Source organism: Novosphingobium clariflavum (assembly GCF_026420865.1).
Taxonomy (GTDB): domain Bacteria; phylum Pseudomonadota; class Alphaproteobacteria; order Sphingomonadales; family Sphingomonadaceae; genus Novosphingobium; species Novosphingobium clariflavum.
Genome location: NZ_JAPCWC010000001.1, coordinates 57,672 through 173,014, shown reverse-complemented (window position 1 = coordinate 173,014; position 115,343 = coordinate 57,672). Strand labels below are relative to the sequence as shown.

General features: G+C 65.7%; 94 protein-coding genes, 1 pseudogene and 1 riboswitch (2 of these 96 cut by a window edge). Of the genes and pseudogenes, 40 read left to right on the top strand and 55 right to left on the bottom strand.

All coding sequences use genetic code 11. The features are described from left to right. The 4 genes in view from OKA11_RS00680 to OKA11_RS00665 are tightly spaced (at most 58 nt apart) and all read left to right on the top strand, a layout consistent with a single transcriptional unit that may run on beyond the window. Positions 1-65: the 3' portion of an SDR family NAD(P)-dependent oxidoreductase gene (locus OKA11_RS00680; protein ID WP_267218291.1), read on the top strand. Its footprint begins 721 nt before the window's first position; the window shows 65 of its 786 coding nt (coding positions 722-786); its start codon lies off the left edge, out of view; the stop codon is at positions 63-65. A gap of 5 nt (positions 66-70) precedes the next feature. Further along, on the top strand, positions 71-943 hold the full coding sequence (locus tag OKA11_RS00675) for an SMP-30/gluconolactonase/LRE family protein (protein ID WP_267218290.1): 873 nt from the start codon (positions 71-73) through the stop codon (positions 941-943). A gap of 58 nt (positions 944-1,001) precedes the next feature. Next, positions 1,002-2,405: a sugar porter family MFS transporter gene (locus tag OKA11_RS00670; RefSeq protein ID WP_267218289.1), complete on the top strand. Its 1,404-nt coding sequence runs from the start codon at positions 1,002-1,004 to the stop codon at positions 2,403-2,405. Beyond that, positions 2,402-3,250: an aldose 1-epimerase gene (locus OKA11_RS00665; RefSeq protein ID WP_267218288.1), complete on the top strand. Its 849-nt coding sequence runs from the start codon at positions 2,402-2,404 to the stop codon at positions 3,248-3,250. The genes OKA11_RS00670 and OKA11_RS00665 overlap by 4 nt, the downstream gene beginning before the upstream one ends. Positions 3,251-3,286: 36 nt before the next feature. Here the strand turns inward: OKA11_RS00665 and OKA11_RS00660 are convergent, their stop codons facing one another. Continuing rightward, on the bottom strand, positions 3,287-4,381 hold the full coding sequence (locus OKA11_RS00660; protein ID WP_267218287.1) for a LacI family DNA-binding transcriptional regulator: 1,095 nt from the start codon (positions 4,379-4,381) through the stop codon (positions 3,287-3,289). Between the two features lie 137 nt (positions 4,382-4,518). Here OKA11_RS00660 and OKA11_RS00655 point away from each other — a divergent pair, with 137 nt between their 5' ends. From OKA11_RS00655 to OKA11_RS00615, 9 genes are all read left to right on the top strand, one after another. Next, a complete protein-coding gene (locus OKA11_RS00655) occupies positions 4,519-6,948 on the top strand; it encodes a glycoside hydrolase family 3 protein (protein WP_267218285.1) in 2,430 nt (809 codons plus the stop codon). A gap of 76 nt (positions 6,949-7,024) precedes the next feature. After that, complete coding sequence (locus OKA11_RS00650; protein ID WP_379489307.1) at positions 7,025-7,963, top strand: alpha/beta hydrolase; 939 nt, start codon at positions 7,025-7,027, stop codon at positions 7,961-7,963. Next, positions 7,960-8,760 carry a GDSL-type esterase/lipase family protein gene (locus OKA11_RS00645; protein ID WP_267218284.1) on the top strand — a complete coding sequence of 267 codons (801 nt, stop codon included), beginning with the start codon at positions 7,960-7,962 and terminating at the stop codon, positions 8,758-8,760. The genes OKA11_RS00650 and OKA11_RS00645 overlap by 4 nt, the downstream gene beginning before the upstream one ends. 248 nt (positions 8,761-9,008) lie before the next feature. Continuing rightward, the gene (locus OKA11_RS00640) at positions 9,009-12,014 is read left to right on the top strand and encodes a TonB-dependent receptor (protein WP_267218283.1); all 3,006 of its coding nucleotides are present in this window, start codon (positions 9,009-9,011) and stop codon (positions 12,012-12,014) included. A gap of 92 nt (positions 12,015-12,106) precedes the next feature. Next, complete coding sequence (locus OKA11_RS00635) at positions 12,107-13,642, top strand: tryptophan halogenase family protein (RefSeq protein ID WP_267218282.1); 1,536 nt, start codon at positions 12,107-12,109, stop codon at positions 13,640-13,642. Positions 13,643-13,714: 72 nt separating this feature from the next. Beyond that, positions 13,715-15,283: a GH39 family glycosyl hydrolase gene (locus tag OKA11_RS00630; RefSeq protein ID WP_267218281.1), complete on the top strand. Its 1,569-nt coding sequence runs from the start codon at positions 13,715-13,717 to the stop codon at positions 15,281-15,283. A gap of 17 nt (positions 15,284-15,300) precedes the next feature. Further along, a complete protein-coding gene (locus tag OKA11_RS00625; RefSeq protein WP_267218280.1) occupies positions 15,301-16,941 on the top strand; it encodes a family 43 glycosylhydrolase in 1,641 nt (546 codons plus the stop codon). A gap of 91 nt (positions 16,942-17,032) precedes the next feature. Continuing rightward, positions 17,033-18,709, top strand: a complete 1,677-nt coding sequence (locus OKA11_RS00620; RefSeq protein WP_267218279.1) for a sensor histidine kinase — start codon at positions 17,033-17,035, stop codon at positions 18,707-18,709. Then, a complete protein-coding gene (locus OKA11_RS00615) occupies positions 18,706-19,335 on the top strand; it encodes a response regulator transcription factor (protein ID WP_267218278.1) in 630 nt (209 codons plus the stop codon). Before OKA11_RS00620 ends, OKA11_RS00615 begins: the two co-directional genes overlap by 4 nt. Before the next feature lie 254 nt (positions 19,336-19,589). Here OKA11_RS00615 and cobF read toward each other — a convergent pair whose 3' ends face one another. The 4 genes from cobF to cbiE are packed head-to-tail and all read right to left on the bottom strand — an operon-like array spanning position 19,590 to position 22,730. Next, entirely contained in the window at positions 19,590-20,363 is a 774-nt protein-coding gene (cobF, locus tag OKA11_RS00610; protein ID WP_267218277.1) for a precorrin-6A synthase (deacetylating), read from the bottom strand. 8 nt (positions 20,364-20,371) lie between these two features. Next, positions 20,372-21,157, bottom strand: a complete 786-nt coding sequence (cobM, locus tag OKA11_RS00605) for a precorrin-4 C(11)-methyltransferase (protein ID WP_267218276.1) — start codon at positions 21,155-21,157, stop codon at positions 20,372-20,374. Next, positions 21,154-21,525: a cobalamin biosynthesis protein gene (locus OKA11_RS00600; protein ID WP_267218275.1), complete on the bottom strand. Its 372-nt coding sequence runs from the start codon at positions 21,523-21,525 to the stop codon at positions 21,154-21,156. The genes cobM and OKA11_RS00600 overlap by 4 nt, the downstream gene beginning before the upstream one ends. Continuing rightward, positions 21,522-22,730, bottom strand: coding sequence for a precorrin-6y C5,15-methyltransferase (decarboxylating) subunit CbiE (cbiE, locus tag OKA11_RS00595; RefSeq protein WP_267218274.1), 1,209 nt, complete (start codon positions 22,728-22,730; stop codon positions 21,522-21,524). Before cbiE ends, OKA11_RS00600 begins: the two co-directional genes overlap by 4 nt. Here cbiE and OKA11_RS00590 point away from each other — a divergent pair. After that, positions 22,729-23,478: a cobalt-precorrin-6A reductase gene (locus tag OKA11_RS00590; protein WP_267218273.1), complete on the top strand. Its 750-nt coding sequence runs from the start codon at positions 22,729-22,731 to the stop codon at positions 23,476-23,478. The two genes, cbiE and OKA11_RS00590, sit on opposite strands and share 2 nt — an antisense overlap. Here the strand turns inward: OKA11_RS00590 and cobJ are convergent. The 9 genes from cobJ to OKA11_RS00545 form a co-directional block, all read right to left on the bottom strand. After that, on the bottom strand, positions 23,454-24,203 hold the full coding sequence (gene cobJ / locus OKA11_RS00585; RefSeq protein WP_267218272.1) for a precorrin-3B C(17)-methyltransferase: 750 nt from the start codon (positions 24,201-24,203) through the stop codon (positions 23,454-23,456). The two genes, OKA11_RS00590 and cobJ, sit on opposite strands and share 25 nt — an antisense overlap. After that, positions 24,200-24,961, bottom strand: a complete 762-nt coding sequence (gene cobI / locus OKA11_RS00580; RefSeq protein ID WP_267218271.1) for a precorrin-2 C(20)-methyltransferase — start codon at positions 24,959-24,961, stop codon at positions 24,200-24,202. Before cobI ends, cobJ begins: the two co-directional genes overlap by 4 nt. After that, positions 24,958-25,587: a precorrin-8X methylmutase gene (locus tag OKA11_RS00575; protein WP_267218270.1), complete on the bottom strand. Its 630-nt coding sequence runs from the start codon at positions 25,585-25,587 to the stop codon at positions 24,958-24,960. Before OKA11_RS00575 ends, cobI begins: the two co-directional genes overlap by 4 nt. Beyond that, positions 25,587-26,744, bottom strand: coding sequence for a cobalamin biosynthesis protein CobG (locus OKA11_RS00570; protein WP_267218269.1), 1,158 nt, complete (start codon positions 26,742-26,744; stop codon positions 25,587-25,589). Before OKA11_RS00570 ends, OKA11_RS00575 begins: the two co-directional genes overlap by 1 nt. Before the next feature lie 174 nt (positions 26,745-26,918). Next, positions 26,919-27,144, bottom strand: a riboswitch (cobalamin riboswitch). 69 nt (positions 27,145-27,213) lie between these two features. Continuing rightward, positions 27,214-29,031, bottom strand: coding sequence for a glycogen debranching protein GlgX (gene glgX / locus OKA11_RS00565; protein WP_267218268.1), 1,818 nt, complete (start codon positions 29,029-29,031; stop codon positions 27,214-27,216). Further along, positions 29,028-30,485, bottom strand: coding sequence for a glycogen synthase GlgA (gene glgA, locus OKA11_RS00560; RefSeq protein ID WP_267218267.1), 1,458 nt, complete (start codon positions 30,483-30,485; stop codon positions 29,028-29,030). Before glgA ends, glgX begins: the two co-directional genes overlap by 4 nt. Before the next feature lie 169 nt (positions 30,486-30,654). Beyond that, positions 30,655-31,914 (bottom strand): glucose-1-phosphate adenylyltransferase, encoded by a 1,260-nt coding sequence (glgC, locus tag OKA11_RS00555; protein WP_267218266.1) that lies wholly within the window; start codon positions 31,912-31,914, stop codon positions 30,655-30,657. Positions 31,915-31,978: 64 nt separating this feature from the next. After that, the gene (glgB, locus tag OKA11_RS00550; protein WP_267218608.1) at positions 31,979-34,168 is read right to left on the bottom strand and encodes a 1,4-alpha-glucan branching protein GlgB; all 2,190 of its coding nucleotides are present in this window, start codon (positions 34,166-34,168) and stop codon (positions 31,979-31,981) included. A 14-nt stretch (positions 34,169-34,182) separates the two neighbouring features. Then, a complete protein-coding gene (locus OKA11_RS00545) occupies positions 34,183-36,564 on the bottom strand; it encodes a glycogen/starch/alpha-glucan phosphorylase (RefSeq protein ID WP_267218607.1) in 2,382 nt (793 codons plus the stop codon). Between the two features lie 298 nt (positions 36,565-36,862). On the opposite strand from OKA11_RS00545, the gene OKA11_RS00540 reads away from it, so the two are divergent. Continuing rightward, positions 36,863-38,515 carry an alpha-amylase family glycosyl hydrolase gene (locus tag OKA11_RS00540; protein ID WP_267218265.1) on the top strand — a complete coding sequence of 551 codons (1,653 nt, stop codon included), beginning with the start codon at positions 36,863-36,865 and terminating at the stop codon, positions 38,513-38,515. A 147-nt stretch (positions 38,516-38,662) separates the two neighbouring features. Further along, positions 38,663-39,958: an HD-GYP domain-containing protein gene (locus tag OKA11_RS00535; protein WP_267218264.1), complete on the top strand. Its 1,296-nt coding sequence runs from the start codon at positions 38,663-38,665 to the stop codon at positions 39,956-39,958. A 13-nt stretch (positions 39,959-39,971) separates the two neighbouring features. Here the strand turns inward: OKA11_RS00535 and OKA11_RS00530 are convergent, their stop codons facing one another. Next, a complete protein-coding gene (locus OKA11_RS00530; RefSeq protein WP_267218263.1) occupies positions 39,972-41,537 on the bottom strand; it encodes a bifunctional GNAT family N-acetyltransferase/carbon-nitrogen hydrolase family protein in 1,566 nt (521 codons plus the stop codon). Positions 41,538-41,655: 118 nt separating this feature from the next. Between OKA11_RS00530 and OKA11_RS00525 the strand changes: the two genes are divergently transcribed. Continuing rightward, positions 41,656-41,910 (top strand): hypothetical protein, encoded by a 255-nt coding sequence (locus OKA11_RS00525; RefSeq protein ID WP_267218262.1) that lies wholly within the window; start codon positions 41,656-41,658, stop codon positions 41,908-41,910. Between the two features lie 248 nt (positions 41,911-42,158). On the opposite strand, the gene queF is transcribed toward OKA11_RS00525, so the two are convergent. Next, positions 42,159-42,620: a preQ(1) synthase gene (queF, locus tag OKA11_RS00520; RefSeq protein ID WP_267218261.1), complete on the bottom strand. Its 462-nt coding sequence runs from the start codon at positions 42,618-42,620 to the stop codon at positions 42,159-42,161. A gap of 206 nt (positions 42,621-42,826) precedes the next feature. Here queF and OKA11_RS00515 point away from each other — a divergent pair, with 206 nt between their 5' ends. Both OKA11_RS00515 and metC read left to right on the top strand, forming a co-directional pair. Then, positions 42,827-44,218, top strand: a complete 1,392-nt coding sequence (locus OKA11_RS00515) for a hypothetical protein (protein WP_267218260.1) — start codon at positions 42,827-42,829, stop codon at positions 44,216-44,218. Positions 44,219-44,307: 89 nt separating this feature from the next. Further along, a complete protein-coding gene (gene metC / locus OKA11_RS00510) occupies positions 44,308-45,528 on the top strand; it encodes a cystathionine beta-lyase (RefSeq protein WP_267218606.1) in 1,221 nt (406 codons plus the stop codon). Here the strand turns inward: metC and OKA11_RS00505 are convergent. Together OKA11_RS00505 and OKA11_RS00500 are read right to left on the bottom strand one after the other, a co-directional pair. Continuing rightward, positions 45,496-46,443 (bottom strand): GGDEF domain-containing protein, encoded by a 948-nt coding sequence (locus tag OKA11_RS00505; RefSeq protein ID WP_267218259.1) that lies wholly within the window; start codon positions 46,441-46,443, stop codon positions 45,496-45,498. The genes metC and OKA11_RS00505 overlap by 33 nt on opposite strands. Before the next feature lie 292 nt (positions 46,444-46,735). Then, positions 46,736-47,443, bottom strand: coding sequence for a helix-turn-helix domain-containing protein (locus OKA11_RS00500; protein ID WP_267218258.1), 708 nt, complete (start codon positions 47,441-47,443; stop codon positions 46,736-46,738). 572 nt (positions 47,444-48,015) lie between these two features. On the opposite strand from OKA11_RS00500, the gene cobA reads away from it, so the two are divergent. From cobA to OKA11_RS00475, 5 genes are read left to right on the top strand one after another with little or no spacing between them, the layout of a single operon-like run. Then, positions 48,016-48,789: a uroporphyrinogen-III C-methyltransferase gene (cobA, locus tag OKA11_RS00495; RefSeq protein WP_267218257.1), complete on the top strand. Its 774-nt coding sequence runs from the start codon at positions 48,016-48,018 to the stop codon at positions 48,787-48,789. Continuing rightward, positions 48,786-49,082, top strand: a complete 297-nt coding sequence (locus tag OKA11_RS00490) for a DUF2849 domain-containing protein (RefSeq protein ID WP_267218256.1) — start codon at positions 48,786-48,788, stop codon at positions 49,080-49,082. The genes cobA and OKA11_RS00490 overlap by 4 nt, the downstream gene beginning before the upstream one ends. Continuing rightward, positions 49,082-50,716, top strand: coding sequence for a nitrite/sulfite reductase (locus OKA11_RS00485; protein ID WP_267218255.1), 1,635 nt, complete (start codon positions 49,082-49,084; stop codon positions 50,714-50,716). Before OKA11_RS00490 ends, OKA11_RS00485 begins: the two co-directional genes overlap by 1 nt. Next, a complete protein-coding gene (locus OKA11_RS00480) occupies positions 50,709-51,140 on the top strand; it encodes a DUF934 domain-containing protein (protein ID WP_267218254.1) in 432 nt (143 codons plus the stop codon). Before OKA11_RS00485 ends, OKA11_RS00480 begins: the two co-directional genes overlap by 8 nt. Before the next feature lie 49 nt (positions 51,141-51,189). Beyond that, entirely contained in the window at positions 51,190-51,990 is an 801-nt protein-coding gene (locus OKA11_RS00475) for a phosphoadenylyl-sulfate reductase (RefSeq protein WP_267218253.1), read from the top strand. A 7-nt stretch (positions 51,991-51,997) separates the two neighbouring features. On the opposite strand, the gene OKA11_RS00470 is transcribed toward OKA11_RS00475, so the two are convergent. The 3 genes from OKA11_RS00470 to OKA11_RS00460 form a co-directional block, all read right to left on the bottom strand. Next, positions 51,998-52,825, bottom strand: coding sequence for a proline dehydrogenase (locus OKA11_RS00470; RefSeq protein ID WP_267218252.1), 828 nt, complete (start codon positions 52,823-52,825; stop codon positions 51,998-52,000). Further along, positions 52,822-53,961 carry a GNAT family N-acetyltransferase gene (locus OKA11_RS00465; RefSeq protein WP_267218251.1) on the bottom strand — a complete coding sequence of 380 codons (1,140 nt, stop codon included), beginning with the start codon at positions 53,959-53,961 and terminating at the stop codon, positions 52,822-52,824. The genes OKA11_RS00470 and OKA11_RS00465 overlap by 4 nt, the downstream gene beginning before the upstream one ends. Positions 53,962-54,063: 102 nt before the next feature. Continuing rightward, entirely contained in the window at positions 54,064-54,825 is a 762-nt protein-coding gene (locus OKA11_RS00460; protein ID WP_267218605.1) for a COG4705 family protein, read from the bottom strand. 143 nt (positions 54,826-54,968) lie between these two features. On the opposite strand from OKA11_RS00460, the gene OKA11_RS00455 reads away from it, so the two are divergent. Next, positions 54,969-56,183 (top strand): MFS transporter, encoded by a 1,215-nt coding sequence (locus OKA11_RS00455; RefSeq protein ID WP_267218250.1) that lies wholly within the window; start codon positions 54,969-54,971, stop codon positions 56,181-56,183. Positions 56,184-56,217: 34 nt separating this feature from the next. On the opposite strand, the gene OKA11_RS00450 is transcribed toward OKA11_RS00455, so the two are convergent. Further along, entirely contained in the window at positions 56,218-56,766 is a 549-nt protein-coding gene (locus OKA11_RS00450; RefSeq protein ID WP_267218249.1) for a dihydrofolate reductase family protein, read from the bottom strand. Positions 56,767-57,150: 384 nt separating this feature from the next. Continuing rightward, the gene (gene putA / locus OKA11_RS00445; RefSeq protein ID WP_379489303.1) at positions 57,151-60,744 is read right to left on the bottom strand and encodes a trifunctional transcriptional regulator/proline dehydrogenase/L-glutamate gamma-semialdehyde dehydrogenase; all 3,594 of its coding nucleotides are present in this window, start codon (positions 60,742-60,744) and stop codon (positions 57,151-57,153) included. A 98-nt stretch (positions 60,745-60,842) separates the two neighbouring features. Between putA and OKA11_RS00440 the strand changes: the two genes are divergently transcribed. Continuing rightward, positions 60,843-61,313: an Lrp/AsnC family transcriptional regulator gene (locus OKA11_RS00440; protein WP_267218248.1), complete on the top strand. Its 471-nt coding sequence runs from the start codon at positions 60,843-60,845 to the stop codon at positions 61,311-61,313. 150 nt (positions 61,314-61,463) lie between these two features. Here OKA11_RS00440 and OKA11_RS00435 read toward each other — a convergent pair whose 3' ends face one another. The 6 genes from OKA11_RS00435 to OKA11_RS00410 form a co-directional block, all read right to left on the bottom strand. After that, a complete protein-coding gene (locus OKA11_RS00435; RefSeq protein WP_267218247.1) occupies positions 61,464-62,270 on the bottom strand; it encodes a sugar phosphate isomerase/epimerase family protein in 807 nt (268 codons plus the stop codon). Between the two features lie 188 nt (positions 62,271-62,458). Then, positions 62,459-62,671: a hypothetical protein gene (locus tag OKA11_RS00430; RefSeq protein WP_267218246.1), complete on the bottom strand. Its 213-nt coding sequence runs from the start codon at positions 62,669-62,671 to the stop codon at positions 62,459-62,461. A 69-nt stretch (positions 62,672-62,740) separates the two neighbouring features. Beyond that, on the bottom strand, positions 62,741-63,622 hold the full coding sequence (locus OKA11_RS00425; RefSeq protein WP_267218245.1) for an SDR family NAD(P)-dependent oxidoreductase: 882 nt from the start codon (positions 63,620-63,622) through the stop codon (positions 62,741-62,743). Positions 63,623-63,627: 5 nt separating this feature from the next. Continuing rightward, positions 63,628-64,182: a nuclear transport factor 2 family protein gene (locus tag OKA11_RS00420; protein WP_267218244.1), complete on the bottom strand. Its 555-nt coding sequence runs from the start codon at positions 64,180-64,182 to the stop codon at positions 63,628-63,630. Next, the gene (locus OKA11_RS00415; RefSeq protein WP_267218243.1) at positions 64,179-65,069 is read right to left on the bottom strand and encodes an SDR family NAD(P)-dependent oxidoreductase; all 891 of its coding nucleotides are present in this window, start codon (positions 65,067-65,069) and stop codon (positions 64,179-64,181) included. Before OKA11_RS00415 ends, OKA11_RS00420 begins: the two co-directional genes overlap by 4 nt. Next, a complete protein-coding gene (locus OKA11_RS00410) occupies positions 65,066-65,596 on the bottom strand; it encodes a nuclear transport factor 2 family protein (protein ID WP_267218242.1) in 531 nt (176 codons plus the stop codon). The genes OKA11_RS00415 and OKA11_RS00410 overlap by 4 nt, the downstream gene beginning before the upstream one ends. 299 nt (positions 65,597-65,895) lie before the next feature. On the opposite strand from OKA11_RS00410, the gene OKA11_RS00405 reads away from it, so the two are divergent. Beyond that, entirely contained in the window at positions 65,896-67,038 is a 1,143-nt protein-coding gene (locus OKA11_RS00405; RefSeq protein WP_267218241.1) for an AraC family transcriptional regulator, read from the top strand. On the opposite strand, the gene OKA11_RS00400 is transcribed toward OKA11_RS00405, so the two are convergent. After that, positions 66,990-68,375, bottom strand: a complete 1,386-nt coding sequence (locus tag OKA11_RS00400) for an aminotransferase-like domain-containing protein (protein ID WP_267218240.1) — start codon at positions 68,373-68,375, stop codon at positions 66,990-66,992. The two genes, OKA11_RS00405 and OKA11_RS00400, sit on opposite strands and share 49 nt — an antisense overlap. 146 nt (positions 68,376-68,521) lie before the next feature. On the opposite strand from OKA11_RS00400, the gene OKA11_RS00395 reads away from it, so the two are divergent. Together OKA11_RS00395 and OKA11_RS00390 are read left to right on the top strand one after the other, a co-directional pair. Then, complete coding sequence (locus tag OKA11_RS00395) at positions 68,522-69,349, top strand: DMT family transporter (protein ID WP_446686309.1); 828 nt, start codon at positions 68,522-68,524, stop codon at positions 69,347-69,349. A gap of 604 nt (positions 69,350-69,953) precedes the next feature. After that, a pseudogene (locus OKA11_RS00390) lies at positions 69,954-72,417 on the top strand (TonB-dependent receptor). A gap of 165 nt (positions 72,418-72,582) precedes the next feature. On the opposite strand, the gene OKA11_RS00385 reads toward OKA11_RS00390, so the two are convergent. From OKA11_RS00385 to OKA11_RS00375, 3 genes are read right to left on the bottom strand one after another with little or no spacing between them, the layout of a single operon-like run. Next, positions 72,583-73,998: an MFS transporter gene (locus tag OKA11_RS00385; RefSeq protein WP_267218238.1), complete on the bottom strand. Its 1,416-nt coding sequence runs from the start codon at positions 73,996-73,998 to the stop codon at positions 72,583-72,585. Beyond that, a complete protein-coding gene (locus tag OKA11_RS00380; protein WP_267218237.1) occupies positions 73,995-75,689 on the bottom strand; it encodes an FAD-dependent oxidoreductase in 1,695 nt (564 codons plus the stop codon). The genes OKA11_RS00385 and OKA11_RS00380 overlap by 4 nt, the downstream gene beginning before the upstream one ends. Positions 75,690-75,691: 2 nt before the next feature. After that, positions 75,692-76,324 carry a gluconate 2-dehydrogenase subunit 3 family protein gene (locus OKA11_RS00375; protein ID WP_267218236.1) on the bottom strand — a complete coding sequence of 211 codons (633 nt, stop codon included), beginning with the start codon at positions 76,322-76,324 and terminating at the stop codon, positions 75,692-75,694. 365 nt (positions 76,325-76,689) lie between these two features. On the opposite strand from OKA11_RS00375, the gene OKA11_RS00370 reads away from it, so the two are divergent. After that, positions 76,690-77,913: an MFS transporter gene (locus OKA11_RS00370; protein WP_267218235.1), complete on the top strand. Its 1,224-nt coding sequence runs from the start codon at positions 76,690-76,692 to the stop codon at positions 77,911-77,913. Between the two features lie 9 nt (positions 77,914-77,922). Here OKA11_RS00370 and OKA11_RS00365 read toward each other — a convergent pair whose 3' ends face one another. Both OKA11_RS00365 and OKA11_RS00360 read right to left on the bottom strand, forming a co-directional pair. Beyond that, positions 77,923-78,108, bottom strand: a complete 186-nt coding sequence (locus OKA11_RS00365) for a YbdD/YjiX family protein (protein WP_267218234.1) — start codon at positions 78,106-78,108, stop codon at positions 77,923-77,925. Then, positions 78,105-80,156 carry a carbon starvation CstA family protein gene (locus tag OKA11_RS00360; protein ID WP_267218233.1) on the bottom strand — a complete coding sequence of 684 codons (2,052 nt, stop codon included), beginning with the start codon at positions 80,154-80,156 and terminating at the stop codon, positions 78,105-78,107. The genes OKA11_RS00365 and OKA11_RS00360 overlap by 4 nt, the downstream gene beginning before the upstream one ends. A gap of 109 nt (positions 80,157-80,265) precedes the next feature. On the opposite strand from OKA11_RS00360, the gene OKA11_RS00355 reads away from it, so the two are divergent. Further along, positions 80,266-81,432, top strand: a complete 1,167-nt coding sequence (locus OKA11_RS00355; RefSeq protein WP_267218232.1) for a winged helix-turn-helix domain-containing protein — start codon at positions 80,266-80,268, stop codon at positions 81,430-81,432. A 76-nt stretch (positions 81,433-81,508) separates the two neighbouring features. On the opposite strand, the gene OKA11_RS00350 is transcribed toward OKA11_RS00355, so the two are convergent. Next, complete coding sequence (locus OKA11_RS00350; RefSeq protein WP_267218231.1) at positions 81,509-82,477, bottom strand: LysR family transcriptional regulator; 969 nt, start codon at positions 82,475-82,477, stop codon at positions 81,509-81,511. Positions 82,478-82,796: 319 nt separating this feature from the next. On the opposite strand from OKA11_RS00350, the gene OKA11_RS00345 reads away from it, so the two are divergent. Then, on the top strand, positions 82,797-84,959 hold the full coding sequence (locus OKA11_RS00345) for an FUSC family protein (protein WP_267218230.1): 2,163 nt from the start codon (positions 82,797-82,799) through the stop codon (positions 84,957-84,959). Here the strand turns inward: OKA11_RS00345 and OKA11_RS00340 are convergent. The 3 genes from OKA11_RS00340 to OKA11_RS00330 are packed head-to-tail and all read right to left on the bottom strand — an operon-like array spanning position 84,939 to position 89,084. Continuing rightward, complete coding sequence (locus OKA11_RS00340) at positions 84,939-87,332, bottom strand: beta-glucosidase (RefSeq protein WP_267218229.1); 2,394 nt, start codon at positions 87,330-87,332, stop codon at positions 84,939-84,941. The genes OKA11_RS00345 and OKA11_RS00340 overlap by 21 nt on opposite strands. Next, complete coding sequence (locus tag OKA11_RS00335; protein ID WP_267218228.1) at positions 87,329-87,916, bottom strand: NADPH-dependent FMN reductase; 588 nt, start codon at positions 87,914-87,916, stop codon at positions 87,329-87,331. Before OKA11_RS00335 ends, OKA11_RS00340 begins: the two co-directional genes overlap by 4 nt. A 55-nt stretch (positions 87,917-87,971) precedes the next feature. After that, a complete protein-coding gene (locus OKA11_RS00330; RefSeq protein WP_267218227.1) occupies positions 87,972-89,084 on the bottom strand; it encodes an LLM class flavin-dependent oxidoreductase in 1,113 nt (370 codons plus the stop codon). Between the two features lie 111 nt (positions 89,085-89,195). Between OKA11_RS00330 and OKA11_RS00325 the strand changes: the two genes are divergently transcribed. Both OKA11_RS00325 and OKA11_RS00320 read left to right on the top strand, forming a co-directional pair. Next, positions 89,196-89,873, top strand: coding sequence for a TetR/AcrR family transcriptional regulator (locus OKA11_RS00325; RefSeq protein WP_267218226.1), 678 nt, complete (start codon positions 89,196-89,198; stop codon positions 89,871-89,873). 201 nt (positions 89,874-90,074) lie between these two features. Next, positions 90,075-90,491: a hypothetical protein gene (locus OKA11_RS00320; RefSeq protein ID WP_267218225.1), complete on the top strand. Its 417-nt coding sequence runs from the start codon at positions 90,075-90,077 to the stop codon at positions 90,489-90,491. A gap of 168 nt (positions 90,492-90,659) precedes the next feature. On the opposite strand, the gene OKA11_RS00315 is transcribed toward OKA11_RS00320, so the two are convergent. The 11 genes from OKA11_RS00315 to OKA11_RS00265 form a co-directional block, all read right to left on the bottom strand. After that, positions 90,660-92,390: a hypothetical protein gene (locus OKA11_RS00315; protein WP_267218224.1), complete on the bottom strand. Its 1,731-nt coding sequence runs from the start codon at positions 92,388-92,390 to the stop codon at positions 90,660-90,662. A 99-nt stretch (positions 92,391-92,489) separates the two neighbouring features. Continuing rightward, on the bottom strand, positions 92,490-93,578 hold the full coding sequence (locus OKA11_RS00310; protein ID WP_267218223.1) for a protein-glutamate methylesterase/protein-glutamine glutaminase: 1,089 nt from the start codon (positions 93,576-93,578) through the stop codon (positions 92,490-92,492). Positions 93,579-93,582: 4 nt separating this feature from the next. After that, positions 93,583-94,395: a CheR family methyltransferase gene (locus OKA11_RS00305; protein ID WP_267218603.1), complete on the bottom strand. Its 813-nt coding sequence runs from the start codon at positions 94,393-94,395 to the stop codon at positions 93,583-93,585. Positions 94,396-94,479: 84 nt separating this feature from the next. Further along, positions 94,480-94,965 carry a chemotaxis protein CheW gene (locus OKA11_RS00300; protein WP_267218222.1) on the bottom strand — a complete coding sequence of 162 codons (486 nt, stop codon included), beginning with the start codon at positions 94,963-94,965 and terminating at the stop codon, positions 94,480-94,482. Beyond that, on the bottom strand, positions 94,962-96,770 hold the full coding sequence (locus OKA11_RS00295; RefSeq protein ID WP_267218221.1) for a methyl-accepting chemotaxis protein: 1,809 nt from the start codon (positions 96,768-96,770) through the stop codon (positions 94,962-94,964). The genes OKA11_RS00300 and OKA11_RS00295 overlap by 4 nt, the downstream gene beginning before the upstream one ends. 76 nt (positions 96,771-96,846) lie before the next feature. Continuing rightward, a complete protein-coding gene (locus OKA11_RS00290; protein ID WP_267218220.1) occupies positions 96,847-98,553 on the bottom strand; it encodes a methyl-accepting chemotaxis protein in 1,707 nt (568 codons plus the stop codon). A 13-nt stretch (positions 98,554-98,566) separates the two neighbouring features. Beyond that, a complete protein-coding gene (locus tag OKA11_RS00285; protein WP_379489304.1) occupies positions 98,567-99,097 on the bottom strand; it encodes a chemotaxis protein CheW in 531 nt (176 codons plus the stop codon). Beyond that, positions 99,097-101,151, bottom strand: a complete 2,055-nt coding sequence (locus tag OKA11_RS00280; protein ID WP_267218219.1) for a chemotaxis protein CheA — start codon at positions 101,149-101,151, stop codon at positions 99,097-99,099. Before OKA11_RS00280 ends, OKA11_RS00285 begins: the two co-directional genes overlap by 1 nt. Next, positions 101,148-101,516: a response regulator gene (locus OKA11_RS00275; protein ID WP_267218218.1), complete on the bottom strand. Its 369-nt coding sequence runs from the start codon at positions 101,514-101,516 to the stop codon at positions 101,148-101,150. The genes OKA11_RS00280 and OKA11_RS00275 overlap by 4 nt, the downstream gene beginning before the upstream one ends. After that, a complete protein-coding gene (locus OKA11_RS00270) occupies positions 101,513-101,824 on the bottom strand; it encodes an STAS domain-containing protein (protein WP_267218217.1) in 312 nt (103 codons plus the stop codon). Before OKA11_RS00270 ends, OKA11_RS00275 begins: the two co-directional genes overlap by 4 nt. 249 nt (positions 101,825-102,073) lie before the next feature. Beyond that, the gene (locus OKA11_RS00265; protein ID WP_267218216.1) at positions 102,074-102,967 is read right to left on the bottom strand and encodes a LysR family transcriptional regulator; all 894 of its coding nucleotides are present in this window, start codon (positions 102,965-102,967) and stop codon (positions 102,074-102,076) included. 145 nt (positions 102,968-103,112) lie between these two features. Here OKA11_RS00265 and OKA11_RS00260 point away from each other — a divergent pair, with 145 nt between their 5' ends. Together OKA11_RS00260 and OKA11_RS00255 are read left to right on the top strand one after the other, a co-directional pair. Beyond that, a complete protein-coding gene (locus tag OKA11_RS00260; protein ID WP_267218215.1) occupies positions 103,113-104,096 on the top strand; it encodes an aldo/keto reductase in 984 nt (327 codons plus the stop codon). 26 nt (positions 104,097-104,122) lie between these two features. Then, positions 104,123-104,533 (top strand): (R)-mandelonitrile lyase, encoded by a 411-nt coding sequence (locus OKA11_RS00255; RefSeq protein WP_267218214.1) that lies wholly within the window; start codon positions 104,123-104,125, stop codon positions 104,531-104,533. Between the two features lie 42 nt (positions 104,534-104,575). Here the strand turns inward: OKA11_RS00255 and OKA11_RS00250 are convergent, their stop codons facing one another. Next, a complete protein-coding gene (locus tag OKA11_RS00250; RefSeq protein WP_323748294.1) occupies positions 104,576-105,031 on the bottom strand; it encodes an Lrp/AsnC family transcriptional regulator in 456 nt (151 codons plus the stop codon). 168 nt (positions 105,032-105,199) lie between these two features. Here OKA11_RS00250 and OKA11_RS00245 point away from each other — a divergent pair, with 168 nt between their 5' ends. Further along, the gene (locus OKA11_RS00245) at positions 105,200-106,318 is read left to right on the top strand and encodes a PLP-dependent cysteine synthase family protein (protein ID WP_267218212.1); all 1,119 of its coding nucleotides are present in this window, start codon (positions 105,200-105,202) and stop codon (positions 106,316-106,318) included. Positions 106,319-106,380: 62 nt separating this feature from the next. Here the strand turns inward: OKA11_RS00245 and OKA11_RS00240 are convergent, their stop codons facing one another. Genes OKA11_RS00240 through OKA11_RS00230 form a run of 3 tightly spaced genes read right to left on the bottom strand, consistent with a single transcriptional unit; the run spans position 106,381 to position 110,615 of the window. Next, the gene (locus tag OKA11_RS00240) at positions 106,381-107,706 is read right to left on the bottom strand and encodes a c-type cytochrome (RefSeq protein ID WP_267218211.1); all 1,326 of its coding nucleotides are present in this window, start codon (positions 107,704-107,706) and stop codon (positions 106,381-106,383) included. A gap of 12 nt (positions 107,707-107,718) precedes the next feature. Beyond that, positions 107,719-109,986: a xanthine dehydrogenase family protein molybdopterin-binding subunit gene (locus tag OKA11_RS00235; protein ID WP_267218601.1), complete on the bottom strand. Its 2,268-nt coding sequence runs from the start codon at positions 109,984-109,986 to the stop codon at positions 107,719-107,721. Continuing rightward, positions 109,986-110,615, bottom strand: coding sequence for a (2Fe-2S)-binding protein (locus OKA11_RS00230; protein ID WP_323748293.1), 630 nt, complete (start codon positions 110,613-110,615; stop codon positions 109,986-109,988). The genes OKA11_RS00235 and OKA11_RS00230 overlap by 1 nt, the downstream gene beginning before the upstream one ends. A gap of 441 nt (positions 110,616-111,056) precedes the next feature. Between OKA11_RS00230 and OKA11_RS00225 the strand changes: the two genes are divergently transcribed. The 3 genes from OKA11_RS00225 to OKA11_RS00215 all read left to right on the top strand — a co-directional run bounded on the left by OKA11_RS00225 (position 111,057) and on the right by OKA11_RS00215 (position 113,839). Further along, entirely contained in the window at positions 111,057-111,554 is a 498-nt protein-coding gene (locus OKA11_RS00225; protein WP_267218210.1) for a DUF2271 domain-containing protein, read from the top strand. A 13-nt stretch (positions 111,555-111,567) separates the two neighbouring features. After that, on the top strand, positions 111,568-112,512 hold the full coding sequence (locus OKA11_RS00220; RefSeq protein ID WP_267218209.1) for a DUF4198 domain-containing protein: 945 nt from the start codon (positions 111,568-111,570) through the stop codon (positions 112,510-112,512). Positions 112,513-112,918: 406 nt separating this feature from the next. Continuing rightward, positions 112,919-113,839, top strand: coding sequence for a LysR family transcriptional regulator (locus OKA11_RS00215; protein ID WP_267218208.1), 921 nt, complete (start codon positions 112,919-112,921; stop codon positions 113,837-113,839). A 33-nt stretch (positions 113,840-113,872) separates the two neighbouring features. Here the strand turns inward: OKA11_RS00215 and OKA11_RS00210 are convergent, their stop codons facing one another. Beyond that, positions 113,873-115,343 carry the 3' end of an SbcC/MukB-like Walker B domain-containing protein gene (locus OKA11_RS00210; protein WP_267218207.1) on the bottom strand. It continues 1,976 nt past the right edge of the window, so only the last 1,471 of its 3,447 coding nucleotides appear in the window; its start codon lies off the right edge, out of view — the gene reads right to left on this strand; the stop codon is at positions 113,873-113,875.

Here is a 115,343-nt window from a genome sequence, read left to right as displayed (position 1 = left end):
TGAGCTCCGACGGCGCGCGCATGTGCACCGGCCACGACTACTTCGTCGACGCCGGCTGGCGCTGATCGCCATGCAGGCTGAGCATCTCCTTTCGGTCGGCGCCGAACTGGGCGAAGGCCCGGTGTGGATCGACGGCGCCCTGTGGTTCGTCGACATCAAGCGCAACACCGTGTTCCGCTTCGATCCCGCAGCGCGGGCCCTCTCCAGCTGGCCCGCTCCCGAGCATGTTGGCTGGGTGCTCCCCTCTGCGCAAGGCGGCCTGATCGCGGGGCTCCGCAGCGGCCCGCACCGCTTCCTGCCGGAAACCGGCGCGTTCGAGCGGATCGCCGACATCCAGGCCGACTTGCCCGACAACCGCCTGAACGACGCCGCCATCGACGCGCAAGGCCGCATCTGGTTCGGCACGATGGACAACCTCGAGGAAAGCGAGACCGGCAAGGTCTTCGTGCTCGACAACGGCGCCGTTCACGAGGCCGGGCTCGCTGCGGTCACGATCACCAATGGCCCGGCGATCTCGCCCTGCGGATCGCATGTCTACCATGTCGACACGCTCGGCCGCAAAGTGATCCGCCATGCGGTCTCCGCCGCAGGCACGGTGGATGCAGGCAGCCTCTTCCTCGACTTCAACCGCGAAGACCGCGCCGACTGGGGCTATCCCGACGGCGCGATCTGCGATGCCGAAGGCGGCGTCTGGCTGGGCTTCTATGCCGGCAGCGCCGCGCGGCGGTTCGCCCCGGACGGCACCCTGACCGACGAGGTACGCTTCCCGGTTTCCAACGTGACCAAGATCGCGCTTGGCGGCGAAGACGGGCGCACCGCTTTCGCCACCAGCGCGCGGCAGGGCCTTTCGGAAGAACAGCTTGCCAGCCAGCCACTTGCAGGCGATCTTTTCACTTTCCGTACGGCCGTCCCGGCCGCGCCCCCTCGCAAGGCCAACACCTGAATTCAACCGGGCCCAGCCATAGACAACAGCAGGCGGGCCCCCGGGAAAGGACATCCTGATGGACAGGATCGATATCAACAAGCGCCTGGTCGCGCTCGTCGTCGCGGTCGCGACGATCGGCGGCTTCATGTTCGGCTACGATTCCGGCGTCATCAACGGCACCCAGAACGGCCTCGAAGCCGCCTTCGCGCTGGGCCGCCTGGGCATCGGCGTCAACGTGGGCGCGATTCTTGTCGGCTCCTCCATCGGCGCCTTCATCGCCGGACGCCTGTCCGACCTCATCGGCCGCCGCGGCACGATGATGCTGGCCGCCGTGCTGTTCCTGGTTTCCGCGCTGCTGGCAGGCGCCGCCGGCTCTTCGGCGATCTTCATCATCGCACGGATCATCGGCGGCCTTGGCGTTGGCGCTGCCAGCGTCACCTCGCCGGTCTACATCTCGGAAATGACCCCGGCGAACCTGCGCGGGCGTCTTTCGAGCGTGCAGCAGGTGATGATCATCTCCGGCCTCACCGGCGCCTTTGTCGCCAACTTCGTACTGGCGCGCTGGGCTGGCGGGTCGACCGCAAGCCTCTGGCTGGACTTCCCGGCCTGGCGCTGGATGTTCTGGCTCCAGGCCATTCCCGCCGCGATCTATCTCGTGGCCCTGCTCTCGATCCCGGAAAGCCCCCGCTACCTCGTCGCGCGCGGCCGCAAGGATGAGGCGCACGCGGTGCTGACGCGCCTGTTCGGCGAGGCACAGGCCACCCGCAAGGTGGCCGAGATCAGCGCGTCGCTCGCCGCCGACCACCACCGCCCCCGCCTGTCCGACCTCGTCGACAAGACCACCGGCAAGATCCGCCCGATCCTGTGGGTGGGCATCGGCATCGCCGTGTTCCAGCAACTCGTCGGCATCAACGTGGTGTTCTACTACGGCGCGACGCTGTGGCAGGCAGTCGGCTTTACCGAAGACAATGCGCTGCAGATCAACATCCTGTCCGGTGCGCTGTCGATCGGCGCCTGTCTTGCCGCGATCGCGCTGATCGACAGGATCGGCCGCAAGCCACTTCTGCTGATCGGTTCGGCGGGCATGGCGGTGACGCTCGGCCTTGTCGCCTGGGCTTTCTCCACCGCCGTTCCCGGCGCCGACGGCGCACTTGCCCTGCCCGGCCATTCGGGCCTGATCGCGCTGATTTCGGCCAATGCCTACGTCGTGTTCTTCAACATGAGCTGGGGCCCGGTCATGTGGGTCATGCTGGGTGAGATGTTCCCCAACCAGATCCGCGGCTCTGCGCTTGCCGTTGCCGGTTTTGCGCAGTGGATCGCGAACGCCGCGATCTCGGTCAGCTTCCCCACGCTCGCCGAACGCCCGGGCCTGGCGGTGACTTACGTGTTCTACGCCCTGGCTGCCGCCGTCTCGTTCTTCTTCGTGCGGGCCACCGTCACCGAGACGCGCGGACGCGAGCTTGAGGACATGGAAGGATGAACAGCACCGGGGTCGTCCTGAGCGCAGGCGACTGGCGCCTCGTCCTCGATCCCCATCGTGGCGGCATGGTCCGCGCCCTCACCCGGCGCGGACAGGACATCCTGCGGCCGATGCCGGAAGGCGCCGACGCGCCTTTCGACAGCGCCTGCTTCCCGCTCGCCCCTTACGCCAACCGCATCGCGGGCGGACGCTTCACGTGGGAAGGCCAGGCCCATGTGCTGGCGCCCAACGCGCCGGGGCAGAAGCACCCGCTGCACGGCACCGCATGGCTTGGCAACTGGTCGGTGGAAACCGGTGAGGCAGACCGCGCCACCCTGCTCCACCACCATGCCGCCGGGCCTGACTGGAACTGGGCCTTCACCCTGCGCCAGCATTTCCGGCTTACCGCCGATGGCCTCGAAGCGCGCCTGGAACTGACCAATACCGACGACAGCGCGATGCCGGCAGGCCTCGGCTTCCACCCCTGGTTCACCCGCCGGGGCGTGAGCGCAATCGCCTTCACCGCCAAGGCCGTTTGGCTGGCCGATGCCGAGATGCTTCCCACCGTGCGGGCCACGGCGGATACGCTGGGCGACTGGAAACAGGGCGCCGCCCTTGAGCGCCCCGACCTGGTCGATCACTGCTATGCCGGTTGGACCGGACAGCTGCGCATCGAGCGCGGCGACGGCGACATCGTGCTCGAAGGCGAGGACACCCCCTACTTGCACCTCTACGTGCCGCCGGGGCAGGACTTTTTCTGCGCCGAACCGCAGAGCACGATGCCCGACGCCGTCAACCGCGAGGCCCCGGCACCGCTGCTGCCAGGCGAGACCCGCACCGTCACGATGCGAATCCGCAGCGCCTGAAGCCGCCGCCCAGCCCCCTCGCGCGAGGGGGCGGGATCAGTTGCCCAGGGACGGGCGCAGGACGGGACGGCGGCGCGGGGCGGCGTCGGACTGACGGCGCACCAGCTTGTACTCGATCTCGATCCGCTGGTCGCCGATCTCGCCCTTGCGCTTGTTGCGCAGCATCGTGACCAGAAGTTCCACCGCGCGGCGGCTCATCTCGACGATGGGCTGCTGGATCGTGGTGAGTTCGGGCCAGATCGTGGTCGCCAGCGCCACGTCGTCGAAACCGCAGACGGTAAGGTCGCCCGGCACGTCCAGCCCGCGGCGATGGGCGATCGCCACGGTGGCGGCGGCCATGTCGTCATTGCTGGCAAAGATCGCCGAAGGCTGTTCCTCCAGCGACAGCAGCTCCTCGGCCGCATCCAGCCCCGAACGATAAGTGAAATAGCCCTGAGCGACGAGCGCCGGATCAAAGGCGATGCCCGCCTCGACCAGAGCCTCGCGGTAACCTTCGAGGCGCGCACCGCTCGCGGAAAGATCCGGGTGGCCGAGAATGAAGCCGACCCGGCGATGGCCGAGATCGATCAGATGCCTGGTCATCTCCCGCGCGGCGCTGCGGTCATCGATCATGATCGTGGCGATGCCCTCGTGCGGTTCGGCGGTGGTCACCGCCACGGTCGGCATGTTGGCCTTGCGCAGCACCGAGAGCACTTCCATCGCCTCGTTGAGCGGCGGCGGCAGGATCACGCCGTGGATGCCGCCCGCGACCATGCGCTCGGCCACTTGCGCCAGATCCTCCCCGTCCTCGACTTTCTGCACGATGATCTGAACATCGGACCGCCCGGCTTCCTCGAGGCTGCCGACGATAAAGGCACTGAGGAACGCCTCAGACGGGTTCGAATAGAGCAGCCCGAGCCGCAGTTGCGAGGCCCCGGCAAGACTGCGCGCCGCGCGATTCGGCGCGTAGTTGAGCTGCGCGATCGCCGCGTTGACGGCATCGCGGGTGGCCTGGCGCACTTTGGGTTCGGAATTGATGACGCGCGAAACCGTCATCATCGACACGCCCGCAAGCGCGGCCACGTCGGCAATCGTCGGGGCCCCGGTCTGGCGGGATTTCGAGCTGCGGCGTTTGCGCTCACTGTCGGACATGACCGTCCTGTAGCACGACTTTCGATCCTGCAAAGCGCCTGCGTAACGCAAACCGGAAAAACCGTGGGAACGGTTTATGGTAGCGCAATCATCACGGATCGCCTAGACAGGGACCATTGGGAAATATCGAGGATGTCATGAAGCGTATTCACCGCGTGTTGCAGACTGTTGCCCTGGCTTCGTGCGCCTCCGTGGCGCTGGCCCAGGCCGAAACCCCCAAGGCCCCCGCGCCGACCGCGGTCCATCCCGAGTTGTGGCCTGCGGCCAAGAGCCCCGGCCTTGTCGACGCAAAGACCGAAGCCCGCATCACCGCGATCATCGCGCGCATGAGCCTGCGCGAAAAGGTCGGCCAGATGATCCAGGCCGACACCGCATCGATCAAGCCGGAAGATCTCAAGCAATACCCGCTCGGCTCGATCCTCGCGGGCGGCAATTCGCCGCCGATCGGCGCGCCGGATCGCTCGCCCGCCTCGGCCTGGGTTGCCACGTCGCGCGCCTTCAATGCGGTTGCGCTGGAAAAGCGCGCCGGGCACGAGCCGATCCCGATCATGTTCGGCATCGATGCCGTGCACGGCAACAGCAATGTCGTGGGCGCCACGCTGTTCCCCCACAACAGCGCGCTGGGCGCCATGCATGACCCCGCGCTGATGCGCGAGATCGGCAAGGCCACCGCCGCCGAAACCGCCGCCTCCGGCATCGACTGGGCGTTCGGGCCGACCCTTGCCGTCCCGCAGGATGACCGGTGGGGCCGCGCCTACGAAGGCTACTCGGAAGACCCCGCCCTTGTCGCCGCCTATGCAGGGCCCATGGTCGAGGGCCTCCAAGGCGCGCCCGGCACCCGGACCACCATCCAGGCAGGCCGCGTGGCCGCCAGCGTCAAGCATTTCCTCGGTGACGGCGGTACTCACGACGGCATCGACCAGGGCGACACCCGCGTCGACGAGGCGACGCTCATCCGCATCCACGACGCCGGTTATCCCGCCGCCGTCAACGCCGGCACGATGACCGTCATGGCCTCGTTCTCCAGCTGGAACGGCACCAAGATGCACGGCAACAAGGCGCTGCTCACCGATGTGCTGAAGGGCCGCATGGGCTTCGATGGCTTTGTGGTGGGCGACTGGAACGGCCACGGCCAGATCCCCGGCTGCACCAACACCGATTGCCCGGCGACCTTCAATGCCGGGCTCGACATGGCCATGGCGCCGGACAGCTGGAAGGGCCTGTTCGATTCGACCCTCGCCGCGGCCAAGGCGGGAACGATCCCGATGAGCCGCATCGACGATGCCGTGCGCCGCATCCTGCGCGTGAAAATGAAGCTCGGCCTGTTCGACGCCGCCCGTCCGTTCGAGGGCAAGCCCGAGGAAATGGGCTCCGCCGCGCACCGCGCCGTTGCCCGGCAAGCCGTGCGTGAGAGCCTTGTCCTGCTCAAGAACGAGGGCGTGCTGCCGATCAAGAGCAGCGCCACCGTGCTGATCGCGGGCGACGGGGCAGACGACATCGGCCGGCAGTCCGGCGGCTGGACGCTCTCGTGGCAGGGTGACGGTAACACCAATGCCGATTTCCCCGGCGCCACCTCGATCTATACCGGCATTGCCGATGCCCTGAAGGCCGGCGGCGGCAAGGCCGTGCTTTCGCCCGACGGCAACTTCACCTCGAAGCCCGACGTCGCCGTGGTCGTCTTCGGCGAGGAACCTTATGCCGAACTGCGGGGCGACATCCGCTCGCTGGAATTCCAGCCCGGCAACAAGAAGTCGCTGGCTCTGCTGAAGAAGCTGAAGGCCGCCGGCATCCCGACGGTGGCGGTATTCCTCTCCGGTCGCCCACTCTGGGTCAATCCGGAACTCAATGCCTCCGACGCCTTCGTGGCCGCCTGGTTCCCGGGCTCCGAAGGCAACGGCGTGGCCGACGTGCTGGTCGGCGGCAAGACCGACTTCCACGGCACCCTGTCCTTCTCCTGGCCCAAGACGGCGGCCCAGTTCAATCTCAACAAGGGCCAGGCGGGTTACGATCCGCTGTTCCCGCTGGGCTACGGCCTGACCTACGCCAAGGGCGGTCATGTCGGCGTCCTTGGAGAGGAGCCGGGCATCGACGCTTCGGCCTCCAATTCCAGCCTGTTCGTGGTTGACGGCATCGTTGCCAAGCCGTTCCGCCTCGAGACCGGTGCCGGCGTCACCCAGAAGCTGGTCGACAGTGCCAACCGGCAGGAAGGCGCGATCCAGCTGGCCTTTGCGCCCACCGGGAAGGCCTCGGTGCTCGGCCCCAACCTCACGCTGGAGCGCGAAGCCAACGCCGACATGAACGTCGAGGTGGTCTACCGCGTCGACAAGGCAGCAACGGGGCCGGTCACCCTGGCGCTGGGCTCCGGCCCGGTCCGGATCGACACCGCGCTGGCACAGCCGGGCAAGTGGGCCTCGCTGCGCATCCCCTTGAAGTGTTTCGGCAATCACGGCACCTATCTGGGCGGCATCAGCCAGCCCTTCACCCTGAGCGCAAGCACACCGTTCACCATCACGATTTCCGACTTGCGCATCGCCACCGATCCGGCCGGTGCCGTCTGCCCCCAGTAATCAAGGAAGCCTCGTCGTGAACAACAAGCCCTCAACTTCGCGCCGCGCCCTTCTCGGCGGAATGGCCGCTGCCGGCATGGCGGCGGCGATGACCTCCGGCAAGGCCATGGCCGGGCCGACCGCCATCGGCTATTCCGGCCCCTCGCTTCCGCTCTGGCCCGGCAAGGCCCCCGGCGCACCGGCCAAGCTGCCTGTCCGCAAGGTTCAGCAGCAGAGCAAGGACGCCGCCTGGGACGACCGCTGGCTCACCGGCATCGCCGCCCCCAGCCTCGAGGTGCGCCAGCCCGCCTATCGCGACGGTTCGGCGGCGATCCTCTTGCCGGGGGGAGGATACGGCTTCCTCGCCTGGGACAACGAGGGCGAGGAACAGGCCCGCTGGCTTACCGCCCGCGGCGTCACCTGCTTCATCCTCTCCTACCGCCTGCCCGGCGAGGGCTGGGCGAACCGCGAGACCGTGCCGCTGCAGGACGCCCAGCGCGCGGTGCGGCTCGTGCGCTCGCGTGCCGCCGAATTCGGCATCGACCCCAAGCGCGTGGCCGTGCTCGGGTTTTCCGCCGGCGGCCATCTTGCCGGGTCGATCGCCACCCGGTTCGACGAGCAAGTCTACGCGCCTGTCGACAAGGCAGACACGCTTTCGGCCCGCCCTGACCTTGCCGGCCTGATCTATCCGGTGGTCAGCCTCTCGCAGCCCTTCACGCACGGCGGCTCACGCGACAATCTACTGGGCCAGAACGCAAGCGAAGCCCTCCGCCAGGCCGGTTCGGTCGAAAACCGGGTGACCGCGGACACCCCGCCGGTCTTCCTCACCGCATCCAGCGACGACGGCCTCGTGCCGATCGGCAACAGCCTGGCGATGTACACCGCCATGCTTGCCAAGCAGCGCCCGGTCGAGTTCCACGGCTTCGACAAGGGCGGGCATGGCTTTGGCGCCCGTCTCGGCAACGATACCCCCGCCCACGCCTGGCCGGACCTGTTCCACGCCTACGGCAAGCGCCACGGGATCTTCACCACGTGAAGGCCCCGAAGGCACCTCTCGCTCTGCTGCTGCCCGCTGCCGCCCTGTTGATCGCTGCGGGCGAACCGCAACATTACCAGTCCAGCCCCGAACGCCGCACCGTTACCGACACGCGCGACTGGGGGCCGTGGGCAGGTCCGTTCCGCGAAAAGCTGGTGCCCTCGATGATGCAGGACTTCGGCGAACGCTATCTCTACGCACCCGCCAATGCCGCATTGAAGCCCGCGACCAAGGGGGACGATCGTGTCGTTTTCCTGGGCGATTCGATCACCGACATGTGGGACCTCAGCCGGTACTTCCCCGGCAAGGCTTACGTGAACCGCGGCATCGGCGCCCAGGTCACCGCGCAGATGCTGGTGCGCTTCCAACAGGACGTCGTGGCCCTGCAGCCCCGCGCAGTGGTGATCCTGGGCGGCGTCAACGACGTTTCGGGCTTCCTCCAGATGGAGAGCGAAGACGGCATCGTCGCCAATATCGAAGCCATGGCCGACATCGCCGATCGCCATGGCATCCGCGTGGTGCTGTGCTCGATCCTGCCGGTCACCAACACGCCCACGGCGGACTACGTCATCCGCGAACGCAAACCGGATGAACTGCGCCGCATCAACACGCGGCTTCAGGCGCTGGCAAAGGCGCGCGGCTACGCCTTTGCCGACTACTATTCGGCGCTGGCGGACAAGCAGGGCCTGATGGATCAGCGCTTCACGAAGGACGGCGTCCACCCCTTGGCCGAAGGTTACGCCCGGATGGCGCCCATCGCAAAAGCCGCGATCGAACGGACACTTAGCCGCAAGTGACGGCAACGCCCGCCGCAACATGGCGGGCGTTCAACCGACGCAGTGAAGCAAAATCGACACAGTTTGCCGCAAGATGTTAGCGGTCAACAAATCGCATGTTGCGCCATTATTACGCCGATGGTAGTGGCCATGCTCATAGCGACGGCCAATCTGTCAAAGAATCGCCGTAAAGCTAGATGTAATACGAAGTGATAGCGCTATCACAATGCTGCAGCGCAATATCACGTGGGACCGGAGGGGACACAGTTATGGCGTTTTTCACACAGATTCGTCGCGGCTTCGCGACTCTTGATCGCCGCAGCGCGCTGGGCCTGGGCGTTTCCGCAACTGCGCTGATCGCATGTGCAGTGCCGACCGCCAGCTGGGCACAGGACGCCACACCCGCCGACCAGCAGTCAGCCGTCACCGATCAGGTTGAAACCGAGCAGGCGATCGTCGTTTCCGGCATCCGCGCTTCGCTACAAGGCGCCCGTGCCCGCAAGCGTGACGCGCAGGTCGTCGTCGATTCGATCACCGCTCAGGACATCGGCGCCCTGCCCGACCGTTCGGTTTCCGAAGCCCTTCAGCGCGTGCCCGGCGTGACGCTGCAGCGCACCAGCGACAATCGCGACCCGGCCCGCCTTTCCGGCGAAGGCGGCGGCGTGTTCATTCGCGGCCTTTCTTTCGTGCGCTCGGAACTCAACGGCCGCGACGCCTTCTCGGCCGCAAACGGCCGCGCCCTGTCCTTCGAAGATATCTCGGCCGACCTTCTTTCCGGCGTTGACGTCTACAAGAACCCCTCGGCCGACATGATCGAAGGCGGCATCGGCGGCACCATCAACCTGCGCACGCGCAAGCCGTTCGATGCTCCCGGCTTCGTCGGCGCGTTCTCGGGCGACATCAACTACGCCGACCTCCGCAAGAAGAGCTTCATGTCGGGCAGCGGCCTGCTCAGCAACCGCTGGGATACGCCGCTGGGCGAGATCGGCGTGCTGGTTTCGTATTCGATCAGCAACATCGGCAACCGCACCGATTCAATCTCGACCGGCCGTTATGTACCGACCACGGTATCGGCGGCCGATGCTGCCGCCTCCAATGGCACGCTAGCCGCTGGCGACACGGTCTACATCCCCAATTCGATGGGCTATCGCCGCATCGACTGGTCGCAGAAGCGTACGGCTTTCGACGGGTCGCTGCAGTGGCGCCCGGCCAGCAACCTGACGTTGACCGGCGAAGCGCTGATCTCCAAGGCAACTCCGCACGATATTGAATACGCCATGGGCGACTGGTCGCAGCCGGAAACCTACAACCCGACCTATACCTACGGTTCGGCTGGTGAGCTGACGTCGGGGGTTGCGACCAACCGCAACCTGAACATGGATACCCGTGCGGGCAGCCAGACCAAAAAGACCCAGGACTATTCGTTCAAGGCTGAATGGCAGCCCGACGATCACTGGAACTTCTCGACCGACGTCCAGTACGTGAAGTCGACTGCCAAGGTCTATTCGATGACCGCCTTCACCGGCGTCAGCGTCCCTGCCACCTTCGACTTCGACTTTACGGGCAACACACCGCAGCTGAGCATCACGCCCACCGATTCCTCGCAGAGCTTCACCAACAAGAGCGTCAACTGGTGGGCTGCGGCAATGGACCACCTCGAAGACAACGAAGCGGACGAATGGGCATGGCGCGGCGACGTTGAATACAAGTTCAACGACGGCGGCTTCCTGAAGTCGATCAAGGCCGGCGCCCGCTGGACCGATCAGCATGCGATCACCCGCCAGACCGGCTACAACTGGAGCGCCCTCTCGGCCCAGTACGGCTGGATGGAAGGCAAGGAAGTCTACCTTGACCAGACCGGTTATCCGGGCGGTACCCAGATCGCCGACCTGCCGAACCAGTCTTCGCTGGTGAAGTTCAACAACTTCTTCCGCGGGGCGACGGCCAACCCGACTTCGGGCCTGTGGTTCCCCTCGGCTTCGCTGGTCACCCAGGGCACGGCGCATGCCTACGATTACCTGAAGGCAACCGAATCGAACGGTTGGGGCTGGTCGCCGCTGAGCGACGACTTCTCGACCACGACCGGCGGCGGCGGCATCAACGACCAGACCCAGAAGACGCTGGCCGGCTACGTCACGGCCAACTTCGGCCTGGAGGAAAGCGGCATCGGTCGTTTCGACGGCAACATCGGCGTGCGCGTCGTGCGCACCAAGATGTCCGCTCGCGGTTCGGCCGCAAGTGTCGGCACGATCAGCACCAGCTGCGACAGCAGCGTCGTTGACTGCACGAACTTCAACACGGCCTTGGCGTTCGCCACCAGCGGCGTGAGCGCAGAGGACACCAGCGGCAGCAGCAGCTACACTGACATTCTTCCCAGCTTCAACTTCCGCTACATGGCAAGCAACGACTTCCAGATCCGTTTTGCCGCCTCGAAGTCGGTCGCTCGCCCCAGCTTCTCGCAGCTGAATCCGTATACTGCACTGTCGTTCTCGTTTGACTCCACCGGCGTTGCCAACGGCACCGGCGTGGACGGGCGCACCACTGGCTTCACCGGAACGGCGGGCAACCCGAACCTGAAGCCGACCAAGGCGCTGAACCTCGACCTCTCGTTCGAATACTACTACGGCCGTTCGAACAGCCTGACGCTGGGTCTGTTCTACAAGGACATCAAGGACTACATCTTCTCGGGCCTGGTTCAGCAGACTTACACCAGCAACAGCGGCGTGCAGCAGGTGTTCGACGTGACCCAGCAGACCAACGGGTCGCATGGCACAATCAAGGGTGGTGAACTGGCCTATACCCAGTTCTTCGACATGCTTCCCGGCGCCCTTTCTGGCCTGGGCTTCAGCGGCAACATCACTTACGTCGAATCGAGCGGCGGCAAGAACACGGCCGTCAACGTCTTCGACAACAACCAGACCACCAACGCGGGCCTGGAACTGCCGCTCGAGGGTCTTTCGAAGTGGTCGTACAACGTGGCCGGCATCTACGAAAAGTACGGCATCTCGGCCCGCATCGCCTACAACTGGCGTTCGAGCTACCTGCTGACCACTTCGGCCGCGAACATCAACTATCCGGTGTGGTCGGACAGCTACGGCCAGCTTGACGGTTCGTTCCTGGTGTCGGTCGACGATCACTTCAAGGTCGGCGTGCAGGCCACCAACCTGCTGGCAACCCGTACCCGTCTGCGCGTCGGCGATCCCAGCCTGAAGCCGATCTACAGCTGGACTGCGACCGACCGCCGCGTTGCAATGGTTGTCCGCACCGTCTTCTGATCGCAGTCTCTTCCAAGGCACCCGGTCCGTCCATCGGATCGGGTGCCATTCCATTGCGACCGGCCTGTTCGCAAGCCATACCGGGGACTGCCATGGACGACGCACACAGACCCGCCATTCGTTACGTCGTCGCCGGAGGCGGCACCGCAGGGTGGATCGCCGCTGCCGTACTCGCCCGTTTTCTGGCGCCTTCGTCGGCAACGGTGACGCTCGTCGAATCCGAAGAGATCGGCATCATCGGCGTCGGCGAGGCCACCGTTCCCCTGATCGCACAGCTCAATGCGCTGCTGGGCATCCACGAACCCGATTTTGTTGCCGCCACCAACGGGACGTTCAAACTCGGTATCGAGTTTGTCGACTGGGGTAGCATCGGCAACCGCCATTTTCACGGCTTTGGCGACTTTGGCGAGGACATCGCCGGACTCCCGGTCCATCAGTACTGGCTGCGCCTTAATGGCAGCACCGCCGCCCCACCGCTCGCCCCGCTGGATGAGTGGGCAATGCCATGGGCGGCTGCCAGTCGCGATCGCTTCGCCCCCAACGCTGCCATGAAGGGCGAGGCGGCCCAGTTCCGCTACGCCTATCATTTCGACGCAGCCCTTTACGCCGCATACTTGCGCCGCGTGGCAGAGAGTGCCGGAGTAACGCGGATCGAAGGCCGCATCCACGCGGTCGGACGCGACGGAGAAAGCGGGCTTCTCACCCACCTCGCGCTGGAAACCGGGCAGAAGGTCGAAGGTGACATCTTCATCGACTGTACCGGCTTTGCCTCACTGTTGCTGGGCAAGACCCTAGGCGTGCCGTTCAAGGACTGGAGCTACTGGCTGCCCTGCGACAGTGCGGCGGCAGTGCCTTCCACGCGCGCAGGGCGGCTCACCCCGTTCACCCGGTCCACCGCCAAGAGTGCGGGGTGGCAGTGGCGTATCCCGCTGCAGAGCCGCACCGGCAACGGCCATGTCTTTGCCAGCCGCTTTATCTCCGATGACGAGGCCGTCGCGCAATTGCTGGACGGAATCGACGGTGAACCACTGGCTGCGCCGCGCATTTTGCGCTTCACGCCGGGACACCGCGAGAGATTCTGGGAAGGCAACGTAATCGGTATCGGCCTTGCCAGCGGTTTCCTCGAGCCGCTGGAATCAACGGCCATCCAGTTGATCCAGACAGGCGTCGCCCGCATCGTCGAACTGCTCCCGGACGCACGCCCCGAGCCCGCTTTGATTGCGGAATACAACCGGCAGACGACGCTGGAATACGAACGCATTCGCGATTTCATCCTTGCCCACTATTGCCGCACGCGCCGCGACGAGCCGCTCTGGCGCGAAGCGGCCAGTCTAGAACTTCCCGAAACGCTCAAGCACAAGCTAGCGTGTTGGGATGCAAGCGGGCGGATACCGCTCTATGAACTGGAATCGCATCAGGAGCCAAGCTGGGCGTCGATCCTGATAGGCCAGGAAGCCTGGCCCAAGCGCTACAATCCGCGGGCCGGGGTCCCTCCCGAAGAGCAATTGCGGACAATGCTCGAACAACGCCGTGCCCGGCTTGCCGAAGCAGCGGAAAGAATGCCGGCGCACGACCATTTCATCAGCCGCACCTGTGCAAGCGACACCGCAAGCGCAGCAACCGCCTGATCTTCTAACGGATTTGCGCCAAATCCGCGTTCGCGTTGATGCCGCCGTCAATGCGGCAGGAGAGAAGACACCATGAAGCCCTCCAGGACACTGTCCGCCTTTGCCCTCGCCTGCGCGATGACAGGATCGGCCTTTGCGGCCGACAATAGCCCGGCCCGCACCATTCGCATCGATGCGGCCCGCGCCGGGGGGCCGGTCGACCGCTTCTACGATCTCTCGGTCGGATCGGACTTCCCCGGCACGCTGCGGCGCGCGGACAGCCAGGCTCAATTGCAGGTCGCCTCCGACGAACTCGGCTTCCGCTACATCCGTTTCCACGACATCTTCCACGATGTGCTGGGTACCGTCCGCAAGGAAAACGGGCAGATCGTCTACGACTGGAGCGGCATCGACGCGCTGTATGACGCGCTGCTCGCCAAAAAGATCCGACCTTTCGTGGAACTGGGCTGGAGCCCGGCGGCAATCCGCACTTCGGACCAGCAGCTGTTCTACTGGAAGGGCAATACCTCGCACCCCGATCCGGCAGAATGGCGCAAGCTGATCCATGCCTTTGTCACCCATCTGCGCGCGCGCTACGGCGCCGAGGAAGTGCGCAGCTGGTACTTCGAACTGTGGAACGAACCCAATCTCGACGGGTTCTGGGAAGGTGCCGACCAGCACGCCTATCTTGACCTCTACGCCGATACGGCAAGGACCATCAAGGCCATCGACCCGCGCCTGCGCGTCGGCGGCCCGGCAACCGCCGGGGCGGCCTGGGTGCCCGAATTCCTCGCCTTTGCGGCCGAGCACAAGTTGCCGGTCGACTTCGTGGCCACCCATACCTACGGCGTCGAGGGCGGCTTCCTGGACGAGCAGGGCAAGCAGGACACCAAGCTCTCCTCCTCGCCCGACGCGATCATCGGCGATGTGCGGCGCGTGCGCGAGCAGATCGAGGCATCCGCCTATCCCGGCATCCCGCTCTACTTCACCGAGTGGAGCACCAGCTACACGCCGCGCGACTTCGTGCACGACAGCTATGTCAGTGCGCCCTACATCCTCACCAAACTGAAAAAGACCGCCGGCATGGTGCAGGGCATGAGCTACTGGACCTACACCGACCTGTTCGAGGAACCCGGTCCGCCGCCCACGCCGTTCCATGGCGGTTTCGGCCTGATGAACCGCGAGGGCATCCGCAAGCCGGCCTGGTTCGCCTACAAGTACCTCCACGCCCTGCGCGGCCGGACGATCCCGGTGGCCGATGAATTCACCCTCGCCGCGCGCGAGGGCAAGGCCGTCAGCGCAGTGATCTGGGATTGGCACCAGCCCGAGCAGACCCTGAGCAACAAGCCGTTCTACACCCGCCTGCAGCCATCGCGGGCGAGCGATCCGGTAACGATCCGCTTCGAGCACCTCGCCCCGGGCCGCTACCGGCTCGAGACGCACCGCACCGGTTATCGGCACAACGATCCGCTCTCGCTCTATATCGACATGGGCATGCCGCAATCCGTCGATGCCGCACAGCTCGATCGCCTGCGCCAGGAAACGGCCGATGCTGCCGAAACCGGCAAGACCATCACCGTTGGCCGGGACGGCATCGCCTCGGTGGAACTGCCGATGCAGACCAATGACGTCGTGCTCGTAACGCTTGAACCCACCTCATGACCGACCAGGAACCATCCATGAGCCTGACCCGCCGCACCATGTTCAAGGGTGCGCTTGCCGGCGCCGCCCTGCCTGCCCTCGCCCCTGCGCTGACCGGCGAGGCCACCGCGCGTGCGACTACCGCGCGCGCGACCACCGCCACCGTGCCGACCTGGGGGACAGGCCCCGAAGGCCAGCGCAAGGCCGATCTCGGCAACGGCACCTATCGCAACCCGATCCTGTCCGGCGATCATCCCGACCCGTCGATCCTGAAGGACGGCGACGTCTACTACATGACGTTCTCGTCCTTCGACTATTATCCCGGGCTGGTGATCTGGCAGTCGCGCGATCTGGTGAACTGGGCGCCGATCGGGCCGGCCCTCAGGCACAATCTCGGCAGCGTCTGGGCGGTCGACCTGGTGAAGCACAAGGACCGTTACTTCATTTATCTCCCCGCCGCTCCCGATGGCAAACCCTGGTCGATCTACGTGATCTGGGCAGATGACATCCGCGGTCCCTGGAGCGATCCGGTCGACCTCGACATTCCCGGCTGCATCGATCCGGGCCATGTCGTGGGCGAGGGCGGGCGGCGCTATCTCTTCACCAACGGCATCCGCAAGATCCGGCTGACCGACGACGGCCTTGCCACCGATGGTCCTCTGGAAAAGGCCTACGATCCCTGGCGCTATCCCGACGACTGGATCGTCGAGAACTTCGCGCCGGAAGGGCCCAAGCTGCTGCGCCGCGATGACTGGTTCTACCTTGTCACCGCCATCGGCGGCACTGCCGGTCCGGTCACGGGGCACATGGTCATCACCGCCCGTTCGCGGTCGGTCCACGGGCCCTGGGAGCATTGCCCGCACAATCCCATCGTCCGCACGCAGGACACGGCGGAACCCTGGTGGTCGCGCGGGCATGCCACGCTGGTCGAAGGACCGGCGGGCGATTGGTGGATGGTCTACCATGGCTACGAGAACGGCCTGCGCACGCTCGGCCGCCAGACATTGCTGGAACCAATCGAGTGGACCAGCGACGGCTGGTTCAAGGCACGCGGCGGCGACCTCTCGCAGCCGCTTGCCAAACCGGCTGGAGGCAAGCCGGGTCCATCGCTTCCGGCTCTGTCCGATGATTTTTCCGCGGATCGCATGGGCCTGCAATGGACGTTTTTCGCGCCGGACGGCGATGCCAAGCGCTCGGCATACCGGCCCGGCGGCCTGGTGCTCTCCGCGAGCGGCACCTCCCCTGCGGATTCCCCGCCGCTCACCTGCATCGCCGGGGATCGCAGTTACCAGGCCGAGATCACGCTCGACCTGCTGAGCGAGGATGCCGAGGCGGGCCTGCTGCTGTTCTACAACCACAAGGCCTTTGTCGGGCTGGGCTTCACGGCCGGGACGATCAAGCTCTTCGAATACTCGCAGGAGTTGCCGTGGGCCGGGATCCCCCATTCTGCGCGCACCTTGCGCCTGCGCCTCACCAACCGGGAGAACGTCGTGACCTGGCACTTCTCGCATGACGAGGGACGCAGCTGGCAGCGCCACGATACGCGCATGGAAGTCTCGGGAATGCATCACAACACCTTCGGCGGGTTCCTCAGCCTGCGCCTGGGCATCTATGCCGCCGGAAAGGGCGAAGTGCGCCTGCGCGACTTCCGCTACCGTGCCAATGCCATGATCGCCTAGCACGTTGCGCGAGGCCGGCTTGCCGGAAGCGGAGCCCCGTGAATATTCCGGGTTCCCCGTTTCCGGCAAACCGGCCAAAGCCCGTGCCGTGATGGACTGGACCAAGACGATTTCCGCGAAGGCGGGCGGCGCGCACATCGGCGCGGCAGACCTGACGGCGGATCTTGCCCGCAGGTACGCCCCGGATCTTCTGCTGCTGGCACTTTACGGGCTGGCCTTCGCCGCCTTGCATTGGGCGGCCCACCCATGGGGCGGAGGCGGATTCTTTTCGCTATGGTATCCCGCCGCCGGACTGCGTTTTGCGGCACTCTGGCGGCGCGGCCTGGCGATCACCCCTTGGTTGATGGCCACGGAACTGTGTGTCGATGCGATGACCGGGGCGCTGCCGCTCACCGGATCCGGTGTCATTCACGACAGCATCAGCATCATGCGCCCGGCCCTTGCCTACGCTGCCGCGATCGCGATTGCCCGCTCCATGGCCGGCCGCCTGTCAGGCCATCGTGGCGAAAGCGGCAGCGAACCGGTTACCGCTGCCCCCATGCGCCTGGGTATCGCCGCGCTGCTGGCCCCAGTGCTCAATGCGCTGATGTTCGTACCGCTGGAACTGGCGCTGCCTCCCACGGCGGGACCATCGGCGATCCGGGTGCAGCTGGTGGTGTCGCTGACCGGCCTGGCCCTCGGCGACCTGCTCGGCATCATCGTGCTGGCGCCGCCATTGCTCTCGCTCGCACGCTTCTATCGCTCGGCCGAACGCCGCGCCCTTACCATGCCCGGCTGGCGACTGCTCGTGCCCGGCGCCGTCATCCTCGGCGCCTCCATGTGGCTGACCGTCGCGCTATGGCGCGCCGGTCTCGGCGCGCAACCGACACCGCTGCTCCTCGCGGGGGCCTGGATCGGCCTGCGCCATGGCCGCACCGCCGCCTGGTTCACGATCCTGGCCGTCGTTGCCCTGTTCCTCCCCTATTCCGCCGGGCCGCTCGGCGATGGAGAGCGGCTGAACCTGCACCTCAGCCTCGCCGCCGTCGCCATCGTCACCTGGCTGTCGGGCTGTTACGCCGACACCCAGAAGATTGCCGAGGACATGCTCGCACGGCGCAACCGCCTGCTGTTCCAGGCGGAGCGGCTGAAGACGCTGCGGGCCATGTCGGTGGCCGTGATCCACGAGATCAGCCAACCGCTCTCCACGCTGGCGATCGAGGCAGGCCACCTCAAGAGCCGCACTGCCGACCTCGATGCCGACATCGCGCAAAGTGCCGCACTGGTCGACCGCAAGGCCCATACCCTTTCCGAACTGGTCCGGCGGCTGCGCCGTTTCGGTGGCCGCTCCGTGGACGAGCCGTCTCCCCTGCCGCTGTGCATGCTGCTGCAATCATCGGTGCAGATGGTCGCGCCGGAACTGCGCAGCGCGCAATGCCAGCTGGTGCTGGCACCGGTTCCGCCCGACCTCACCGTACATGCCCAGGAAATCGAGCTCTCGCAGGCGCTCGTCAACCTGCTGCGCAATGCCATCACCGCCGCTGCGGACCGCACCGTGCGGATGAGCACGCAGATGCGGGGCGACGACGCTGTCATCCGGATCACCAACGCCGTTTCGGCCCGCTCCGCGCCGCCCTCGGCATCAGGGGCCGGGATGGGCATAGGCGTCATCATTGCTCGCACCATCGTCGAGGCCCACGGCGGCATGCTGGTCCGCGACGACGAGCCGGGCTTCGTGCACATGGTGGTTTCGCTGCCGCTCCACTCGCCTCGTTCCGGAACCGAGACATGACGATCCAATCCCCTCACGCGGCGCCCCCGCCCGCCATGGTCGCCGTGCTGGACGATGATGAAGATCTCGCCTGCACCATCGCCCGGCTGCTCATCCGGCACGGCTTCGCGGCGCAGGCGTTCTTCGACACCGCAACCGTGTCCGCCGCACTGGACAGACAGGTATTCGGCTGCCTCGTCAGCGACATCCAGCTCGGCACCACCGATGGCTTCGCTTTCGCGGAAAGCCTGCGCAGCCGCGTCCCGTCCCTCGCCCTGGTGTTCATGACAGCCTGGCCGACCACCACCCACGCCGTCGATGCCGTGCGCCGACATGGCGGGCTCGACTATCTGGAGAAGCCGATCGACACCGACCGCCTTGTCAGCGCGGTCTCCGAAGGGCTGAACTGGTCGGAGCGCGAACGGCGCATCCTCACCCTGACCGCCCTTTTCACCCGGCGCGAACGGGAGGTTTTCGACCTGCTCGTGCGCGGACACAGCAACAAGGAAATCGCCGAACGCCTGGCGATCTCGGCGCGCACCGTGGAGGACCACCGCGCCGCGATCGTGGCCAAGACGCAGACCAACGGGCTGGCGCAGCTCATCGCACTCAGCCGTGGTGAGGGAACGCCCCCCCTGCCACGATAACGCCTCCGGGAATTTCCCGGATGGTTCTCCCTTCAGCCATGCAGCAGTCCCTGTTTCCAGAGGCTGCAGCGCGATCCGCGCTTTGCGCCAGGTGCGACGATTTTACGAGGCGACCCGAAGGGCGACCCGTTTTACGGGTTTACCCTGGACTGGCTGGCGGGATGGGCGACCCCATCCTGTCAGCCATTTTTCGGAAAACGCGTAATACGAGAATCCTAGAACAATTGATCCGATGCAATCCGATCGGAAACTGCTCAAAGCCGGGAACCCGCTGACCGTCGCAGCAGGTAGATGTCCATTATCCAGCCATGCTTCTTGCGCAGCATAGCCCTGAGCGCGACTATGTGCGGCCCGGCCTCGGCCAGCGGTCCGCTGACGAGCGCTTCCTGCGGCAAGCCAAGGAAACCGCCCCACCAGATCTCGATACCTTCCGCCGGCAGCGTTTCGAACGCACAGCCCCCATCAAGCATCACCACCACTGTATCGGCGCCTTCCGGCCAACCCTGTTCGCGCAGCCGCCGCCCGGTGGTGATGGTGACCGACGAGGCCAGCGTGTTCAGCGGGATCGCATGGGCCGCCGTCAGCAGTTGCACGCTGCTGATCCCGGGGACGACATGGGACCGCAGATCAAGTCCTTCGCGCTGCAATCGCGCGGCAATACGCAAGGTGCTGTCATAGAGCGAAGGATCGCCCCAGACGAGCAGCGCCAGCTTGCCCCCGCGCGGGAGATGGGCATCGATCTCTGCACGCCAGGCCGCAGCGATGGCGGCATGCCAGTCACGCACCGCCTCGATATAGGGACCCTCGGCGGCGCGAGCGGGAAGATCGAACTCCACCACCCGCACCGGCCGGGTCAGCACCTTGTCGCAAAGGACGCGGCGCAGATCGACGAGATCGCTTCTGCCATCGCCTTCCCCGCCCTTGCGCGGGAGCAGGATCAGGTCGGCCCCGTTCATGGCCCGGATCGCCGCCATCGTCAGATGATCGGGATTGCCGGTACCAATGCCGATCAGGTGCAGATCGATCATCGCCGCGCTCAGTCCTCGCGGCCAGCGAAGACCGACTGCGCCGATTGCGGGCGGAAGCGGCGGTCGTAGCCTGCAGCATAGAGGCTGCTTTCACCTTCCACATGCGCGCCCAGCGAGGGCCCCACAAGGATCAGCGCGGTACGCTCCATGCTGCCCGCCACCGCCGCCTCCACCGTTGCCAGCGTGGCGCGCACGATCCGCTCGTCCGGCCAGCTCGCCCGCCAGACCACCGCCACCGGGCAGTCGCTGCCGTAGGAAGGCAGGAGATCGCGCACCACCGCCTCGAGATTGTGGATCGAGAGGTGGATCGCCAGCGTCGCTCCGGTCGCGGCGAAGCGTTCCAGGCTCTCGCGCTCGGGCATCGTGCTGGCGCGGCCAGGGGTGCGCGTCAGCACCACCGACTGCGCCAGCGCCGGCACCGTCAGTTCCGTTTCCAGCGCGGCGGCAGCGGCAGCAAAAGCGGGAACCCCCGGCGTCACGGTGAAGGGAATGGCGAGCGCGCGCAGGCGTCGCACCTGCTCGCCCATGGCTGACCAGACCGAAAGATCGCCCGAATGGAGCCGCGCCACGTCCTGCCCGGCCTCATGCGCCTCGCGGATCGTCTCGATGATCGCGTCGAGGTCCATCGGCGCAGTGTTGACGATGCGCGCACCCGGCGGGCAATGGCCAAGCACGGCGGCGGGCACCAGCGATCCGGCATAGAGGCAGACCGGGCTGGCGGCGATCAGGTCGCGTCCGCGCAAGGTCAGCAGATCGGGCGCGCCGGGACCGGCGCCGATGAAATGGACAGTCAAGACAAGGCTCCTTCGGCAATGGCGCAAGTGGCCATCCGGTCTGACGAAACGATACGGGAGACGATCAGGCGTGACGGCGCGCCTGTCGCGGCGAGCGCGGAGGCTTCGGCAACGCTGCCGGTGCCGCGGGCGGCGAGGCTGGCGGCGGACCGGGTGACTGTCGCTGCTGCCTCCAGCGCCTGCGGGGCAATGCCGAGAACCGGAAGTCCAAGCCGCGCGGCCAGTTCGGCCACAAGCCCGCACTTGTCCTCAGGCGCGGCGAGCAGGGCGATGCAGAGGGAAGGCACCTGCCTGCGGCCAAGCTCCAGCGCGCTCTCGAGCGAGGCCAAAGTCGCACCCTGCCGGAAGCCGAAGCCGGCGACGATCATCGCACCGCGCTCCACTGCACCACCGGATACTGCGCCTTCCACCCGCGCCGCGTGCCGAGCGGGGCTGCCTGCGCGAGTTCGATCCGCAGCAGGTCACCGCCCTTGTCCGCCTGCCACTTTGCCAGCAGGGCTTCCGATTCCAGCGTCACCGCATTGGCGACGATGCGTGTGCCCTTGCCCAGCAGCTTCCAAAGCCTGTCGAGCAAGGCCTCGCTCAGCCCGCCGCCGATGAACACCGCGTCGGGCAGCGGGTGATCCGCCAGACCATCGGGCACGCGCCCTTCGACCACCTGCAACCGGTCCACGCCCAGCGTCCGGGCATTGCCCCGCGCCCGCTCCGCCCGCTCGGGATCGGCCTCGAACCCGGTCGCCTGCATGGCGGGATCTGCGAGCAGCCACTCGATGGCAATGGAGCCCGACCCGCAGCCGATGTCCCACAGGCGTTCGCCGGCACGCGGCGCCAGCGCCGAGAGCGTGAGCGCGCGCACGGGGCGCTTGGTGATCTGCCCGTCATGCTGGAACCAGTCGTCAGCCACCCCGCTCGCTCGGGGCAGAACCGCCCCGTTCCCTGCGAACCGTATGCCAAGCGCCACCGGATGCGCCGCATCGGCAAAAGCCTCTGCATCGGCGCGCATGGAACGAATGCGTTCGCGCGGGCCGCCCAGTGCCTCCAGCACCGTGACCTCGGAAGCGCCGAAACCTTGCGCTGTCAGATAGGCCATGAGCTCCGCCACCGCCGCGCCGTCCCGCACCAGAACCAGCACCTGCACGCCCGGCGCCAGATGTGGGCGTAATCGCGCCAGCGGGGCCGCATGAAGGCCAAGGCAGACGGTCGTTTCCAGCGCCCAGCCCAACCGCGCCGCCGCCAGCGAAAAGGTCGAGCGTCCGGGCATCGCCGTCCACTCGTGCGGTGCCAGATGGCGCGCGATCACCGAACCCGCACCGAACCAGAACGGGTCACCCGACACCAACATCACCGTGCGCCGCCCGCGCTCGGCGAGGAGGCCGTCAATGCCGCTGGCAAAGGGCACTGGCCATGTCCGGCATTCGGCCCTAAGTCCGCCCACCAACGCCATGTGCCGTTCGGCGCCGGTCACCAGATCGGCTTCGGCCAGCACCGCGCGGGCATCTGCGCAGAGGCCGGAAAGGCCATCCTCGCCGATGCCGACCAGCGTCAGCCAGGCCCGCCCGGGAGAATCAGTCATGTCCCATATCCTCATCCTGGGCGGCACCACCGAAGCAAGCGCGCTCGCCCGCGCCATGGCGGAACGGGGAGTGAAGGCCATGCTCAGCTACGCCGGACGCACCGAGGCGCCGCGCAGCCAACCGATCCCGGTGCGGATCGGCGGCTTCGGCGGAGCGGACGGCCTTGCGCAGTACTTGCAGGACCACCACGTCTCCCACCTGATCGATGCGACCCATCCGTTCGCGGCCACCATGAGCCGCAATGCCCTGGCCGCCGCCGAGGCGACCGGCACGCCGCTGCTCACGCTCACCCGCCCCGGCTGGACGCCGCAGCCGGGCGACCGCTGGCAATCCGTGCCCGATATGGCCGCCGCCGTCGCCGCGCTTGCCGGACCGCCGCGCCGGGTGATGCTGGCGCTCGGCCGCATGCATGTCGAGGCCTTCGCCGCGCAAGGCCAACACCATTACCTGCTGCGCTTCGTCGACCGGCCCCGGCAGCCGCCGGCCCTTCCCGACCATCATCTTGTCGTTGATCGCGGCCCCTTCACGGAACAAGACGACATGCGCTTGCTGGCGCAGCACCGGATCGACCTCGTCGTCTGCAAGAACGCGGGCGGCCACGGCGCGCAGGCCAAGCTCATCGCCGCGCGCCGCCTTGGCATTCCGGTCATGATGATCGAGCGCCCGATCGCCGCGCCGACCGAGACCGCGCACAGCGTGGATGCCGTGTTCGACTGGCTCTCTCATTCCGCCGATCTCGGCGTGTAGAGGATCGGCGCACCCTCACGCGGGATCAGCCGCGTTCGGCTCGACCCGACAATGACCACAGTGCGCATATCGGCCATGTCCGGGCTTGCCTCGCCCAGCGTCGTGACCCGCAGGTGCTCCTCGGGCGTCGACACCGCGCGGGCGAACAGGATCGGCCGATCCGCGCCGCAAGCCTCGCGCAGCACCTCCAGCGTCCGGGTGAACCCTTCCGGGCGGGCCTTGGAGCGCGGGTTGTAGAATGCCATCGCGAAGTCCGCCTCCGCCGCAAGACGCAGGCGCCGCTCGATCAGCGCCCATGGCTTGAGGTTGTCCGAGAGGTTGATCGCACAGAAATCATGCCCCAGCGGCGCCCCCGCGCGGGCGCTGGCCGCCAGCATCGCGGTGATCCCCGGCAGCACGCGGATGTCGAGCGAAAGCCACTCCGGCGGCCCCTGCTCCAGCGCCTCGAACACGGCAGCGGCCATCGCGAAAACCCCGGGATCGCCTGAAGAGACGACCACCACCCGCCTCCCCGCAGCCGCCATCTCCAGCGCATGGGTAGCGCGCTGGAGCTCCACCCGGTTGTCGCTGGCATGGAGCACCAGCCCCTCGCGCGGGGCGACCCGCGCGACATAGGGGATGTAGCCGAGCACGTCGCTGGCCTCGGCCAGCGCCTGCGACACTTCCGGCGTGACCAGCGTCTCGCGGCCCGGCCCGAGTCCGGCGATCGCGATCCACCCGCTCACGGTCGGCGGCCCTTGCCGTGGATCAGCAGGATCGAGAAATAGGGCGTCACGGCTTCCGCTTCGACCAGTGGGGTGATGCGCTGTTCGGCCATGGCCGCATGCTCGACCAGCCATGCCTCATGCTCGCGCCCCGCCGCCGCCACCGCGCGGCGCAGCTTGGCGAGATTTCGGCCGATCTTCATCACCACCAGCGCGTCGGTATCGGCGATCCGCCGCGCGAGGTCGGCTTCGGGCAACGTGGCCATGAGCACCGTCAACACATCGTCACCCCAGGTGATCGGTGCACCGCTGGCGGTCCATGCGCCCGACATGCCGGTGATGCCCGGCACGATTTCCACCGCCGCCATGCCCGAAAGCCGAGCATGGAGGTGCATGAAGGAGCCGTAGAAGAACGGATCGCCCTCGCACAGAACGACAACATCCTCCCCGCGGCGCGCCAGTGTGCCGAGATGCTGGGTGCAGGCGGCATAGAATTCGGAAAGGCAGGCGTTGTAGCGCGGATCGGCCAGCGAGATCTCGGTGGTGACCGGGTATTCCATGGCGAACTCGGTCACATCGCCGCGCAACATGCCCTCGACGATCCGGCGCGCCTGTCCGGGGCGGCCGGCCTTGCGGAAATAGGCAAGGTGACGCGCGCCGCGCACCAGCCGGTCGGCGCGGACGCTCATCAGGTCCTGCGCGCCGGGACCAAGCCCAACCCCGTAGATCGTTCCGGTCTTCACCGCGACGTTCGGCTCGATTTTCGTTTCCGCGTTCATTCCGCCTTGCTCCCGATCGCATTGACCGCCGCAACCGTGATGGCGCTTCCCCCCAGGCGCCCCTCGACCACGCAGCACGGCACCGGCTGCTCCGCCCACAAGGCCGCCTTCGATTCCGCCGCACCGACGAAGCCGACCGGACAGCCGATGATTGCTGCGGGACGCGGGCATTGCGGATCTTCCAGCATGTTCAGCAGATGGAACAGCGCGGTCGGTGCATTGCCGATCGCCACCAGCGCCCCTTCCAGATACGGCCGCCAGAGTTCGAGCGCGGCGGCCGAACGGGTATTGCCGATCGACGCCGCCAGCGCCGGAATCTCGGGCGCATTGAGGGTGCAGACCAGCGGATTTCCCGCCGGCAGGCGGGCGCGGGTAATGCCTTCGCTGACCATGCGCGCATCGCAGAGAATGGGCGCCCCGCGCGCGACCGCCGCCATCGCCGCGCCCGCGAAGCCCGGCGAGAAGCGGATGTGCGCGGCGAGTTCGACCAGCCCGGCGGCGTGGATCATGCGTACCGCGATGCGCTCCTCGTCGGCATCGAAGCGGGCGAGATCGGCCTCGGCGCGGATCGTGGCGAAGGACTGGCGATAGATCGCGGCGCCGTCGGTCTCGTAATGGTGCGGCATCAATCGGCTCCGAAATGCGTGAGAATCTGGTGGGGTTGCAGCCCGGCGATGACCGGCGGCGCGCCGGCGCGGGTTTCGAACGAGAGATCGAAAGTCCCGCCGCGACCGGTCAGGGTAACCGCGGCAGGAAGCGACCGGGCGCAGCCTTTTGCACAGCCCGAGACATGCAGGCGCCCGGCCACATGGGGCGCGAGGCGCTCGGCCACGGGACGCGTTTCGACGCTGGCCTGCGGACAGGCCGGCATTCCGGGGCAGGCATCGGCACGCAGCGATGGATCGGACGCCTCCGTGGCGAAACCCACAGCCGGAACAAGCGCGGCGTTCTCCAGCAGCAGCACGCGCCATGGCGTGAGCCGGACGGCGCGGGCCTCGGTCTTGTCCAGCAGTTCTGCCAAGGCCTCGGCGTGCAAACTGCCGAAAGCCACACCAAACGCCGCGCCAAGCGGGTGAAGGCCCGGGGCTAGTGGGCCGCGCGGGGCGGCCGGGCGCACAGCCCCCTGCGCCCAAGCGGGGAGTTCGGCGTGATGGCGCACCATCCGCCCCGACCCCGCACCGCCGCTATCCACGAACCAGTGAGCAAGATCGATCAGCGCTTCGGCGGCACCGTCCATGTCGACAGGCACACCGGTCTCGCGGCCCTCCGCGCGCAGGATCAGCGCGCCGGTCTCACCGCGTTCGATGCGGAAATCGGCCGGGACCAGTCCCAAAACCGGCTGAGAACCGGCATCGATGGCGAATCCGACTTTGCCCGGCAGCGGGGGCAACCGGTCCAGCCGGTCCATGAAAGCGCGGGCGATACCCTCGGTCTCGTCCCCCTCCGACCAGTCCGGTGCCAGTGTCAGATTGCGCCGGGCCTCGCGCTCGGCATCGCCATCGACCAGCCCCAGTGCCACCAGCCCTTCGAGGAGCGGGCGCAATGTCGTTTCCCTCACCCCGCGTAGCTGAAGATTGCCCCGGCTCGTCAGGTCGAGCGTGCCGCTGCCGTGGCCCAGTGCAAGCTCGCACAGGCCCAGCGCCTGCGCACGGGTCAGCCGGGCCAGCGGCGGGCGCAGGCGCACGATCAGCCCGTCGCCGGATTCGAGCGGCCGCCAGGCCGATGGGCACCATCCCCGCACCACGAAGGGGCTCGCACATCTGGTCGTCCCGGAAACGGGCATGCCAAGGCTCCACGCGCGCAGCGACGATGGCCGGGGCCTGCCGGCTCGCGCCGGTCCGCACACAGCGAGGGGCGCGCGCAATACGCCCTTCCCTGCGCGCCGATGCAGCCCCAGCCGCACGGTTTCGTCGCTCACGCGGAGTACCGAGCCGTGGCCTTTCCCTGGACCAAGGCAAGAGCGACCGACGCGCCGGCAGGTCTCCTGGCTCGCGGGTCAAAGCTCGATGCACAGCCTTCCCGGACCTGGCTGGTCCAGTGGCCGGCCTTCCCCTCAGGAAGACCTCGTCATCTCGCTCACCGCTTACAGTTGCAGGGACAGCCTCGGCTTCGGATGGCGTGATCCACCCGCACCGCGTTCCCTTTTAAGCCCCTTTCGGGACACCGGCGCGATCGTTGCCCAGCAAGCCGAAGCCTGCGAGCGCGCATCGCTTATTACAAAAACCCGCGCTTGCCAACGCGCCTTCCCGAAATCAGGCCGTGGCCGCCCGTGCGATCGCAGAAACCCGCCGCTCCTGCCGGTCGATGGTGAAGCTCAAGGTACCTTCCGCCCCGGTATAGGCCCAGTCGAGACGGTTCTCGCCGGGGCGCTCCCAATCAGCCACCGTCATTTCCCGGCCGTCCGGGGCATGCCATGTGCCGTGATCCTCGAAGCGCTGGAAGGCCGCCAGATAGGTCATCCGCGCAGCGCCGAGCCCGGCGACGTAATCCTCCAGTTCATGGTCGCGGCCCTCCCAATCCACCCAGCCGATCGCATTGTCCTGACAATAGGCGTTGTTGTTGCCGTGCTGGGTGCGGCCGAATTCATCGCCCGCGGTCAGCATGATGGTGCCGGTGGAGGCAAACAGGGTGCCGAGCATCGCCTTGAGATCGGACTTGCGCGCCGCCAGCACCGCCGCATCGTCGGTGCTCCCCTCGACGCCGTGGTTCCAGCTGAAGTTCTCGCCGTGGCCATCACGGTTGTTCTCGCCATTGGCCCAGTTGTGACGGCGCTCGTAAGCGACGGTATCGGCCAGCGTGAAACCATCATGCGCGGCAAGGAAATTGACCGAACGGCAGGCGGAATGCGGGGCAAGCGGGCCGAACACATCGGAAGAGCCCGCCAGCCGCGTCGCCAGCTTGCCGATGCCCTCGTCCCCGCGCCAGAAACGGCGCACGTCGTCGCGGAAGCGGTCGTTCCATTCGAGCCAGTTGGCGGGAAAATTGCCAAGCTGATAGCCGCCCGGGCCAATGTCCCACGGCTCGGCGATCATCACCCGCGTCGAGAGCACCGGATCGGCGGCGATCTCCGCAAAGATCGGCGCGGCAGGATCGAACCCGGGACCGCGCGCCATGACTGGCGCAAGGTCGAAGCGGAAGCCGTCCACGGCGCAGGCGCTCGCAAAATGCCGCATCGCGTCAAGCGCCAGCCGCCGCACCGCCGGATTGGCGAAATCCAGCGTATTGCCGCAGCCGGTATCATTGATGAGCGCCCCATCGGGTGCATGGGCGTAGGCGCCGTTGTCCAGTCCGCGCAGCGAAAGGATGCCGCCCAAGCCGTCGCTCTCGCCGGTATGGTTGAACACCATATCGAGCAGCACGCCGATCCCCTCGGCATGGAGTGCGGCGACCGTATTGCGCAGCTCAGTCACCCCGCCGGGACACAGGCCCGGATCGAGCGCCATCATCGCCACCGGATTATAGCCCCATGCGTTGACGAGGCCGAGCGGCGGCAAGTGCCTCTCGTCCACCCAGGCAACGATCGGCATCAGTTCCACCGCCGTCACATGCATCTTCTTGAGATGGGCGAGCACAGCCGGGTGGGCAAGTGCCGCGACCGTGCCGCGCATGTGCTCGGGCACATCGGGATGGAGACGGGTGAAGCCGCGGACGTTGAGTTCGTAGACCAGCCCGCCCGTGCGGAAGCGGGGCGGATCCAGTGCCGGCGGCGGCGCGGCAGCGGGTACCACCGCGCGCGGAACGATGTCTGCGGTATCCTCGCCGTGGACGGCAAGGCGCTGGTCCTGCACGAAGCGGCGGTCCAGTTCCACCGCCCGGGGATCGACCAGCAGCTTGGCCGGATCGAACCACAGCCCGCGCTCGGGCGCCCACTCCCCGGCTGCGCGATAGCCGTAATGCGCGCCGGTCAGGTTGCCCGGCAGCGCCAGCGTCCATTCCGGGCCTTGCCGGACCATCGCATGGCGCGTTTCCTCAGCGCCGGAAAACAGGCACAACCAGACCATGTCGGCCAGCGGCGCCCGCACCGTGAAGCGCGTGGCGTCGCCCCCGATCTCGACGCCGAGCGGGCTCATGCAGCCAGCTTGCGGTAGAGCCTGGCGTAAGCCGCGCCGCTCGCCGTCCACGAGAAATCGGCCTTCATCGCGTTCTTCTGAAGCGCCGCCCAGACCTCCGGTTCATTCCACAATTCCACCGTGCGGGTCAGCGCCGCCGAGAGTGCGTCGTAATGCACGCCGTCGAACTGGATGCCGGTGGCGACACCCGCTGCGAGCGCAGCCGGATTGGCATCGATCACCGTATCGGCAAGACCGCCGGTGCGGGAAACAACCGGGAGACAGCCATAGGCCAGGCCATAAAGCTGGGTCAGCCCGCAAGGCTCGAAGCGCGAGGGGATGAGGATCGCATCGCCGCCGCCCTGCATGCGGTGCGACAAGTCCTCGTCGTATCCAAACCGCAGGCCCACCCGGCCCGGATGGCGCGCGGCCCCTTCGCGCAGCTGGCGCTCGATCGCACGGTCTCCCGAGCCCAGCAGCGCCAGCCGTCCACCGATGCCGACGAGATGATCCAGCACTTCGGGCAGCACGTCCATGCCCTTCTGCCAGGTGAGGCGCGTGACCGCTATGAACAGCGGGCCGTCATCCTCGTCGAGGCCGAACTCGGCCTCCAGTGCGCGCTTGTTGGCCTTGCGCTTGTCGAGCGTGCGCGGAGAGTAGCGCGCGGCGAGCGCGGCGTCCTCGGCCGGGTTCCACAGCGCCGTGTCGATACCGTTGAGAATGCCGCTGACGGCATTGCCCCGCGCGATCACCAGCCCTTCCAGCCCCATGCCGAAGTTCGCCGAGCGGATTTCGCGCGCATACGTGGGGCTGACGGTGGTGACCGCATCGGCACAGGCGAGCCCGGCCTTCAACATGCCGAGACCGCCGTGGTACTCCACGCCCTCCATCGTCCATGCGGCGGCGGGCAGGCCGACACCGGGGAACACTTCCGAACCGAACCAGCCCTGAAACGCCATGTTGTGGACCGTGACCACCGACGGCACCCGCCCCTCGTCTCCGCCGAACGGAGCGAAGCGCAGATAGGCGCAGGCCATCGCCGCCTGCCAGTCATGCGCGTGGACGACGTCATAACGCGTCGCCTTGCCCCGGCTGACCATGGCGCCGCCCGCGATGTCGGCTGCGGCGCGGCCAAAGGCGGAAAAGCGGTGCCAGTTGTCTCCCCAGTCGCGCCCGGCACCATCTGTGTAAGGTGCGCCCTCGCGGGTGAACAGGGCCGGCGCATCGAGCACCAGCAGCGGATGGCCGTCGATCTTCGCGGACAGCAGCCGCGCCGACACGCCCAGCAGCGAATCCCAAGCATGGACCGCGCGGGCCCGGCCGATCGCCTTGAGCACCGAGGGGTAGCCCGGCAGCAGCGTGGTCACTTCCACCCCGCTTGGCGCCAGCGCCGAAGGAAGCGCGCCGGCAACATCGGCCAGCCCACCGGTCTTGATCAGGGGAACCGCTTCGGATGCGACCGACAGAACCTTCAATTCATTATCCTTTTCGGTATTTGAAAATCCGCCTACGGCGGATTTTGGCGGTACCGGCCCGCTCCCTCACCCGACCTCCCAACGATTGTACCCTAATGGGTGGTCGGGTGAGGGAGCGGGCCGGTGCCGCTACGGGAAATGCCCTCTCGGGCATTCCCCAAACAAACCCTTACATTTCCAGCCGTTCGATCATGCGCTTGGTGATGAGGCATACGCCATTGTCGGTGCGGCGGAAACGCTGGCCGTCGAGAACCGGGTCTTCTCCCACCACCAGCCCTTCGGGAATGCGCACGCCGGAATCGATGATGACCCGGCTCAGCCGCGCATGACGGCCGATGTTGCAGTAAGGCAGGATCACCGCTTCGTTGACGGAGGAATAGCTGCCCATCTTGACCCCGGTGAACAGCAGCGAACGCCGCGCCAGCGCGCCTGAGACGATGCAGTCCTGGCTGATCAGCGAGGAAATCGCCTCGCCGCGCCGGCCTTCCTCGTCGTGCACGAACTTGGCGGGCGCGGCGACGACGGTGTCGGTCCAGATCGGCCAGTCGCGGTCGTACATGTTGAGCTTGGGCACGGTGTCGGTCAGGTCGAGATTGGCGTCGAAGTAGGCATCCACGGTGCCGACGTCGCGCCAGTACTCCTCGATCTCCTCGGCCGCGCGGATGCAGGAATTGGTGAAACGGTGCGCCTGCGCCTTCCCGTGCCTGACGATGTAGGGAATGATGTCGCCGCCGAAATCGCGCTTGGAATCGGGATCTTCGGCATCACGCCGCAGTTGCTCGAACAGGAACTCGGTATCGAAGACATAGATGCCCATGGAAGCGAGGCAATTGTCCGGATCGCCCGGGATCGTCGGCGGATCCTTGGGTTTTTCCACGAACGAGGTGATCACGTCGTGCTCGTCGACATGCATGACGCCGAAACCGCTGGCTTCCTTCTTCGGCACGACAAGGCAGCCCACCGTCACGTCCGCGCCCGAACTGACATGCTCCTGCAGCATCAATTCGTAGTCCATCTTGTAGATGTGGTCGCCCGCCAGGATCACCATGTACTTCGGGCTGTAGGATGCGATGATATCGATGTTCTGGAACACCGCATCGGCCGTGCCTTCGTACCACAGCATTTCGGAAATGCGCTGGCTGGCAGGCAGGATGTCGAAACTTTCGTTGCGCTCCGGCCGCATGAAGTTCCACGCGCGGTTCATGTGGCGGATCAGGCTATGCGCCTTGTACTGGGTGGCCACGCCGATGCGGCGGATGCCCGAATTGATCGCGTTGGACAGCGCAAAGTCGATGATGCGGCTCATGCCGCCAAAATAGACCGCGGGCTTGGCCCGGTTGTCCGTCAGTTCGGCAAGCCGGCTACCCCTCCCCCCCGCGAGCACATAGGCCATGGCGTCGCGTGCGAGCGGCGATCCCGAGGTACGCATCTGAAACACTCTCCTTGCACATCGTCGGCCCCATGCCGAACAAGGGCCCCTGTCGTGAACTCAGTCAGTTGTCGTCGAATTCCAGCATGATCGTGGCAAGTGGCGGGAGCGTGACGGTCGCATATCCGCCCGCGGCCTTGACCAGCCCCATGTTGCCCTTGCCGCTGCCGCCGTAGTTCAGCGCATCGGTATTGAGGATCTCCCGCCACGTGCCGGCATGAGGCAGCGGCAGCCGGTAACCGGTGAGCATCGCCGGGGTCATGTTGGAGACGACCGCGATCGGCTTCGATCCCGCAGCTTTGCGCAGCCATGCGAAGACCGAATTGGCGGCATCGTCGACCACCAGCCACTCGAACCCGCCGCCATCGCAGTCCCCCGCGTGGAGGGCACGCTTGGTGCGGTAGAGGCGGTTGAGGTCCTTCACCAGATTGCGCACGCCTTCGTGCGCGGGGGCTTCGCGCAGTTTCCAGTCGAGCGCGCGCTCCTCGCTCCACTCGCGGCGCTGGGCGAATTCCTGGCCCATGAACAGCAGCTTCTTGCCGGGATAGCCCCACATCAGCCCGTAATAGGCCCGCAGATTGGCGAACTGCTGCCAGTCATCCCCGCTCATCTTGCCGAGCAGCGATCCCTTGCCATGAACCACTTCGTCATGGCTGAGCGGCAGCACGTAGTTTTCGGAAAACGCGTAAGTCAGCCCAAACGTGATGTCGTTGTGGTGATAGCGCCGATGCACCGGATCGCGCGCCATGTAGCGCAGCGTGTCGTGCATGAAGCCCATGTTCCACTTGAAACCGAAGCCCAGCGAACTGGCGCGTCCCGCACCAGCCTGGCCATCGTCCGCCTCGTAGGCGGGCTGGGTGACGCCGGGCCAGGCGGTCGACTCCTCGGCGATCGTGATGACGCCGGGGTGTTGGCCGTAGATCGCGCGATTGACCGCGCGCAGGAAATCCACCGCTTCCCAGTTTTCGCGCCCGCCCTGCGCATTGGGGATCCATTCCCCTTCCTTGCGCGAATAGTCCCGGTAGAGCATCGAGGCGACCGCATCCACGCGCAGGCCATCGACGTGATAGCGCTCGGCCCAGAACAGCGCGTTGTTGACGAGGAAACTCACCACCTCGCGCCGGCCGAAGTTGTAGATCAGCGTGTTCCAGTCCGGCTGGAAACCCATGCGCGGATCGGCATGTTCGTAAAGCGCAGTGCCGTCGAACCGGACGAGACCGTGCTGGTCGGTCGGGAAATGCGCGGGCACCCAGTCGAGGATTACACCGATCCCGGCCCGGTGCGCACCGTCCACGAAGCGCGCGAACCCCGCCGGTTCGCCGAACCGCGAGGACGGCGCGTAGAGCCCGGTCGCCTGATAGCCCCATGACGGGTCGTAGGGATGCTCGCTGATCGGCAGGAACTCGATATGGGTAAAACCCATCTCGACGACATAAGGAATCAGCTGCTCCGCCAGATCGTCCCAGTTCAGGAACCAGTTGAAGCGGTCGCGCTGCCAGGAACCGGCGTGGACTTCGTAGATCGACACCGGAACCTTGCGCGGATCGACCGAGGCCCAGTGATCGCGGTGCGCCTCGTCGCCCCAGTCCAGCTTGGCCGGATGCGCGGTCATCGAGGCGTTGGCCGGGCGGATTTCCGACATGAACGCGAATGGATCGGCCTTGAGTGGCTGCACCACTCCGTCGGCGCCGACGATGTGGTACTTGTAGGCGCGATAGTCCCCGATGTCGGGGATGAAGATTTCCCAGACGCCAATGTCCTTGCGATCGCGCATCACATGGCGCTTGGGATCCCAGTCGTTGAAGTCCCCCACCACGCTGACGAGGCGGGCATTGGGTGCCCAGACCGCGAAGTGAACGCCCCTGGCGCCCTCATGCGCGATGATGTGGGCGCCCAGCTTGTCGAACAGGCGGAAATGCGTGCCCTGCGCGATCAAGAGATCGTCGATGGGCCCCAGCACCGGACCGAAGGTATAGGGATCGGTGACCAGCCAGTCGTTCTCTCCCGCCGAGCAGCGATAGCGGATCGGCTGCGGCTTTACACTCAGCCGCCCTTCGAACAGCCCCCGGTCGTCGATCTTGCCGAGCCGCCCCATCCGGCGGCCGTCGAGGCTGAACGCCTCGACCTCCTCGGCGCCCGGCAGGATCGCGCGCAGGAACGTCCCGTCCGGCCCGGGCAGCACGCCCAGAAGCGAGAACGGGTCTGCATGAACGCCTTGAAGGAGAGCCTCAATTGCACTTTCGGGTGGTTTCAGACTTTCCGGTGACGTCACAGAACCTTCCAGATCTCTCTCGCGTACTCGGCAATCGTCCGATCGGACGAGAACCAGCCTACATTCGCAATATTGCGTATCGCTGCGCTGCGCCAGCGGGAAGTATCCTCCCACCAGGCATCAACTGAACGTTGCGCCGCCGCATAAGCATCGAAATCGGCCGCGCACATGAACCAGTCATGGTCGTAAATGCCGCCGACCAGATCCTTGTAGCGATTGGGATCGTCCGGAGAAAATACCCCGGACGAGATCGCGGTGAGCGCCTGGCTCAACTCGCGCGATCCCTCGATCACTTCGCGGGGATTGTATCCGTCGGCACGCTTTCGAGCGACTTCTTCGGCAGTGAGGCCGAAGATGACGATATTGTCGTCGCCGACATGATCCTTGATCTCGACATTGGCGCCATCAAGCGTACCGATCGTCAGCGCGCCGTTCAGCGCGAACTTCATGTTGCCGGTGCCCGAAGCCTCCATGCCTGCGGTCGAGATCTGTTCGGACAGGTCCGCTGCCGGGAAGATCCGCTCGCCCAGGCTGACGTTGTAGTTGGGCACGAACACCACCTTCAGCAGCCCGCCCACCGAAGGATCGGCATTGACGCGCCGGGCGATGTCGTTGGCCAGCTTGATGATCAGCTTGGCGTTATGATAGCTCGGCGCCGCCTTGCCCGCGAAGATCTTCACACGCGGCACCCAGTCCCGCTCCGGATGGCTGCGGATCTGGTCGTAGAGCGCCACCGTCTCGATCAGGTTGAGGAGCTGGCGCTTGTATTCGTGGATACGCTTGATCTGCACATCGAACAGCGCATCGGGGGCGAGCCGCACGCCCATCGTCTTCTTGATGTAGTCTGCCAGGGCCAGCTTGTTCGCGCGCTTCACTTCGGCCACGCGTTCACCCAGCTGCACATCGCCCGCGTGGGCGTTGAGGTCGGCGAGCTTTTCCGCGTCGTCCAGGAAGCCATCGCCGATGGCATCGCGGATCACCCGGGTCAGGCCCGGGTTGCACTGCTGCAGCCAGCGGCGGGGGGTGACGCCGTTGGTCTTGTTGTTGATCCGCGTGGGATAGAGGCGGTGGAGATCGGCAAAGACCGTCTCCTTCATCAGTTCGGTATGGAGCGCGGCCACGCCGTTCACCGAATGCGATCCCACGAAAGCCAGGTTCGCCATGCGCACGCGCCGCTCACCACCCTCGTCGATCAGCGAGATTGCCGCGATCTGCGCGTCGTCGCAGCCCGCCTTGCGGGCCTCGCGCAGCACCCGGCTGTTGATCGCGTAGATGATCTGCATATGGCGCGGCAGCATCCGCTCGAACAACGGCAGAGGCCAGGATTCCAGCGCTTCGGGAAGCAGGGTGTGGTTGGTATAGGACACCGTCTGGCGGCACAGGTCCCAGGCCTCGTTGAATTCCAGCCCCAGGGTATCGACCAGCAGCCGCATCAGTTCGGCCACCGCGACCGAGGGATGCGTGTCGTTGAGCTGGATCGCCACCTTCTCGGGCAGCGTGCGGATGTCGCCTTCGTACTGGACGTGGCGGCGCACGATGTCCTGGATCGAGGCGGCGGTGAAGAAATACTCCTGCCGCAGCCGCAGTTCCTGCCCGGCAGGGCTGGAATCGGCGGGATACAGCACGCGCACGAGGCTGTCCGCCCGCACCTGCTCCGCCAGAGCGCCAAAGTGGTCGCCGGCGTTGAAGGCATCGAGCTTGATCGGATCGAGCGGACTCGAGGTCCAGAGCCGCAGCGTGTTCACCCGCTTGCCGCGCCAGCCCACGATCGGCGTATCGATCGCGGTCGCCTCGACCTGCTCGGCCGGGTGCCAGAACACGCCCTCGCCCTCTGCCACCACTTCACCGCCGAAGCCGATGCGGTAGGTGCTTTCCACCCGCTCGAACTCCCACGGGTTACCGTGGGCCAGCCAGGTCTCGGGCAGTTCGACCTGCCAGCCATCGTCAACACGCTGGCGGAACATGCCGTTCTTGTAGCGGATGCCATAGCCGTAGGCCGGGATGTCCAGCGTTGCGAGGCTCTCCATGAAGCATGCCGCCAGACGCCCAAGGCCGCCATTGCCCAGCGCCGCGTCGGGCTCCAGCTCTTCCAGCGCGGCAAGGTCGAGGCCGTGCGCGGCCAGCGCCTTCTCGAACTCGCGCGTCATGCCCATGTTCGAGAGCGCGTCGCGCAGCAGCCGGCCGATCAGGAATTCCATCGAGAGGTAATAGACCCGCTTGCCGCCGGTATCGTAGGTGCGGCGGGTCGATTCGAACCAGCTGTCGATGATCTTGTCGCGCAGCGCGTAGATCGAGGCGGTGTACCAGTCGTACTGCTTGGCCGCGCGTTCGTCCTTGCCTACCCGGTTTCGCAGGACGCGAACGATATGCTTGTCCATTTCGGACGGGGTTTGCACGGAAGCCAGCGGAGAAGTGTCTGACACAGGATCGGTAGCCACGGGCACACTCCTGAACAAGCCGTCCGCCGAACCGAAAAAAGTCCACAGCGGCGGCGGTTTACACCATCTTCGGACGCCCCGAACCCGGTGCGCGCCCATCTCTTCCCGACTTCCTCCACCATGGCTAGCACAGCATCGCGACGCGGCAAGAGCGATTGTGCGGTGCCGCAAAAAATTCGCCAGCCAAGATCGTGGCTGTTATACGGGACGCTTCCGCCAGCCTTCGCGAAAGGTGCGCATGACTCTCGATCATACCGACGCGGCTTCCCCCGAGACCGTTCCTGCGGCAACAGCCCAAGAAACACCGCCGCGGCCGTGGTGGCAGGGCGCTGCAATCTACCAGATCTATCCGCGCAGCTTTCAGGACAGCGATGGCGACGGCGTGGGCGATCTGGCGGGCATCACCCGCCGGCTGGACTATGTGGCGGCGCTGGGCGTCGATGCGATCTGGATATCGCCGTTCTTCACCTCGCCGATGCGCGATTTCGGCTATGACGTGGCCGATTATCGCGGCATCGACCCGGTCTTCGGCACCATGGACGATTTCGATGCGCTGGTCGCCCGTGCGCACGAACTGGGCCTGAAAGTGCTGATCGATCAGGTCTACGCGCATACTTCGGACCAGCACGCATGGTTCGCGGAAAGCCGCCAGAACCGCGACAATGCCAAGGCGGACTGGTATGTCTGGCACGATCCGAACGCGGATGGCACCCCGCCCAACAACTGGCAGTCGGTGTTCGGCGGCCCGGCCTGGACCTGGGACGCGCGGCGGCGGCAGTACTACATGCATACGTTCCTCAAGGAGCAGCCGCAGCTCAACATGCACAACCTCGATGTGCAGGACGCGATCATGGACGTCGCCCGGTTCTGGCTGGAGCGTGGGGTGGACGGGTTCCGTCTCGACGCGCTCAACCACGCGATGCACGACCCCGAACTGCGCGACAATCCGCCCGCGCTCGAGGATGGCCGCGTGCGATCCCGCCCTTTCGACTACCAGATCAAGAAATACAGCCAGTCGCATCCGGGCATGGTCGCCGTGGTCGAGAAGCTGCGCGGGGTCTGCGACGAATTCTCCGCCATCCATACCGTCGCCGAAATCGGCGGCGACCATCCTCAGGCGGACCGGCGCGCCTATACCTCGGGCAATCACCGGCTCAACAGCGCCTATGGTTTCGACTTCCTCTATGCCCCGGCATTAACGGCAGGCATCGTGGTCGACGTGCTGGACCGCTGGGAGCTCGCGCCCGGAGAAGTGGGCGGCTGGCCAAGCTGGGCCTTCGAAAACCACGACGCCCCTCGCGCGGTCTCGCGCTGGTGCGCGCCGGAGAACCGCACAGCCTTTGCCCGCGTGAAGATGGCGCTGCTGACGGCGCTGCGCGGCAACGTGATCGTCTATCAGGGCGAGGAACTCGGCCTGGTGCAGGACGAGATCCCCTACGAACAGCTTCAGGACCCCGAGGCGATCGCCAACTGGCCGCTCACGCTGTCACGCGATGGTGTCCGCACGCCGATTCCATGGGAAGACGCGGCACAGGGCGCCTTCACCACCGGCTCGCCGTGGCTGCCGATGTCTTGTGAAAACCTGTCCCGCGCGGTCGCGGTTCAGGAAGCGGATCCGGCATCGCTGCTGCACTTCACCCGCCACTTGCTGGCCTTGCGCAAGGCGATCCCGGCACTCCGCCATGGCTCCCTGGTCGACTGGTCCGCAGACGACGACCTGCTCATGTTCGAACGCGATGCCGGGACCGCGCGTGTGCGCTGCCTGTTCAACCTCTCCGCCAGCCCTATCGACCTGCCAGAGCCCGCCACAGGAATGATCGTGCTATCGGTGAACGGGGCCGATCATGACCATCTCCCCGCCTATGGCGCCCTATGGCTGGGAACCAACTGAACAAAAACGATAATCTGCCACATCCCTGCGCTCCGGTTAACCAGAAATCCGTCTATAATACGTGAACTTACCGAGCCTTGCGCGAACGCGGAGAAAGCCTTGTGCGCGCTATCCGCGAACCAGGCTCCTCCACGTCGCGGGTTTGGAATGGTTCTCAAGCGCATATTGCCGTCGCAAGTCGAAATGGGAATGTACATCCAGTCGTTCCAGGGCAACTGGCTGCGCCATCCGTTCTGGCGCGCCAGTTTCGTGGTGGATGATCGCGAGCGGCTGGACATCGTGAGGGCCAGCGAGATCGACGCCGTGATCATCGATACCGAACGCGGTGCCGATATTTGCGCTCCTGCGGAAAAGGAAATGGCAGCTGCTGCAGCGCCCTCGGTGCCGCACCCCATGCGCCCTGCGCCGCGCCGGGTCATGCCGCCACCTCCGCTGCGCGGATCGCCGATCGCCAACGGTGCTTCGCTGCGCTCCGGCCCGATCCCGATCACCCGCGAGTTCGGCAATGCCCGGCTGGTGGCCGGCAAGTCGCGCAAGGTCATCTCCCGGGTCTTTCTCGAAGCCCGCCTGGGAAAAGTCCCGCGCGTGGCCGAAGTTGCCCCGGTGGTGGAGGACATCCACGCCTCGATCGAACGGAATCCCTACGCCTTCTCCGGCCTGATGCGCTGCAAGTCGGAAAGTGAACCGATCTACCGCCACATGCTGTCCACCAGCGCGCTGATGGTCTCGCTCGCCCGCCAGATGCGCCTGCCTCCGGGCGAATCCCGGCTGGCCGGGCTGGCCGGGCTGCTGCTGGACGTGGGCGTCAGCCAACTCGACATCGAGTTTTCCGAAGGCATGGGCATCGCCAGCGAAATCCCGGCCGAGCTATGGGAGCGGCACACAGTTGTCGGCCGGCAGCTATTGGAGGCGGCGGGCGACATGCCGGGCGAAGTGCTTCGGGCCGTCTCGCGTCACCACGAATCCGTTGCCGGTACCGGCAGTGAATTCATGGTGCCGGGCGGCGACCTCGACCTGTTCTCGCGCATGGCGGCGATCTGCGACCATTTTGACCTCGCCGTCGGCGGTGCGCTCACCGGCGTTCCGCTCGACCCGGCGCAAGTGCTGCGCGACATGGAGAGCCAGCCGCAGCGCTTCGACGCGAAGATCGTTGCCCGCTTCGTGGAATCGCTGGGCGTCTACCCGATCGGCACCTTTGTCGCGCTGCGCAGCGGCCGGATCGCGATGGTCGTCGATCAGGACCCCGAAGCGCCGGAACTCCCTGTCGTCCATGCCTTCTTTTCAACCGCGATGGGCCGCCATGTCGCTGGACACACCATTCCGCTCGGTCATTGCTTCGGCGAGGATGCCATCACGGGCATCGCCGACCTCGAAAGCCACGGCCTGCCGCCGGCCACCGCCTTACGGGAAAAGGTATTGGCGACCGTGCAGCGCACCCTCTGACGCCAGCGCCGCGTCAGCCCGGCTGCTGCGTCCATTCGACACGGTAGAGATCGAACCGGCGGTCCTTGAGGTTCTGCACCGCGCCGGACTGGCGCGCGGTCAACAGCGCATCGAGGCTGAGATCGGCGATCGCGATCGTCTCGGTATTGGGCGCCGTATCCGCTGCCACGCCGTCGCGCGCGAAGGGAAAGTCCGAAGGCGTCAGGATCGCGCTTTCGGCGTAGTGGACATCCATGTTCTCGACGTTGGGCAAGTTGCCGACAACACCGGAGGTGACGACGTAGCACTGGTTTTCCACCGCACGGGCCTGGCAGCAGTAGCGCACGCGCAGGAAGCCCCGCCGCTCGTCGGTGCAGAACGGCACGAACAGCATCAGCGCGCCCTGGTTGACGAGGTGGCGGGAGAGTTCGGGGAACTCGCTGTCGTAGCAGATCATCACGCCGATCGGCCCGCAATCGGTGGGGATCACGTTGGCGCCGTAGCCGCCCTTGATGTTCCACCACTTGCGCTCGGAGGGAGTGGGGTGCAGCTTCTGCGTCTCATGCACCGCACCGTCGCGCAGGAAGGTGTAGGCGATGTTGCGGATCTCGCTCTTGCCGCCGCCCAGCTTGACGCGGGTGGGGTGCGAGCCGCCGATCACGTTGATATTGTAGCTAACCGCCATGCGCTGCATGAATTCCACGAAGCGCGTCGTGTAGTCCGCGATCTTCTCGATGGCGGCCGCGGGTTCCAGCTTGGTTTCCTCGATCGAGAGCAGCTCCAGCGTGAAGAGCTCCGGGAAGACCACGAAGTCACTCTCGTAATCCGAAGCCACGTCGATCCAGTATTCGACCTGCTCCTCAAACTGGTCGATCGTCTCGATCTTGCGCATCATGAACTGCACGGTGGCGACCCGCACGCTCGACGGCACGCGTTCCTTGAAGCCCGGGATCGCCTTGCCGGTGTCGCGCGGGGCAAGCGGGTTGGTCCAATACATGATCACGGCGTTGCCGCCGCTTTCCTTGTCGTTCGGGATATAGTCCGGCAGGATTCCGCGCGGCTCGTACCCCTCGTTCATCTGGAACTGGATGACGGCGTCACGGACCTTCTTGTTCTTCACCGCCTCCAGGTAGTCCGCAGGGTTCGGATACTGGCGCTTGCGGCGGGAATAGCCGGGCATCCGGCCGGCAAAGGCGATGCCCTTGAGCTCGAAATACTGGCAGACTTCCTTGCGCTTGCGATAGAGGCGCTGGCCGATGCGCAGGCGCCGGTAATCGGGATCGACGCAGACCTCGAAACCATAGAGCACGTCGCCATCGTCGGCAGGCGGGCGGCCATAACCGCCATTGCTGATCTCTTCCCAGGTATGCGGACGCAAGGCCTGATCGGCCGTGACGATCATCGTCGCGCAGTGCCCCACCAGCTTGCCCTCGTACTCGGCCACGAACTGGCCTTCAGGGAAGTTGATCACCTGCCCCCGGATCTCCGCACGGGTGAAGGCATCGGCGGTACCATAGACCTTGCTGGAGAGGCGGGCGATGGCAGGGGCGTCGGCGACGGTGGCGGGACGAATGATGAGCTTGGCTTTGATCTGGTCCATGGAGCAACCTTACGCGCGGGACGGCGGAGGGTTCCAGCCCTGGCGGCGACTCTTTTTTCGCGTCCCCACGGGATATTTCCGGCGCCTTTGCCGTTCTTTGGGATGAAAGGAGAGAGACTTGAGCACCACTCTCATCGCCCTTGCCCTGTTCGGCTGCAGCGACGACGGCTCTGCCTGCCAGCGCCTCGCGGTTCCCGTGCAGACCTTTCCGACCCGTGCCGCCTGCGCCGCGCGCCTGGAAGAGGCGCTGGGCTCGGACATGGCACTGGGGGCCGATGCGCCCACCGTTCAGGCCCAGTGCCTGACCACGCGGCAATTGGCTGCTCTGGGCAGCAGGTCGATCGATCTCTCGAAAATCAACAGTCCACGCTAGAGCAGTTGATCCGACTGCATCGGATCAACTGCTCTAAGATTTTGGTTTTACGCGTTTTCCGAGTCATCAGGTGATTCCACCTGATTGGAAAACGCTTTAAGGTACGGCTTGGAGAGGAGCCAAGGCCAACGTCGCCCGACGCGGACTTCCGGGGAAACGGCCAGCAAGGCCGTCTGGAGGGAAAGATCGGGGAATACGGGAGCGCCGGAACACACCGGCGCTCCCGTTTCATCGGCAACCAGGAAAGCTCAGCCCCGGCCGCGGTAGCCCTGTACGCCCTGATCGGGGACCCAAAGGCCTTCCGGCGCCGCGCCGGACTGCCAGAACACGTCGATCGGAATGCCGCCGCGCGGATACCAGTAGCCGCCGATGCGCAGCCAGCGCGGCTTCATCTCGTCGAACAGACGCTGGCCAATGCCGACCGTCACATCCTCGTGGAAACCGTTGTGGTTGCGGAACGAGCCGAGGAACAGCTTGAGGCTCTTGGATTCGACGATGGTCTCGCCGGGCGCATAATCGATCACGAGATGCGCGAAATCAGGCTGGCCGGTGACGGGGCAGAGCGAGGTGAATTCCGGCGCGGCGAAACGCACCAGATAGAGGCTGCCCTGGCGCGGATTGGGAACGTAATCGAGCACGGCCTCCTCGGGCGAGGTGGGCAGCGGCACGTTCTGGCCGAGATGCAGCGGAGCGATGGAAGTGTCGGTCATGAGCGCCTTGATAATTGCCCGCCCTGCTTCCTTCAAGACTTGGCACCCCATGCGGGGGATGGCGAGCCATCGGCGCCCTTCTAGCCGGGCCGCAATTCGGCTATGATGCCCCTCGCCTCATCGCGCCGAGGGACTATATGCGACCTCCATTAAGACAAGGTTCAGCGCGCGAAGGCTTCCGCGCTGAAGGGATGATGCGGGGCAAGATGACCAGGACGGCTACTCTTTCTAAAACGGCGGCGCTGGCGGGCGTCCTTCTTGTCGCGGGCACGACGCACGCGCTGGCACAGGCGACATGGAGCCTTCAGCCCGGCGCCGATTCCACACAGGCACCGGCGCGCCCTGCCGGTCCGGTCGATTCGCAAAATCCGGTCGTTACGCGCCCCGCCAATACGCCCGAGGAAACGCCCAGCCCGAAGGTCACGCTGCCTGCGGCACCGCCCCCGGCGATCAGCACGCCGACTGCCAGGGCACCGGAGAAGCCCGCCGCAAAACCCACCGCACCCGCCGGCGAGGCGGCTCGCCGAACGGACGCGCCTGCCCCGCGCGTGGGCGCAAGCCCGGCAGCCCCGGTCCCGGCTCCGACGCCGGCCCCGACCGCCCCCGCCACCCAGCCCGTGCCTTCGGCATCGCCGCTTGCTGCAACGCCGAGCCGCGCCGCTGCCGATGCCCCGCCAACCGAGCCGACTGCCGCACCGTCAAACCACTGGCCGGAATGGTGGCTGGCCATCCCGGTCGCGCTACTGCTGGCAGGGGGCGGCGTGTTTGCCCTGTTGCGCCGTCGCACTGCCCCGGCAACGGCCTGGACAGAGGCCGGTCTGGAGCCGGAGGCGGAGCCCGAAACCGGTGATATTGCCCAGGCGCCCGAAGCGGAGGTGGCCCCCGCCACAAGGGCGCCGACAGAGCCCGTCATCACCGCGCCAGTTCAGACCACGACGGGGCCTGTCACGACGGGACCTGTCACACCGGCCGTCCCGCCGCGCGCCAATCCGCTGCTTGCACCGCTGCTGGTCCCTGCACAGGGCCCAGCCGAGATCACCACGCCTCCCCCCGCCCCCTCTCCTGCCGACATTGAAAAGCCGGAATTCGCTCTCGAACCTGTGCTGATGCGGCAGTCGCTGGTCTATGCGACACTGGTCTACCGCGCCGCGCTGACCGCGCCGGACGACGGTATTCCCGAGGGCGCGGTGATCGCGGCGGACATGATCTCCGCCCACGCCTCGCTCTCGCAGGCCGAGCAACTCGCCCCCGATCCCGCCTCAATTCCGGTCCGCCACCGTTTCGATGCCCTTGCACCGGGCGAAACGCGCGAAGTGAAGGGTGAAATCCAGCTGCCGCTCAATGCCATCCGCCCATTGCGACAGGGCAACGCGACGCTGTTCGTGCCGCTGCTGCGACTGTTTGTCGCGCTGCCCGACGGGTCGATCGAGCGGCGGGTATTCTCGCTCGGCCAGCCCGGCGAAGGTGCGGGCCTTGCTCCCCTGCGGATCGACACCGGCCCGCGCGACCATGCGCCGATCCAGGCCCGCGAGATCGTCGGCGCCCGCTCCCATGCCGGACCCGCGCCAGCGGGCGGCATTCCGCAAGCGGCGGAATGACACAGCCCCTCGACCGCTCGGATCGCCGCGTCTAGGGTCGCGCTCCCCAAAGTGCGATTTGAAATCCGCCCGGGGCGGATTTTGCGGAGATTCCCTTGAGCGATTTCGAAAATATCGGCGACCTGTCCCCCGCAACCAAGCTCGTTGCCGGCGGGCGCCGCAAGGACTGGACCGGCGCGGTCGTCAATCCCCCGGTCTGGCGCGCCAGCACGCACCTCTACGAAAATACCGCCGCGCTCGCCGAAGGGCCGCGCCACAACGAGGACGGCCGCTTCTTCTACGGCCGCCGCGGCGCGCCGACGCAGTGGGCGCTCTGCGATGCGCTCACCCAGCTCGAACCCGGCGCGGCGGGCACGGTGATCTACCCCTCGGGCGTGGCCGCCATCGTCGGTGTCATGCTCACCCTGCTGCGCCCCGGCGACGAACTGCTCATCACCGACAATGCCTATGACCCGACCCGTTCGATGGGCCTCGGCCTGCTGACCGACTTCGGCGTCACCACCCGGTTCTTCGATCCGCTGGACCTTGCCGCCTACGAGGCCGCCTTCACCGAAAAGACCCGCGCGGTGATGCTGGAAGTGCCCGGCAGCCTGTCGATGGAAGTCTGCGACGTGCCCGCGCTGACCCGCATCGCGCGCGAAAAGGGCGCTCTCTCGGTACTCGACAATACCTGGGCCAGCCCACTCGGCTTCCAGGGACTGACCAAGGGCGCGGACGTCGTGGTGATGGCGCTGACCAAGCATGTCGGCGGCCATTCCGACCTGATGATGGGCTCGGCCAGCGCCGGGGCGGAACTGTACGGCAAGCTGCGTGAACGCGCCCAGCAACTCGGCAATATCGTCTCTCCCGACGATGCCGCGCTGGCGCTGCGCGGCCTGCGCACACTGGGCGTGCGCCTCAAGCAAGGCACCGAGACCGCCCTGAAGATCGCCCAATTCCTGTCCCAGCGCCCCGAAGTCGCGCAAGTGCTCTGCCCGATGCTTCCGGGCGCCCCCGGGCATGACCTGTGGCTGCGCGATTTCACCGGCGGCAGCGGACTGATGAGCGTGGTGTTCAAGGACGTGACGATGGCCCGGCGCAACCGCTTCGTCGATGCGCTGAAGCTGTTCGGGATCGGCTATTCGTGGGGCGGCTTCGAAAGCCTGTGCATCCCCATCGCGCCGGCGGGCTATCGCTCCATCATGCCCTGGCCGCCGGCAGCAGAAAATCCCGCGGACGTCTTCGGCGTGCGCTTCTCCATCGGGCTGGAAGATGCCGGCGACCTTATCGCCGATATCTCACAGGCTCTGGAAGCGATGGGACAGGGCTGATCCGGAAAGAGCCGCGTCCGGCTGCATCTGCACCGCGCGCGGCTTTTCCATCTCAAGCCGGTTACGCCCTTTCGCCTTGGCGAAGAACAGTGCGAGCTCCGCACGCTCGATCGTACTGTCGAGACTGTCGCCAATCCGCGCGACACTGCCGCTGGCGGTGATCGCCATGCGACTTTCGCCTACGGTCTGGCGCAAGTCCGCCAGCGTCGCCACCACACGGCTGCAGATCGCCTGCGCCTGCTCCGGGCTGGTGCGCGGCAGCAGCACGGCGAAACGTTCCGAACCGATCCGCGAGATAAGGTCGTCGCTCCGCAGCATCTCGCGCAGCAGGTCGGCAAACACGCGTAGCACGTCGTCGCCGGTGTGCTGGCCGTACTTCATGTTGATGGTGCGGAAAAAATCGATCGAGAACATCGCCAGACAGCCATCCATCTGCGCCTCGATCATGTGTTCGAGCATGGAGATGAAGGCCGCCCGGTTGGTCAGGCGGGTCAGCGGATCCGTGTAGGTCGCGGCAAAAAGCTGGTCCTTCAGCACACGCTTCTCATCGATGCTGCGCATTACCGCCAGGGCGCCATAGACTACGCCTGCATCGTCGCGCAGCGCCCGCGCCTGCAATTCATACCAGGTATCGCGCTCGTCAGGGCTGATCGCGGGAAATTCGACCCAGTTGCCGGTCTGCGCGCCGGCGAGCGCCGCGTCGAGCGCCTCGGCCACTGCGGAGCGCGCAGAATCCGAGACGACATCCAGCAAGTGCGGGCCGGTGACGGCCGGATCGATGCGCACCCCCAGCCGGGCAATACCGGACGAGGCCTGCACGATGCAGCCCTGCAGATCGGTCTTGAGAATGATATCCGAGGTCGTCTCGGCCAGCAGGCCGAAAAGTGTCCACGACTCCCGGAATGTGAATTCCATTCCCATACTCAAAAGTGCCCCAGTGCCATTGGGCCGTGAAACGACCCCAAGGAACAAGCAGCCATCAGAGTGAGCCGACCAGCAGATACACACCCATAGAAATGAGTTGACACACCCACCATTCGAACGCCCCCGCAACGACCCGAACAACGCCTTAAACGAAAGGCAGATTAGTTCTGTTATCAAATCTTATTAGAAATAAATTCTTGTTATTCCGATATTTACCATCAACATATCAAGCCAGCCAGAGAATTTGCGGGCACCGCTGAGCAGGCGCCCGCAATGCTCCCGATCACAGTTCAATCATGATGCGGATCTTGTCCGGCGTGGTTTCCACCGCCGCCGCGATCTGCTCGCGGCAACGCGCGATGAGTTCGGGCAGGCCCGCCACGGTTCGCCCCGGACGCAGATCCGCGATGTTGACGCCCAATTCGCGGGCGATGGCCTCAAGCCGCTCCTCGATCGGACGGGCACGGCCCTGCTCCCAGGCCCAGACCGTGGGCTTGCTGACACCCAGACGGGCCGCGAGTTCACCTTGCGTGAAGCCGCGCTCGTTGCGCAGGCGATGCAACCGCTCGCCAAGGCTTTCGCCGCCGATGGCCGCAGGCGCATTACCGGATGCCTCGCCGGCGCCAGACTGATCGCCCAGCGCTATGCCCGGCTGCACGGCACTGCGCAGCTGTGCCGCGCTCAATGCTGATTTCGGCAGGATCCGGTCGAACGCGCAGCCGTAGAGGTTGCCGCTGGTCCAGATCACCCGAGCTGGCGTCTGCCCCGCCTCGGGCAGTTCGAGTTCGATCGTGTCCCCCACGGCCAGCGCCGTGGCGCTTTCAAGCAGGAGCCCACTTTCGGAGAAGTTGTGGATGAGAACGGGCATCTCTGCCCCCGACGAACTGGCCCCCTGGGTCTCCAGCATCAGCTTGCGACGAGGCGCACGGGCGCGATCGCCGACGAATGCGGCAGCCTCGGGGTTAACTTCGAAATGTGCCTCGATGGGCATTGCGCATTCTCCAGGAGGCAGAAAATCCCCTCCCTGGGTTAAGATTCGGTTAGCGCGCCGACTAATACCCTCCCTATCCGGAGCGAACCGATCTGCTCGGCCCGACCGAATTGGAACGCCAACCCGTTCGATCCACCCACGACAGCGACATCTGGAAAAATGTCGTAACCCACAGTGGATGTATACGCAGAACGGGTCGGGTGGAGAAGTCCGTTACGACCCCCGATACGACCAATGCGTTCGTATCCACGCCATGTTCATCGATGCGAAGATCAATTCCGCATCAAAAACCGCTTCAACTACTACGGATAGCCATCCGCCTTTCCTCGAATCATCGTCACTCACCCCTCGCCATGCCGTCACGAACCGGTCACGACACGGCGCACATAGTTAATATTAGCAGACGCTGCGGCCTAACGGGCACAAACGCCCCGACAAAACGCACGAAACCCGAAATTCCGCCCAAAACCGGACAAAAATCGCGCTCCGCCCATACCCCTAAAACCCTCCCTTTCTGCCTGCAAAGCCATTCTGGCTGGTATCCCCGGCCTTGCGGTATCATGTGCGCCATCATGCAAGCGAATCCCGCCTCTCCTGGACGAGTCTTCCTGGTCGGCGCCGGCCCCGGCGATCCCGATCTGCTCACCCTGCGCGCCGCGCGGCTGGTGATGAACGCCGCGCTGATCGTGCACGACGGGCTGGTCGATCCGGCGATCCTGTCGATGGCGCGCCCCTCCGCGCGCCTGATCTCGGTGGCCAAGGCCCGCTCGCGCCACACCATGAAGCAGGAGGAGATCAACGCCCTCCTCGTGCGCGAGGCGCTGGCCGGCCATGACGTCGTGCGCCTGAAGGGCGGCGATCCCTTCGTGTTCGGCCGCGGCGGCGAGGAAGCCGAGGCCTGCCGAGCCGCCGGGGTTCCGGTGGAAGTCGTGCCGGGCATCTCGTCCGCGCTGGGCGCCGCCGCCGCCGCGCAGATCCCGCTGACACACCGCGACCATGCCTCGATCGTCAGCTTCGTGGCAGGCCAGTGCAAGGGCCTGACCGATCAGGACTGGTCCGGCCTTGCCGGCAAGGGCCGGACGCTGGTGATCTTCATGGGCCTTGCGACCGCCGCCCAGATCACCGAAAAGCTGATCGCGGACGGCCTGACGCCCGACGTTCCCATCGCGGTGATCGAAAAGGCCACGCGCGGCGACATGCGCGTGCTGCGCACGTCGCTTGCGGGACTTGCAGAGCTTGTTGAGCGGGAACGGGTGGCCAGCCCCGCGCTCATCGTCATCGGCGCTGTTACCGCGCAGCCCGACACCATCGTAAGCGCAACAGCGCTGGAGGCAGTACAACAGTGAAGATCCTGACGGGCAACGACCTCAAGACCGGAGCGGTCATCTGGTGGACCGGCGTAAGCTGGTCGCTGGATGTCAACGATTCCGCCGATGTGGGCGACCATGGCGCCGCCCTCGCCGCGCGTGAGGAAGGGGCCCGCAATGTCGTCGGCGCCTACATCGTCGATGGCGCGAAGACCGAAGAAGGCGTCCGCCCGGCCCACATCAAGGAGCGTATCCGCGCGCTTGGTCCGACCGTCCGCCTCGACCTGACGCTGAAGCCGTCCGACCCCGCAGCCGCAGACTGGGTGATCTGATGTACAAGTACGACGAATACGACCAGCAGATGGTCGACACGCGCGTCGCGGAATTCCGTGACCAGGTCCGCCGCCGCCTTGCCGGCGACCTGACCGAGGACCAGTTCAAGCCGCTGCGCCTGCAGAACGGCCTCTACCTCCAGCTCCACGCCTACATGCTGCGCGTCGCGGTGCCCTACGGCACGCTGAACTCCGCGCAGATGACGCTGCTGGGCGATATCGCGGACAAGTACGACCGCGGCTACGGCCACTTCACCACCCGCCAGAACATCCAGTACAACTGGATCAAGCTGGAAGACACGCCCGACATCCTGGCCGAACTCGCCAAGGTGGAGATGCATGCCATCCAGACCAGCGGCAACTGCATCCGCAACATCTCCTCGGACCAGTACGCTGGTGCCGCCGCCGAAGAGATCGTCGATCCGCGCCCTTATGCGGAACTGCTGCGCCAGTGGTCCAGCTTCCACCCGGAATTCCTGGTACTGCCGCGCAAGTTCAAGATCGCCGTCATCGCGTCGGAAACCGACCGCGCGGCGATGCGCCTGCACGACATCGGCATCAAGATGGTGAAGAACGACGCTGGCGAGATCGGCGCCCAGTTCTACGCCGGCGGCGGCATGGGCCGCACCCCGATGATCGCCCCGCTGATCCGCGACTTCGTGCCGCTGGACCAGCTGATCACCTATGCCGAGGCCTGCCTGCGCGTCTACAACCGCTATGGCCGCCGCGACAACAAGTACAAGGCGCGCATCAAGATCCTCGTCCACGAACTGGGCCGTGACGAATACGTCCGCCAGGTTGAGGAAGAGTTCGCGCACCTGCTGACCCAGCCGATCGAGCCGCCGCTGGCCGAGCTGGAGCGCATCAAGACGCACTTCACCGATCCCGGCTTCGAAGCCGGCGCTTCGGACGATCTGGACCTCACCGATCCCGACTTCCGCCTTTGGGTTGAGCGCAACACGCATGCCCACAAGCAGGCGGGCTACGTGATCGCCACGGTTTCGCTGAAGCCCGTGGGCGGCATCCCCGGTGACGCCAGCGCCGACCAGATCCGCCTGATGGCGCAGCTGGCCAAGGACTACAGCTTCGACGAGCTGCGCGTGACCCATGCCCAGAACATCGTCTTCCCGCACGTGAAGAAGGCCGACCTCTACACCGTGTGGCAGGCGCTGGACGCCGCGGGCCTCGCCACTGCCAATCTCGACACCGTGGGCGACATCATCGCCTGCCCCGGCCTCGACTATTGCGCGCTGGCCAATGCCCGCTCGATCCCGGTGGCGCAGAAGATCTCCGAGCGTTTCGGCAGTGCCGAGCGCCAGGCCGAGATCGGCGAGCTGAAGCTGAAGATCTCCGGCTGCATCAACGCCTGCGGCCACCACCACGCGGGCCACATCGGCATCCTCGGCGTCGACAAGAAGGGCCTGGAAAACTACCAGCTCCTGCTGGGCGGCAGCGAGGGCGCGGATACCTCGCTCGGCCAGATCACCGGCCCCGGTTTCACCGAGGACGGCGTGGTCGATGCCATCGAAAAGGCCACCGAGGTCTATCTCGCCAACAAGCAGGGCGAGGAACGCTTCCTCGACACCTACCGCCGTATCGGCATGGCTCCGTTCAAGGAAGCGATCTATGGTTGAAGTCCAATTCCGCTTCCGTGAAGACGAAGCCGTCAACGACCCGGCGGTGACCGTCGATGCCTTCGCCGCGCAGACCAACGCCACCGCCGTGCGCATCGAGCCGGGCGACGATGCGCGCGACCTGCTGCCGCATCTGGACCGTCTCTCGCTCGTGGAAGTCAGCTTCCCGGCCTGGACCGACGGGCGCGGCTATTCCTCCGCCCGCATCCTGCGCGAAGCCGGCTACAAGGGCGAGATGCGCGCCGTGGGCGATCTCGTGATCGACATGCTCCATCACCTCAAGCGCTGCGGCTTCGATGCCTTCGCGCCCGACAAGGCGCTCAACGATCAGGACGCGCGCACCGCGTTCGACCGTTGGGAGAACGTCTACCAGGCCACCGCCGTTGACGGTCGCCCGGCGATCTGGGCCAAGCGCCACGGCTGATTTCCCGCTCCAGAGCGACCGGAAAACCGCCGTCAAAAGGGACCTCCCGATGACTCATACCGAAGTGACCCGTATCCGCGACCGTATCGACACCGGCCCTCGTTTCGACGAGGCCGATGCCGTACGGCTCAACCGCCTGTTCCGCGGCACCGACACGAGCGAGATGCTCGAGACGCTGCTCAAGGAAGGCATGGCGGGCGACGTCACGACGGTATCGAGCTTCGGCGCCGAAAGCGCGGTGCTGCTGCACCTGCTGGCCTCGGTCGATCCCTCGGTGCCGGTGCTGTTTCTGGAGACCGGAAAGCACTTTCCCGAGACGCTCGCCTACCGGGACCTGCTGGTCGAGCGTCTCGGCCTGACCAACCTCATCAACCTCGTCCCCGACGCTGCGGAACTGGCGAAGAAGGACGAGAACGGGCTGCGCTGGTCCTACGACCCCGACGGTTGCTGCGAGATCCGCAAGGTCAAGCCGCTGGAAAAGGCGCTGCTGGGTTACGACGCGTCGTTCACCGGTCGCAAGGCCTTCCAGAACTCGGCCCGCGCCACACTGCCCCGCTTCGAGATCGACACCAGCGACACGCAGGGGCGCCTCAAGATCAACCCCCTGATCGACTGGTCGCCCGAGCGCCTCGCCGCCTATATCGCCGAGCACGACCTGCCCCCGCACCCGCTGGTGGCGCAGGGCTATCCTTCGATCGGCTGCATGCCCTGCACCAGCAAGGTGGCGCCGGGCGAAGACCCGCGTTCGGGCCGCTGGCGCGGGTTCGACAAGACCGAATGCGGCATCCACGTCGCCATCCCGTCCGACCGCACCGGCCAGAGCGCTCCCGAATTCGATCTGGATCTCTGACCCCGCCTCAACCGAGGCGATCGGCAACCCACCACTTCGGCAGGTAGGGGCGCTCGATCAGCTTCTCGGCGGCATAGGGCCACCAGCCGGGGCCGAATGGCCAATAGAGCCGTACCGGCACGCCGAACCGCGCCGCGACCGCGGTGCTGCGCTTCATCGGCAAACCCCGCAACTGCTCCAGTTCGCAAGGGGTTCCCGAGGGCCGCAGGATCTCCAGCGCGGCGCGCGCAAGCGCCGGATCGTGCGTGGCGATACCCACCGGCGCCTTGCGGCCCGCGAGCATGCGCACGAGATCTAGATAAGCCTGCCCCGGTTCGCCGGCGTCCCCCTCGGGGTCGGGCCACTCGCCCTTGACCAGGCGGAGCCGCACCGGTGCTTCACGCAGCCGTTCGGCATCGGCAAGGCTGCGCCGCCAGCGCGCGGGCAGCGCAACCCCGCTGGAGCCGTAGGCCTGGATCATCCACTCGGCCAGATCCAGCGTCTGCCCGGCCTGAACGTGGGTGAGCGCATCGAACACGACCGTCATGCCCGCCGAAGCTGCGGGACTGGCCACGGCGCGCAGCAAGTCCTTGTCGAAATGCAGCGGCGATGCCTTGATGGCAAGGCACGTACCGGGAACCGCGCCGTCCAGCGCCGCGGACAACGCTTCACCAGCGGCGATGATGCCCTCAGGCTCTCCGTCCCATGCCGGGAAATAGCTGAGCGTGGCTGCCATGCCGCGCGCCTGCAGGGCAATCGCCGCCCTCGCCGCCGCAGCCGCGTCCGGCGCGGGCGCCAGGGCCTCGACCGTGCGCGACAGTCCGGTGCGCAGCCTTGTGCCCAGTCCTGCGCTCATGCGGGAACCCGGCGTCGTGGTCGCCGCTGCCACAGCCAGTTGCCCGCCTCCGCCACCAGCGCGGCGAGGCCGTGGAGATTGAACGGATAAGTCTGCAATCGAAGACAGGCGATCGCGTCCCGCGTCCACCCCTCGATGATCCAAGGCTCCACTTCACCCAGCAGTTCGATGCCGAGCAGTCCGCGCGCGGTGGCATCGCCCAAGGCATGAAGCATCAGCAGGTTGCCCGGCGAAACCCGAGAGAACGCACGGTCGAAACCGATCTTGAACAGCCAGTAGCGCTGCTGAAACTCCACCGCGAGCTGTGTCGCGACGGCCTTGCCGTCGATCCGCATGAAGGCGATGCGGCAGGCCCCTTCCTCGCTGGCGCGGCCCAGAAAGTCGCGAAAAAATGCCGCCTTGACCGGATCACAAGCCAATGCAGTCCCAGCATCGCCCTTCCAGCCGCGACGCTCAATTTCCATGGCCTCGTCGAACAGCGTGCCGAATTGCTCTCGCGAGGGCGCGTGCAGCTCGAACGTCACCGCCCCTTCGGCGTCTGCCTTGCGCCGGGCACGGCGAAAGTCGGAACGCCGCCCGGCGTTGAAGCGGGCTTCGGGGTCACCGCCACCTGGATCGATCGCGATCGTCGGGCAGCCGGTGGCCGGCCGGATCACCAGCACGCCCCTGCCCTTCATCGCCGCCCGCAGCGAGCCGATCAGCAACGAATCCTCTGGAATGCGTTCCAACCGCAAGGGGCGCCGCAGCCGGGCAAGTTCGCGGCCCAAGGCCGCGACCGCCGCCTCGTCACGGTAGAGGGCGTCCACCGGCTCGTAGACCTGGCGCTCTCCGGCGGCATGCCAGCGCGCCATCCATCCACGACGGCGGCAGAGCGGCAGCAGCGCAACCGTACGCCCGTGATCGCGCACCCGGGCAAGCAGGCCAACGCGGCCTGCCAGCATCGTCACACGCAAGGCTTCGTGAAACGCGAGGAGCTGCGAAGGCAGCCGCGCGTGCCGTTCCAGCGCCCGCCAATCCTCCTCGGCAACGCCGGAAACCTGGCGGGAGCGCACACCGTCTACCGACCTTGCAAGGCCGGACAGCGCCCCCAGCAATGCTTCGCCCACTCCTTCGGCCACCGATGCATCGTGACGCATGGCCTCGTTCCCCTCGTGGCAATGTCGCAGCCTCGCAAGAGAATAGCGCAAATCTGCTTATCTGAAGTTAAAATCTGCGCAACATTCCGTCCTTGCCCCCGATCAGCCGGGATGCCTTCCCGCACGCTGAGGCAGGACCGCCACCATGACCACGATGGCGCAGGCAAGGAGAGAACTTGCCCAGGGCCGGCTGAGGTCCAGGCCGCCATGCGCGAGCGGCTTGTCGAGGAAATCGCCCAGCGTCGCCCCCAGCGGCCGGGTCAGGACAAAGGCCGCCCAGAACAGCACCACCGGGCTCACCGGCGAACGCCTGCGCAGCACCTCCAGCGCCGCCAGCGATCCGCCGAACAGCGCGGCGCCGCCAAGATACCCCAGCCCGCCGTCATCGGCCGCCCAGTCTCCCAGCGCGGTCCCCAGGGTTTGCGAGAAGGTGATCGTGATCCAGTAGAACCACTCCGCCCGCGCCGAAACGATGCTTTCGACCGCGATCGTGCCGGTGACGCGCTTCCATATCAGCAGCGCAGCCAGCACCAGCCCGCCGAGCAGCAGCGAACCGCCCAGATAGCCAATCCCCAGCGAGCGCGTCGCGAAATCGGCCATTGTCGTCCCGGCGGTGGTCGAAGCGACGATGGTTGCCCAGTAGAGCCAGCGGATGAACCCACGCGCGCGCACCTGCAGGAGGACCAGCGCGACCAGCGGCACCACAAAGACCAGGCTGCTGGCAAGGTAGCCCATGTCGTACGTCATCGACAGGGTATCGCCGCCGGTCTCGCCCAGCGTGGTTGCAAAAACCTTGATGATCCAGAAGCCCAAGGTGACTTCGGGAACCTTGCTCAAGGGCGCCGTGGCCCGATTTTCCTGCATCATGTCCTCATGGACGCTGCCGGATTGCCGCAACCCCAGTTGCACACCGTGAATTTCAGGATGCAAAAATCGCACACACTTCATCCCTTGGCTTTGCGCCGGACTCCCCTAAGTGCCAGATGCCCCCAATATTGCAGTGCAACATGACCGATCAGCATAACAAGCCCGCCCATACCCGTCCCGCCCTCGTCACCTTTGCGCTGGCGATGGGGGCTTTTGCGATCGGGACCACCGAATTCGCGGCGATGAGCCTCGTGCCCTATTTTGCCCGCGACCTGCACCTGACCGAACCGCAGGCAGGCCACGCGATCAGCGCCTATGCACTGGGCGTCTTCGTCGGCGCGCCGATCATCGCGGTGCTGGCGGCCCGGATGGGACGCCGGGCATTGCTGATCGGATTGATGGCGCTGTTTGCGCTGGGCAACGGGCTTTCGGCGCTTGCCCCCAGCTATCCGCTGCTGATCGCGTTCCGCTTCCTCTCCGGCCTTCCGCACGGCGCCTACTTCGGCGTCGCCGCGCTGGTGGCGGCATCGATGGTGGCGGAGAACCGCCGTGCCCAGGCCGTAGCCATGGTCATGTCCGGATTGACCGTCGCCACCATCATCGGCGTGCCGGCGGCCAACTGGCTGGGCCAGGCGCTGGGCTGGCGCGCGGGCTTTGCGGTGGTTTCGGTGCTGGCGCTGATGACGATGGCCTCGGTCGCGCTCTTCGCCCCCCACCAGCCCCCTGCCGAAGGCGCCAGCGCCGCGCGTGAACTGAGCGCGCTGCGCCGCCCTCAGGTCCTGCTGACGCTGCTGACCGGCGCCATCGGCTTCGGCGGCCTCTTCGCAGTCTATACCTATGTCGCCTCGACGATGATCGAGGTGACCAAGGTATCGGAAGGTCTGGTTCCGGTGGTGCTCGCCGTGTTCGGCGTGGGCATGACCGTGGGCAACCTGTTCTGGGCCTGGGCCGCGGACCGCGCACAGAGCCGGGCTGCTATCGGTGCCCTGCTGTTCAGCGCCTTCAGCCTTGCCCTGTTCCCCTTTGCGGCAGGAAGCCTGTGGTCGCTGATCCCGGTGATCCTGATGGTCGGTTTCTCCGGCGGGCTCGGCACGATCCTCCAGACCCGCCTGATGGACGTGGCCGGCGAGGCGCAGGCCCTCGCCGCCGCCGCGCACCACAGCGCCTTCAACTTCGCCAACGCACTGGGGCCGTGGCTGGGCGGCCTTGCCATCTCGGCAGGGTGGGGGCTTACCTCGACCGGCTGGATCGGCGCGGGCCTGTCGCTCGGCGGTCTGGCGGTGTTCCTGCTGACGCTGCTGCACCACAAGCGCGGCGCGGATATGGACGCGGCTCCCGCCTGCGCCTACGCCTGACCCGGTCAGGGTCAGGGTCAGGGTCAGGGTCAGGTCAGGCTTGGCAGCGCCGCTCCAGCCGCATGTGGACGGCGCTCGGCGTGTTCTCCATCTCGGAGACGAAGTAGTCCGCGAAAGGCATGTCCTGGTCGAACAGCGGAGCGCCCCTGCCAAGCGTGCGCGCCATGACGTGGAGCCAGATCTCGTCGGTCCTGCCGGTGCTGAGCGCGGCGGTCACGGTACGTGCCCCGCCGATCACCAGCACCGCCTTGTCTCCCGCCTCGCGTTCGGCCGCCGCCAGCGCAGAGGTGAAATCGGGCAGAAAATGAAAGCGCAGCCGCGCATTTTCGCGCGGGGCGGGCACTGGAACGCGCTCGGTCACCACGAAGATCGGTACCTGCAGCTCGTAGTTGTCGGCATACCAGTCCGGCTCGCCGGCAGCGGCAAAGGCCTTGGCGCTCATGACCACGGCCCCGCAGGACTGCGACAGACGCGCCACCATGCGAGCGCGGCGCTGCGCATCGATGGGAAAAACGCTGACGCCTTCGGCATCGACCCAATAGCCGTCGATGCTCGTGGCGGCCTCTACGATCATCCTGCCCATAGGTATTTCTCCGCTAGACACCATACTCCTGTGGTGGCTCGCCGCCTACTTGTGAAGAATGCCCATATCCGGAATCGGAAAGAACGAGGACGAGTCGGTCGCAGAACGGGGTGCGGCGATTGTTGCGGGGGCCTATCGTTTTCCTACCTAGCCATGTTCTGCCAGGCTGCCGCCATGCTTCGAACGACGAATCTTTCATGTTCAGTTTGAACGGCTTGGCCTCTGGATGAGGGACATGGTGACAGCCCGGACTTTTTTGCCGTGGACCGTGTCAACTGTGTCAACCTGCCCAGCCTGCTGACCGCGAACGCGCCGTGCAAACGACAGCAGGCCGCCCCCTACGAAGGGAGCGGCCCGCCCGAATCGCAGCAATGACGCTGCGCCTCAGCCGATCATCATCAGGCTGGCATTGCCGCCCGCCGCCGTGGTGTTGATCGAGGTGGACACCTCCTCCAGCAGCCAGGCGCCATTGGGTCCGGCGCTGACATGCACCGGCACGATCGGTCCCGGCAGCTCGGCCACGGCCTCGCAGGCCGCGCGCACGGCAGCGGCATCCCCTTCCACAAGGCAGGCAGCGAAGGCTTCACCCGCCTGCGGGTGGAAGCGCGCCTCGATCTCGGCAGGCAGGCCGCCGGGAACCGCCATGCCCTCAACGCTCGCCGTGTTACCGGTGGCCAGGACAGCCGCCATCTGCGCGAACAGTCCGGCGCGGGTCACCGGGCGCAGCAGCACGCGGCCGCGCGGATGGAGAGCGTAGAGATTGCGCTCGCCCACCGGACCGGCCAGCTCGGTCTCGGTGCCGAGCGCGGATGCCGCACCGATCTTGCGCGCCTCGGCAGCCGCGCTCGCCTCGCCCACGCTCTCCAGCCATGCGGCGAAGGCTTCCACCAGCGGCGCACCGTGCCCGGCCGGACCGAGCACTTCGGGGGCCTTGGTAACCAGCCGGCCAAGGTAGAGCGGGCCGCCCGCCTTGGGGCCGGTGCCCGATAGCCCGCGCCCGCCGAACGGCTGCACGCCGACGACCGCGCCGATGGTGTTGCGGTTGACGTAGAGGTTGCCCGCCTTCACCGCCGAGGTAACGCGCTCCACCGTGGCGTCGAGGCGGGTGTGCAGGCCGAAGGTCAGGCCATAGCCGGTGCCGTTGATCGCATCGATCAGGCCCGGCAGATCGTCGCGGCGGAAGCGGACGACGTGGAGCACGGGGCCGAAGACCTCGCGGCCGAGCTGGGCAATGCTATCGATCTCGACGATGGTGGGCGCGACGAACGTGCCCAATGCGCAGTCGGCGGGGATCGCCACCTGCTCCACCGTGCAGCCGCGCGCCTTCATCGTCTCGATATGCGCGGCGATGTTGCCCTGCGCCTCGGCGGTGATGACCGGGCCGATGTCGGTCGCCAGCGTCTGGGTGTTGCCGACCGAGAGTTCGGCCAGCGCGCCCTTCAGCATCTTCACCGTACGGTCGGCCACGTCTTCCTGAAGGCACAGTACGCGCAGCGCCGAGCAGCGCTGGCCAGCGGAATCGAAAGCCGACGCGATGACGTCAGCCACCACCTGCTCTGCGAGCGCGGAGGAATCGACGATCATCGCGTTCTGGCCGCCGGTCTCGGCAATCAGCGGAATGGCATGGCCATCCGCCGAGGTGCGACTCGAGAGCTGCTTCTGGATCAGGCGGGCAACTTCGGTCGAGCCCGTGAACATGACGGCGGCCACCTGCGGCGCGGCCACCAGCGCAGCGCCGACCTTGCCGTCGCCCGGAACCAGTTGCAGCGCGTCGGCCGGAACGCCGGCTTCGTGCAGGATGCGCACGGCTTCGGCGGCGATCAGCGGGGTCTCTTCGGCGGGCTTGGCCAGCACGGTGTTGCCGGCGACGAGCGCGGCTGCAACCTGTCCGGCGAAGATCGCCAGCGGGAAGTTCCACGGACTGATGCAGACCACCGGGCCAAGTGCCTGCTGCTCCACCCCGAACGTCGCGCGAGCCTGCTGCGCATAATAGCGCAGGAAGTCGATCGCCTCGCGCACTTCGGCGATGGCGTTGGCGGCGGACTTGCCGGCTTCGCGGATGACGAGGCCCATCAGCTCGCCAATCCGTGCCTGCATCACGTCGGCGGCGGCATCGAGCATGGCGGCGCGGTCGGCCACCGGCGTACCGCCCCAGCGGCTGATGGCAGCACGCGCGACCATGACGGCAGCGGCTTCGGGCGCCACTTCCATCACCTTGCCCACCACGTCGCGGTGATCGGCGGGGTTCAGCACGTCGCGCACCTTGCCCTGCGCATTGGCGGGCATCGCGAACCATTCGCGCGTCACCGAAGCCTGGAGCGCGGCGGTCAGCGCAGTCAATGCCGTCTCGTCGGCCAGATCGATACCGGCGGAGTTGCGGCGGCCGGTGTAGAGGCCGGCAGGTGCGGCAATCTCGCTATGGCGCGCGCCGGGGTGCGGCATGGCGCGGACGATATCGACCGGATCGGCGACCATCTCGTCCACCGGCACCGCCGGATCGGCGATGCGGTTCACGAACGAGGAATTCGCGCCGTTCTCCAGCAGGCGGCGCACGAGGTAGGCCAGCAGCGTCTCATGCGTGCCGACCGGCGCGTAGATGCGGCAGGGACGGTCCAGCTTGTCCTTGCCGACAACCTGCGAATAGAGCGGCTCGCCCATGCCGTGCAGGCACTGGAACTCGTACTTGCCGATGGCGAAGTCCGGCCCGGCAAGCTGGTAGATCGTCGCCAGCGTCTGCGCGTTGTGGGTGGCAAACTGCGGGAACACCGCATCCGGGGCGGCCAGCAGCTTCTGCGCGCAGGCGACATAGGACACGTCGGTATGGACCTTGCGGGTGAACACCGGGAAATCAGCGAGGCCATCGACTTGCGCGCGTTTGATCTCGGCATCCCAATAGGCGCCCTTGACCAGACGCACCATCATGCGGCGTCCGGCACGGCGGGCCAGATCGATGATCCAGTCGAGCACATAGGGGCAGCGCTTGCCATAGGCCTGCACCACGAAGCCAAGGCCGTCCCAGCCCGCCAGATCGGGATCGAGCGCGAGGCTTTCCAGCAGATCCAGCGAGAGTTCGAGCCGGTCGGCTTCCTCGGCATCGATGTTGAGGCCGATGTCATAGCCCTTGGCGATCACTGCCAGCGCCTTCACGCGCGGCAGCAGTTCGCCCATCACACGGCTCGCCTGCGCGCGAACATAGCGCGGGTGGAGGGCGGAAAGCTTGATCGAGATGCCGGGGCCGCCATAGACGCCGCGCCCGGCGCTGGCCTTGCCGATGGCGTGGATCGCATTGACGTAGTCGGTGTTGTAGCGGTCCGCGTCGGCCGCCGTGGTGGCCGCTTCGCCCAGCATGTCGTAGCTGTACTGGAAGCCCTTTTCTTCCAGTTCGCGGGCACGCTTCACCGCTTCGTCGATGGTTTCGCCGGTGACGAACTGCTCGCCCATCAGGCGCATCGCCATGTCGACGCCGCGGCGGATCACCGGCTCACCGGCGCGTGCGACAAGGCGCGTCAGCGCGGCGCCAAGGCCCTTGTCATCGACGCTGCCGACCAGCTTTCCGGTGACCACAAGGCCCCAGGTGGCGGCATTGACGAACAGCGACTTGCCATTGCCAAGGTGCGCCCCCCAGTCGCCGCCAGCGATCTTGTCGCGGATCAGCGCATCGCGGGTGGCATCGTCGGGAATGCGCAGCAGCGCCTCCGCCAGACACATGAGCGCCACGCCCTCCTCGCTCGACAGCGAGTATTCCTGCACCAGACCCTCGACGCCGGTGCCCTTGTGATTGGCGCGCAGCGTGGTGACAAGGTTGCTCGCGGCCGCACGAACCGCGGCGCGGGTGGCGTCGGGCAGCGTCGCGGCGGCCAGCAACGGGGCCATGCATTCGGCCTCGTCCCTGCGATAGGCTGCGGTGATGGCACGGCGCAGTTCGGTGGGTTCACGAACGGCAGGAGCGAAAGCGGCAAAAGGCGCGGTCTGGGTCATGTGCGCAGAATATCGCGTGTCCTCTTGGCAATCCGACTTTTCACGCGGGTGAAGCAGTCCATATGGACTTATATTGCGGATCAACGTAGGCAAAATGCATGGTGAAAACAATCAAATCAGTCACCTTGGATGAGCACGATCGCAAGATCGTCGCCGCGCTCAGAAACGACGGGCGGATGAGCGTCACCGAACTCGCCCGCGTGGTCGGCCTGTCCAAGACGCCATGCCAGGTACGCCTGCGCCGACTGGTCGATTCGGGCGTGATCCGGGGCTTCCAGGCCGTGGTCGATCCCGCAGCGCTCGGGCTCGATCACGTGGCCTTCACCGAAGTGAAGCTCTCCGACACCCGCGAACAGGCCCTCACGGAATTCAACGCAGCGGTGCGGCGCATTCCCGAGGTAGAGGAGTGCCACATGCTTGCCAGCCACTTCGATTATCTGCTCAAGGTGCGTACCCGCGACATCCGCCGCTATCGCGAGGTTCTGGGCGAAAAACTGTCCAACCTGCCGCACGTCTCCAGCACGTCTACGTACGTCGCCATGGAAACCGTCAAGGACACCGGCAGCTAGAGCCGTTTCCGGGCCATCAGGTGTTTCCACCTCATTGGCAAACGCTCTAGAGCGTTTTCCGATCTGATTGAATCAGATCGGGCTCTCCAGATTCTTTGTTTTCCGCGTTCTTCCGGGTCACTGCGTGTTCCACTCCGTTCGAAAAACGTTCTAGACGAACCGCCGCGCTGCCGCGAGGCAATGCGCAAGCCGTTCCTCCAATGGAACTCCGGCCAATTGCTGCGAGCGCTGCGGCACTTCCAGGCCGACGATCCGGTCTTTCGGTAGCAAGGCGAGCAATTCGGCCAATGGCAGGTCTCCCTCGCCGCACGCCAGGCGTTCGCAGATGGCCTCCTCCATGTAGTCTGCCAGAACCCGCTGGGCAGGAACGTCGCAAAGCTGGATATAGCCGATCGCATCGGGATCAAAGGCGGCGAGATCCGCAGGACGCCCGCCCGTCCGGCAGAAATGCATGGTGTCAAACATCACCCGGCAATCCCGGCGGCCCACATGGGCGATCGCTCGTTGTGCCGTTTCCAGATTGCAGATCGGAAAGATCGGCACGAATTCGATCAGCGTCTCGATGCCAAAACCGCTCGCCAGTTCGCACAGCATCGCCAGTTGATCGAAGCTACGGGGTAGATCGGGATCGAGGCTGACGACATTGATGCGGGGAATGCCGAGCCCCTCCATGATCGCCAGATCGCCCGAATAAAGATCGCGCACATCGTGTTCCGGCACAATCGCAACCCCTTCGCCCGACGCAATCGTTACGCCCGTTTCCGCCATCGCCGCACGCAGATCCCGGCGTAGCACGATGTCATCGCGCAGCGAGAAGCGCTGATAACCCGCAAGGCTGGCGCGCGCAGGCTGAAGTGGCGTACTGATGTGCCGGAAGCCCAGCCGCGAAGCCAACCGCACGGCCTCGACCGGCGGCAAACCGAAGGTACTCGCGAATTCCAGGCTGATCGGCCTCATTCTCACTCTCGCGGTCGGCGAACGAACGGGCATGCTATCCCGTTTCGTCAGGAGCGTGTCCGGCATCATCGAAAATCGCTTGGGCGGTTAGTGCCCATCCGGCTCGGCAGTCCGCATAGGTTCAAGGAAGACGCTGGCATGGGCAAGATCGCAGCGATTGTCGTGAGAACCGGTATCGGCGTCCGTGTTCACATACCTGCGCTGCGTGCCGCCGGCTTCCGGAACGCGCCCTGTTCGGACAGGCTATCCGTGAGGGCCTGATCGGCGAGCCGCGTTTCCTCGCGATGGATCAGTTCATCCCCCTCTGCGCCGCCCCGGCCGCCCGCCTGCCACGTTGGTGGTTCGACAGGCAGGCAGGCGGCGGCTGGCTGGGCGCAAGCGGATAGCACCTGATCGACCATATCCGAGCCTGGCTGGGCGATTTCCAGTCGCTGAGCGCCGGGGCGCTTCAAATACCGGCGTAATGCCGATCAGGCCCGCGTCGTATCGCCCGGCGCCCAGAGCGGTGCGCCGCGCCTATCGCGCAGGGATGCGACGACCTTTCCGTCCCGATCGGTCACGCCATATTCCGCCGCGAGTTCGGCATTGATAAAAGTTCCGCCAGAGCGCGCAGCGACCGCCGGATCCATCGCCAGCGCCGCGAGCACCCGCCCCGGAAACTCCGGCGAGGACCCTGCGGCGCTGCCAAGTTGCGCTGCCATACCCGGCACGGACTTGAGGTTCTCTCTCGTCCGCTCGGTAAACGTGAAGCCCTGCCACAACGACAGCGCCGTCACGCCGGTTCCGCGCAGCTCGTGGCCCATGTCGCGCATCATCCGATCGGTCGCTGCCTTGGTGGTGCCGAACACAACATCATAGGTATAAGTCACGCCGACATAACCCGACAGGGCCGCGATCAGACCCGATCCTTGTGGCACCATGATCCTTGCGGCATGCCAGGCCGCGACATAGGCCGCGCGCATGCCGGTATCCCATATCTGCCATTCGTCCAGCGGCTTTTCCCAGAACCCCTCACGCCCGGTCATCGTCTCGGGAATGGCCATCGCGTTGTTGACGAGGATGTCGAGCCGCCCCTCGTCCCGGCGCACCTGCTGGAACAGCGCATCTATCTGCGCATCGTCCATCAGGTCGAGTGGCACCGCAACGCCCGTGCCGCCACGGGCTTCGACTTCCTCGACGGTCTGCGCCAGCGTCCCCGGCAATACGCTCTGCCCCTCGGCAACCGTGCGGCCGGTGACATAGACCCTCGCCCCATGGTCCGCGAGCGCGCAGGCGATGCCCTTGCCGATCCCGCGACTGGCCCCGGTAACGACCGCGACCCGGCCCGCCAATCCATCCGAAATGCGCGCCATGCCGCTCACCCCTTCGCCGGATTGGCAGGGGCACGCCGATTGGTCAGCGGCCGCTGATACGAGGGGTCATCCTTGCTCCGGCTCGAAACGCCGTTGAGCGCGACATCGGGCACATCGGCAAAAGGCACTGGCATTGGCGGGGGCATGCAGCCCCATTCGATCACATTGATGCGCAGCGCGATCTTCCATTCGCCGCCGCGCCGTTCGAACCGGTCGACATACCGCCCGCCGGCGATCCACAGGCTCTCGTCGCGGTTGCGGCCGACAAACTGGTAGTAAGTCTCGCCATGGGCAGTGTCACCATCCAGATCGATGCTGCTCTGGAGCAAGGCGTGGTGGGTGAGGATCTGTCCCGCTTCGTGCATCGGCGCAGCCCATTCCCAACAGTCGGCGGCACTGCCCACGAACGGCCCCGCCGCCATTTCCGCATCGCCCCAGAAGGCAGAAAGGTAGATCGCCCGGTCGAACCGATCCATCCCGCGCGAAAAGCGGGCGAGGCATTCGAGGATGTCCTGCTTATCGAGCAAGGCATCGATCCGAGCGTCACGATCCGCCGTCATGCCTCCACGCCTTGCGCGATTGGCTGCCAGAGCGGCGATCCGCGCAAGGCCCGCGCGGAGGCTATCACTTGTCCGTCAATATCGGTCAGCCCGTAATCCTGCGCCAGTTCCGCCGTGATGAACTCCCCGCCGGAACGCTTCATTACCGCGGGATCGGCGGCCAACGCGGCCACCACACGGCCGGGATGCTCGACGCTGCTGGCCTGCATCTGCGTGATCGACGTCGTCATCCGCTCGCCCATCCTTGCCAAATTATCCCTGGCTTTCTCGGTCAGCGTAAGTCCTTGCCAGAGCGTGAGCGAGGCGACGCCATGCGGCTCCAGTTCCACCGCCATGTCCCGCGCCATCCTGCCTACCGCCGTCTTCGAAGTCCCGAAAATCACACCATACGTGTACGTAACGGCAGCAAAGCCCGAGATCGCCACGATCAGGCCGGATTTCTGCGACACCATCAGCCGCGCTGCATGCCAGGCGGCAACATAGTTGGACCTTACGCCAACATCCCACATTTCCAGATTGGCCAGCGGCTTTTCCCAGAAACCCTTAGGTTCGAGCAGATCGTCGGACAGCGAGAAGGCGTTGTTGACATGAATGTCGAGCTGCCCCGCCTCGGCAGCGATCCGCTCGAACAGAGCCGCGACAGCCAGGTCATCACCATGATCGCAGGCAACCGCAATGCCGCGTCCACCGCTCGCCGCCCCGCGCGCGTCGCATTCGGCGGCGGTCCCGCCAACTGTGCCAGGAAGATAATAGTCCCCCTCGCTGACAGTGCGCCCGGTGACGTAGACCGTCGCCCCCTGCTCGGCCAGCACCAGTGCGATCCCCTTGCCGATGCCCCGGCTCGCACCGGTGACCAGCGCAACCTTGCCTGCCAGCGGCGCGCTCATCCGACGTGTCCCGCGAACCAGCGCTCGCTGTAATCGCCATTGGCCCGGCCGGTGAAATGCCCGGCGCTGAAGGGATAGCCCATCACCCCCTGCGACCAGTCCGCCGCTGCGCCCCAATCCTGCTCCCACTCGTAGAGCATCACCCGATCGGCAATGCGCCATTCCCCGCTGCGCTTTTCGAAACGATCGAGATAGCGCCCGCCGATGCAGGTATCGCGGTCTCCCTTTCCCATATCGATGCGGTGATAAGAGAATACGTGTGTTTCGGCCTGCGCCGCCTCGTCGGCGAGTTCGATGACCGACTGCCCGATCAGATGCTGGGTATCCTTGATCGCATCGGCACCCGGCACCACCCAGGCCAGATAAGTCTCGAAATCGCCGCTGTGCACGCCGTAGTCGAAACGCGCTTCCGGCCACCAGCAGGCCCGGATGAGGTCGGCACTGCGCCGATCCTCTCCGCGGGCAAGACGGGCGATGCAATCGCGGATCGCCTCGCGGTCAATCATCCGTTGGACCAAGGGTTCCATCTGTTCTCTCCCGAAGGCCTCCTCGCCGGAGTGGCCAGAACCTCGTCGAGCGCAGCTCCATGGAGGCCGGCTCGATTCCCGCGCCTTCATGGCGCATGCAGTCATGGCCCCGCTTGTTGAATCCGGACAATCCGCCCTGCCCGCCAGCCGCGCCCCGCACCTTGGCCGGAAAACGCACAGGCGACGCGCTCCGTGCAGACATGACGGCAAGAAGGGGGCAAGCTCCCGGTCCGTCGTATCGGGCGGCTCCATGATGAGAGCAAGAAACAAACCGGATCGGCGAACCACGCGAGGCGGAGATGCAAGACTATCGCAACACGCGCAGGGGCGCCAATCACCGCAGTGCATGCCTGCAAGGCGACGACGTCATACGCGCCCCGCTCCTGCGCCATTTCCCCGAATTGGTCGCAAGCCTTGGCGGCAAGTCCGCCGAAATCCTCGAAACGGCCGGGATCGAACCATTTGGCTGCGAGGAAGAAAACGCAGTCACCTGTGCCCAGTGGATTCTCGCCATGGAAACCGCTGCCGCGCGCCTCGGCCTCCCCGATTTCGGCATGCGTCTTGCGCGGCGGCAGGGCGGAAAGGGTGCCCACGCCCTCGTCGGCAGGGCGATGCGCCATTCGCCAACTTTTGGTGCAGCAATCGATCAGGCCGTTCGCCATAGCGGCGCGCATTCTCGCGCCAGCCGGATATGGCGCGGGCAAAGCGCCTCGCGCGACCATGTCTTCGTCGGCCATGACCTCCTGATTTCCGGCCATTCCCGACGCAGCCAGAGCATCGAGCAACTTCTCCTGTTGGGTCATCTGGGCGCCCAGGCACTGACCTTAGGACGCGTTCGGGCGCGCGCGATTCACCTGCGTCACGACGCGATTTCGTCCCCCCGAACCTACCGGCGCAACTTCGGATGCGATGTGCGCTTTGTCCGGGACGAGGACGGCATCGTCTTTCGTGCCGACGACATGGCCTGCCCGGTGCACGAAGCCGATCGGCACGAACTGACACGGACCGTGGCACACTTATGCAAAAACCACGGCGGATCGCCTCACCCAGCCAGCTTGCAAGTCCGCGCGATCATCATGCCACGGCTCTGGATGAACGGCTGCAATACCGAACTTGTGGCAAGTCTTCTCGGCATGCACCCGCGTACGCTGAACCGGCGCCTTCGCGAGGAAGGTCTGACATTCCAGCAGATCAAGGATGAGGTCAGGGCCGACCGCCTGCTCTTCTATCTGGAGCAGACAGATCTCCAGATCTGCGAGATCTCCCAAAAGCTGGGTTTCGCCGAGCAATCTGCGCTGAGTCACTTTTCCAGACAGGTCTTCGCCATGAGCCCCACAGATCTACGAACCGCAGCTTCAGGCTGGCTAGCGAACCATGGGAACGTCGCTACAGGTCAAGGGGTTGCGCCCCGCATCGACAGTTCCAACTGCAAGAGCGCATGATCGCTCGTATGCGCGACGTTAATCCTCAGAAACGAGGTCGCGCTCTGGCTCGGGCTGAAGACATTGCCGGGCGCCAGAACGACGTCTCGGGCCAGACAGCGCCGGGCAAGCACGGCACTGTCCACCCCATCGGGCAAGCGGCACCACAAAGTGAAGCCCCCCACCGGATCTCCCTGCGGCACGATCCCGATCGCCGTGAGGCGAAGCGCCATGGCCTGCCGCGCCCTGGCAAGGCGGCGGCGGAGCTCTTCCATGTGGCGTCGATACCCGCCGCCAGCGAGAACCCTGCTTATCGCGCTCGTGGCGATCGGTGGCGGGCCGCCGAAACCTGTCGCCAGTTGCAGGTCAGTCAAGGCATCGATCCACTCCGGCCGCGCCGCGATGTAGCCGCAGCGCAAGGCGGCCGACAGCGTCTTCGAAAAGCTGCCGACGCGGATCACACCCGAAAGACCATCCAGCGCGGCCATGGTCGGCACGCCCGGCGCAAAATCCGCAAATATATCGTCCTCGACGATCACCATGCCGTGCGCCGCCGCGATGCCCGAAAGTCGGTGGGCGCTCGTCAGGCTGAGGCTGCCTCCCGTCGGATTATGAAGGTTCGAATTGGTGATGTAGAGGCGCGGCCGCTGGGCTGCGACAATCGACTCGAACGCGGCGGGATCGGGGCCGGAACGCAGAAACGGCACACTGACGGCCCGCACCTTGTGGGCGGCGATCAGCGCCTGATAATTGAAGTAGCACGGATCGTCGAGCAGCACCGTATCACCGGGGACCAAGAGCAACCGGCAAATGAGGTCGATCGCCTGCGACCCCGACTGGGTCAGCAGGATCCGATCCGGATCGCACTCCAGCCCCTCGGCGGCAAATCGCAAGGCGATCTGGCGTCTCAGCACGGGATCGCCTGCCGTGGTCCCGTAAAGCGTCAACAGATCGCCATCCCGACTGACCTCGCGCAGCGCCTTCTGCAAGGCACGCTGCGGCATCCAGTCAGGCGGCAACCAGCCGCAGCCCGGCTTGTCGATCGACTGGGAAGAATCGAGCGACTGACGAGACACCCAGAAGGGATCGATCTCGTGCTCTCGTAAAGGCGCATGGGCGGCCGGTCCCTGCGGTGCCCCCGCCAGATGACTGACAAAAAAGCCCGAGCGGGGGACCGCCGCGATCAGGCCTTCGGCGACCAGGCGGTCATAGGCCTCCACCACCGTAGCCGGTGAAACGCCGAAATCGGCCGCGCTGCGCCTAACCGAAGGCAACCGGTCCCCCGCACAGAGCGACCGCGTCGCAATGCGACTGCGGATGCCCTCAGTGACTCGTCCAGTCTGGGTTACCTCAGCCAATTGTATCGCTCTCTATATCAGTACAGATTAATCATTCTGTATCGCACTGTAGCTGGCAAGACCAGCGGCCTTCGCTAGATCCCGGCCCCTCGGACCTGGAGAGATCACACATGCAGAATTCCTTTAAGGGCTGGGGAAGCGGCCTCATGGCCGTCATCGTCTTCAGCGGCTCGATGCCGGCGACGCGCCTGGCGGTGCTGGGAATATCACCTCTGCTGCTGACCTGCGCACGCGCGCTGATCGCCGGCCTGCTGGCCGCCCTGCTGCTGGCGGCATTGCGCCAGCCGCTTCCGACAGGGCGGCAGTGGCAAAAGCTCTCGGTTGTCGCAGGTTGCTGCGTCATCGGCTTTCCCTTGCTGTCTGCGCTTGCCCTCCAGCACATGTCGTCGGCCCGTTCACTGGTGTTCATGGGCCTGCTCCCCCTCAGTACCGCGATCTTCGGAGTAATCCGCGCCGGTGAGCGCCCTTCTCCGGCGTTCTGGATCTTCGCCCTGATCGGTGCGCTCGCGGTGGGTGGCTTTGCCCTTACCAACGATGGACATTCCTCGGCCGCGGGCGACGGCCTGATGATCCTGGCCATCGCCGTATGCGGCCTGGGCTATGCCGAAGGCGCGGTGCTGACTCGCGAACTTGGTGGATGGCAGGTCATCAGTTGGGCCCTGGCACTGTGCATACCACTCGCGGCTCTCGGCGCGATCCAGTTCTGGCCCCAGGCCGGACTCGGCACAATCGGCACATCCAGTTGGCTCGGGCTGGCCTATGTCTCGGTCTTCTCGATGCTGGTGGGCTTCATCTTCTGGTACCGCGGACTAAGCCTGGGCGGAATTGCGCGGGTTGGACAACTGCAACTGCTTCAGCCATTCCTCGGCCTCGGTCTCGCATCCGTGCTACTGAACGAACACGTTTCATCGCTCATGCTGGCAGCAACGATGGTCGTAATCGGCAGTGTCGCTGGCGCAAAGCGCTTCGCCTGAGAGACCGTTTGAAAATTCGCGACATGCGAATTTAGAGCAGTTTCCGATCCGATTGCATTGGATCAACTGCTCTAAGATTTTGGTTTTACGCGTTTTCCGAGTAATCAGGTGATTCCACCTGATTAGAAAACGCTCTAACGGCACCGGTCCTTTCCCATTCCCCGCCACCGATCGATAGTGTCCTGCGGGTGGCAGGGTATGGGAGAGGGCCGGCGCCGCCTCGCGAAGGCCCCTGCTGGCAATTTTCAAACGATTTTCTGGGCTGCGCTCCGTATTGCAACAAAATCACCAATACTTTTCATCAATATTTCTTCTAGGCATTAGTGTAAACCTAAATAGAAATATCAATGAAATAACGATGAATGTTGAAATTTACCGTTGCCAATAATCATCACTTCAATATTTTTGCAACGAACTTCACTAAACCACTGCACCACTGTCTCGACACTGTCATATAGGGGCGGTTATGACTTCTGCAGCAGCGACGCTCTGGCTGCTGAAGACGACCGTTGGCGGACGATTGTGCTTCCAGGAGCTTGGAGACGCATGCTGAAGCCATGACGCTCCCCCTTGCTGGGGGAGCACCTATGAGGTCGTAGATCCAATGCAGAAACGCTCCCTTCTCGTCGCTTCGGCGGCGAGCCTCGCGATCGCCTGCGCGCTCGGTTCCGCCCCGGCGCGCGCCCAATCCACCGGCTCGCTCGATTTCGAGAATTCGGACATCGTCGTCACCGGCAAGGCCCAGAACGACATTGCCGGCATCGTGATCCCGGCCACCCCGAAAGCCAAGCAGGTCCTGACCAAGGACGTGATCGGCCGCGAGACGCCGGGCCAGTCGATCGACGAGATCATCAACCTGATCCCTGGCGTCAGCTTCCAGAGCTATGACGGCTATGGCTCCTCGGGCGGCAGCCTGATGATCCGTGGTTTCGATGATACGCGCATTTCCCAGACCTTTGACGGGATTCCCCTCAACGACACCGGAAACTACGCGCTTTATACAAATCAGCAGCTCGATCCGGAATTGATCGAGCAGGTCAACGTCAATCTTGGCACCACCGACGTCGATTCGCCGACTGCATCGGCATCGGGATCAACCGTGAACTACCGTTCGATCGATCCGAGTCACGAATTCGGCGCTCGCATGGTCGGTACGGTTGGCGACTACGGCAAGATGCGCATCTTCGGCATGATCAACACCGGGGATCTCAATTCATCCGGGACCCGCGCGTGGGTCTCGGCCTCCAAGGATACCTACAACGCCCTTTACGGCGGTATCGGCAAGATCGACAAGACCCAGTTCAACGGCAAGGTCTACCAGCCCATTGGCAACAACGGCGACTTCATCGCGATCTCGGGCCATTACAACGTCAACCACAACACCATGGCATCGGACTGGGCGCTGACCAATACCAGCGGCATTCCCACCAATGCCGATGAGCGTGACGCCTATACTGTCGCGCGCTGCACGATCCCCTCCGGCACGGAAGGCGTGGCGGATGCCGCCAGCTCTTGCGGTTCGGCCTGGGAATATCGCTACAACCCGTCGAAGACCGCGAACATCCGCATCAATTCGCGCTTCACGCTCAGCGACAAGCTGACGCTTACGGTTGATCCCTACTTCCAGTACACCTCGGCCAACGGTGGCGGCACCGTGGTGGCCAAGGAAGGCAGTTACAGCAGCGCCATTGCCAGCGGATACATCAACGGCACCCCCTACTTCGGCGGCGTCGATCTCAACGGTGACGGTGACACCCTGGACTCGGTCCGCCTCTCGGCCCCGAGCCAGACCGAAACCTACCGCATCGGCGTGATCGCCTCGCTCCGCTACGACCTGTCCGACAACCAGCGCGTCCGGGTCGCCTACACCTATGATCGCGGCCGCCATCGCCAGACAGGCGAACTGGGCTACCTCGATTCCGACGGCTTCGCGTCGAACTATTTCAACACCAGCGACGCCCTGACGGACGTCAACGGCAACGTCCTGCAAAAGCGCGATCGCCTTTCCTATGCGATCCTGCACCAGGTCTCGGGTGAATATTCGGGCGACTTTGCCAGCAACGCCCTCCATGTTGTCGCATGGCCTGCGCGTACCGTTCTTCCGCCGCAACCTGACGCAGAACTGCGTGACCTATACCAGCACCGGTTCGGTGAACTGCCTTGCCGACGCCGACAGTCTGGCCGCTTACGAAGCCGGCCTGACCACGACTTACGCAGCACCGCAGAACAAGGTGTTCGACTATAGCCGGGTCCTGCCCAACGTGGGCTTCACCTACGACTTCACCCCGGCACTATCGCTGAACGCCAACTACTCGAAGGGCCTTCAGGTCCCGGGCACCGACAACCTCTACACGAACGCATTCTACTATTCGGACGGTTCCGCCGATCCGAAGCCCGAAACCACCGACAACTTCGACGTCGGCCTGCGTTACCATTCAGGAATGTTCCAGGCCTCGGTCGCGGGCTGGTACACGATCTTCTCGAACCGCCTTTCCTCGGCCTACAACCCCGATACCCAGACCTCTACCTACACCAACCTCGGCACGGTCGACCGTTACGGCATCGACGGCAGCCTGGCATTCCGGCCCGAGAAGCACATCTCCGCCTATCTCTTCGGCTCGTATCTTTGGTCGAAGATCCGCGACGACGTACAGACCGGCACGTCCACTTACGCTGCAACGTCCGGCAAGATGGAAGGCGGCGTGCCGCACTACACCGTCGGTGGCCGCCTGGAAGGCAATGCCGGCCCTGCGTCACTGGGCGTGGAAGTCAAGAAGACCGGCTCGCGTTACTACAACAGCCTGAACGTTGCTGTCGAGGACAGCTCGGGCAACAAGCTCTGGGATGCCAAGGTGCCGGCCTATACCGTCGTCAATCTCGACGCGCGCCTGAATCTGGGCTTCCTCGGCCTGAACGACAAGACCTTCGTTCAGCTCAACGTGACGAACCTGTTCGACAAGTTCTATTACGGCGCCTTCGACGATGCAGGCATCACCAAGACTGCAACGACCTACGCCTACATCGGTGCTCCGCGCACGTTCTCGGCATCGGTGAACTTCCAGTTCTAGAGCAGTTCCCGATCCGATTGCATCGGATCAACTGCTCTATAATTTTGGTTTTACGCGTTTTCCGAGTCATCAGGTGATTCCACCTGATTTGAAAACGCTCTAATGCGACAACGACAGGCCCGGAGCTTTCGAACTGGAACTTTCGAACTCCGGGCCTGACTTGCGTCAGCGTTCCTGCTCTGGAAACAATGCGCTGGGCAGCCGGATCGCCAAGCCCAGCGCCATGACCAGCAACACCTCGATCACGGCAATGGCAGGCAGCATCGTGCGCCCGCTTCCGGCGAAGAACGCCGTTCCGACCATCGCGACACCAAGAGCCATTCCCAGTTCCTGGACCGTCTTGACGATGCCGCTGGCCACACCAGCGTGCGCTGGATCGACGCGCGCGAGCATCACCGGCGTCAGCGGGCCGCTCGTCATGCCCATGCCCACTCCTGCCAGTCCAAGGCATGGCAGTGCCCATATGTAAGGCATGCTCCCTTCGATCCAGCCGAGCGTCATTCCCGCAAAGATCGCCATCAAGGAAATGCCCCCGAAAATGACCCACCTTCCGTAGGATGCCAATAGCTTACGGCCAAGAAACGCGATCCCGAACATCACGCCGGCACTGAAAGGCACATGCAAAAGTCCAGTCTCAAGGGGCGAATATCCACGCAAGGTTTGTGCGCCGAATGCAAAGACAAAAAGGAACCCCCCCGTCGCAATTCCGAAGACAAGCGCAATCGAAAGCCCCATCACGAATTGCCGCTGCCGCGCCAAGGCGGTCGGAAAGACCGGCGCTTCCCCCTTGCCCTCCCGGCGGACAGTCCGCCGCCATACCAGTGCCAAGGCAATGGGCGAAGCTGCCAGCAACGCGAAATGCCATGGCTTCCAGCCAAGATCGTGCCCGCGCACGAGCGGGTAGAGCAAAGCCGCCATGGCCATCCCCAGCAAGGCCGTGCCGCGGCCGTCAATCCCTCGCGGAAGCGGGGATCGTGCGCCCGGAAGGAGCCGGACAGCCAACATCGTCGCTGCCAGCCCTACCGGCACGTTGATCAGGAACACGCTGCGCCAACCGGTATCGAACAGATTCGCATGGATCAGGATCCCGCCGAGGATCGGCCCCGAAATCGCGGATAGTCCGCCGATCACACCGACCCATGCCAGCTTGGCCACCCGCTCCATCGGGCCGTACAGCACCTGGATCAGCGCCATCACCTGGGGCGCCATCATCGCGCCCGCACTGCCCTGCAGTACACGCGCGGCAATCAATTGCCCTGGACTCGCGGATAGGCCGCACAACAGCGACGCCAGTGTGAAACCGGCGACACCGCCAATGAACAGGCGGCTGTAGCCGAAGGCATCGCCCAGCCGCCCGCCCAGCATCAGCAAAAGCGCGAAAGCGAGCGAATAACCCGCCGCCACCCACTGCGCCTGCGCCGCCGCCGCCCCGAAATCGCGCTCGATCACCGGCAGCGCAGTGTTGACGATCGTAACGTCGACGATCTCCAGCACCAGCGCGATCATCAGCGTCAGGTATGCGAGCGACTTTTGCCGTTCGCTCAGTTCCGTCGGTAGCGCCGACGACACGATCGTCGTCAAATCACGCCTTCCTTCAGCATCGAAACCGCCGTCGCACAGGCCCGTGCGGTGAGCGCCATGTACGTGAGCGAAGGGTTCTGGCAGGCCGATGAACTCATCTGCGCGCCATCGGTGACAAACAGGTTCGGGATATCGTGCGCCTGACTCAGACGATTGAGCACCGAGGTCTTCGGATCCCAACCCATGCGCGCGCCGCCCATCTCGTGGATCGAAGTGCCGCCGTGACCGGGCCTGTCGAACCCCATGATGACGTGACCGCCCGCTTCGGTGAGCATCGCGGTCGCCTCGCGGTGGGCATCGGCAAGCGCAGCCATCTCCTCCTTGCCGTGCTCAAAAGCGATCTCGAGCTGGCGGACGCCGCGCGGATCGGTGCGCTTGCTCAGCGTAAGGCGATTGCTGGCGCGCGGCATCGAATCCGCGAAGACCACCAGCACCATCGTCCACGGGCCGATCTTGTGCAGCTCTTCCTTGTAGTCCTTGCCGATGCCGCCCATCCGCTTGCCGCGCGTCCAGGTGCCTTGCAGCGCGCCGCCCTGGAACGAATAGCCGCGCGTGAAGCCATCCCCATCCAGCGTATCGAGATTGCGGAAGCGCGGAATGACGATGCCGGTCGGGCGGTTGCCGAAGCTGGTGCGCCCCTCGAAACCGGGCATGACCGCCATGGCGGCCATCGTGTTGGCATGGTCCATGATATGCGTGCCGAGCACGCCGCTGGAATTGGCAAGGCCATGCGGCATCGCCTCGCTGGCCGAGTTCAGCATCAGATGAACCGAATTGAACGCGCCGGCATTGAGGAACACGACCCGCGCATAAGCCACTTTGTGCTCGCCGGTTTTGGTATCGATCCAGCGCACGCCAGTGACACGGCCGGTCTTCGCGTCGTAATCGACCTTGTGGACCTGCGCATCGGTAACGACCTTCAGCCGCCCGGTCTTCTTCGCCGCCGGCAGCGTGGCCGATTGCGTGGAGAAATAGGCGCCGTAGGAACACCCGCGCGCACAGATGCTGCGATACTGGCAATGCGCGCGGCCCTGTTCCGGGCGCGCTTCGGTGAGATTGGCGGTGCGCCCGATGGTCATCACCCGGTCCGGGTACTTCGCGCGGATCCGCTCACGCGCGGCCTGCTCGACGCAGTTCAGTTCCATCGGCGGCAGAAAGCGCCCGTCGGGAAGCTGAGCCAGTCCCTCCGCCGCGCCGGAAACGCCGACGAATTCCTCGACCTTGTCGTACCACGGCGCGAGATCGGCATAGCGGATCGGCCAGTCGGTGCCGAAACCGTCGCGCTTGTTGGCGCCGAAATCATAGTCCGACCAGCGATAGCACTGCCGCCCCCATGTCAGCGAGCGACCGCCGAGCTGGTAGGAGCGGAACCAGTCGAACTCCTTGCCCGGCGCCTTCTGGTAGGGCTGCTCGGCATCGTTGACGAAGTGGTTTTCGGTGAACTCGTTGAAATGCCGGTTGAGCATCTGCACCGGGTATTCACGGGCGTAGAGCGCCGCGTCGCCCTGCCCGCGATATTCCATTTCCCACGGAGCCTTGAGTTCGGTCTCGTAGCCTGTCTGATGCTCGATATTGCGCCCGCGCTCTACCATCAGGACCTTGAGCCCCGCCTCGGTGAGCTCCTTGGCCGCCCAGCCCCCGGTGATGCCGGAGCCGACGACGATAGCGTCGAATTGCGTGTTGTTTTCCATTGTCAGCCGAAATCCACTGCAGTCCAGTCGCTGGAGAAGGCGCGCATCTCCGGGGTGAGCGGGATGTCCCATTCCCATTTTCCGGGAACGAGTTCGTAGCGAAGCTCCTGCGAGCCGCCCGGCTCGCTGGTGTAATAGCCAGTGAGAATCAGGCTTTTGAGCGCGTTCCATGGCGAAGGCGGCGCCCCCTGCGCAAAAGCCGCATCGTCGAGCGCGGTCAGCAGGCGGGTGCGCTCGGCGGCGCCATGGCGCAGGAAATCGCCGCCTGCCGCACGGTCGAGCGCATGTTCCAGCCAGGGCAGATAGCGCAGCGATCCGTCCCGGCGACGGAAGGGAGCCGTGGCGGCGGTTACCATCTCGGCAGCCATCGGCGTACGCGTGCCGCCAAGCCCATGGGCAAGCGCCAGCACCACGAAATCGCCGACGCCGACGTCCATCGCTCCGGGCGTATCGGTGCGCGGGATCACCAGGTCGGACACTTCCGCGATCAGACGGCGCTGGCGATCGCTCGGCAGGTCTTCGGCATCGAGATCGGTGAGCTTCACGCCCGCCGCGGGGATGCCCAGCGCCAGCGCCAGCAGCGCTGCGCCGGCAGTGAACTCGCGGCGGTTCCAGCCATTGTTGGCCCCGCTCATCGGCCGCCTCCCATCCGTTTTGCGTTGCGTGCGATGTCGTTGCGGCTGGCCCGAACGGTCATTCCGATGAGGCACATGGCGCGCCGCCCATCGGTCATGCCGGTGACCCGTTCGATCTCGGGGCCCGGTTCGGCAGCGATTCGGGGCATCAGGCCGATGGCTCTCCCTGATCCTCCGGCCAGCATACCCGTTCTCAGGCGCGGTCTTGTCATGCTTCCTCTCACATATTTTATAATTATCATTCTAATTTTGTATGAGACAATCGGTCAAGGCCTTCGATTGCATTGACCGCGATCAAATTCGCCGATAACAAACAGGAATGCAAATTCTAATTAAGTGCCAGACAGCGGCACGGGCGGAGAGGCATGAACCCGGTTTCCCGATTCTTCAGAAAGCTCACCATGAAGCCGCAGGGCATGACGATCGTCATCGCGGCATTCCTTCCGATCTTCGCGATCGTGTCGATGTTCCCGATCGTGGCGTCGATGATTGCTCACTTCAATACGGACCCGGATGCAGCGGCAAAAGTGCCTCTGATGGTCACCGCGCCGGGCCTTACCATCGCGATCCTGGCACCGTTCGCGGGCTGGTTCGTGGACACCTTCGGGCGGCGGAGACTGCTGCTGATCTGCACGTTCTTCTACGGGCTGTTCGGCACCCTGCCGTTCTTCCTCGACGACCTGAACCACATCTTCGCCAGCCGTCTGGCGCTGGGCGTGTGCGAGGCGGGCATCCTCACGATCGTAAACACCCTGATCGGCGACTACTGGGATAACGAAAGCCGCCGCAACTGGCTGTTTCTGCAAGGCGTGATCGGGCCGTTCCTGGCCTCGGGCGTGATCCTGATGTCCGGCCTTGTCGCCTCGGTACGCTGGAACGGCGGCTTCCTCGTCTACCTCGTCGCTTTCCCGATCTATCTGGCGATGCTGGTGTTCCTCTACGAACCCCAAGGCCGTGCCACGCATGACGAAGCGCCAACCGCCCCGGCGGGCGAAAAGGCCCGATTCCCGCTCGGCGCCGCGCTGGGTGTCGGCGCGCTGACGCTGTTTTCGGCGGCGCAGTATTATGTCTTCATCGTCAACGGCAGCATCGCCTTCGGCGAAGTGGGCGTGACCGATCCTGCCGCCGTCGCCAAGATGAGCTTCCTGCCGAGCTTGTTCGTCATCCTCGGCGCGCTGCTGTTCCGCATCCTGTCGGGCCGTTCCAACGGTGTGCAACTGGGTGCTTTCCTCGCCATCCTCGGGATAGGCCTTGCCGCCATCGGCCTGGCTCGCAACCCCGGCGAGATGATCGTCGGCCTCGCCATCCAGCAGACCGGCGCCGGCATGGCCGTGCCCTCGCTAATTGCTTGGGCCCAGACCAAGTTCCCCTTCGAGCATCGCGGCCGGGGCATGGGCATCTGGACCGGCTCATTCTTCTTCGGCCAGTTCATATCGCCCGCACTCGTCCACCAGGCCAGCGGCGCGACCGGCTCCATGCAAGGCGCTTTCGTGACGGCGGGCACCGCGTCGCTGATAGTGGCACTGGCCGCACTCGGCATGGGCATCGCGCGGGGCAAGACGCCGCACGGAGCCCCGAACCCGGCCTGATCCAGAGCCTCAGCAGCAGCGCCCGCCGTTCCTTCCTCCATAGCGGGCCTGCTGCCGATCACGAAAAAAGGCCCTCCGGTCCATGACCGGGCGGTCGGGGTGATGGGCCTGCATGTGCCTGACGTAATCCGCGTAATCGGGCATTCCGACCATCAGGTGCAGCGCCTTGCGCAGCGTGGCGAGAGGATCGCTCATGCCGCCGCCACCGTTTCGCCGATCACCTCGCAGGCAGTCGGCACCGCGCTGCGACGCGCCGCAAGGACGCTGCGCAGGCTGAACGCCAGCAAGGCAAGGACCACCGCCAGGAACACCGCGACAAGGGCGGCATCGATGCGGTCATTGAGGATCACCTGCCGCATTTCCGACAATGACTTTGCCGGCGCCAGCACCTGCCCCCTGTCCGCCGCCGCCTCGAACCGGGCGGCATGAGCCAGGAAGCCCACCTTGGGATCGGCTGCAAACAGCTTTAGCCAGCCCGCCGTGCCCGTGCACAGCAGCAGCCATGCCGCCGGGAGCGCCGTCACCCAGACATAGCGATCACGCTTCATGCGGAACAGCACCACCGTCCCCAGCATCAGGGCGATCGCCGCCAGCATCTGGTTGGCGATACCGAAGACCGGCCAGAGCGTGTTCACCCCGCCCAACGGATCGGAGACGCCCTGATGGAGGAAAAACCCCCAGGCCGCCACGCAAAGCCCCGTCGCGACAAGCCCGGGCACCACCCCTTCGTTCTTGCCAAAACGCGGCGCGGCGATGGCAATCAGGTCCTGTAGCATGAACCTTCCCGCGCGGGTGCCCGCGTCAACCGCGGTAAGGATGAACAGCGCCTCGAACAGGATCGCGAAGTGGTACCAGAACGCCTTCATCGCCGGCCCGCCGACAACATGCGAGAAGATCTCGGCCATGGCGACAGCCAGGGTTGGCGCCCCGCCCGCGCGTGAAATGACCGTGTGCTCCCCCAGATCGCGCGCGGTCTGCACCAGCGTGTCGGCGGACAGCGGATACCCCATCGCGGTCACCGCCTGCGCCACCTGATGCGGCTCGGTCCCGATCACCGCAGCAGGGCTGTTCATCGCGAAATAGATGCCGGGATCGAGGATCGAAGCGCCGATCAGCGCCATGATCGCCACGAACGCCTCCATCAGCATCGCACCATAGCCGATCATCGGCGCATCGGCCTCGGTGGCGATCAGCTTGGGCGTCGTGCCGCTGGCGATCAGCGCGTGGAACCCGGATACCGCCCCGCAGGCGATGGTGATGAACAGGAACGGGAACAGCGATCCCGCCCAGACCGGGCCGCCGTCCGCCGCGAATGCCGTTACTGAAGGCATGCGCAGCGCAGGCGCCATGATGACGATACCCACCGCCAGCGCCGCGATCGCGCCGATCTTGAGGAAGGTCGAGAGATAGTCGCGCGGAGCCAGCAGCAGCCAGACCGGCAGCACCGAGGCGACCGCGCCATAACCGATCAGGATCCAGCACAGTTGAATCGGTGTCAGTGTGAACAGCGGCCCCCAGAACGGCGACTGTGCCACCCACTGCCCGCAAACCAGCGCCGCGATCAGGCCAATCAGGCCCAGCACCGAGACTTCGCCGATCCGCCCGGGCCTGATCCACCGAGTGTAGCCGCCCATCGCCAGCGCCAGGGGCACGGTTGCCGCCACGGTGAACAGGCCCCATGGGCTGGCCGCCAGCGCCTTGACGACAATCAGTGCCAGCACCGCCAGGATGATGATCATGATGAGGAAGGCCCCGAAGAGCGCGATCACGCCCGCCGCCTGGCCCATTTCCATGCGCACCAGTTCCCCCAGCGAGCGCCCCTCGCGGCGCATCGAGATGAACAGCACCATGAAATCCTGCACGGCACCGGCCAGCACCACGCCCACGATGATCCACAGCGTGCCCGGCAGATAGCCCATCTGTACGGCCAGCACCGGCCCCACCAGCGGTCCGGCCCCGGCGATAGCGGCAAAGTGGTGCCCGAACAGTACCCGCTTGTCGGTCGCCACATAGTCCAGCCCGTCGGCACGGTAGACAGCTGGGGTCGCCCGTCCCGCATCGAGGCGCATGACCTTGCGGGCGATGAAGCGCGCATAGAAGCGATAGGCCACAAGGAAAGAACAGACCGCTGCAACCAGAATCCACAGCGCGCTGATCGTCTCCCCGCGCGACAGGGCCACGACCGCCAGCGATCCGGTCGCCACCAGGGCCATGACGATCCAGCCAATTCGATGCACGGTCATATCCTCTTCCCATATCGGCGCTAAATGCCGTTTGCGCAGGAATGGGCTGAGCCTGCAACCCCCTGTCGGCTGCTTGCCACTGACGGGACTTGGCCATACCTCTCGTCCGGTGACGAAATACGAAGAGATCGGCGCCCCGCTTGCCCGGCGCATCGCCCTTGCCGCGCAGGGCTTCGGCGCCCGGCCTTCCCGCGCCCGCAAACCGGCCGATCTGCGCCGCGTGCTCGGCAAGGTTCACCTTCACCAGATCGACAGCGTCAACGTGCTGGTCCGTGCGCATTACCTGCCTGCCTTCTCGCGCCTCGGCGCTTATGATCGCGCCGATCTCGAAACGCTGGCCTGGGGCCCCAGGCGCCAACGCGCTCTGTTCGAATACTGGGCGCACGAAGCCTCGCTGCTGCCGTTCGAATTGCAGCCACTGCTGCGCTGGCGCATGGGCCAGGCGGATCGCGGTGAAGCAGGCTGGGGACGGATGCGGCTCTACGCCACCGAACGACGCGCCGAGGCCATGGCCTTGCTCGACCGCATCCGGATCGACGGCCCGCTCGCCGCATCGGATTTCGAGAGCCACAAGGGCCAGTCCGGCTGGTGGGAATGGAGCGACACCAAGCGCGCGCTGGAATGGCTGTTCTGGGCCGGTCACATAACCACCGCCGCACGGCGCGGCAGCTTCGAGCGCCTCTATGACCTGACCGAACGGGTGATCCCTGCCACCGTCATGGCGCTGCCCACCCCCGCCGATGCCGACGCCCACCGCGCGCTCATCGCCCATGCCGCCGCCGCCCACGGTATCGCCACCGACAAGGAACTGCGCGATTACTTCCGCCAGTCGCCCGAAGAAGCCCGGCCCGCGATCCATGCACTGGCCGAGGAAGGCGTGCTGATTCCGGTCTCCGTGGCGGGCGGAAAGCATGGCTGGCTCCACCGCGATGCCCGCCGCCCGCGCCGCATCGACGGCCGGGCTCTTCTGGCCCCCTTCGATCCGCTGGTCTGGGAGCGCGACCGCGCCGAGCGCCTGTTCGGCTTCCGCTACCGCATCGAGATCTACGTGCCTGCGGAAAAGCGCCTTCACGGCTACTACGTGCTGCCGTTCCTGCTCGGCGACCGTTTGGTCGCACGGGTCGACCTCAAGGCCGACCGCAAGTCTGCAATGCTGATCGTGCAATCGGCGCATTTCGAACCCGACGCGCCCGAAGATGCAAGAGAGGAACTGTACGCGGAACTCGAAACCATGGCTGCGTGGTTGGGGCTGGACCTTGCACCGCTGAAGCCATGAGCCTGCCGATGCGTCAGCCCGCCTTCCAGTCGGGCGGCGCTTCCTGATTTCTCAGAGAACGCGGAAAACAGGAATTTTATGGAACATGACCCGATACAGCCGCATCGGAAGCGGCGCGCATCCGCGCGAGTTCGGTGGGAATCGGCCAGCCCCATTGCTCGTAGAGCCGTGCGAGCAGGGTCAGCAGTTGGCGCAGTTCCGGCGCGGTGTCGCCTTGCCGGAAACGCATCAACAGCGGCGCTGAGATCGGTTCGGCGATGTCGATGAATGCCACGTCACCGCGGCCGTGATGCCGCACCGATTGCGGCACGATGCATGCACCGACGCCCGCCGCCACCATGACCAGCCCGGTCTGGAGTTCCCGCACTTCCTGGATCTGATCAGGCATCAACCCGTGGGACACGAACGCCGAGAGCACGAGGTCGGCAAAACTCGGACGCGGCTCGCTGGGATAGAAGATCAGCGGCTCCCGGCAGAGCCTTGCCAGTTCCACCGGCGCCCCCTGCAATGCCAGCGGGTGGTCCTTCGCCACCGCGACCACAAGCGGTTCATTACGAGCCAGCACGTGACGGATACCCGGATCCTCGACAACGATACGGTCGAAACCGATATCGATGCGGCGATCCTTCAGCGCCGCCATCTGCTCCTCGGTGCCCATTTCGGTGACGCCGATCTCGACTTGCGGCACGATCTCGCGAAACTGCCGGATTACCTCGGGCAGACGCGCATAGAGCGTCGAGGGCACCAGCCCGAACACGAAGCGCGGTGATTTCCGCGCCGCGAGGGTCTGCATGGAGACCTGGAGCTGCTGCATGCCGCGCATGACCATGCTGGCCCGCTCATAGAGCAGCTTGCCCGCCTCGGTGAGCTTCAGCGGGCGAGTGCCGCGCTCGAACAGGGTCAATCCCAGCGAGACCTCAAGTTCCTGGATACGCTGGCTGAGCGGCGGCTGCGTCATGTGCAGTTGCTCCGCCGCGCGCGTGAAGCTGCGTTCATTGGCGACCGCAAGAAAATAGCGCAGCTGGCGAATGTCGATGTTCTGCATTCCACGTCGCTCCAGAGCCGCTCGTTGCTGGCCAAGCGCCCCAATCCATATCGCAGCGATATAAAGTCAGTTCAACTCAGTCCTTCCATCGACTCGATGAAAGGTCCAGGGCAGCGCCGTCGGCGAGACCGACACATCCTGGACAGGTTGCCGCCGAACAGGCGGACTTCCCCCTAAACTGCGCTGATGTTCATGCCCCAAGACTGCAACGGTGGATATAAGACAACAAGAGTTGCCTGTCTTGAACCCCGCATCGGCGCTCGCCTATCCCCGGCGGCAACCTTATCCAGCCATATCGATCCGATGACGGTCTGACACCATGGCCATCGGCACCGCGCGTCTGCAAGGCAGCACCACGCCAGCCCTGCCGCGTTCCCGCACACCAAGTCCCATTCTGGCGGAAACGCTGACCGGGATGGCGGATGCCCTGTTTTCGCTGAAGACTTACGTGGCGGCGATCCTGGCCTACTACATCGCGCTGCGGATTGGCCTGCACCGGCCATACTGGTCGGTCATCACCTGCTATATCGTGGCCCAGCCGCTGGCCGGTGCCATGTTGTCGAAAGCGGTCTTCCGCATGATCGGGACCGTCTTCGGCGCGCTTGTCGCCATCATCCTCGTCCCCCAGTTCGTGAACTCGCCGGAGTTGCTGACCTGGGTGCTGGGCCTTTGGCTGGCATTGTGCACGTATGTGGCGATGCTGGACCGCACCCCGCGATCCTACGTGTTCCTGCTCGCCGGGTATACCGCCAGCATCATCGGCTTCGCCGCCGTGAGCCACCCGGGCACGATCTTCGACATCGCCAGCCTGCGCGTGCAGGAAATCATCATCGGCATCTGGTCCAGTGCCGTGGTCAACGCACTGATATTCCCGCGCACCGTCTCCGCAAAGCTGGCCGAACGCGCCAGCCAGATCCTGACCGACGCCGAACGCTGGTCACGCGATGCGCTGTCCGCGCAGGACAGTGCAGAGGACGCGGTGACGCTGGACCGCGACCGCCGCAGGCTCGCTCTCGATCTCCACGAATTGCACCAGCTCGCGGTCCAGTTGCCTTTCGATCTCTCCCGCTTCACCGTGCGGGTCGCGGTGCTGCGCGTATTGCAGGACCGGCTCTCGATGCTCCTCCCGCTGGCGAGCGGCATCGAGGACCGCATCGGCCAGCTTCACGCCGCTGAAGCCATGCCTCCCGATATCGCAGCCCTCATCGCCGACATCACCCTGTGGCTGAACGACCTTTCCTCGGCCCCCGAGACCATTCCCCAAGCGGACGCGCTTATTGCCCGCGCGCATGCACTGGAACCGCGGGACGAGAGCGAATGGGACTGGGAGATCGGGCTGTGTCTAAGCCTGCTCGACCGCTTGCAGGATCTGATCCGTATCCACCGCGATGCGCGTGAATTGCATGCGATCATCCTTTCCCCGACCACCGCGCCATCACCGAACATCGCCGCCGCCATCCGCAACGCCCGCGCCATGCCGCTGCACCGTGACCATGGCCTGGCGCTGCGATCGGCGCTGGCGACGATGGCAACCCTGGGCATCGGCACCGCCATGTGGATCGCCACTGCCTGGCCGGATGGCAGCACTGCCGTGGTGATTGCGTGCATCATCTGCGCCCTGTTCAGCCACCTCGACAACCCCGGACCGACCGCCAGCCGCCTGCTGTACGGGACCCTTGCCGCCATGCCGATCGGCGCATTCTACGCCTTTGTGCTGATGCCCCGGCTCAGCGACTTTCCGGCGATGGTTGGCGTTCTGGCACCGGTCATGCTGATCGTCGGCAGCCTTCAGGCCCGCCCCTCGACCGCGATCTTTGCCATCGGCATCATGCTGACATTGCCTGGCCTCGTAGGCCTCAACGAGGAATACGACGCCAATTTCCAGACCTTCACCAACTTCGCCATCGCGCAAGTCGTGGGGGTTGGCATTGCCGTCTTTGTACTCAATTTCGCCAGTTCGGTCGGAACCCGCTCCAGTGCGATCCGGCTCGTGCGTTCGGGCTGGCGCGAGCTCGCTGGCATGGCCGGGGGCAGGGACAGCCTCGACCTCAATGCCTGGATCGGCCGCATGATCGACCGCGTGGCGATGCTGACGCCGCGGCTCAAATACCTGGCGATCGACCCTACCCAGCCCCTGCTCGACATCCTCGCCGACACCCGCATCGGCATGGCCATCCACGACCTTCGCACGTTCCAGGAACGTGCATCGCCGTGGAGCGCCCGGCAAGTCGCGGTCGTGCTCAAGCACGTCGAACAGCACTTCACGCAGCTGCGCGACGACCGGCCGATCGACCCGGATCCCGCCTTGGTTCGGGCGATCGACCTGGTTCTGGCGAAAGTGGCGGCGCTGGACGATCTCGAGCAGCGCCGCCTTGGCGTGCTGGCGCTTACCAGCCTCAGGCGCAATCTGGCATCCTACGCCCCGCCTCCCCCGGCCATGCGGCGCCAGCGGGAGGAAGGCTCAGCCGTGCTCCCGGGATAGATCCGGGACAGCTGCTTCAGGCGCCATGCCCGCCTCTTCGCTGTGGCGCGCCACTCGCAGGCCGAGGGGGCCGGCAAGGCATTCCCACGCATCCTCGCCCCAGCGTTGCAGTGCGCGGGGTTCCAGCGGTACCGATACGCGGCGGCTTTCCCCGGCGGCCAGGGCTACCTTGGTGAAACCTACCAGCGCGCATTCGGGATGATCGCGGTAGACCTGCACGACGTCGCTGCCGTCGCGGTTCGAGACGTTCGCGACGGTAAGCGTTACCACGTTGTCCTCGATGCGCGCATCGGACCAAGCAAAGCACGCGTAACCAGCGCCGGAACCGAACGGATGCCGCGCCGCCTTTCCTTTGGCGACAAGGCCGCGATAGCCCAGCAGAGTGCCTTCCGAATAGGCCAGCGTCCCATCATCGGCAGGGTGCAGCGCGAAGGAGGGGTAATCGTCCTCGCTGACCGCGATCGTTACCGGCAGGCGTCCGCCGGGCTCACGAGCACCTGACAGGACATCGGCGAGCGCCCGGGCGAAGCCTTCGCCCGGATACCAGACCGAGAGCAGCGCGGCCGTCCGGTGCTCCCAGGAGCAGTCGAAGGCATGGCCCACGTTGACGATCACCGCGCTACGGGGATTGGCTGCCGTCACCGCGTCGATCAAGGCCAGTTGCTCGGCCGGTAGCAAAGTGTCCGCACGGTCCTTGCTTTCGACGCTGGAGTCGGATGTTTCCCCCACGATCAGGAATACCGCGTCGGCCGATCGCGCGGCGTCGACAGCAGCCTGCAACATCTCTTCCGCACTGCCGGGACCGCGCAACCCGTACCAGAGCCCCTGCACACGCCCGCCAACCCATGAGAACTCGACCGTCACCGTGACCGTCTGCCCCGCGGCCAATTCCAGGGCCACGACATCGGAATCGCCACGCTTGAGCACGCCCATGACGTCACCCGCCGGGATTTCGCCACCCGCGCGCAGCACTTCCACGCCATCGACAACAATACGCGCGGCACCCGTGGAGCCAAGGTGCAGATTGTGCGCTCCGCTACGGGTCGCTTCGTAGCGCCCGCTTGCCCGCACCGAACCGGGCCTCGTGAAATCGGCCTGATCGTGCACGCCGACAAACCAGACCAGCGAATTCGTGTCGCGTGTCTCACGCGACACCACTTCACCCGCACAATCTGGCGCGCCAAAGTATTCGAGTGTCATTCCGCGCGTGGAGCCATCGCCGATATCCAGCGCCGGCACAACGCGCATGCTGGGCAGGCGCGGCTGCGGATCGACGCCAGGCTCGAACAGGATTTCCGAACAGCCGCCATACGTCTCGCGCAGAACCTCGACCGGCGTCGGCGCATCGGGCGAGATCGAGATCTTGGCGAAAGTCCCGCCCTGAAAACACGGCGCCCAGGCGTTGGGGCCGATCACGGCCAGGCGCTTTACCGATCCCGGAGCGAGCGGCAGCATATCCCCTTCGTTACGCAGGAGCGTAAAGCCGGCAGCCGCCGCCTCCACAAGCAGAGCCTGCGCCGCATCCGGCGACACCGGCTGGGACTTGTTGCCGGTGATCCGGCGCGCGACCGATGCGACGCGCGCTGCCGCGTCTTCCACGCGCGCGGCGTCGACCGTCCCCATCGCCACCGCCGCCTCCAGCTTTTCCCCCATGAACCGCGCAGGGCCCGGCATTTCCAGATCGAGCCCGGCAGTGATCGTGCCTTCGCTGGAATGGGTGCCGAACCAGTCGCTCATGATGAGACCATCGAAGCCCCAGTCCTGCTTGACCACTTTCGTCAGCACATGGGCCTGTTCCGAACACCACGCTCCATTGACGCGATTATAGGCCGCCATCAGCCCAACACAGCCGGCGCTTGCGGCATATTCAAAGGGTAGCAGGTACACCTCGCGCAAGGTCCGCTCGTCGACACGAACGTCAACCTCGTCGCGCGCAGTCTCGCTATCGTTGCAGACCATGTGCTTGGCGATCGATCCGGTGCCGGTCGATTGCAGGCCCTTGACCCATTCCGCGCCGAGCACCCCGGTCAACACCGGATCTTCCGAAAAGTACTCGAAGGCACGCCCTGCCAGCGGGCTGCGAGCGAGATTGAGGTTGGGCGCCAGCACGGCGTCCACGCCGCGCGAAACGGCCTCGCTACCGACCAGCGCACCAATGCGGCAGGACAGATCGCGATCCCAGGTTGCACCAAGCAGCGTCGAGCACGGGCTAAGCAGGGCAATATCGCGTTCGTCCACCTTGCCGCTGGCGATGCCAAGCGGGCCATCGGACATCGTGAAGGAGGGAATGCCCGCCTCAGGCACCGCACACGAGGACCACATCGCCCCGCCTGCCGTAAGCGCGCAGGCCTGCGAAAGAGAAAGCGCGCTCATGCCCGGGCCTCCACCCTGAAACCCATGATCTGCTCAGCCTGGGCGCGCACTGCACGCGCAACCGCTTCGTCGATCAACGAACCGTCGGGCGCAAACGGCCTCTGCTCGACCGAATTGACCCCGACACCTACCGGCGTCGGCCAACCGCGCATGGCATGGACAACGTCGCGCAGTGCCGAAAGCGTGGTTCCACAGGCCTGCCATCCGGCCGCCGTGACAACCAGCCCCACAGGTCGTCCATCAAAATATACACGGGCATCACCGCGCAAGTCTTCCAGCAAGTCGATGGCATTCTTGACGAGACCCGAATAGCCGCCGTGATAGCCGGGGCTGCCGATGACGATACCGTCCGCCATCCGAACCGCTTCGACAAGCGCCAGTTCTTCCGCCGTACGCTCCGCCTGCTCCGGATTGAAATGCGGCAGCGCCGCGAGCGCGGGACCGTCGAACATCACGGTTTCGGCGCCCATTGCGGCGCATTCTGCCAGAACTGCGCGCACGATCCGTTCGCTGGACGAGGCCTGGCGGAAGGTACCGCCCAGCCCGACGATCCGCCGGGGCGCGGCGGTCGAATTCTCGGTCATCGCTTTCTCCTCACGTGGCGCGGCCTTCTCGCGGGCCGCGCCATCCTATCCTTGTTCAGGCCGGGACTGCGGCCTTGAGCGCAGGCATCACCTTTTCCGCCATCAGCCGCAGCGTCTGATCGCCGTAGGCCAGCCGCTGCTCGGTCAGCGGCCCGGTGGTGGTGCCGCACAGCACGTTTCCGATCCCGAGTTCAGCATAAGGCGTAAGATGCTCCAGCACCGTCTCCGGCGAACCATAGAGGCACCAGGTGCCAATCCAATCGTCGGTCAGGGCATTGGGCGTCCTGTCGGTCTTCTTGTTGGCATCGTCGCTTTCGGCGCGCGCGTTGAACTCGGCTTCACGCTCGATGGCATCCTGGTAGCTGCGCAGGATCACTTCCAGTTCCTCACGCGCCTGATCGTCGCTTTCGGCCACGTGGACGACCTGATAGGTGTGCGTCGTCCAGTCGAGCGCGGACTTCACCACGTCCTCGCTATGCCCGGCTTCCAGCAGGAAACCCTTGTAGATGTCGAACCACTTCTTGACGTGGGTGAACGGTTCGGTGCCGCCGATCGTCGGCGGGGTGAAGGCGGGAATGAAGGCCGGCCAGCCGTTTTCGGCCGCGCGGCGCGAACTGGCTTCCTTCATCGCCACCGGCATCAGCCGCGCATGGCCCGGCGTGAACGGCGACGGCGTGATCCGCTGGAGGACACGCCCCTTGTAGGGTCCGTTGTCGATGACGACGGCAGGATCTTCCATCTGCTTGGCCCAGAGCTGTTCGACCAGCGCCAGGTTGGTGTCTGAGATGCGGCCGGCATCCTTGTAGTCGACCGCAAAACCGATCATTTCTTCCGGGGTCGTGCCTGAACCGACGCCGACCAACAGCTTCCCGTCGGTCAATTGGTCGAGGATGTTAATTCGCTCGGCAAGACGCACCGGGTGGTGGAGCGGCACCGAGACGACCGAGAATCCGAAATGCATCTTGGGCATCTGCGCGGCAAGATAGCCGGCGAAGATGAAGCTGTCGCTCGCCACCGGCATGTACCCGTTGAAGTGATGATCCGGCAGGAAGATGGCGTCGTAATCGAGATCTGCGGCCAACTTCGCATGGGCCTCCAGATCCTTCATCAGCTTACGGTCCTGATCCGGACCAAGCGAACGCGCATTCAGAAATACGGAAAAACGCATCTTCTCCCCTCCCTTGGGGCATCGCCGCCGCCGCGATGGCGTACGGTCTCATGTGAAACAAGATTGAATTAGAATTGACGTTCGCATTTCGATAGGCTGTTTGTCGCTGTCATGTCAACACCCCCGAAACCCAAGACCGCCAAAAAAGAGCTGGCGGTCGACACCGTCAGCCGCACACCGCAGCAAGGACGCAGCAAGGCCTCGCTCGAACGCATGGTTTCCGCCGCGGAAAAGCTGATGCTTGAGCGTGGCAGCGAGGAATTCACGCTCCAGGAAGTCAGCCAGACCGGCAATGTCTCGATCGGCTCGATCTACCTGCGGTTCGAAAGCAAGGAGAACCTTGTCCGCGCGGTCATCGGCAACCACTTGCAGCGCATGGAAGAGCGTGAAAACGTGATGATGGAGCGCGTGCGCCAGCAATCATCCTCACTGGCGACGGTCGTGCCTGCATTCGTTGAAAACTATGCCGAACTGCTGCGTGAAGAGGCACCGCTGCTCCGCCAGAGCATGGCCCGCGCTGCCTTCGACCCGCTGGTTGCCGGACCTGGCAGGGAGAGCGCCAATCGCGCCGCTGCGCTGGGCATCAACGCCATGCTGGAGTATCGCGACCAGTTCGGAGGCTCCGATCAGGAGCGCAAGGCCAACGCCGCATACCAGATCATCTTCGCCACCCTTGCCCGGCAGTTGAGCCTCGGTTCGACCGGCGAATCGGTTCATCCTCAGGACTGGAAGGAATTGAAGATAGAGCTCGGCCGAATGTGCCTGGCCTACCTCACCACAAATCTCTGAGGCAGCCCCCGAACAACCGTCGGGGAATGTGCGAAACATGAATTTCACAGCGCCGGCCGCGAACAAAGCCTTGTAGCAGTCGATCCGATGTCATCGAACCACCAGGCGGCGTGGACACATGCCGGCTAGGGCGCGTGGACAGATTCGAGCGGCCGTTTCCGCCCCGTTGCGGACAAATCTGGGCTGACGTTAGAGTGGATGATGGCTCACGTATTCTCCGACTTTCACGATGGCGAACTTACAGGAATTGTTCTCGGCAGCGAAACGGCGACGGTCTTCCTGCGCCAAGCAACTGGCGATGAATATACCCTGACGCTGGCAGGCCTCGAGGTTCTTCAGATGCAGGACTTCAGGCAAGGCAATGTCATCTCAATGATTGAGGTGGTCACTGGGCAAGCGCCTTGTGAACATTCCGGACTTGAGCGCCTGTTTGATCCGCCCCATCCGTCCGCCGCAGAGCCGTACCATATAGAGCACGCGAAGATCATTGAGAAGCAATCAGCGCGCATTGCTGCTGGTGAGGTCTCCATGGTTGTAATCGTGCCATCTTACGGTGCCGACCTTATCGCGATCTGCCGCAACATTGCCTTCGCACCTTATCAGCAGTCCGTCGCCTAACCACCCAAAACAGACTAAACCCGCTCAGCCTGAGCTTGTCGAAGGCCCCGAAGCGGAGCGCTGAGCCCCCATGCTTCGACAAGCTCAGCATGAGCGGGGTGGTTGGAGCAGCGTCCGCTTCCCACCCAACTCGGTCGCTCCGCTCCCCGCTGAATTTGTCCACGCGGCCTAAAACAAGCCGTCGTCGAAGTCGTCATCGTCCCCGTCGACAGTGGCCGTCAGTTCCTCCGTTTCGCTACCAGGAAGGTAGCGGCGATGGACTTCGCGTTCGCGAGCCATCGTGTAGCGCGCGCCGATCGTGCCCAGCAGCGCCTCCAGCATGACCTGGCCTTCCTGAGGGATGTCCTCGCTCTCGCTGCCAAGGATCGCCATCCGGTCCGCGATCTCAACGAGCGCCGTTCCCACCTCGGCCTCGCAATCGACCTTCCCGGTAGTCTCCGCGATGATCTCCGTTACCGCGTGGGCGCCCTGATCGAGCGCGGTGAGGCCCGATTGCATGCGCTCTCCGCCGTCGCGGATGCACCCGAGCGACTCCGAAAGCGCGACCCCGGCGTCAGCCGGGGCCTCGTGCTCGGCACCGCGCATGACCACTGCCGCCTGTTCCAGCGCCTCGAACGACTGGGCGATGCCGCTGGCGATCGACCCTAGGGTGGCGGCGAACCCACGGATTTCCTGCGCCACGACGGCAAGACCGCGCCCGTCCACACCCAGCCTGTAGCACTTCAGATCGGTGTTCCACGCCATCTGCTGCACGTCGCGGGTGATCCGGTGCACGGTAGCCAGACGCTGGGCGAGATGCTCCGCGGTCGTCGAAGCGACATGACTGAGCCGGGTCGAGCGCGCGTCGGCTTCGCTCAACCGTTCGGTGACGCTGGCGACTTCCTCCACGCTCTGTTCCAGCTTGCGCAGGAACATCCCATCGTTCGCTCCGCCTCCCGTATCGCCGCCAGCCGCGCGCAAGTCGAGCAAGCTCGCCGCCTGCGGCCCGAGACCGCGCAGACTGCTGGCAAGCAGACGGGATTCGGCCTGGAACGCTTCCAAGGTATCGGCCGCCTGCGCCGCCAGAAGCGCCACTGCGTGGCCGCTCACCACTTCGGCGGTCGCGGCGGGAAGCCCCGCAGGCTCGCTCAGGAACAGCTCGATGTCGTTAAGGCCATCGGCCACGTGTTCAAGCCGCTGGCGGGTGATGTCACCGATCTGCAGGGCACCGAGTGCAGTGCCGACCTGGTTGCGGATCTGGCGGGCAACATCCGCGATCCTGAGCGCACGCTCCGCAAGCGCCGACTGGTGCTGCTGGAGCCCGGCGGCATCGTCCGCCAGACGCTGCGGGATATGAGGAATGACCCGCGCACATTCAGCCCCCAGTTGCGCCTCGACCTCGTACATGCCGGGCACAGCTTCGGTAAGACAGCCGATCTCGCGCGAGATACTGGCCATTTCCGCCTCGCCGAGATCGATCTTGTCGAACATCATGTCGGCAAAGCCCGAGAAGTCGCCGGACCCCGCAGCCGCCACCTTGATGTTGAGGCCGCAGATGCGCAGGAAGCTCAGCGTGCGGTTGACCTGCTCGATCTGCGCGGCCAGCGCGGCGCCGGCCTTTTCGATGGCGACAAGCGCGCCGCGCCGGTCGGACTGGATCTCCGGCAGACGCATCAACCGGTCGGCGGTGCTGCGCATGTTGCCCACGGCCGCCTCGGCCTCATCGCGCTGGAAGGCATTGGTCACGCTTTCCAGCGCGCCGATCAGGGTCTCGACGATTTCATAGGCCCGCGCCAACGCGGTGCCAGCTTCCACGAAGCGTGCGTCGAGTCCACTGGCGATCGCGAACAGCCCGTCGCGCAGTTCGGCCAGCGACAGCGGGGCCTGGGAGGCATCCTCAGGGAGCGTGGCGAGATACAAGACATCCTCCGAACCGGACGACGCCGGGCTTTGCAAATGGATCGTGGTGAAGCGGCAAATACGGCACTCGCGGCGCCGATGGGATGCAAACGCGGCCAATCATCGCGCGGTCGCCGTCATGACTTCGCGGGCAATGGCGCCAAGCGGGATCACACGGTCGGCAGCGCCGCGGGCGATGGCTTCCTTGGGCATGCCAAAAACGATCGAGGTCGCCTCGTCCTGCGCAAAAGTGCGCGCGCCCGCCTGCTTCATTTCGAGCAGGCCGCGCGCGCCGTCGTCACCCATGCCGGTCATGATAACGCCTACCGCATTGGCCCCGGCCAAGCGCGCCGCCGAACGGAACAGCACGTCGACCGAAGGCCGGTGCCGCGAGACCAGCGGCCCGTCGCGGACCGAAACATGATACCGCGCGCCCTGCCGTTCCAGCATCAGGTGCTTGCCGCCCGGCGCGATCAGCACGTGGCCGCGCAACACCGGATCGCCGTCGGCAGCCTCCTTGACGCCGACTTCGCACAGCCCATCGAGGCGCCTCGCAAAGGCGCGGGTGAAATGCTCGGGCATATGCTGCACGACAACAACGCCCGGGGCATTGGCGGGTAGCGCCTCCAGAACCTCCCGCAACGCCTCGGTACCGCCGGTGGACGCGCCGAGACAGACCACCATCTCGGTGGTTCGGCTCATCGCCCGCCCGCTCGGCGGCGGCAGCACAGCATCCGCGGTGAGCTTCTTCGGCGGCCCCTCGGCCAGCGACTCGCGCACGGCAGGGCGGCCGCGCACACGGGCGCGCGAGGCCCCCTTCACGACGTCGCGGATCTGGAGATGATGCTCGGCGAGATGGTCGGCCACACCGATGCGCGGCTTGAGGATGACATCGACCGCGCCCGCCTCCATCGCCTGCAACAGCGTTTCCGAACCCTCGTCGGTGAGCGAGGAGCACATCACCACCGGCACCGGACACTGTGCCATCAGCTTTCGCAAGAACGTGATGCCGTCCATGCGCGGCATCTCGACGTCGAGGGTGATGACGTCAGGAACTTCCTCCTGGATCCGGCGCGCGGCGCTGAAAGGGTCGGGCGCCGCGCCGATCACCTCGATCTCGGGGTCTTCCTGGAGGATCGCTGTCATCGTCTGGCGCACGCTGGCGGAATCGTCGATGACGAGCACCCGGATCTTCTGGCCCTGCGGCATGGGATCAGGCCTTCCGGAACACGGTATTGGCGACCTGGGTCAGCGGCAATCCGTGACCGGTGATCGATTCCGAATGACCCAGGAACAAGTATCCGCCCGGCTTCAGGCAATCGACCAGACGGGAAACCACCTGGCGCTGGGTCGGCTTGTCGAAATAGATGAGAACATTGCGGCAGAACACCAGATGCATCGGCTCACCCACCGGGTAGTGGGGCTCCATGAGGTTGAGGCGCGCGAAACCGATTGCGCTGCGCAACTGCGGCACCATGCGCACATCGCGCCGCACCGGATCGCGCGAGGTCATGATGTAACGGCGGCGCAAGTGTTCGGGCACCGGCTCGACCAGTTCGCGCGGATAGATGCCGCTGCGCGCGGTTTCCAGCACGTCGGTATCGAGATCGGTGGCGAGGATGCCGTAATCCGGGCCGCCGTGGGTTTCGGCATGGTCGTCGAGCACCATCGCCAGGGTATAGGGCTCCGGCCCGGTCGAGCAGGCTGCGCTCCACGCACGGATGGTCCTGACCCCGCGCGCGGCGAAATCGGGCAGGATCACCGCGCTCAGATATTCGAAATGGCCCGGTTCACGGAAGAAGTCGGTCTTGTTGGTGGTCACCGCGTTGATCAATGCCGCGCCTTCTTCGGCCAGATTGTCCTCCGCGAACAGGTAGTCGCAATAAGCATCGAGCGTCGCGGCGCCAGCCGCACGCTGGCGCCGCCGCAGCCGCCCTTCCAGCATCGTCTGCTTGCTTTCGGGCATCTTGATGCCCGAATATTCGTAGATATAGGCCGCCAGCCGCGCGAAATTGCGCGAACTCAACCGGTCGCCCGCCACGGGCGAGCCGGATGCCCCGCTGCGGGCAGCATGCGGCGAGGAAGCGAGGGGAGCGGCGGCAGACATGGCTCAGGCGGCCGCGGCAGCGCAGCTGGACAGCTGCGCTACCTCCTGCGAGGAAAAGATCCGCGCCATGTCGACCAGCACGGTGAAGCCTTCGTCGCGCTTCACCACGCCGCCGATGTAGTCCGACGACCAGCGCACGCCGACGTCGGGGGCCCCGCCGATCTGGTCGGCGCGGAAGCTGGTGACCTCGATCACCCGGTCAACCACCAGCCCGAGCACCAGCACGCGGTCCTCGAGCGGGATGTCGATCACCAGGATACGGGTGGCCGGCGTCGGCGCGACCGGCGACAGGCCGAGGCGCAGCCGCAAGTCGATGGTGGTCACCCCCTCGCCGCGCATGTCGGTGAGGCCGAGCAGGTAATCCGGGCCACCCGGGATGCGGAAGGTCTCTCGGTAGTCGAGGATCTCGCGCACCAGCGTGACCGGCACCGCGAAGACTTCAGCCCCCAGGCCGAAGGTCACGGCCTGGATTTCCTGCGTGTCACTCATGCGTTGTGCATCCCGAAAGCGTCGTCGCGGTCATCGGCCCCGCCCATCGCGAGATCGAGTGCAAAGCCGTTGGAGCGGGCATGGCCATTGACCGGGGCCGGACGCTTGACGCCCGTGCTGACGGGAGCCTTGATCGCGCCCTTGACCGCCGGCTTGCGAGCCGGGGCACCGCCGCGCGCCGCACCGGCCGGGCGGGCGGAAGCCTTGATGGCAACATCATCGACCCGGAAGTAGGCCATGCTGGCTTGCAGTTCCTCGGCCTGCGCGGCCAGTTCCTCGGAGGTCGACGAGATCTGTTCGGAGGCGCTGGCGTTCTGCTGGGTGACCTGGTCGAGCTGTTGGATCGCCTGGTTGATCTGGCCGGCACCGATGTCCTGCTCGCGGCAGGCGGCACTGATTTCCGAGATCAGTTCGGCAGTCCGGCGGATGTCGGGCACCAGTTTGGAAAGCATCTCGCCCGCCTCGGTCGCCGCATCGACGGTATTGGCCGAAACCGCGCTGATTTCCGCAGCGGCACCCTGGCTACGCTCGGCGAGCTTGCGCACTTCCGAGGCGACCACCGCGAAACCGCGGCCATGTTCGCCCGCGCGTGCTGCCTCGACGGCGGCGTTGAGAGCCAGGAGGTCGGTCTGGCGGGCGATTTCCTGGACGATGCCGATCTTCTCGGCGATCGTGCGCATCGCGCCAACCGCGCGGTCGACCGCGATGCCGCTGGCTTCGGCGTCCTGCGCCGACTGGCGCGCGATCTTCTCGGTCTGCGCGGCGTTCTCGGCGTTCTGCTTGATGTTGGCCGACATCTCTTCCATCGAGGCCGAGGCCTGCTCGGCGGCCGCGGCCTGTTCGGTGGCGCCCTGCGAGACCTGTTCGGACGTCGAGGACAGTTCCTGGCTGCCGCTGGCGACATTGTTGGCGGCCACGCTGGCATCGCCGACGACACCGCGCAGGCGGTCGATCATGCGCACCAGTGCATGGCCCAGCGTGTCTTCATCGGACAGCGGCTTGTGGCTGACGGTGAGGTCGCCGTCGGCGATCTTGTCGGCCAGACCGGCGCTCACGCGCAAGTTGGCGGTCATGCGATTGACGGTATCGACCAGGTCCCTGATCTCGTCGTTCGAGGTGACGGTGACCTCCTTGTCGAGATCGCCGATGGCCACCGCATCGATCACCACGCCCACCCGCGAGAGACCGCGCGAGACGATCAGCGAGATCCAGACACCACCTGCCAGCGCGCCGAGAATGGCGATCGCGGCCACGGTGAGCAGCGTTGCGCGGGCCGAGGCGTAAAGCGCGTTGGTGTCCTGATCGACCTGCTTCATGTCGGCGCGGGCGCGTTCCACCAGCAGGTCGGCCTGCTTGTTGACCCGGTCGAGCACGGCACGCGCCGGCCCGAGCGCCAGCCGCGCGGCTTCCTCGTTGGCATTGGCGCGGGCAAGTTCGCGGATGCGGGTATCGACCGGTTTGAAGCTGTCGAGCGCGGCGCGCATCTCGCGCCAGACCTGCACGGTGCCCGGTGTGGCCGCGGCCTCGCCCTCCTGTGAGAGACGATCAAGCTCGAGCATCGAGCGCGAGACCTTGTCGTCGAATTCCTTCACCTGGACCGGATCGTTGGTCATGGTCATGCTGCGTTCGTTGCGCGCGGCGGTGCCGAACGCCACCTGCACCTGCTGTGCACGGTCGAGCCGCGCGGCAGGCCCTGCGATCAGGTCGGTGATCGCGGTGTTCAGCGTGCTCAGGCGCGAGACGCTGACGCCGACGACCACCGCCAGCAGGATGAGGATGATGCCGAAGGTGACGGCAAGCTTCATTTTTATCGTTGCGCGCATGCGAGTTGGAACCTTGGAAACCCTGCTTCGAGGGTAATTGCCGAAAAATCAGTGCGGATCAGGCCGCGTGACTGCTGAAGGCCTCGTCCTCGCTGTCCGGACCACCGGTCGAGAGATCGAGGGCAAAGCCTCGGGCGCGGGCCTGCTGGTCGGAAACCGACAGCGCGCGGGCGGGGCGAGAGGACGCCGGCTTGCGAACGATGCCCCCGGTCGGGCGGACCGGCTGGAACCCGGCCTTGGGCTGGCCCTGCGGACGGGCCGTGGCACGCCCTCCCTGCCCGGAAACCCGGAAATAGGCGATGGAGGCCTGCAGCTCTTCCGCCTGGGCGGCGAGTTCTTCCGAAGTCGTCGAGATCTGCTCGGAGGCCCCGGCGTTCTGCTGGGTCACCTGGTCGAGCTGCTGGATCGCCTCGTTGATCTGCGCGGCGCCGATGTCCTGTTCTCGGCAGGCGGAACTGATCTCGGACACCAACTCGGCGGTGCGGCGGATATCCGGCACCAGCTTGGTGAGCATCTCGCCCGCCTCGGCGGCGGCCTCGACCGTCTCGCCCGAGACCGAGCTGATCTCTGCGGCGGCCTGCTGGCTGCGCTCGGCGAGCTTGCGCACTTCCGAGGCGACGACCGCGAAACCACGGCCATGTTCGCCCGCACGCGCGGCCTCGACGGCTGCGTTGAGGGCCAGGAGGTCGGTCTGGCGGGCGATTTCCTGGACGATGCCGATCTTCTCGGCAATCGTGCGCATGGCGCCAACCGCACGGTTGACGGCAACCCCGCTGGCTTCGGCATCCCTGGACGACTGGCGCGCGATCTTCTCGGTCTGCGCCGCGTTGTCGGCGTTCTGCTTGATGTTGGCGGCCATCTCTTCCATCGAGGCTGAGGCCTGTTCGGCAGCCGCAGCCTGTTCGGTGGCGCCTTGCGAAACCTGCTCGGAATTGGCCGAGAGTTCCTGGCTGCCGGTCGAGACGTTCTCGGCCGCCACCGTGGCATCGCCGACAACCCCGCGCAGGCGTTCGATCATGGTGTTCGCATGGCCGAGCAGATCGCCGATCTCATCGTTCGAGCGAACCTCGACCGTGCGCGTCAAATCCCCTTCGGCAACCTGGCGCATGGCATCGCCCGCAGCCTTCAGCCCGCGCGAGATCAGCAAGGCCAGATAGGCTGCCGCCATCGCGGTGAGCGCAAAGGCCGCCACGCCAATCGCGAACATCAGCGATCGCGCCGAACCGTACGTGACTTCGGTATCGTCATCCGCCCGCGTCATCGCCTGCTGTTCGGCCTGAACCAGCGCTTCCACCGTCTTGCTCGCCGCCTTGGCGCGCTCGCGCGATTCGCCCAGGGTAAGGGCGACGGCGGCGGCCTTGTCGGACTTGCTGAGTTCGGCAACTTGGGCATTGACCGGCTTGAAGGCGTCCCACTGTTCGCGCAGCTGCGCCCAGGCAGCCTTGCTTTCGGGCGAGGCGTTGTTTCCGCCATCCAGGACTTCCTGCTCAACCTTCTCGCGCCAGGTGACGATCTGCCCTTCGAGGTCGCGGCGCGCCGCGGCGTCGTCGACCAAGGTCAGGTTCTTCTCGGCGCGGATCATCATGCTGATGCCGCCATCGACGGCCCGCGCCCGGTCGAGCTGCTTGGCCGGTCCGGCGACAAGCGCGCCGATGGCATCGTTGAGCGTGGTCAGGCGGGAAATCCCGACAACGATGGTGGCGGTCATGAGCATCAGGAGGAGCACGAAGGTCCCCCCGAGCTTCAGCTTGATGGTTGCGCGCATGGGGCCCCCGGCTTCAGTGAAGAGTGGATGACGGGCCGGCCGCGGCATCGGCGCCGCCGGTCAGGGAACGGAAGATCGCGGCAAGGTCCGGCAGCACGACCACGCCGTCATCGCGGCGCACCAGTTCGCGCACGAAATCGCGGCGCCAACGCATGCCGACGGCCGGCGGCTCCTCGCTGGCATCGCGGCTGAGAGTCGCTACTTCGTGGACCTTGTCGGTGCGGATACCGATCTGGAAGGTCTCTCCCTCGGTCTCGGTCTCGATCACCACGATGCGGCTGTCGAGTGTGGCCTCGGCCGCCGGCATCGCGAAGGCGAGCCGCAAGTCGGCGATCGGGATGATCTTGCCGCGGAAGTTGACCACGCTGCCCAGCAAGGGCGCGGCACCCGGAACCCGGGTTTCCGGCAGGAGGTCAAGGATTTCGCGAACCAGCGTGGCCTCCAGCGCGAAAGTCTCCTCGCCGAGGTTGAAGGTCAGCACTTCGAGATGGCCCTCGGCATCCCACTGCGTGGCGGACTGGGCAGGATTTGCTTGAGGCATCATTATCCGGCGGCGCGCAGCCGCTCCTCCTGGTGCTGGCCGAGGGTTACGAGTTGGACGACATCGAGGATCAGCGCGACGCCGCCGTCGCCGAGGATCGTCGCCCCGGCAAAGGTCGCGACGTCGCGGTGCAGCGGCGACATCGACTTGATGACGGTCTGGTGGCTGCCGATGATCTGGTCGACCACCAGCCCCACCCGCTCGGCGCCGGTGGCGATGACGACGATCTTCTGGTGCGGATCGGGCCGCGTGCCGGTATCGAAGATTTCGCGCAGGCGCAGGAACGGCACCAGCCGGTCGCGCAGGGTGATGAAGCTGCGCCCGCGTGAGCGCAGGTGTTCCTCGAGGCTGAGTTCGAGGCATTCCTCGACCGCACCAAGCGGAATTACGTAGCGCCCCTCGCCCACCCGCACGAGCAGGCCGTCGATGATCGCCAGCGTCAGCGGGATCCGCAGCACGACGGTGGAGCCCTCGCCCGGCTTCGAGGTCACGTCGATGGTGCCGCGCAGGCTCTCGATCGTGCGCTTGACCACGTCCATGCCGACCCCGCGCCCGGACAGGTTGGTCACCTGCGCCGCGGTGGAGAAGCCGGGATGGAAGATCATCTGCAGCAGGTCGTGGTCGGAAATCGCCTGGTCGGGCTGGATCAGCCCTTGCACCTCCGCCTTGGCGCGGACCCGCTCGCGGTCGATGCCGCGCCCGTCGTCGCGGATGGTAATGAGTACCTCGCCGCCTGCCTGATGCGCGGAGAGATGGACCTGGCCGGCCGCCGGCTTGCCCGCGGCAAGGCGGTCCTGCGGCGTTTCGAGGCCGTGGTCGCAGGCATTGCGGATCAGGTGGACCATCGGATCGGCGAGCCGCTCGATCATGGTCTTGTCGACTTCGGTGGTCTCGCCCTCGGTCGACAGGGCGATGGTCTTGCCGGTCTCGCGCGCAAGATCGTGAACGAGGCGGCGGAACCGGCTGAACAGGCTGGCGACCGGCACCATGCGCAGCACCATCATGGTATCGCGCAGTTCGCCGGCCAGTCGCTCGATTTCCTCGGAGATCGAGCGCAGCGCCAGTTCGTTGCCGGAGGCCGAAGCCTGACCGCTTGCGAGTTGCGACAGGCGGCTCTGGACAATCACCAGCTCGCCCACCCGGTCCATCAGCTCGTCGAGGCGCTCGGCCGGCACGCGCACGCTTTCACCGGACTTTGGCGCAGCACTCGGCGTAGCAGCGGGGGACTTTCCAGGAGCTGCGGAATCGATCGCGGCCAAGACAGGAGGGGCGACACCCTGAACGGCAGCCGAGCCATCGGCACCGGCAACTGGGGCCGCGCCCGGAACGTCGTCCGCCGCCACCTCCAGCGGCGTCACGGAAAGCTCCATGTCGTCCATCACGAAGATAAACACGTCGTCGATGTCCGCGCGCGAGATGTCGCCGCGCAGCTCGACGTCCCAGCCGATGTGGCATTCGGTCGGCACCAGGTCGGCAAGCGGCGGCACCTTGTCGGTGCGCGCGACGATGCGGCATTCGCCAAGCTCGCGCAGCTCGTCGAGCAGCATCAGCGGATTGGTGCCGTTGGCCATGGCATCGGCAGGGAGGCGGAACGACAGGCGCCAGCCACTGCCAGAACCCGCAGCCGCCACCGGCACAACCGGAACCGCACCGGCGGGCTCTACCGCAGGCGGACTATCCGACGCGCCGTCGATGGCTGCCTGAAGCTCGGCAAGGATGGCCGCGCCGGTGGCTTCAAGACCGCTGCCGTTGCCCTCGATCAGCGCACGCATGTGGTCGCGCGCGGAGAGGATGACCGCCACCAGTTCCTGCGTCGCCGGAGCCAGCCCCTTTCGCACGCGGTCGAACGCGGTCTCGCAGTGGTGGGTGAACTCGGCCAGCGCATCGAACCCGAACATCGCGCCCGAGCCCTTGAGCGTGTGCAGCCCGCGGAACACTTCGTCCACAAGGTCCCGGTCGTCGAGCCGGTGGCCGAGATCGAGCAAGCCCTGCTCGATCTGGTCAAGCAGTTCGCCCGCCTCGATGCGGAAAGCTGCGACCGGGTCCTGCAAGCTCACCGGCCCAGCACCTTGCGCGAAACCTTGATGAGCTGTTCGGGAACGAAGGGCTTGACCAGCCAGCCGGTGGCACCCACCGCCTTGGCCTGCTGCTTCATGGCATCGTCGCTTTCAGTGGTGAGGAATATGATCGGCACGCCCGCCTGTTCCGGCGCCTTGCGCAGTTCGCGGATCATCGTCAGCCCATCCATGTTCGGCATGTTGAGGTCGGTGATGATGAGATCGAACTTCTTCGCGGCGGCCGCGCTCAGTCCCTCCACCCCGTCGCCCGCCTCGGTGACGTCATAGCCCGCACCGGTCAGCGCGATGCGGATCGCCATGCGCAAACTGGGGGAATCGTCGACTGTAAGGATAGCGGCAGTCATTGCGGAAGGTCTCCGTGAAACCAGAAATCGATGTCCTGGGGGGTGGGCTCGGCAAGGAATCCCGCGCGCCGAAGCAAGGCGACGACCGGCTCGGTGACGGGTGCGACGAGGCGCAACTCCCGTCCGGCCCGGGCCCATTGCTCACGCGCGGCGTAGAGGATCTCGACAAAGGCAAGATCGGCCTCAACGACGGCGGATACGTCGAGAACGGCGTCTTCGTTATTTTCGAAGCCGGCAAGAATTGCCTGCACGAATTCATGCGCACTGCGCACGGTTACGGAAGATGGTACAGTTATGGCCTGTTGCATCGCTTCCACTGGACATGAAAGATGAGTGCGAACGTGTCGGAACGCGGGGATGTGTGTTTTTTAGAAAGAAACTCCGCCCCCACCGCACGGCGATGAACATTTTTTAGCATTCAGCCAACTTCCGGAAACGAAAGGCTGGCCCGACCCGTAGCCGCGCGCGCGGTTCCCGCAATCCGCCACCGAGCGGCTTGCGAGGCAAGGCTGTCAGGACAAGCCGGGAGGATCCCGGCTCATCATCCCCCGAACCGCTCAGGCGCGGTACCGCAGCGCCTCGATCAGGAGCGCAAAGGCAGGCTTCGGCTGCCTGCGGCTGGGGTAATAGAGATGGTAACCCGGGAACGGGTCGCACCATTCGTCCAGCACGCGCTCCAGCCTTCCCTCGGCAATGTGCTGTGCCACATAGTCTTCGGGCACGAAGGCGAGCCCAAACCCGTCGATCGCGGCATCGATGATGACTTCGACATTGTTCGAGGTGAATTGCCCCTCCACCCGCACGTTGAGTTCGCGGCCGCCCTTCTCCAGTTCCCAGGCATACAATCCGCCGGCGGTCGTCAGGCGCAAGTTGATGCAGCGATGCGCGGCAAGATCCTGCGGTGCACGCGGGATGCCGCGGCCGCGCAAGTAGCCGGGCGCGGCCACGGCGGCCATGCGCAGTTCGGGCCCGATCGGCACCGCGATCATGTCCCGTGCGACCTGTTCGCCAAGGCGTACGCCAGCGTCGAACTTGTCCGCCACGATGTCGCGCAGCCCGGAATCCACACTGAGTTCGATTTCCACCTCCGGATAGTCCCGCATGAGCCGGGCGACGACCGGCCAGAGCACGGTGCGGGTGGCATGGAGCGGCGCAGTGATGCGGATCAGGCCCGCCGGTTTCTCACGCAGTTCGCCCAGCATATCGAGATGATCCTTGATCTGCGCAAATGCCGGGATGAGGCCGCCCAGCAGCCGTTCCCCGACATCCGTGGGCGAGACACTGCGCGTCGTGCGCGAGAGCAGGCGCACGCCGAGGCGCGCCTCCAGTCGGCGGATCTTGTGGCTCAGCGCGGATTGCGAGATCCCCATCTTGGCCGCCGCGCGCGTGAAGCTGCGCTCTTCCGCAATGGCGATGAAGGCGTGAAGGTCGTTCAGTTCGTCGCGCTGCATTGATGACTCATGTTGATAGCCACATGCATCAATCATGTACTAATCACACAGACGCCCGCAACCTATCTTCAGGTTCAGCCCAAAGCCCAGCCCCGAACAATGTTCAAAACCACGAACTCGGCGGGCACGGAACCAGGAGTTATCCATGCAGAAGCGCAACCTCGGAAAGAGCGGCCTCGAAGTCTCGGCCATCGGCCTTGGATGTATGGGACTGAGCTACGGCTACGGCCCACCGGTCTCGGAAAGCGACGGTATCGCGCTGATCCACGCGGCCTTCGACCAGGGCGTGACGTTCTTCGACACCGCGGAAGCCTATGGCCCTTATGCCAACGAGGAACTGCTCGGCAAGGCGCTTGCCGACATGCGCGGCGAAGTGGTGATCGCCACCAAGTTCGGCTTTTCCGGGGGCAAGCCGATGGAGGGACTGGACAGCCGCCCCGAAACGATCCGCGCCATGACCGAAGCCTCGCTCCGCCGTCTCGGCACTGATCATATCGACCTGCTCTACCAGCACCGCGTCGACCCTGCCGTCCCGGTCGAGGAAGTTGCCGGCACTGTGCGCGAACTTATTGCCGAGGGCAAAGTGCGCCACTTCGGCATGTCCGAGGCAGGCGCGCAATCGCTGCGCCGTGCCCATGCAGTGCAGCCGGTTGCCGCGCTGCAGAGCGAATACTCGCTGTGGTGGCGCGAGCCCGAGGCGGAGATCCTGCCGCTATGTGAGGAACTCGGCATCAGCTTTGTCCCGTTCAGTCCGCTCGGCAAGGGTTTCCTGACCGGCGCCATCACTGCCGAGACGACCTTCGGCGGCGACGACTTCCGCAATGTCGTGCCGCGTTTCGAAGAGGAGAACCGCAAGGCCAACGAAGCGCTCGTCTTCCGGCTGAAGGACATCGCCGAGGCACGCGGCGCCACCCCGGCGCAAATCGCGATTGCCTGGCTGCTCGCCGGCAAGCCGTGGATCGTGCCGATCCCCGGCACCACCAAGCGGCATCGCCTGACCGAAAACCTCGGCGCAGCTGCCATCACCCTCTCCCCTACGGACCTTGCCGAAATCGAGGAAGCGCTCGCCGCCTTCCCGGCGCAAGGTGCGCGCTATCCCGCCTCGATCGCCGGCCGCGTCGGCCGCTGATCCAGACATCCGAAGGACATCCTCCCATGAAACTCATCCGCAACGGTAGCCAGCCCTCGTTCAAGGGACCTGCCGACTGGTTCACCGGCAACGTGCGCATCGATTCCCCGTTCCAAGGCGAGGCTCCCGCGCGCGCCGGCGGCGCCATCGTAACCTTCGAGCCCGGCGCTCGCACCGCCTGGCACACCCACCCGCTCGGCCAGACGCTCATCGTCACCTCGGGCTGCGGCTGGACCCAGTGCGAAGGCGAAGCCATCGTCGAGATTCGCGCCGGTGACGTGATCTGGTGCCCGCCTGGCCACAGGCACTGGCACGGCGCCACGCCGACTACCGCCATGACCCACGTCGCCATTGCCGAGATGCTAAACGGACGGGCCGTCGACTGGCTGGAACAGGTAAGCGACGACGACTATCTGACCGGACCGCCGACGGATTGACCGCCCAGGTTGCGTATCTGGCGCTGAAGCAGGCGTTGCCGGTCAGGACCTGATCGGCAACGCCTGCTCGTCCTTGATCGTCTCCATCGAGATATAGGCGGCAACGTCGTTCAGATCGAGCCGGGCGATCAGGCGCTTGTATACCGTGTCGTAGTGCGCGACGTCCCTGACCACGACCTTGAGAAGATAGTCGAAGTTGCCCGCCAGCCGGTGGCATTCGAGCACTTCGGGAATACTCGCCACAGTCGCACGGAAACGCTCCAGCCAATCCCCGGAATGATGGGCGCGGATGATCACGTAAACGGTGCCGCGCAAGTCCAGCAGCGGCCGGTCGAGCACGACGACGGTGCGGCGGATGTAGCCATCCTCGCGCAGCCGGGCGATGCGCCGAGAACAGGCCGAGGGTGAAATGTTGACCCGTTCGGCAATGGCATGGACCGGCATGTCCGCATCGCTCTGGAGCCATTCGAGAATGCGATAGTCACGGTCGTCGAGCATGAGCACAGTCCACGGATTCATCACGGAATCCTCCGCATATGCACAATTGGCGCGCAAAGGTCAAAAACCCCGCATCATACGGAACCAAATCCGGCAATTATGCGCAAACTTTGCACGCATTTATCACGCCCGACGCACTAAAGTCTGCCCAGACGAGGAGTAGCGCGCATGGCACAAGACATCGGGTACGCAGCGGAGCAGGACGACACTGTTCGGGAATGGCAGACACGGGCCATCGCTCGCCTGCGCGCCGAGCAGGCGAGCGCGCCCGAAACACCACTGATCGAATTGCCGCTCACCGATGCACCGGGTATCCGGCTGTTTCTCAAGGACGAATCCGCCCACGCCAGCGGCAGCCTGAAGCACCGGCTGGCCCGCTCGCTGTTTCTCCACGCGCTCTGCAATGGCCGCATCAGCCCCGACACGCTGATCGTCGAGGCGTCCTCGGGATCGACTGCGGTTTCGGCGGCGTGGTTCGCGCGGCTGCTCGGCCTGCCCTTCCTCGCCGTCGTCCCCGCCTGCACCGCGCGCGAGAAGATCCTGCAGATCGAGGCACTAGGCGGCACATGCCGGGAAGTGGCCGATCCCCGCACGATCCAGTCCGAAGCCGCCCGCATCGCCAGAGAGTGCACCGGCTATCATCTCGACCAGTTCACCCTCGCCGAACGGGCCACCGATTACCGCGCCAGCGGCAACATCGCGCAGGCCATCTTTGCACAGATGGCCGACGTGCCCGGCGGCCTGCCGCGCTGGATCGTCTGCGGCGCGGGCACCGGCGGTACCGCCACCACGCTTGGCCGCCACGCCCGCTACATGGGCCACGCCGCCCGCCTTGCCGTGGCCGATCCCGAGGCCTCGGTGTTCCACCGCCACTACGCCGACCGCTCGGTCAGCCGCGTCGAGGGCGCGCTGTCCTGCGTCGAGGGCATCGGCCGCGCCGCGGTCGAACTCTCGTTCACCCCCGAAGTCATCGACCGCATGGTGGTCGTGCACGATGGCGCCGGAATGGCCGCGGCGCACCACCTCAGCGCGCTGATGGGGCGGAGTTGCGGCCCATCGACCGGCGTCAACCTTCACGCCTGCATGGAGATCGTCGCCGAGATGGTGGCGCGCGGCGAGACCGGCAACCTGGTGACCATCCTGTGCGATTCGGGCGAACGCTATCGCTCGACCTGCCACGATCCGCAGTGGTGCGAGGCGAAGGGCTTCACGCCGGACGATGCCCATCCCGCGCTCGCCCGCTTCCTGCCGCTGATGCCGGATCTTGCACGGCGCGCGGCCGCCTGACTTTTCCCGAAGCGCAAGCGCGCCGGCACCGACCTGTCCCGGCCGCCGGCGCGCGGCGCGCCTCAATGCATCTGCAGCACGATCACTTCGCTGCTGGCCGGATCGGTGCGCTTGCGCAGCTTGCGCACCGCCTTTGCCGGGACCGCGCCGCCGGTGTTGCCCCAGGAACTGCGGACGTAGCTCAGCACGTCGGCGATCTGCTGGTCGGACAGCTGGTTGCGGAAAGGAGGCATCCGGTAGGCATCGGGAACACCCTGCGCGACGACGCGCGCCGAGCCGTTCAGCACGGCATTGATGCCCGAGGCCGCACCCTCGCTCGCCAGTGAGGAGGCGGAACCGGCCAGCGGCGGAATCCACTGCCCCTGCCCGCGCCCGTCGACGCCGTGGCAGAAGCTGCACTTGGCAAGATAGGTCTGCGCGCCAGTGCCCCCGGTCGCCGTGGCGGCCTGGTACTGCCAGGCCGCACCGTCCTTGCCGGGATTGCCGGGCAGGGACTTCAGGTAATGCGCGATCGCCCGCAGATCCTCGTCCGGCATGAACTGCAGCGAGTTGTTGAAGGCCTCGGTCATCGAGCCGAACACCACCGCGTGGCGATTGCGCCCGGTCTTCAGGAACTGGTGCAGTTCCTCCTCGCTCCAGCGGCCAAGGCCGGTATTGCTGTCGCCGCGCAGGCTCGGTGCGTACCACCCATCGAGCAGGCCGCCCGAGAGGTAGAGGCGGCTACCGTCGTGATAGGCTTTCTCGTTCATCACCAGCCCGCGGGGGGTATGGCAACTGCCGCAGTGTCCGGCGCCCTGCACCAGGTAGGCACCCCGGTTCCACAGCGGATCCTTGTCCTTGCGCGCCTCGAACGCGCCCGAAGGCGCGAAGGCGGCGCTCCACAGCGCCAGCGGCCAGCGCATGCTGAGCGGCCAGGGGATGCCGCTTTCGCGGTTGGGCTGGCGCGCGGCCGGCACCCCGGCCATGAAGAAGGCGTAGAGCGCCTTCACGTCGCCATCGGTGAGCTTGACGTAGGAGGGATAGGGCATCGCCGGATAGAGCCGGTGCCCGTCCGCCGCGACGCCCGCACGCAGCGCACGGTCGAAATCGGCCAGCGTGTAGCGACCGATGCCGGTCTGCGGATCAGGGGTGATGTTGGTGGCATAGATCGAGCCGAGCGGCGTTGCCATCTCCAGCCCACCGCTGAAGGCGGGCTTGCCCGGCAGGCCGTGGCAGGCCACGCAGTCCGCCGCGCGGGCGAGCTGTTCGCCCTGACGGACCAGTGCCGGCGTGAAGGCCGGAGCGGCCACACCGTCGAACGGCGAAGCCGGGGTGCGGTTCACATACCAGGCCGTCGCGGCTGCCACGACGGCAAGCGCGGGCAGCAGGATCTTGTATCGTGTCTTCAACGCCGCCTCCCCTTACGCCGCATCGAAGCTGTGACGGGAGAGCGGCATGCTGCGCACGCGCCGTCCGGTCAGCGCCGAGACCGCATTGGCAACCGCCGGCGGCACCGCAGGCAGCGGCGGCTCGCCGATGCCGCCCATCTTTGCCCCGCTCTCGACGATCTTGACATGCACGCGCGCCATGCGGTCGGGCGGCAGGATCGGGTAGAGATCGTAGTTGCGCGCGGCCGGCATACCGTTTTCGTAGACGGTCTCCTCCAGCAGTACTTGCGAGAGCCCGAGGGTAACGGCCGAATTGACCTGCGCCTCGACGATGGCCGGATTGACGATGCTGCCGGGATCGATCGCTTCCCAGACATCGTGGACCATGACTTGGCCCTTGACGATCGAGACTTCGGCAATCGCCGCCGCCTCGGTGCCGAACGGCGAGGCCATGGCGATGCCGCGCGCGCGCCGGCTGCCGTCCGCCGCCGTGAAGGGACCGCGCTTCCAACCGCCCGACAGTTCCGCGACGGCATGGAGCAGGTTGGTCAGTCGCACATTGCCTTCCAACAGCGCAAGGCGCAGTTCATAGGGGTCCTGCCCGCCCTTGTCGGCCATCTCGTCAAGGAAGCACTCGTAGAAGAAGTCGTTCATCGAATTGCCGACCGAGCGCCAGTAGGCAAGCGTCGTCGGGTTCTTGACGAAAAGCTGGGCAATCCGCTTGTCGGGGATCGCGTAAGCCTTCTTGGTGATGCCCTCCAGCGCGGTATCGTCCAGTTCGGCGCTGCGCTTGTTGGCGATGCCCTCGGTCGGCCCTTCGGTCACGCTGACCGCTTCCAGCGCCACCGGACGGCCCTTGTCGTCGAGCCCGCCGCGGAACCGCACGACCGCCATCGGCCGCAGCGGATCGCGCAGGAATTCCTCCTCGCGGCTCCAGATCAGCTTGACCGGACGGCCTACCGCCTTGGCCAACTGGATCGCCTGCGGATAGGGATTACCGCCGGGATAGAGGAAATGGCGGCCAAAGAACCCGCCCAGCAGCGGGCTGTGGATCTTGACCTGCTCAGGCGCAAGCCCGGCAAACTTGGCCACTTCCGCCTGGAACATCTCCGGCGCCTGGTTGGGCATCCACAGCTCCAGCGAACCGTCCGGGTTGAAGCTGGCCAGCGCAGAGGGCGGCTCCAGCTGGGCATGGTGGACGTACTGGCTGCGATACGTCGCCTCGACCACAGTGGCAGCACCGGACAGCGCCTTGGCGGCATCCCCGCTGATTTCCGCGTCCTGGCCAGGGCCCTTCTCGTTAGCGAGACGCTCGGCAAAGGCCTCGGTCGAAAAGTCGGCGGGCATGTATCGAACGTCAGTGTCCTTGCCCGGATCCTGCCACTCCACCCTGAGCGCCTCGGCCGCGCGCTTGGCATGCCACCAGCGCTCGGCCACGACCGCCACGGCGCCGCCGATGCGGTGCACCGAATGGACCCCGCGCATGGCCGCGACTTCCGCCTCGTTGGCGATGCTCGCCACCGTGAGGCCCAGACGCGGCGCATGCTGGACGGCCGCATGGAGCATGCCGTCGACCTTGCAGTCGATCGCGTAGATCGCCTTGCCGGTGGCCTTGTCGTGCATGTCGAGCCGCGCGACCGGCTTGCCGATCCAGCGGAAGGTGGCCGGGTCCTTGAGCTTGACGATCGCAGGATCCGGCACCGCAAGGTCGAGCGCGCCGCCCGCCAGCTCGCCATAGGCCAGCGAGCGCCCAGAACCGGCATGAAGCACCCGCCCGGGCTCGGTGGTGAGTTCGGCCGCGGCCACGCCCAGCCGGTGCGCCGCCGCCTCCAGCAGCATCATGCGCGCACTGGCGCCGAGCCGCCGCATCGTCTCGTACGTCAGGCGCACCGACATGCTGCCGCCGGTGATGCGCATGCCCCCGTCCATGACCTGGAACACCTTGCCCGCAGGCGCCGCCTCGACCACGAAGCGCGCCGGGTCCATGTCGAGTTCCTCGCCGACGATCTGCGCCATCGCGGTGAACACGCCCTGCCCGCCTTCCATGAACGGGCTGAGGAACCGCACAGTGTTGTCGGGGCGGATTTCAAGGAACGCGGGGACGCGCACCGGGATCGGCGCAGGCGCCGCGGCCTGCGCGCGGGCAGTGCCCACTGGCAGGCCGAAGCCGATCACCAGCGCGCCGCTTGCAGCGCCCGCCGTGCCCAGCAGCACGCCCCGGCGCGAGATGTTGACCGGATCCTGCGCCGGGAAGCGAGCCTCGCTATCGGTTACGGTATGGCTGTCGAGGAGAGTGGCCATCACGCGTCCTCCTGTCCATCGGCGGCGCCTTGACCGGTTTCGCCTGCCTTGCCGCGCCGGGCCAGCAGATAGGCCGAGCCCGCGACCACCGCAGCGCCGCCTGCCACGGCGGCAGCAACCGTCGCAGTCGATGGCCCCTCTGCGTCTTGCGCCCCGCCCGCCGGCGCGGCGGCAGCGGTATCGGCAAGCCCGGCGAGGTCGGTCAGCGCCGCATGAATGGCGTTATAGGTGCCGCAGCGGCACAAGTTCACCATCGCCGCGCGGACATCCTCCTGGCTGGGCCTTGCCTTTTCCTTAAGCAGGGCGAGCGCGGCCATGACCTGGCCGGACTGGCAATAGCCGCACTGCGGCACCTGGTGGCGGACCCAGGCATCCACCACGCGCTTGCCGATCCCGTCCTGTTCCACCGCCTCGATCGTGGTCACGGCCTTGCCTGCCACGCTGTCCAGCGGCGTCACGCAGGAGCGGGTGATCACCCCGTCGACCAGCACCGAACAGGCGCCGCACTGGGCCAGCCCGCAGCCGTATTTCGTACCCGTCATGCCGAGTTCGTCGCGCAGCACCCAAAGCAGCGGCATGTCCGCCTCTGCCTCGACTTCATGCGCCTGTCCGTTGACCTGGAGTTGCATCGTCGTTCACCTGTCCGCCAATCGTGCGACCGCCAGCAAACATCATCCGCGCCTTCCGGCGGAAAGGACGTCACACGTCGCCGGTCGGAACGCGGATCTGGCCGATATTCCCGGCGATCCCTGTTGCCCCATCCTATCGCGCGGGTTTGCGGCCAAGGCAATGCCGCAGCGATGTTTTTCGCCGCCGGACCGGACCGATCCATTCAACAAGGCGTTGAGCGGGGCTCAACGCACGCGGTGCCGCCCTGATACCATTTATTACGGGTGCGCCCTTGGTGCCTTTATTGCAAATGCTACGCAATCGCCGTAATCGGCAGAACAGAGGGCCTGAACGGCCTTTCGCACCAGGGGAGCCCAATAGGGGCGGCGCAGCGCATGGCGGCGTCTCGGGATGAGGCTGCCCCGGTGATCATCGCCTGCACGAAGGGAAGCGTAATTCCGATGCGTCACGCCAAGTTTGCACTGCTGACCGGCGCGCTTGTCGCCCCCGTCGCCACCGCGGCTTCCGCCGCCACTGTCACCGTCACCCTGCCGCGCGTGCCGGTCGCCGAATACAAGAAGCCCTATGTCGCAGGCTGGCTGGAGCCGGTGGGCGGCAATGGCCAGATCCGCTCGGTCTTCGTGTGGTACGAAGTCGCCAAGCGCGGCGGCAACGAGGCGGGCACCAAGTGGCTCACCGACTTGCGTTCGTGGTGGCGCAAGGGCGGACGCTCGATGCGCCTGCCCGCCGACGGCGTCAGCGGCGCGACGCGCGGGCCGGGCACCTACACGATCCCGCTGCCCAAGGACCTGGCCCCCGGCAATTACGTGTTCAACGTCGAGGCCGCGCGCGAACATGGCGGCCGCGAACTCGTCTCGGTGCCGATCACCGTGCCCAAGAGCGGCGGCCGCACCAGCGGCAAGACCGAACTGGGCGCCGTCACCGTCTCCACCCGCTGAGGAAGCCAGGACCATGACATCGCCCCTTCGCCGCTGGCGCCTTGGCGCCGCCCTGCTCGCAGGCCCCGTGCTAGCTGCCATCGGCGCGCCTGCCGCGCAGGCCGACAGCCCGTTCATCCTGCCTTCGACCACCAGCCTTGCCGGAACCAGCGGCGTGGTGACCTTCGATGCCGCCGGATCGGACCACGTCTTCTCGATGGACCATCGGCCGATCCAGCTCGCCTCGATCACCGCCACCCGCCCCGACGGCACGGCGGCCGAACCCTACAACGCGGTCCAGGGCCGATTCCGCTCGGTGTTTGACCTCAAGATCGACCAGGAAGGTACCTGGAAGATCTCGAGCGGCCAGACACAGGTAAGCGGCACCTTCATACTGGACGGCGTAGAGCGCCGCGTCGGCGGCCGCGGCGGCCCGCCGCGACCAGCAGGCGCCCCTGGTGGAATGGCCGGCCCCGGCGGTCCGGGAGGCCCAGGTGGCCCCGGCAGCCCTGGCGGCCCCGGCGGTGAAAGCCGCCTGCCGCCGGTTGCACTGCAGGACATCCCCGCCAACGCGACCGACCTCCATCTGGTGGAAAACATCTCGAAGACCGAGACCTTCGTCACCGCAGGGGCGCCCACGGACACGGTGTTCAAGCCCACCGGCACCGGACTGGAATTCGCCCCCATCACCCCCCCCAACTCGGTCGCAGCGGGCGAAGTAGCGCAATTCCGCTTCCTGATCGACGGCAAGCCGGCGGCCGGGGTCAAGGTCACCGTCATCGCCGGCGGCGTGCGGTACCGTGAGGAGACCGGCGAAACCGAACACACCACCGGTGCCGACGGCGTCGTGACGATCAACTGGCCAAGCGCCGGACTGTACTGGATCCATGCCGAGGCCGAGGACAAGCACCCGAGCGAAAAGCGCGCCGAGGCCCGCAAGATGTCCTACGCCGCCACGCTCGAAGTGATGACGCCGTAACGCCCCTCGCCCTTCCGAAAGCCCATGCAAGGCCGGCAGGCGGTTCCCGATCGGGGCCCACCTGCCGGCCTTTTTCATGCGCGCCCCCTGTCCGTGCCCTCGATTGCGCGGAGGTCATGGCAAGGGGCGGGCTATGCACGTGACGAAACTGCAGCGCGCGGGCAATGCCCCCGCGGACGTCCGGGCCATTGACATTGTGACCTATTAGGAAACAATGTTTTGAACATCGCCGACCAAGATGCGCAGACAGCCGTCGCCAGATCGCCCCAGAACTCTTGCATATCCGAAGAAAATTGCGTATTTTTGCCGAGATTCGCGCGCCGCGGTGTTTCCCCGGGGAAATATTTTGTATCCGATAAGGATACAATCAACCCGTTGGAAACCGCTTCACAGGGAATGACAAAGGATGGATCTCGAGGACTTGCGCAGCTTCGCGATGGTGGTCCGTCACGGCGGGTTCTCGGCGGCGGAACGCGTCACCGGCGACGCACGCGGCAAGCTGTCGAAGCGGGTAGCCAAGCTGGAACGCGACCTCGGCGCACGCCTGCTCGAACGCTCCACCCGCAGCGTGCGCGTCACCGATGTCGGGCTCGAAGTCTACCGCCAGTGCGAGATCATCGAGGAAGGGCTCGCCGCCACGCGCGCCGTGGCCCAGCGCTCGCGCGAAGATGTCAGCGGGCTGCTGCGCATCGCCTGCCCGCCCGGACTGTCCCGCTTCCTCGGGGCCGAGGGCCTGGCCTCGTTCCTCACCCGCTATCCGCAAGTGCGGGTCGACATGCACCTCACCAGCCGCCGGGTGGACATCATCGGCGAAGGCTATGACATCGCCTTGCGGGTGGAGCTGGAAAAGGAAACCGACCTGTCGCTGACGATGCGCCAACTGGGCCGCGGCCAGCGCATCCTGGTGGCCGCCCCGCGCTTCCTCGCCGATCTCGCCGCGCCCGTCGCGATAGACATGCTGGCGCAGATGCCCACCCTCTCGGTCGGCGAACATGCCGAGCAGCACCGCTGGGAACTGGTCGACGACGAGGGCGCGCAGCGGCGCATCCTCCATCATCCGCGCCTTTGCAGCAACGATTCCAGCATCGTGCGTGACGCCGCGCTCGAAGGCCTCGGCGTCGCCCTGCTGCACGAACGCGCCTGCCGGCAGGACATTGCTGCCGGCCGCCTCGAACGGGTCCTGCCGCAATGGCACACTACCGCCGCCGTACTGCACATGGTCTTCGCCACGCGCCTCGGCATGTCGGCGGCGCTGCGCGCCTTCATCGACCACTATGCCGATCAGCCGTTCTTCACGCTGGAAGCCCCGCCGCTCGCCACCCGCTGATCGGGCACGGCCGCATGCAGCGCCGGTCCAGAATCACGTCACGGCTTGCGGTTCCACATTCCCGGCATCGGTCCGGTCCTCTTCGAAGCGCTGCTTGAACAGGTCGAACGGCTCGTTCGCCGGGTTCGCCTCGCGGAACTTCGTGCGCCCCTCGTCCTTGAGGTAGTCGGCATAGAGCATCGTCGTGGTGCCGACGCGGCGCACGGAGAGCACCGTGTCCATCTGCTCCATAAACACGCCCAGCTTCTCGATCGGCGCACAGGCGAAAACCTGGAGGTTGAACTCGCGCAGCAGGGCCAGGCAGGAGTTGACGTTACCGCCGTCAAGCGCGTTGAACGCCTCGTCAAACAGGATGATGCCAAGGCCGAGGTTGTCGCGATTGTCCTCGGTGGAATGGCACACGCTCGACATCGCGCAGGCCATGGCGATGTAGAACGGCACCTGCTTCTCGCCGCCCGAACCGCTGCCCTGCCGCTTGGCATAGTCCGAGGTGACGCGCTCACCGTCGAGCGTCGTCGTCACCAGTTCGAATTGCAGATAGTTGCGATAGTCGCTGATCTGCTCAACGTTCTCGCCCTCGTCGATCATGCGCTTGATACGCTCGACGCCCTTCATCAGGCTGGGTTCGAGACCAGACGCGGCGCCGCCCTCCTCGAACAGCGCGCCGACGTCGATGCTGTTGAGCTGGACGCGCCGCGCGATCTCGACGATCTCGGCATAGAAGCGGTCCGGCTTCACCTCGATGCGGTAGAGTTCGCCGTGGAACGGGCGCAGTTGCAGGCTGCGGTTGAGCGTGCGGATCTGCCGCTTGGCACCCTCGATACGGTCGTGCAGCTTGACCAGCATGTCGGTCTTCAGCGAAGTCTCGATCGAGCTGCGCGCTTCCTGCGCCTGATCGCGGTACTCGCTCAGCGTGTTGTTGACGATGGAAGCCTGCTGGCCCTCCAGCCATGCAAGCTGCGCCTCGGGCCCGGCCTCGCGGTCGAACTGTCCGGCGATCCCGGCATCGTGGGCATAGGCATAGGCCTTCTGCGGCGCCTGCCCCAGAAGCTGGTTGACCCGCGTGCGGGCCTTGGCCGCCTGATCCTGCGCGGCATTGCGCAGCGCCGGCAGCACCTTGCCATGCTCGGCCAGCAGGAAATCGAAGTCCCGCAGTGCGGCTTCCCGCTCGGCGGCGGCGAGGACGTCGCGTTCGGCAAACATGGCTTCGGCCCTGGCGAACTCGTCCCGCGCGACCGCGAGCTTTTCGGAAGCACTGCCGACGAGGTGGCCGGAGACGCGCTGCGCCTTCTCGTCGTTCTTCAGTTCCTCCTCGTATTCGGCAAGGTCCGCCTTGAGGCCGACCAGCCGCTCGCGGATCTCGACCGGGCGCTCGCCCTCGAGGGTGCGGATATTGTCGCGGATCTGGGCAACGCTTTCCGCCGTGCTCTGGCGGGCGCGTTCAAGGTCGTCGAGGCTGCGGCTTCCGGCGACATCGAGGAAACGCTGGATGTCCTCGACCAGC

What these genes read in the sequence shown, in the direction of transcription:
- OKA11_RS00675 (WP_267218290.1), top strand. Translation starts at nt 71, where the DNA reads ATGCAGGCTGAGCATCTCCTTTCGGTCGGCGCCGAACTGGGCGAAGGC.
- OKA11_RS00670 (WP_267218289.1), top strand. Translation starts at nt 1,002, where the DNA reads ATGGACAGGATCGATATCAACAAGCGCCTGGTCGCGCTCGTCGTCGCG.
- OKA11_RS00665 (WP_267218288.1), top strand. Translation starts at nt 2,402, where the DNA reads ATGAACAGCACCGGGGTCGTCCTGAGCGCAGGCGACTGGCGCCTCGTC.
- OKA11_RS00660 (WP_267218287.1), bottom strand. Translation starts at nt 4,381, where the DNA reads ATGTCCGACAGTGAGCGCAAACGCCGCAGCTCGAAATCCCGCCAGACC.
- OKA11_RS00655 (WP_267218285.1), top strand. Translation starts at nt 4,519, where the DNA reads ATGAAGCGTATTCACCGCGTGTTGCAGACTGTTGCCCTGGCTTCGTGC.
- OKA11_RS00650 (WP_379489307.1), top strand. Translation starts at nt 7,025, where the DNA reads ATGGCGGCGGCGATGACCTCCGGCAAGGCCATGGCCGGGCCGACCGCC.
- OKA11_RS00640 (WP_267218283.1), top strand. Translation starts at nt 9,009, where the DNA reads ATGGCGTTTTTCACACAGATTCGTCGCGGCTTCGCGACTCTTGATCGC.
- OKA11_RS00635 (WP_267218282.1), top strand. Translation starts at nt 12,107, where the DNA reads ATGGACGACGCACACAGACCCGCCATTCGTTACGTCGTCGCCGGAGGC.
- OKA11_RS00630 (WP_267218281.1), top strand. Translation starts at nt 13,715, where the DNA reads ATGAAGCCCTCCAGGACACTGTCCGCCTTTGCCCTCGCCTGCGCGATG.
- OKA11_RS00625 (WP_267218280.1), top strand. Translation starts at nt 15,301, where the DNA reads ATGAGCCTGACCCGCCGCACCATGTTCAAGGGTGCGCTTGCCGGCGCC.
- OKA11_RS00620 (WP_267218279.1), top strand. Translation starts at nt 17,033, where the DNA reads ATGGACTGGACCAAGACGATTTCCGCGAAGGCGGGCGGCGCGCACATC.
- OKA11_RS00615 (WP_267218278.1), top strand. Translation starts at nt 18,706, where the DNA reads ATGACGATCCAATCCCCTCACGCGGCGCCCCCGCCCGCCATGGTCGCC.
- cobF (WP_267218277.1), bottom strand. Translation starts at nt 20,363, where the DNA reads ATGATCGATCTGCACCTGATCGGCATTGGTACCGGCAATCCCGATCAT.
- OKA11_RS00600 (WP_267218275.1), bottom strand. Translation starts at nt 21,525, where the DNA reads ATGATCGTCGCCGGCTTCGGCTTCCGGCAGGGTGCGACTTTGGCCTCG.
- OKA11_RS00590 (WP_267218273.1), top strand. Translation starts at nt 22,729, where the DNA reads ATGTCCCATATCCTCATCCTGGGCGGCACCACCGAAGCAAGCGCGCTC.
- cbiE (WP_267218274.1), bottom strand. Translation starts at nt 22,730, where the DNA reads ATGACTGATTCTCCCGGGCGGGCCTGGCTGACGCTGGTCGGCATCGGC.
- cobI (WP_267218271.1), bottom strand. Translation starts at nt 24,961, where the DNA reads ATGAACGCGGAAACGAAAATCGAGCCGAACGTCGCGGTGAAGACCGGA.
- OKA11_RS00575 (WP_267218270.1), bottom strand. Translation starts at nt 25,587, where the DNA reads ATGCCGCACCATTACGAGACCGACGGCGCCGCGATCTATCGCCAGTCC.
- OKA11_RS00570 (WP_267218269.1), bottom strand. Translation starts at nt 26,744, where the DNA reads ATGCCCGTTTCCGGGACGACCAGATGTGCGAGCCCCTTCGTGGTGCGG.
- glgX (WP_267218268.1), bottom strand. Translation starts at nt 29,031, where the DNA reads ATGAGCCCGCTCGGCGTCGAGATCGGGGGCGACGCCACGCGCTTCACG.
- glgC (WP_267218266.1), bottom strand. Translation starts at nt 31,914, where the DNA reads ATGCGTACCTCGGGATCGCCGCTCGCACGCGACGCCATGGCCTATGTG.
- OKA11_RS00545 (WP_267218607.1), bottom strand. Translation starts at nt 36,564, where the DNA reads ATGGACAAGCATATCGTTCGCGTCCTGCGAAACCGGGTAGGCAAGGAC.
- OKA11_RS00540 (WP_267218265.1), top strand. Translation starts at nt 36,863, where the DNA reads ATGACTCTCGATCATACCGACGCGGCTTCCCCCGAGACCGTTCCTGCG.
- OKA11_RS00535 (WP_267218264.1), top strand. Translation starts at nt 38,663, where the DNA reads ATGGTTCTCAAGCGCATATTGCCGTCGCAAGTCGAAATGGGAATGTAC.
- OKA11_RS00530 (WP_267218263.1), bottom strand. Translation starts at nt 41,537, where the DNA reads ATGGACCAGATCAAAGCCAAGCTCATCATTCGTCCCGCCACCGTCGCC.
- queF (WP_267218261.1), bottom strand. Translation starts at nt 42,620, where the DNA reads ATGACCGACACTTCCATCGCTCCGCTGCATCTCGGCCAGAACGTGCCG.
- OKA11_RS00515 (WP_267218260.1), top strand. Translation starts at nt 42,827, where the DNA reads ATGACCAGGACGGCTACTCTTTCTAAAACGGCGGCGCTGGCGGGCGTC.
- OKA11_RS00505 (WP_267218259.1), bottom strand. Translation starts at nt 46,443, where the DNA reads ATGGAATTCACATTCCGGGAGTCGTGGACACTTTTCGGCCTGCTGGCC.
- OKA11_RS00500 (WP_267218258.1), bottom strand. Translation starts at nt 47,443, where the DNA reads ATGCCCATCGAGGCACATTTCGAAGTTAACCCCGAGGCTGCCGCATTC.
- cobA (WP_267218257.1), top strand. Translation starts at nt 48,016, where the DNA reads ATGCAAGCGAATCCCGCCTCTCCTGGACGAGTCTTCCTGGTCGGCGCC.
- OKA11_RS00485 (WP_267218255.1), top strand. Translation starts at nt 49,082, where the DNA reads ATGTACAAGTACGACGAATACGACCAGCAGATGGTCGACACGCGCGTC.
- OKA11_RS00480 (WP_267218254.1), top strand. Translation starts at nt 50,709, where the DNA reads ATGGTTGAAGTCCAATTCCGCTTCCGTGAAGACGAAGCCGTCAACGAC.
- OKA11_RS00475 (WP_267218253.1), top strand. Translation starts at nt 51,190, where the DNA reads ATGACTCATACCGAAGTGACCCGTATCCGCGACCGTATCGACACCGGC.
- OKA11_RS00470 (WP_267218252.1), bottom strand. Translation starts at nt 52,825, where the DNA reads ATGAGCGCAGGACTGGGCACAAGGCTGCGCACCGGACTGTCGCGCACG.
- OKA11_RS00465 (WP_267218251.1), bottom strand. Translation starts at nt 53,961, where the DNA reads ATGCGTCACGATGCATCGGTGGCCGAAGGAGTGGGCGAAGCATTGCTG.
- OKA11_RS00460 (WP_267218605.1), bottom strand. Translation starts at nt 54,825, where the DNA reads ATGCAGGAAAATCGGGCCACGGCGCCCTTGAGCAAGGTTCCCGAAGTC.
- OKA11_RS00455 (WP_267218250.1), top strand. Translation starts at nt 54,969, where the DNA reads ATGACCGATCAGCATAACAAGCCCGCCCATACCCGTCCCGCCCTCGTC.
- OKA11_RS00450 (WP_267218249.1), bottom strand. Translation starts at nt 56,766, where the DNA reads ATGGGCAGGATGATCGTAGAGGCCGCCACGAGCATCGACGGCTATTGG.
- putA (WP_379489303.1), bottom strand. Translation starts at nt 60,744, where the DNA reads ATGACCCAGACCGCGCCTTTTGCCGCTTTCGCTCCTGCCGTTCGTGAA.
- OKA11_RS00440 (WP_267218248.1), top strand. Translation starts at nt 60,843, where the DNA reads ATGGTGAAAACAATCAAATCAGTCACCTTGGATGAGCACGATCGCAAG.
- OKA11_RS00435 (WP_267218247.1), bottom strand. Translation starts at nt 62,270, where the DNA reads ATGAGGCCGATCAGCCTGGAATTCGCGAGTACCTTCGGTTTGCCGCCG.
- OKA11_RS00430 (WP_267218246.1), bottom strand. Translation starts at nt 62,671, where the DNA reads ATGGTCGATCAGGTGCTATCCGCTTGCGCCCAGCCAGCCGCCGCCTGC.
- OKA11_RS00425 (WP_267218245.1), bottom strand. Translation starts at nt 63,622, where the DNA reads ATGGCGCGCATTTCGGATGGATTGGCGGGCCGGGTCGCGGTCGTTACC.
- OKA11_RS00420 (WP_267218244.1), bottom strand. Translation starts at nt 64,182, where the DNA reads ATGACGGCGGATCGTGACGCTCGGATCGATGCCTTGCTCGATAAGCAG.
- OKA11_RS00415 (WP_267218243.1), bottom strand. Translation starts at nt 65,069, where the DNA reads ATGAGCGCGCCGCTGGCAGGCAAGGTTGCGCTGGTCACCGGTGCGAGC.
- OKA11_RS00410 (WP_267218242.1), bottom strand. Translation starts at nt 65,596, where the DNA reads ATGGAACCCTTGGTCCAACGGATGATTGACCGCGAGGCGATCCGCGAT.
- OKA11_RS00405 (WP_267218241.1), top strand. Translation starts at nt 65,896, where the DNA reads ATGCAAGACTATCGCAACACGCGCAGGGGCGCCAATCACCGCAGTGCA.
- OKA11_RS00395 (WP_446686309.1), top strand. Translation starts at nt 68,522, where the DNA reads ATGGCCGTCATCGTCTTCAGCGGCTCGATGCCGGCGACGCGCCTGGCG.
- OKA11_RS00380 (WP_267218237.1), bottom strand. Translation starts at nt 75,689, where the DNA reads ATGGAAAACAACACGCAATTCGACGCTATCGTCGTCGGCTCCGGCATC.
- OKA11_RS00375 (WP_267218236.1), bottom strand. Translation starts at nt 76,324, where the DNA reads ATGAGCGGGGCCAACAATGGCTGGAACCGCCGCGAGTTCACTGCCGGC.
- OKA11_RS00370 (WP_267218235.1), top strand. Translation starts at nt 76,690, where the DNA reads ATGAACCCGGTTTCCCGATTCTTCAGAAAGCTCACCATGAAGCCGCAG.
- OKA11_RS00365 (WP_267218234.1), bottom strand. Translation starts at nt 78,108, where the DNA reads ATGAGCGATCCTCTCGCCACGCTGCGCAAGGCGCTGCACCTGATGGTC.
- OKA11_RS00360 (WP_267218233.1), bottom strand. Translation starts at nt 80,156, where the DNA reads ATGACCGTGCATCGAATTGGCTGGATCGTCATGGCCCTGGTGGCGACC.
- OKA11_RS00350 (WP_267218231.1), bottom strand. Translation starts at nt 82,477, where the DNA reads ATGCAGAACATCGACATTCGCCAGCTGCGCTATTTTCTTGCGGTCGCC.
- OKA11_RS00345 (WP_267218230.1), top strand. Translation starts at nt 82,797, where the DNA reads ATGGCCATCGGCACCGCGCGTCTGCAAGGCAGCACCACGCCAGCCCTG.
- OKA11_RS00340 (WP_267218229.1), bottom strand. Translation starts at nt 87,332, where the DNA reads ATGAGCGCGCTTTCTCTTTCGCAGGCCTGCGCGCTTACGGCAGGCGGG.
- OKA11_RS00335 (WP_267218228.1), bottom strand. Translation starts at nt 87,916, where the DNA reads ATGACCGAGAATTCGACCGCCGCGCCCCGGCGGATCGTCGGGCTGGGC.
- OKA11_RS00330 (WP_267218227.1), bottom strand. Translation starts at nt 89,084, where the DNA reads ATGCGTTTTTCCGTATTTCTGAATGCGCGTTCGCTTGGTCCGGATCAG.
- OKA11_RS00325 (WP_267218226.1), top strand. Translation starts at nt 89,196, where the DNA reads ATGTCAACACCCCCGAAACCCAAGACCGCCAAAAAAGAGCTGGCGGTC.
- OKA11_RS00320 (WP_267218225.1), top strand. Translation starts at nt 90,075, where the DNA reads ATGGCTCACGTATTCTCCGACTTTCACGATGGCGAACTTACAGGAATT.
- OKA11_RS00310 (WP_267218223.1), bottom strand. Translation starts at nt 93,578, where the DNA reads ATGCCGCAGGGCCAGAAGATCCGGGTGCTCGTCATCGACGATTCCGCC.
- OKA11_RS00300 (WP_267218222.1), bottom strand. Translation starts at nt 94,965, where the DNA reads ATGAGTGACACGCAGGAAATCCAGGCCGTGACCTTCGGCCTGGGGGCT.
- OKA11_RS00295 (WP_267218221.1), bottom strand. Translation starts at nt 96,770, where the DNA reads ATGAAGCTTGCCGTCACCTTCGGCATCATCCTCATCCTGCTGGCGGTG.
- OKA11_RS00290 (WP_267218220.1), bottom strand. Translation starts at nt 98,553, where the DNA reads ATGCGCGCAACCATCAAGCTGAAGCTCGGGGGGACCTTCGTGCTCCTC.
- OKA11_RS00285 (WP_379489304.1), bottom strand. Translation starts at nt 99,097, where the DNA reads ATGATGCCTCAAGCAAATCCTGCCCAGTCCGCCACGCAGTGGGATGCC.
- OKA11_RS00275 (WP_267218218.1), bottom strand. Translation starts at nt 101,516, where the DNA reads ATGACTGCCGCTATCCTTACAGTCGACGATTCCCCCAGTTTGCGCATG.
- OKA11_RS00270 (WP_267218217.1), bottom strand. Translation starts at nt 101,824, where the DNA reads ATGCAACAGGCCATAACTGTACCATCTTCCGTAACCGTGCGCAGTGCG.
- OKA11_RS00265 (WP_267218216.1), bottom strand. Translation starts at nt 102,967, where the DNA reads ATGCAGCGCGACGAACTGAACGACCTTCACGCCTTCATCGCCATTGCG.
- OKA11_RS00260 (WP_267218215.1), top strand. Translation starts at nt 103,113, where the DNA reads ATGCAGAAGCGCAACCTCGGAAAGAGCGGCCTCGAAGTCTCGGCCATC.
- OKA11_RS00255 (WP_267218214.1), top strand. Translation starts at nt 104,123, where the DNA reads ATGAAACTCATCCGCAACGGTAGCCAGCCCTCGTTCAAGGGACCTGCC.
- OKA11_RS00250 (WP_323748294.1), bottom strand. Translation starts at nt 105,031, where the DNA reads ATGCTCGACGACCGTGACTATCGCATTCTCGAATGGCTCCAGAGCGAT.
- OKA11_RS00245 (WP_267218212.1), top strand. Translation starts at nt 105,200, where the DNA reads ATGGCACAAGACATCGGGTACGCAGCGGAGCAGGACGACACTGTTCGG.
- OKA11_RS00235 (WP_267218601.1), bottom strand. Translation starts at nt 109,986, where the DNA reads ATGGCCACTCTCCTCGACAGCCATACCGTAACCGATAGCGAGGCTCGC.
- OKA11_RS00230 (WP_323748293.1), bottom strand. Translation starts at nt 110,615, where the DNA reads ATGCAACTCCAGGTCAACGGACAGGCGCATGAAGTCGAGGCAGAGGCG.
- OKA11_RS00225 (WP_267218210.1), top strand. Translation starts at nt 111,057, where the DNA reads ATGCGTCACGCCAAGTTTGCACTGCTGACCGGCGCGCTTGTCGCCCCC.
- OKA11_RS00220 (WP_267218209.1), top strand. Translation starts at nt 111,568, where the DNA reads ATGACATCGCCCCTTCGCCGCTGGCGCCTTGGCGCCGCCCTGCTCGCA.
- OKA11_RS00215 (WP_267218208.1), top strand. Translation starts at nt 112,919, where the DNA reads ATGGATCTCGAGGACTTGCGCAGCTTCGCGATGGTGGTCCGTCACGGC.